This window comes from Pantoea rodasii, from assembly GCF_002095465.1.
Taxonomy (GTDB): domain Bacteria; phylum Pseudomonadota; class Gammaproteobacteria; order Enterobacterales; family Enterobacteriaceae; genus Pantoea; species Pantoea rodasii.
On sequence record NZ_MLFP01000014.1, the window covers coordinates 1 to 115,343 of the forward strand.

Annotated in this window: 94 protein-coding genes and 14 pseudogenes (1 of these 108 running past the window's edge); 63 read left to right on the forward strand and 45 right to left on the reverse strand. The window is 54.6% G+C overall.

All coding sequences use genetic code 11. The features are described 5' to 3' along the window. Nucleotides 1–194, reverse strand: a 194-nt coding sequence (locus tag HA45_RS27660) for a hypothetical protein (protein WP_211280911.1), incomplete at its 3' end; no start/stop codon positions are given. Nucleotides 195–233: 39 nt separating this feature from the next. On the opposite strand from HA45_RS27660, the gene prlC reads away from it, so the two are divergent. Together prlC and rsmJ are read left to right on the forward strand one after the other, a co-directional pair. After that, nucleotides 234–2,276: an oligopeptidase A gene (gene prlC / locus HA45_RS16610; RefSeq protein WP_100701853.1), complete on the forward strand. Its 2,043-nt coding sequence runs from the start codon at nucleotides 234–236 to the stop codon at nucleotides 2,274–2,276. 8 nt (nucleotides 2,277–2,284) lie between these two features. Continuing rightward, the gene (gene rsmJ, locus HA45_RS16615) at nucleotides 2,285–3,034 is read left to right on the forward strand and encodes a 16S rRNA (guanine(1516)-N(2))-methyltransferase RsmJ (protein WP_100701852.1); all 750 of its coding nucleotides are present in this window, start codon (nucleotides 2,285–2,287) and stop codon (nucleotides 3,032–3,034) included. 31 nt (nucleotides 3,035–3,065) lie between these two features. Here rsmJ and uspA read toward each other — a convergent pair whose 3' ends face one another. Continuing rightward, nucleotides 3,066–3,503, reverse strand: coding sequence for a universal stress protein UspA (uspA, locus tag HA45_RS16620; RefSeq protein ID WP_100701851.1), 438 nt, complete (start codon nucleotides 3,501–3,503; stop codon nucleotides 3,066–3,068). A gap of 421 nt (nucleotides 3,504–3,924) precedes the next feature. On the opposite strand from uspA, the gene uspB reads away from it, so the two are divergent. Continuing rightward, nucleotides 3,925–4,260, forward strand: coding sequence for a universal stress protein UspB (gene uspB / locus HA45_RS16625; RefSeq protein ID WP_100701850.1), 336 nt, complete (start codon nucleotides 3,925–3,927; stop codon nucleotides 4,258–4,260). Nucleotides 4,261–4,322: 62 nt separating this feature from the next. On the opposite strand, the gene pitA is transcribed toward uspB, so the two are convergent. Beyond that, nucleotides 4,323–5,822 (reverse strand): inorganic phosphate transporter PitA, encoded by a 1,500-nt coding sequence (gene pitA / locus HA45_RS16630; protein WP_100701849.1) that lies wholly within the window; start codon nucleotides 5,820–5,822, stop codon nucleotides 4,323–4,325. A 243-nt stretch (nucleotides 5,823–6,065) separates the two neighbouring features. On the opposite strand from pitA, the gene HA45_RS16635 reads away from it, so the two are divergent. Continuing rightward, the gene (locus HA45_RS16635; protein WP_100701848.1) at nucleotides 6,066–7,250 is read left to right on the forward strand and encodes a BaiN/RdsA family NAD(P)/FAD-dependent oxidoreductase; all 1,185 of its coding nucleotides are present in this window, start codon (nucleotides 6,066–6,068) and stop codon (nucleotides 7,248–7,250) included. Nucleotides 7,251–7,368: 118 nt separating this feature from the next. Here the strand turns inward: HA45_RS16635 and HA45_RS28270 are convergent, their stop codons facing one another. Both HA45_RS28270 and HA45_RS16640 read right to left on the reverse strand, forming a co-directional pair. Next, on the reverse strand, nucleotides 7,369–7,578 hold the full coding sequence (locus tag HA45_RS28270; RefSeq protein ID WP_244563464.1) for a hypothetical protein: 210 nt from the start codon (nucleotides 7,576–7,578) through the stop codon (nucleotides 7,369–7,371). Between the two features lie 14 nt (nucleotides 7,579–7,592). Then, nucleotides 7,593–8,360 carry a glycosyltransferase family 32 protein gene (locus HA45_RS16640; RefSeq protein WP_244563465.1) on the reverse strand — a complete coding sequence of 256 codons (768 nt, stop codon included), beginning with the start codon at nucleotides 8,358–8,360 and terminating at the stop codon, nucleotides 7,593–7,595. A 284-nt stretch (nucleotides 8,361–8,644) separates the two neighbouring features. Between HA45_RS16640 and HA45_RS16645 the strand changes: the two genes are divergently transcribed. Next, the gene (locus HA45_RS16645) at nucleotides 8,645–8,992 is read left to right on the forward strand and encodes a hypothetical protein (RefSeq protein ID WP_100701846.1); all 348 of its coding nucleotides are present in this window, start codon (nucleotides 8,645–8,647) and stop codon (nucleotides 8,990–8,992) included. Here HA45_RS16645 and HA45_RS16650 read toward each other — a convergent pair whose 3' ends face one another. Continuing rightward, nucleotides 8,993–9,688, reverse strand: a complete 696-nt coding sequence (locus HA45_RS16650) for a cysteine hydrolase family protein (protein WP_100701845.1) — start codon at nucleotides 9,686–9,688, stop codon at nucleotides 8,993–8,995. Between the two features lie 89 nt (nucleotides 9,689–9,777). Here HA45_RS16650 and HA45_RS16655 point away from each other — a divergent pair, with 89 nt between their 5' ends. After that, nucleotides 9,778–10,779, forward strand: coding sequence for a GlxA family transcriptional regulator (locus HA45_RS16655; RefSeq protein ID WP_100701844.1), 1,002 nt, complete (start codon nucleotides 9,778–9,780; stop codon nucleotides 10,777–10,779). Nucleotides 10,780–10,869: 90 nt separating this feature from the next. Here HA45_RS16655 and HA45_RS16660 read toward each other — a convergent pair whose 3' ends face one another. Continuing rightward, the gene (locus HA45_RS16660) at nucleotides 10,870–11,358 is read right to left on the reverse strand and encodes a helix-turn-helix domain-containing protein (protein WP_100701843.1); all 489 of its coding nucleotides are present in this window, start codon (nucleotides 11,356–11,358) and stop codon (nucleotides 10,870–10,872) included. 322 nt (nucleotides 11,359–11,680) lie between these two features. On the opposite strand from HA45_RS16660, the gene HA45_RS16665 reads away from it, so the two are divergent. Beyond that, nucleotides 11,681–12,706, forward strand: coding sequence for an alpha/beta fold hydrolase (locus HA45_RS16665; protein ID WP_100701842.1), 1,026 nt, complete (start codon nucleotides 11,681–11,683; stop codon nucleotides 12,704–12,706). Between the two features lie 59 nt (nucleotides 12,707–12,765). Here HA45_RS16665 and HA45_RS16670 read toward each other — a convergent pair whose 3' ends face one another. From HA45_RS16670 to proP, 3 genes are all read right to left on the reverse strand, one after another. Then, on the reverse strand, nucleotides 12,766–13,740 hold the full coding sequence (locus tag HA45_RS16670; RefSeq protein ID WP_100701841.1) for a sensor domain-containing diguanylate cyclase: 975 nt from the start codon (nucleotides 13,738–13,740) through the stop codon (nucleotides 12,766–12,768). Between the two features lie 114 nt (nucleotides 13,741–13,854). Then, on the reverse strand, nucleotides 13,855–14,832 hold the full coding sequence (gene hemB / locus HA45_RS16675) for a porphobilinogen synthase (RefSeq protein ID WP_100701840.1): 978 nt from the start codon (nucleotides 14,830–14,832) through the stop codon (nucleotides 13,855–13,857). A 118-nt stretch (nucleotides 14,833–14,950) separates the two neighbouring features. Next, complete coding sequence (gene proP, locus HA45_RS16680; RefSeq protein ID WP_100701839.1) at nucleotides 14,951–16,456, reverse strand: glycine betaine/L-proline transporter ProP; 1,506 nt, start codon at nucleotides 16,454–16,456, stop codon at nucleotides 14,951–14,953. A 373-nt stretch (nucleotides 16,457–16,829) separates the two neighbouring features. On the opposite strand from proP, the gene HA45_RS16685 reads away from it, so the two are divergent. Beyond that, a complete protein-coding gene (locus tag HA45_RS16685) occupies nucleotides 16,830–17,297 on the forward strand; it encodes a hypothetical protein (RefSeq protein ID WP_100701838.1) in 468 nt (155 codons plus the stop codon). Here HA45_RS16685 and HA45_RS16690 read toward each other — a convergent pair. Both HA45_RS16690 and HA45_RS16695 read right to left on the reverse strand, forming a co-directional pair. Next, nucleotides 17,289–18,248: a D-2-hydroxyacid dehydrogenase family protein gene (locus HA45_RS16690; RefSeq protein ID WP_100701837.1), complete on the reverse strand. Its 960-nt coding sequence runs from the start codon at nucleotides 18,246–18,248 to the stop codon at nucleotides 17,289–17,291. The two genes, HA45_RS16685 and HA45_RS16690, sit on opposite strands and share 9 nt — an antisense overlap. Then, nucleotides 18,223–19,790, reverse strand: a pseudogene (locus tag HA45_RS16695) (EAL domain-containing protein). The gene HA45_RS16690 and the pseudogene HA45_RS16695 overlap by 26 nt, the downstream one beginning before the upstream one ends. A 273-nt stretch (nucleotides 19,791–20,063) precedes the next feature. Between HA45_RS16695 and HA45_RS16700 the strand changes: the two are divergent. Further along, the gene (locus HA45_RS16700; RefSeq protein WP_100701836.1) at nucleotides 20,064–20,828 is read left to right on the forward strand and encodes a class II aldolase/adducin family protein; all 765 of its coding nucleotides are present in this window, start codon (nucleotides 20,064–20,066) and stop codon (nucleotides 20,826–20,828) included. Nucleotides 20,829–20,837: 9 nt separating this feature from the next. Further along, complete coding sequence (locus HA45_RS16705; protein ID WP_100701835.1) at nucleotides 20,838–21,785, forward strand: ABC transporter substrate-binding protein; 948 nt, start codon at nucleotides 20,838–20,840, stop codon at nucleotides 21,783–21,785. 115 nt (nucleotides 21,786–21,900) lie between these two features. Here the strand turns inward: HA45_RS16705 and HA45_RS16710 are convergent, their stop codons facing one another. From HA45_RS16710 to HA45_RS16725, 4 genes are all read right to left on the reverse strand, one after another. Next, a complete protein-coding gene (locus tag HA45_RS16710) occupies nucleotides 21,901–22,947 on the reverse strand; it encodes an AI-2E family transporter (protein ID WP_100701834.1) in 1,047 nt (348 codons plus the stop codon). Between the two features lie 184 nt (nucleotides 22,948–23,131). Continuing rightward, nucleotides 23,132–24,781 (reverse strand): ABC transporter permease, encoded by a 1,650-nt coding sequence (locus tag HA45_RS16715; protein ID WP_100701961.1) that lies wholly within the window; start codon nucleotides 24,779–24,781, stop codon nucleotides 23,132–23,134. Between the two features lie 7 nt (nucleotides 24,782–24,788). Then, nucleotides 24,789–25,760 carry an ABC transporter substrate-binding protein gene (locus tag HA45_RS16720; protein ID WP_205960947.1) on the reverse strand — a complete coding sequence of 324 codons (972 nt, stop codon included), beginning with the start codon at nucleotides 25,758–25,760 and terminating at the stop codon, nucleotides 24,789–24,791. Next, nucleotides 25,738–26,448, reverse strand: a complete 711-nt coding sequence (locus HA45_RS16725; RefSeq protein ID WP_100701832.1) for an ABC transporter ATP-binding protein — start codon at nucleotides 26,446–26,448, stop codon at nucleotides 25,738–25,740. Before HA45_RS16725 ends, HA45_RS16720 begins: the two co-directional genes overlap by 23 nt. Nucleotides 26,449–26,803: 355 nt before the next feature. Here HA45_RS16725 and HA45_RS16730 point away from each other — a divergent pair, with 355 nt between their 5' ends. Continuing rightward, nucleotides 26,804–28,027 (forward strand): MFS transporter, encoded by a 1,224-nt coding sequence (locus tag HA45_RS16730; protein ID WP_100701830.1) that lies wholly within the window; start codon nucleotides 26,804–26,806, stop codon nucleotides 28,025–28,027. 361 nt (nucleotides 28,028–28,388) lie between these two features. Here HA45_RS16730 and HA45_RS16735 read toward each other — a convergent pair. Continuing rightward, nucleotides 28,389–29,203: pseudogene (locus tag HA45_RS16735) on the reverse strand (TIM barrel protein). A 424-nt stretch (nucleotides 29,204–29,627) separates the two neighbouring features. Here HA45_RS16735 and HA45_RS16740 point away from each other — a divergent pair. Continuing rightward, a complete protein-coding gene (locus HA45_RS16740) occupies nucleotides 29,628–31,133 on the forward strand; it encodes a CoA-acylating methylmalonate-semialdehyde dehydrogenase (RefSeq protein WP_100701828.1) in 1,506 nt (501 codons plus the stop codon). A gap of 25 nt (nucleotides 31,134–31,158) precedes the next feature. After that, the gene (gene iolB, locus HA45_RS16745) at nucleotides 31,159–31,977 is read left to right on the forward strand and encodes a 5-deoxy-glucuronate isomerase (protein ID WP_100701827.1); all 819 of its coding nucleotides are present in this window, start codon (nucleotides 31,159–31,161) and stop codon (nucleotides 31,975–31,977) included. 67 nt (nucleotides 31,978–32,044) lie between these two features. Here the strand turns inward: iolB and HA45_RS16750 are convergent, their stop codons facing one another. Together HA45_RS16750 and HA45_RS16755 are read right to left on the reverse strand one after the other, a co-directional pair. Further along, nucleotides 32,045–32,902, reverse strand: a complete 858-nt coding sequence (locus HA45_RS16750) for a MurR/RpiR family transcriptional regulator (protein WP_100701826.1) — start codon at nucleotides 32,900–32,902, stop codon at nucleotides 32,045–32,047. Between the two features lie 206 nt (nucleotides 32,903–33,108). Beyond that, on the reverse strand, nucleotides 33,109–35,022 hold the full coding sequence (locus HA45_RS16755) for a bifunctional 5-dehydro-2-deoxygluconokinase/5-dehydro-2-deoxyphosphogluconate aldolase (protein ID WP_100701825.1): 1,914 nt from the start codon (nucleotides 35,020–35,022) through the stop codon (nucleotides 33,109–33,111). A 549-nt stretch (nucleotides 35,023–35,571) separates the two neighbouring features. Here HA45_RS16755 and iolD point away from each other — a divergent pair. From iolD to iolE, 3 genes are all read left to right on the forward strand, one after another. Beyond that, nucleotides 35,572–37,506: a 3D-(3,5/4)-trihydroxycyclohexane-1,2-dione acylhydrolase (decyclizing) gene (gene iolD / locus HA45_RS16760; RefSeq protein ID WP_100701824.1), complete on the forward strand. Its 1,935-nt coding sequence runs from the start codon at nucleotides 35,572–35,574 to the stop codon at nucleotides 37,504–37,506. A gap of 192 nt (nucleotides 37,507–37,698) precedes the next feature. Continuing rightward, nucleotides 37,699–38,712 carry a bifunctional inositol 2-dehydrogenase/D-chiro-inositol 1-dehydrogenase gene (iolG, locus tag HA45_RS16765; RefSeq protein ID WP_100701823.1) on the forward strand — a complete coding sequence of 338 codons (1,014 nt, stop codon included), beginning with the start codon at nucleotides 37,699–37,701 and terminating at the stop codon, nucleotides 38,710–38,712. Nucleotides 38,713–38,758: 46 nt separating this feature from the next. Further along, on the forward strand, nucleotides 38,759–39,655 hold the full coding sequence (iolE, locus tag HA45_RS16770; RefSeq protein WP_100701822.1) for a myo-inosose-2 dehydratase: 897 nt from the start codon (nucleotides 38,759–38,761) through the stop codon (nucleotides 39,653–39,655). A gap of 68 nt (nucleotides 39,656–39,723) precedes the next feature. Here iolE and glpD read toward each other — a convergent pair whose 3' ends face one another. Continuing rightward, on the reverse strand, nucleotides 39,724–41,232 hold the full coding sequence (gene glpD / locus HA45_RS16775; RefSeq protein ID WP_100701821.1) for a glycerol-3-phosphate dehydrogenase: 1,509 nt from the start codon (nucleotides 41,230–41,232) through the stop codon (nucleotides 39,724–39,726). A 227-nt stretch (nucleotides 41,233–41,459) separates the two neighbouring features. Here glpD and glpE point away from each other — a divergent pair, with 227 nt between their 5' ends. The 5 genes and pseudogenes from glpE (at nucleotide 41,460) to malQ (ending at nucleotide 48,185) form a co-directional block, all read left to right on the forward strand. Further along, nucleotides 41,460–41,786 carry a thiosulfate sulfurtransferase GlpE gene (gene glpE / locus HA45_RS16780; protein WP_100701820.1) on the forward strand — a complete coding sequence of 109 codons (327 nt, stop codon included), beginning with the start codon at nucleotides 41,460–41,462 and terminating at the stop codon, nucleotides 41,784–41,786. Nucleotides 41,787–41,823: 37 nt separating this feature from the next. Then, nucleotides 41,824–42,648, forward strand: coding sequence for a rhomboid family intramembrane serine protease GlpG (gene glpG / locus HA45_RS16785; RefSeq protein WP_100701819.1), 825 nt, complete (start codon nucleotides 41,824–41,826; stop codon nucleotides 42,646–42,648). A 41-nt stretch (nucleotides 42,649–42,689) separates the two neighbouring features. Further along, nucleotides 42,690–43,448 carry a DeoR/GlpR family transcriptional regulator gene (locus tag HA45_RS16790; RefSeq protein ID WP_100701818.1) on the forward strand — a complete coding sequence of 253 codons (759 nt, stop codon included), beginning with the start codon at nucleotides 42,690–42,692 and terminating at the stop codon, nucleotides 43,446–43,448. A gap of 195 nt (nucleotides 43,449–43,643) precedes the next feature. After that, nucleotides 43,644–46,049: a maltodextrin phosphorylase gene (gene malP / locus HA45_RS16795; RefSeq protein WP_100701817.1), complete on the forward strand. Its 2,406-nt coding sequence runs from the start codon at nucleotides 43,644–43,646 to the stop codon at nucleotides 46,047–46,049. 91 nt (nucleotides 46,050–46,140) lie between these two features. Continuing rightward, nucleotides 46,141–48,185: pseudogene (gene malQ, locus HA45_RS16800) on the forward strand (4-alpha-glucanotransferase). A 37-nt stretch (nucleotides 48,186–48,222) separates the two neighbouring features. On the opposite strand, the gene nfuA reads toward malQ, so the two are convergent. Continuing rightward, the gene (gene nfuA, locus HA45_RS16805) at nucleotides 48,223–48,798 is read right to left on the reverse strand and encodes a Fe-S biogenesis protein NfuA (protein ID WP_100701815.1); all 576 of its coding nucleotides are present in this window, start codon (nucleotides 48,796–48,798) and stop codon (nucleotides 48,223–48,225) included. A 58-nt stretch (nucleotides 48,799–48,856) separates the two neighbouring features. Continuing rightward, nucleotides 48,857–49,534 carry a phosphoribosyltransferase family protein gene (locus tag HA45_RS16810; protein WP_100701814.1) on the reverse strand — a complete coding sequence of 226 codons (678 nt, stop codon included), beginning with the start codon at nucleotides 49,532–49,534 and terminating at the stop codon, nucleotides 48,857–48,859. A 34-nt stretch (nucleotides 49,535–49,568) separates the two neighbouring features. Between HA45_RS16810 and bioH the strand changes: the two genes are divergently transcribed. Next, nucleotides 49,569–50,342, forward strand: a complete 774-nt coding sequence (bioH, locus tag HA45_RS16815) for a pimeloyl-ACP methyl ester esterase BioH (protein ID WP_100701813.1) — start codon at nucleotides 49,569–49,571, stop codon at nucleotides 50,340–50,342. On the opposite strand, the pseudogene HA45_RS16820 reads toward bioH, so the two are convergent. Together HA45_RS16820 and HA45_RS16825 are read right to left on the reverse strand one after the other, a co-directional pair. Next, nucleotides 50,323–52,010: pseudogene (locus HA45_RS16820) on the reverse strand (alpha-amylase family glycosyl hydrolase). The gene bioH and the pseudogene HA45_RS16820 sit on opposite strands and share 20 nt — an antisense overlap. Nucleotides 52,011–52,138: 128 nt before the next feature. Continuing rightward, nucleotides 52,139–54,470, reverse strand: a pseudogene (locus tag HA45_RS16825) (Tex family protein). Nucleotides 54,471–54,674: 204 nt separating this feature from the next. On the opposite strand from HA45_RS16825, the gene greB reads away from it, so the two are divergent. Continuing rightward, on the forward strand, nucleotides 54,675–55,163 hold the full coding sequence (gene greB, locus HA45_RS16830; protein WP_100701811.1) for a transcription elongation factor GreB: 489 nt from the start codon (nucleotides 54,675–54,677) through the stop codon (nucleotides 55,161–55,163). Between the two features lie 123 nt (nucleotides 55,164–55,286). Here greB and yjbE read toward each other — a convergent pair whose 3' ends face one another. Further along, on the reverse strand, nucleotides 55,287–55,529 hold the full coding sequence (yjbE, locus tag HA45_RS16835; RefSeq protein ID WP_100701810.1) for an exopolysaccharide production protein YjbE: 243 nt from the start codon (nucleotides 55,527–55,529) through the stop codon (nucleotides 55,287–55,289). Between the two features lie 513 nt (nucleotides 55,530–56,042). On the opposite strand from yjbE, the gene ompR reads away from it, so the two are divergent. Together ompR and envZ are read left to right on the forward strand one after the other, a co-directional pair. Next, nucleotides 56,043–56,762, forward strand: coding sequence for an osmolarity response regulator transcription factor OmpR (gene ompR, locus HA45_RS16840; protein ID WP_100701809.1), 720 nt, complete (start codon nucleotides 56,043–56,045; stop codon nucleotides 56,760–56,762). Further along, nucleotides 56,759–58,119 (forward strand): annotated as a pseudogene (gene envZ, locus HA45_RS16845) (two-component system sensor histidine kinase EnvZ). Before ompR ends, envZ begins: the two are co-directional and overlap by 4 nt. Nucleotides 58,120–58,180: 61 nt before the next feature. On the opposite strand, the pseudogene pckA reads toward envZ, so the two are convergent. The 5 genes and pseudogenes from pckA to HA45_RS16870 form a co-directional block, all read right to left on the reverse strand. Then, a pseudogene (pckA, locus tag HA45_RS16850) lies at nucleotides 58,181–59,799 on the reverse strand (phosphoenolpyruvate carboxykinase (ATP)). A 271-nt stretch (nucleotides 59,800–60,070) separates the two neighbouring features. Then, nucleotides 60,071–60,943 carry an Hsp33 family molecular chaperone HslO gene (gene hslO / locus HA45_RS16855; protein ID WP_100701806.1) on the reverse strand — a complete coding sequence of 291 codons (873 nt, stop codon included), beginning with the start codon at nucleotides 60,941–60,943 and terminating at the stop codon, nucleotides 60,071–60,073. Between the two features lie 25 nt (nucleotides 60,944–60,968). Next, nucleotides 60,969–61,370 carry a ribosome-associated heat shock protein Hsp15 gene (gene hslR, locus HA45_RS16860; RefSeq protein ID WP_100701805.1) on the reverse strand — a complete coding sequence of 134 codons (402 nt, stop codon included), beginning with the start codon at nucleotides 61,368–61,370 and terminating at the stop codon, nucleotides 60,969–60,971. 13 nt (nucleotides 61,371–61,383) lie between these two features. Then, entirely contained in the window at nucleotides 61,384–62,052 is a 669-nt protein-coding gene (yrfG, locus tag HA45_RS16865; protein ID WP_100701804.1) for a GMP/IMP nucleotidase, read from the reverse strand. 51 nt (nucleotides 62,053–62,103) lie between these two features. Next, entirely contained in the window at nucleotides 62,104–64,245 is a 2,142-nt protein-coding gene (locus HA45_RS16870; protein ID WP_100701803.1) for an intracellular growth attenuator family protein, read from the reverse strand. A 398-nt stretch (nucleotides 64,246–64,643) separates the two neighbouring features. Here HA45_RS16870 and nudE point away from each other — a divergent pair, with 398 nt between their 5' ends. Next, nucleotides 64,644–65,210, forward strand: coding sequence for an ADP compounds hydrolase NudE (nudE, locus tag HA45_RS16875; protein ID WP_100701802.1), 567 nt, complete (start codon nucleotides 64,644–64,646; stop codon nucleotides 65,208–65,210). 51 nt (nucleotides 65,211–65,261) lie between these two features. On the opposite strand, the gene mrcA is transcribed toward nudE, so the two are convergent. Further along, the gene (gene mrcA, locus HA45_RS16880; protein WP_100701801.1) at nucleotides 65,262–67,811 is read right to left on the reverse strand and encodes a peptidoglycan glycosyltransferase/peptidoglycan DD-transpeptidase MrcA; all 2,550 of its coding nucleotides are present in this window, start codon (nucleotides 67,809–67,811) and stop codon (nucleotides 65,262–65,264) included. 177 nt (nucleotides 67,812–67,988) lie between these two features. Here mrcA and pilM point away from each other — a divergent pair, with 177 nt between their 5' ends. From pilM to trpS, 12 genes and pseudogenes are all read left to right on the forward strand, one after another. Further along, nucleotides 67,989–68,798, forward strand: coding sequence for a type IV pilus biogenesis protein PilM (gene pilM, locus HA45_RS16885; protein ID WP_100701799.1), 810 nt, complete (start codon nucleotides 67,989–67,991; stop codon nucleotides 68,796–68,798). Beyond that, nucleotides 68,795–69,340, forward strand: a complete 546-nt coding sequence (locus tag HA45_RS16890) for a PilN domain-containing protein (protein ID WP_240629213.1) — start codon at nucleotides 68,795–68,797, stop codon at nucleotides 69,338–69,340. The genes pilM and HA45_RS16890 overlap by 4 nt, the downstream gene beginning before the upstream one ends. Nucleotides 69,341–69,437: 97 nt before the next feature. Next, nucleotides 69,438–69,826 (forward strand): annotated as a pseudogene (locus HA45_RS16895) (HofO family protein). 198 nt (nucleotides 69,827–70,024) lie between these two features. Then, nucleotides 70,025–70,195 carry a DUF2531 family protein gene (locus HA45_RS28275; protein ID WP_244563467.1) on the forward strand — a complete coding sequence of 57 codons (171 nt, stop codon included), beginning with the start codon at nucleotides 70,025–70,027 and terminating at the stop codon, nucleotides 70,193–70,195. Beyond that, the gene (gene hofQ, locus HA45_RS16905) at nucleotides 70,137–71,396 is read left to right on the forward strand and encodes a DNA uptake porin HofQ (RefSeq protein ID WP_100701796.1); all 1,260 of its coding nucleotides are present in this window, start codon (nucleotides 70,137–70,139) and stop codon (nucleotides 71,394–71,396) included. The genes HA45_RS28275 and hofQ overlap by 59 nt, the downstream gene beginning before the upstream one ends. 481 nt (nucleotides 71,397–71,877) lie before the next feature. Beyond that, nucleotides 71,878–72,399, forward strand: coding sequence for a shikimate kinase AroK (aroK, locus tag HA45_RS16910; protein WP_128598981.1), 522 nt, complete (start codon nucleotides 71,878–71,880; stop codon nucleotides 72,397–72,399). A 39-nt stretch (nucleotides 72,400–72,438) separates the two neighbouring features. After that, nucleotides 72,439–73,527 carry a 3-dehydroquinate synthase gene (aroB, locus tag HA45_RS16915; protein WP_100701794.1) on the forward strand — a complete coding sequence of 363 codons (1,089 nt, stop codon included), beginning with the start codon at nucleotides 72,439–72,441 and terminating at the stop codon, nucleotides 73,525–73,527. A 61-nt stretch (nucleotides 73,528–73,588) separates the two neighbouring features. Further along, nucleotides 73,589–74,629 carry an SPOR domain-containing protein gene (locus HA45_RS16920; RefSeq protein ID WP_100701793.1) on the forward strand — a complete coding sequence of 347 codons (1,041 nt, stop codon included), beginning with the start codon at nucleotides 73,589–73,591 and terminating at the stop codon, nucleotides 74,627–74,629. A gap of 96 nt (nucleotides 74,630–74,725) precedes the next feature. Continuing rightward, nucleotides 74,726–75,538, forward strand: a complete 813-nt coding sequence (dam, locus tag HA45_RS16925; protein WP_100701792.1) for an adenine-specific DNA-methyltransferase — start codon at nucleotides 74,726–74,728, stop codon at nucleotides 75,536–75,538. A gap of 65 nt (nucleotides 75,539–75,603) precedes the next feature. Continuing rightward, nucleotides 75,604–76,287: a ribulose-phosphate 3-epimerase gene (gene rpe / locus HA45_RS16930; protein ID WP_100701791.1), complete on the forward strand. Its 684-nt coding sequence runs from the start codon at nucleotides 75,604–75,606 to the stop codon at nucleotides 76,285–76,287. Continuing rightward, nucleotides 76,271–76,948: a phosphoglycolate phosphatase gene (locus tag HA45_RS16935; RefSeq protein WP_100701790.1), complete on the forward strand. Its 678-nt coding sequence runs from the start codon at nucleotides 76,271–76,273 to the stop codon at nucleotides 76,946–76,948. The genes rpe and HA45_RS16935 overlap by 17 nt, the downstream gene beginning before the upstream one ends. Before the next feature lie 15 nt (nucleotides 76,949–76,963). Further along, nucleotides 76,964–77,968: a tryptophan--tRNA ligase gene (gene trpS, locus HA45_RS16940; protein ID WP_100701789.1), complete on the forward strand. Its 1,005-nt coding sequence runs from the start codon at nucleotides 76,964–76,966 to the stop codon at nucleotides 77,966–77,968. A gap of 54 nt (nucleotides 77,969–78,022) precedes the next feature. Here trpS and cysG read toward each other — a convergent pair whose 3' ends face one another. Genes cysG through nirB form a run of 4 tightly spaced genes read right to left on the reverse strand, consistent with a single transcriptional unit; the run spans nucleotide 78,023 to nucleotide 83,127 of the window. Continuing rightward, entirely contained in the window at nucleotides 78,023–79,387 is a 1,365-nt protein-coding gene (gene cysG, locus HA45_RS16945; protein ID WP_100701788.1) for a siroheme synthase CysG, read from the reverse strand. A gap of 42 nt (nucleotides 79,388–79,429) precedes the next feature. Further along, complete coding sequence (gene nirC / locus HA45_RS16950; RefSeq protein ID WP_100701787.1) at nucleotides 79,430–80,233, reverse strand: nitrite transporter NirC; 804 nt, start codon at nucleotides 80,231–80,233, stop codon at nucleotides 79,430–79,432. Nucleotides 80,234–80,263: 30 nt separating this feature from the next. Beyond that, complete coding sequence (gene nirD, locus HA45_RS16955; RefSeq protein WP_100701786.1) at nucleotides 80,264–80,590, reverse strand: nitrite reductase small subunit NirD; 327 nt, start codon at nucleotides 80,588–80,590, stop codon at nucleotides 80,264–80,266. Then, the gene (nirB, locus tag HA45_RS16960; RefSeq protein WP_100701785.1) at nucleotides 80,587–83,127 is read right to left on the reverse strand and encodes a nitrite reductase large subunit NirB; all 2,541 of its coding nucleotides are present in this window, start codon (nucleotides 83,125–83,127) and stop codon (nucleotides 80,587–80,589) included. The genes nirD and nirB overlap by 4 nt, the downstream gene beginning before the upstream one ends. A gap of 285 nt (nucleotides 83,128–83,412) precedes the next feature. Between nirB and HA45_RS16965 the strand changes: the two genes are divergently transcribed. Beyond that, entirely contained in the window at nucleotides 83,413–84,696 is a 1,284-nt protein-coding gene (locus HA45_RS16965; RefSeq protein WP_100701784.1) for a cytosine deaminase, read from the forward strand. 94 nt (nucleotides 84,697–84,790) lie between these two features. On the opposite strand, the gene tsgA is transcribed toward HA45_RS16965, so the two are convergent. Beyond that, nucleotides 84,791–85,969, reverse strand: a complete 1,179-nt coding sequence (gene tsgA, locus HA45_RS16970) for an MFS transporter TsgA (protein ID WP_100701783.1) — start codon at nucleotides 85,967–85,969, stop codon at nucleotides 84,791–84,793. A 262-nt stretch (nucleotides 85,970–86,231) separates the two neighbouring features. Between tsgA and ppiA the strand changes: the two genes are divergently transcribed. The 5 genes and pseudogenes from ppiA (at nucleotide 86,232) to argD (ending at nucleotide 89,574) form a co-directional block, all read left to right on the forward strand. Further along, nucleotides 86,232–86,804: a peptidylprolyl isomerase A gene (gene ppiA, locus HA45_RS16975; RefSeq protein WP_100701782.1), complete on the forward strand. Its 573-nt coding sequence runs from the start codon at nucleotides 86,232–86,234 to the stop codon at nucleotides 86,802–86,804. Nucleotides 86,805–86,902: 98 nt separating this feature from the next. Continuing rightward, a complete protein-coding gene (locus tag HA45_RS16980) occupies nucleotides 86,903–87,067 on the forward strand; it encodes a YhfG family protein (protein ID WP_100701781.1) in 165 nt (54 codons plus the stop codon). Continuing rightward, nucleotides 87,057–87,650 (forward strand): putative adenosine monophosphate-protein transferase Fic, encoded by a 594-nt coding sequence (locus HA45_RS16985; RefSeq protein WP_100701780.1) that lies wholly within the window; start codon nucleotides 87,057–87,059, stop codon nucleotides 87,648–87,650. Before HA45_RS16980 ends, HA45_RS16985 begins: the two co-directional genes overlap by 11 nt. A gap of 41 nt (nucleotides 87,651–87,691) precedes the next feature. Further along, nucleotides 87,692–88,267 carry an aminodeoxychorismate synthase component II gene (locus HA45_RS16990; RefSeq protein ID WP_100701779.1) on the forward strand — a complete coding sequence of 192 codons (576 nt, stop codon included), beginning with the start codon at nucleotides 87,692–87,694 and terminating at the stop codon, nucleotides 88,265–88,267. An 87-nt stretch (nucleotides 88,268–88,354) separates the two neighbouring features. Further along, nucleotides 88,355–89,574 (forward strand): annotated as a pseudogene (argD, locus tag HA45_RS16995) (bifunctional acetylornithine/succinyldiaminopimelate transaminase). Here the strand turns inward: argD and HA45_RS17000 are convergent. Next, nucleotides 89,575–91,650, reverse strand: a complete 2,076-nt coding sequence (locus tag HA45_RS17000; protein ID WP_100701777.1) for a YccS/YhfK family putative transporter — start codon at nucleotides 91,648–91,650, stop codon at nucleotides 89,575–89,577. Nucleotides 91,651–91,708: 58 nt separating this feature from the next. Continuing rightward, on the reverse strand, nucleotides 91,709–92,341 hold the full coding sequence (gene crp, locus HA45_RS17005) for a cAMP-activated global transcriptional regulator CRP (protein ID WP_003852956.1): 633 nt from the start codon (nucleotides 92,339–92,341) through the stop codon (nucleotides 91,709–91,711). 303 nt (nucleotides 92,342–92,644) lie between these two features. On the opposite strand from crp, the pseudogene HA45_RS17010 reads away from it, so the two are divergent. Further along, a pseudogene (locus HA45_RS17010) lies at nucleotides 92,645–93,048 on the forward strand (OsmC family protein). 43 nt (nucleotides 93,049–93,091) lie between these two features. Here HA45_RS17010 and HA45_RS17015 read toward each other — a convergent pair. The 3 genes from HA45_RS17015 to HA45_RS17025 form a co-directional block, all read right to left on the reverse strand. Further along, complete coding sequence (locus tag HA45_RS17015) at nucleotides 93,092–93,961, reverse strand: phosphoribulokinase (protein WP_100701775.1); 870 nt, start codon at nucleotides 93,959–93,961, stop codon at nucleotides 93,092–93,094. Between the two features lie 61 nt (nucleotides 93,962–94,022). Further along, nucleotides 94,023–94,241, reverse strand: a complete 219-nt coding sequence (locus tag HA45_RS17020; protein WP_100701958.1) for a YheU family protein — start codon at nucleotides 94,239–94,241, stop codon at nucleotides 94,023–94,025. Between the two features lie 2 nt (nucleotides 94,242–94,243). Further along, nucleotides 94,244–95,260: a hydrolase gene (locus tag HA45_RS17025; RefSeq protein WP_100701774.1), complete on the reverse strand. Its 1,017-nt coding sequence runs from the start codon at nucleotides 95,258–95,260 to the stop codon at nucleotides 94,244–94,246. A 60-nt stretch (nucleotides 95,261–95,320) separates the two neighbouring features. Here HA45_RS17025 and HA45_RS17030 point away from each other — a divergent pair, with 60 nt between their 5' ends. Further along, a complete protein-coding gene (locus HA45_RS17030; RefSeq protein ID WP_100701773.1) occupies nucleotides 95,321–95,923 on the forward strand; it encodes a LysE family translocator in 603 nt (200 codons plus the stop codon). A 284-nt stretch (nucleotides 95,924–96,207) separates the two neighbouring features. On the opposite strand, the gene msbA is transcribed toward HA45_RS17030, so the two are convergent. Then, a complete protein-coding gene (gene msbA, locus HA45_RS17035) occupies nucleotides 96,208–97,965 on the reverse strand; it encodes a lipid A ABC transporter ATP-binding protein/permease MsbA (protein ID WP_100701772.1) in 1,758 nt (585 codons plus the stop codon). A 292-nt stretch (nucleotides 97,966–98,257) separates the two neighbouring features. Between msbA and HA45_RS17040 the strand changes: the two genes are divergently transcribed. Beyond that, nucleotides 98,258–99,328: a glycosyltransferase family 9 protein gene (locus tag HA45_RS17040; protein ID WP_157811632.1), complete on the forward strand. Its 1,071-nt coding sequence runs from the start codon at nucleotides 98,258–98,260 to the stop codon at nucleotides 99,326–99,328. Nucleotides 99,329–99,899: 571 nt separating this feature from the next. On the opposite strand, the gene HA45_RS17045 is transcribed toward HA45_RS17040, so the two are convergent. Beyond that, on the reverse strand, nucleotides 99,900–100,880 hold the full coding sequence (locus HA45_RS17045; protein WP_100701770.1) for a LacI family DNA-binding transcriptional regulator: 981 nt from the start codon (nucleotides 100,878–100,880) through the stop codon (nucleotides 99,900–99,902). 233 nt (nucleotides 100,881–101,113) lie between these two features. Here HA45_RS17045 and tauA point away from each other — a divergent pair, with 233 nt between their 5' ends. Genes tauA through tauD form a run of 4 tightly spaced genes read left to right on the forward strand, consistent with a single transcriptional unit; the run spans nucleotide 101,114 to nucleotide 104,532 of the window. After that, on the forward strand, nucleotides 101,114–102,094 hold the full coding sequence (gene tauA, locus HA45_RS17050) for a taurine ABC transporter substrate-binding protein (protein WP_100701957.1): 981 nt from the start codon (nucleotides 101,114–101,116) through the stop codon (nucleotides 102,092–102,094). Nucleotides 102,095–102,104: 10 nt separating this feature from the next. Further along, nucleotides 102,105–102,872 carry a taurine ABC transporter ATP-binding subunit gene (gene tauB, locus HA45_RS17055; RefSeq protein WP_100701769.1) on the forward strand — a complete coding sequence of 256 codons (768 nt, stop codon included), beginning with the start codon at nucleotides 102,105–102,107 and terminating at the stop codon, nucleotides 102,870–102,872. Then, nucleotides 102,869–103,696, forward strand: coding sequence for a taurine ABC transporter permease TauC (gene tauC, locus HA45_RS17060; protein WP_100701768.1), 828 nt, complete (start codon nucleotides 102,869–102,871; stop codon nucleotides 103,694–103,696). The genes tauB and tauC overlap by 4 nt, the downstream gene beginning before the upstream one ends. Continuing rightward, entirely contained in the window at nucleotides 103,693–104,532 is an 840-nt protein-coding gene (gene tauD, locus HA45_RS17065; protein ID WP_100701767.1) for a taurine dioxygenase, read from the forward strand. The genes tauC and tauD overlap by 4 nt, the downstream gene beginning before the upstream one ends. A gap of 211 nt (nucleotides 104,533–104,743) precedes the next feature. Here the strand turns inward: tauD and HA45_RS17070 are convergent. Beyond that, a pseudogene (locus tag HA45_RS17070) lies at nucleotides 104,744–106,647 on the reverse strand (ABC transporter ATP-binding protein). Between the two features lie 115 nt (nucleotides 106,648–106,762). On the opposite strand from HA45_RS17070, the gene kefG reads away from it, so the two are divergent. From kefG to slyD, 4 genes and pseudogenes are all read left to right on the forward strand, one after another. Continuing rightward, nucleotides 106,763–107,314: a glutathione-regulated potassium-efflux system ancillary protein KefG gene (gene kefG / locus HA45_RS17075; RefSeq protein WP_100701766.1), complete on the forward strand. Its 552-nt coding sequence runs from the start codon at nucleotides 106,763–106,765 to the stop codon at nucleotides 107,312–107,314. Beyond that, nucleotides 107,314–109,114, forward strand: a pseudogene (kefB, locus tag HA45_RS17080) (glutathione-regulated potassium-efflux system protein KefB). Before kefG ends, kefB begins: the two are co-directional and overlap by 1 nt. A gap of 46 nt (nucleotides 109,115–109,160) precedes the next feature. Next, nucleotides 109,161–109,354, forward strand: a pseudogene (locus HA45_RS17085) (YheV family putative zinc ribbon protein). Between the two features lie 192 nt (nucleotides 109,355–109,546). Further along, nucleotides 109,547–110,101 (forward strand): peptidylprolyl isomerase, encoded by a 555-nt coding sequence (gene slyD / locus HA45_RS17090; RefSeq protein WP_100701764.1) that lies wholly within the window; start codon nucleotides 109,547–109,549, stop codon nucleotides 110,099–110,101. A 47-nt stretch (nucleotides 110,102–110,148) separates the two neighbouring features. On the opposite strand, the gene HA45_RS17095 is transcribed toward slyD, so the two are convergent. Next, the gene (locus tag HA45_RS17095) at nucleotides 110,149–110,367 is read right to left on the reverse strand and encodes a SlyX family protein (RefSeq protein ID WP_100701955.1); all 219 of its coding nucleotides are present in this window, start codon (nucleotides 110,365–110,367) and stop codon (nucleotides 110,149–110,151) included. Between the two features lie 279 nt (nucleotides 110,368–110,646). On the opposite strand from HA45_RS17095, the gene fkpA reads away from it, so the two are divergent. From fkpA to fusA, 8 genes and pseudogenes are all read left to right on the forward strand, one after another. After that, entirely contained in the window at nucleotides 110,647–111,477 is an 831-nt protein-coding gene (gene fkpA, locus HA45_RS17100; protein ID WP_100701763.1) for an FKBP-type peptidyl-prolyl cis-trans isomerase, read from the forward strand. A 172-nt stretch (nucleotides 111,478–111,649) separates the two neighbouring features. Continuing rightward, complete coding sequence (locus HA45_RS17105) at nucleotides 111,650–112,372, forward strand: helix-turn-helix transcriptional regulator (RefSeq protein WP_007886240.1); 723 nt, start codon at nucleotides 111,650–111,652, stop codon at nucleotides 112,370–112,372. After that, nucleotides 112,372–112,757, forward strand: a pseudogene (gene tusD / locus HA45_RS17110) (sulfurtransferase complex subunit TusD). The gene HA45_RS17105 and the pseudogene tusD overlap by 1 nt, the downstream one beginning before the upstream one ends. Next, nucleotides 112,757–113,116, forward strand: a complete 360-nt coding sequence (tusC, locus tag HA45_RS17115; RefSeq protein WP_100701761.1) for a sulfurtransferase complex subunit TusC — start codon at nucleotides 112,757–112,759, stop codon at nucleotides 113,114–113,116. Before tusD ends, tusC begins: the two are co-directional and overlap by 1 nt. Nucleotides 113,117–113,125: 9 nt before the next feature. After that, nucleotides 113,126–113,413 (forward strand): sulfurtransferase complex subunit TusB, encoded by a 288-nt coding sequence (gene tusB / locus HA45_RS17120; protein ID WP_100701760.1) that lies wholly within the window; start codon nucleotides 113,126–113,128, stop codon nucleotides 113,411–113,413. Nucleotides 113,414–113,539: 126 nt separating this feature from the next. Next, nucleotides 113,540–113,914: a 30S ribosomal protein S12 gene (gene rpsL / locus HA45_RS17125; protein ID WP_006120575.1), complete on the forward strand. Its 375-nt coding sequence runs from the start codon at nucleotides 113,540–113,542 to the stop codon at nucleotides 113,912–113,914. Nucleotides 113,915–114,010: 96 nt separating this feature from the next. Beyond that, the gene (rpsG, locus tag HA45_RS17130) at nucleotides 114,011–114,481 is read left to right on the forward strand and encodes a 30S ribosomal protein S7 (protein WP_007886246.1); all 471 of its coding nucleotides are present in this window, start codon (nucleotides 114,011–114,013) and stop codon (nucleotides 114,479–114,481) included. Between the two features lie 93 nt (nucleotides 114,482–114,574). Beyond that, nucleotides 114,575–115,343, forward strand: the beginning of a protein-coding gene (fusA, locus tag HA45_RS17135; protein ID WP_100701759.1) for an elongation factor G. 1,346 nt of this gene lie beyond the right edge of the window; 769 of the gene's 2,115 nt are visible here — the first part of the coding sequence; the start codon lies at nucleotides 114,575–114,577; its stop codon lies off the right edge, out of view.

Sequence of the window (115,343 nt, forward strand, 5' to 3'; positions counted from 1 at the left end):
AACTCAGCATAAAAAAGAGGGGTCCGCGGTTGGATCAAAGGCGTTAAAAACATCGTGTGTGGCGCGATTATAGCCGCGCTGCGTAAAAATTGCTGACGTTTCGGCTCTCGCGCATTTTTCTTCGTTGGTCCATTCTCAGTAGCATTGATTTTCCGGCATGCTGACCGCATGTTAGAAAGATTGCGTCGCGCCATTGCGCGCCACCCCCACTCCATGAAGAAAGGACTGCGCTTATGACCAATCCGTTACTCACCCCGTATACGCTACCGCCGTTTTCCGCGATCAAACCCGAGCATGTGGTGCCCGCGGTCACCGAAGCGCTGAACAACTGCCGTGCTGAAGTCGAACGCGTTGTCGCACAGGGTGCGCCTTACACTTGGGACAATTTAGTGCAGCCACTGGCAGAAGTGGATGACCTGCTCAGCCGTATTTTCTCGCCGGTGAGCCATCTCAACTCAGTGAAGAACAGCCCGGAACTGCGCGAAGCGTATGAGCAGACGCTGCCGCTGCTGTCTGAATACAGCACCTGGGTAGGACAGAATGAAGGCCTGTATCAGGCTTACCGTGATTTGAAACAGGGCGACAGCTATGCCGCGCTGGATCTTGCGCAGAAGAAAGCGGTAGATAACGCCCTGCGTGATTTCGAGCTGTCCGGCATCGGCCTCGATAAAGAGAAGCAGAAGCGCTATGGCGAAATCGCCGCGCGTCTGTCTGAACTGGGTTCGACCTACAGCAACAACGTGCTCGACGCCACCATGGGCTGGAGCAAGTTGATCACCGATGAAGCGGATCTGGCGGGCATGCCAGAAAGCACGCTGGCCGCCGCCAAGGCACAAGCCGAAGCCAAAGAGCAAGAGGGCTGGCTGCTGACGCTGGATATCCCTAGCTACCTGCCGGTGATGACCTATTGCGATAACGCCGCGCTGCGTGAAGAGATGTACCGCGCGTACTCTACCCGTGCATCCGATCAGGGTCCTAATGCCGGTAAATGGGATAACGGTCCGATCATGGCGGAAGAGCTGGCGCTGCGTCATGAACTGGCACAGCTGCTGGGCTTTGACTCCTTCGCACACAAATCACTGGCGACCAAAATGGCTGAGAACCCGGCGCAGGTGATCGACTTCCTGACCGACCTCGCCAAACGTGCGCGTCCGCAGGGTGAGAAAGAGTTAGCGCAACTGCGCGCCTTCGCCAAAAAAGAGTGCGGCGTTGACGAGATGAATCCGTGGGATCTCACCTACTACGGTGAGAAGCAGAAACAGCATCTCTACACCATCAGTGATGAGCAGCTTCGTCCGTACTTCCCGGAAGAGCGTGCGGTCAGCGGCCTGTTTGAAGTGGTGAAACGCATTTACGGTATCACCGCGAAAGAGCGTAAAGACGTTGATGTGTACCATCAAGACGTGCGTTTCTTCGACCTGTTTGATGAAAGCGGCGAGCTGCGTGGCAGCTTCTATCTTGATCTCTATGCGCGTGAGCACAAACGCGGCGGTGCCTGGATGGACGATTGCGTCGGCCAGATGCGTAAAGCCGACGGCAGCCTGCAAAAGCCGGTGGCCTATCTCACCTGTAACTTCAACCGTCCGGTACAGGGCAAGCCCGCGCTGTTCACCCACGATGAAGTCACCACGTTGTTCCACGAATTTGGTCACGGCCTGCACCACATGCTGACGCGCATCGAAGCGCCGGGCGTGTCGGGCATCAGCGGTGTGCCGTGGGATGCAGTCGAGCTGCCGAGCCAGTTTATGGAAAACTGGTGCTGGGAACCGGACGCGCTGGCGTTTATCTCTGGCCATTACGAGACCGGCGAACCGCTGCCGAAAGATTTGCTGGATAAGATGCTGGCGGCGAAGAACTATCAGGCGGCGCTGTTTATCCTGCGTCAGCTGGAGTTCGGCCTGTTCGACTTCCGCATGCACACCGAATTCAATCCAGAAAAAGGCGCGCAAATCCTCGAAACCCTGCGTGAAGTGAAGAAGCAGGTTGCCGTGGTGCCAAGCCCAGAATGGGGCCGTTTCCCGCATGCGTTTAGCCATGTGTTTGCCGGTGGTTATGCGGCGGGCTACTACAGCTATCTGTGGGCCGATGTGCTGGCGGCGGATGCTTACTCACGCTTTGAAGAAGAGGGCATTTTCAACCGTGAAACCGGTCAGTCGTTCCTCGACAACATCCTAACGCGCGGCGGTTCTGAAGAGCCAATGGAGCTGTTCAAACGCTTCCGTGGCCGTGAGCCGCAGCTGGATGCGATGCTGGAACACTACGGAATTCAGGGATAAGCCTGCTTGTGAATATCGGTTTAATCGATGAATCAGGCGCCGGAGACGGCGCCTTATTACATCTGGCGCAGCGCTGGGGTTTACAGCATGACGATCAGGCGCTGATGGCGCTGGTGCTGACGCCGGAGCGCCTCGAGCTGCGCAAGCTGGATGAGCCAAAACTGGGCGGCATCTTTGTGGATTTTGTCACCGGTGCGATGGCGCATCGCCGCAAGTTTGGCGGCGGTCGCGGCGAGGCGGTGGCGAAAGCGGTGGGCATAAAAGGCGGCTATCTGCCGGATGTGATCGATGCAACGGCGGGACTGGGGCGTGATGCCTTTGTGCTGGCGGCCCTGGGTTGTCGGGTGCGCATGCTGGAACGTCATCCGGTGGTCGCGGCTTTACTGGACGATGGTTTGCGCCGTGGTTATGCCGATGTGGAAATCGGTGGCTGGCTGCGTGAGCGGTTAACGTTACTGCATGTGGCGAGTCAGCAGGCATTGAGCGATATCACGCCCGCGCCGGATGTGGTGTACCTCGACCCGATGTATCCCCATCGTCAAAAGAGCGCGATGGTGAAGAAGGAAATGCGGGTATTTCAGTCGCTGGTGGGGCCCGATGAGGATGCCGATGCGCTGCTGGAACCCGCTCGCCGTCTGGCGAAGAAACGCATCGTGGTGAAACGTCCAGATTACGCACCGCCGTTAGCGGGTGTGGCAACGCAATCGGCGGTGGTGACCAAAAGCCATCGCTTTGATATCTACCCGCCATTGGTTTAAAAAAACAGGGCCAGCTTAGCTGGCCCTGTTGTTATTCGTCGTCTTCGTCGCGCAGCGGCACAATCAACATATCAATGTGCACGGTATTAATCAGCTGTCGCGCTGATGACATCAGCTTGCTCCAGAAATCCTGGTGGTGACCACAGACCACCAAATCCACATCATATTTCTTAATCGCATCCACCAGCACCTGGCCGAGATCGCCGCTGCCGCTCAGGGTTTCACTGATCGGATAACCGGCATTGGTCGATAACTCTTTCAACGCGGTGTGCGTCTCTTCAGAAATGCGTTTCTGCATGTCACCCAGATTGACGTCAATCAGCCCGGTGTAGAGGTCTGAGTAATTCACATCAACGTGGATCAGCGAGATTTTTGCATCGTATGGACGGGCCAGTGAAACGGCTTTATCAACCAGCAACTGGCTCTCTGGGGAAAGGTCTACTGCAATCAGGATGTGTTTATAAGCCATGATAAAACTCCTTCTCAAGATTCTGGGGCAACCTAAATTTCCGCCGCTCGGCGAGCGAAATCCTTTGCGCAAAACAGCGATGAAGCGCCACCAACCACAATTTATGCCCTGCAGGCGTTCTGTTGTTATGCCCTGAGTATAGCCAGAGTTGTTAACAAATGCTGCAATCCACGGCTCGCTTGTGAGGAAGATCAAGCGCTATCGTGATTTTCACTCGCGGTGAACGAAAATCATCGCTGGAAAAAAATTGAACAGATCTCCTACACTGAAAATGAGGGCCACTGCCGTTTGGGTGCCGCGCTCGGGTTGGCATAACAACAATGCAATTCGATTCATCTGTGGCTGGTTAATTTCCCGTGGGGCGTCTACAGCATTTCCCCGCTGCATTCGACGTCTTTGCGGCTCCAGCTGGGAGGGGAACATGATCAGCACTATCGCGCTTTTTTGGGCTCTGTGTGTGGTTTGTCTGGTGAATATGGCGCGTTATTTCTCTTCATTGCGCTCGTTATTGGCTGTACTGCGCGGTTGCGATCCGCTGCTGTATCAATATGTGGATGGGGCGGGATTTTTTACGTCTCATGGCCAGCCGAGTAAGCAGGTGCGGCTGGTGCGTTATATCTGGGATAAGCGCTATCGCGACCATCACGACGACGAATTCATTCGCCGCTGCGAACGCGTGCGCAGGCAATTTGTCTTGACCAGCGGGCTCTGTTTTGTGGTGGTGGTGAGCCTGATTGGCCTGGCGATCTGGCATTAATCAGCGGCAATAAAAAGGGCGACCTGTGATGAACAGTCGCCCTCTTGTTTGCCGATAACGGCTTAGATAATCTTCAGCGCGATCCAGTACAGCGAACCTGACAGCACAATACACACCGGCAGGGTGAAGACCCACGCCATGGCGATATTCTTGATGGTGCGGCTCTGCAATCCACCGCCATCCACCAGCATGGTACCGGCAACGGACGATGACAGGATATGCGTGGTCGATACTGGCATACCGGTGTAGCTGGCAACGCCAATCGACACCGCAGCGGTGACCTGCGCCGACATGCCCTGTGCATAGGTCATGCCTTTTTTACCGATCTTCTCGCCGATGGTGGTCGCCACACGACGCCAGCCAATCATGGTACCGATGCCCAGTGCTAACGCCACCGCCATGATGATCCAGATCGGTGCGTACTCTACGGTGCCCAGCAGATCGCCCTTCAGCTTGTTGAGGAAGCGCTTATCGTCTGGAGTGGTCTCTGGCAGTTTCGCGGCTTTATCCGCGGTGTCAGAAACGCACATCAGCAGGCGACGCATCTGGCTGCGCTGATCAACTGTCAGTTGATCGTAGCTGTTCAGATTAGTCAGCAGCACCTGCGCACGGTCAATCGCCTGCAGCGCGCGGCTGCTATCGCAATGGAACTCATGCGGCCCGCCCACAGCTTCTTCCGGTGAAGGTACCGCAGGCGGCGCCATCTGGATGATGTGGGTGAGTGAATCGCTATGCTGCTGGTAATACTGCTCCAGATGATTGACCGCATCGCGCGTACGCGTGATGTCATAACCCGAGGCGTTCATGTTGACCACGAAGCCAGCGGGTGCCACACCAATCAGCACTAACATAATCAGGCCAATGCCTTTCTGACCATCGTTAGCACCGTGGGAGTAGCTCACGCCAATCGCCGAGACGATCAAGGCAATACGCGTCCAGAACGGCGGCTTTTTCTTGCCATCGATCTTTTCACGGTCAGCTGGCGTCATATGGATACGCGAACGTTTTGGCGTGTTGCTCCAGTAACGGCGCAGAATGAAAATCAGCGAACCCGCAATCACCAGGCCAACAATCGGCGACAGAATCAGGGACAGGAAAATATTGATCACTTTCGGCAGGTTGAGCGCATCAACCACCGAGGTGCCGGTCATCAACGCATTGGTGAGACCAATACCGATAATCGCGCCAATCAATGTATGGGAGCTGGAGGCAGGCAAACCCAGATACCAGGTGCCCAGATTCCAGATGATCGCAGCCAGCAGCATGGAGAACACCATGGCGAGGCCGTGAGCGGAACCGACATTTAACAGCAAATCTGTTGGCAGCATATGCACGATGGCATACGCCACGCTCAAACCGCCCAGCAAAACGCCTAAGAAGTTGAAAACACCCGCCATCACAACCGCCAATTGCGCCCGCATCGCACGGGTGTAAATGACTGTAGCGACTGCGTTAGCAGTGTCATGGAAACCGTTGATTGCCTCATAGAACAATACGAACAGCAGAGCTAATACCAAAAACAGGCCGGTACTGAGGTCAAGACCAGCGAACAGATGTAGCATAAACGTTACGCCATTTTTTGGAGGACATGAACGCGGCGCATTATCTGCGACAACCCGCATGATGTGAAAGGAAAATATAGTCCCTTTTTGTCTTAAATTTGCCATTTGAATGACTTAATGGGACAAAAAGGCTGAAAAATAAGCGAGTTACAATATGACACATTTACGGCATTTTTTTGACGCTGGCGCGAAAAGCCGCAGATCTCTACAATCAGCGCCTTTCAATCATGTGGGTGAAGTGCTGTGGACAAGTTTGACGTTATCGTAATAGGTGCAGGCGCAGCCGGCATGTTCTGCGCCGCGCAGGCAGGACAGTTGGGTCGTCGGGTGCTGCTGCTGGATAACGGCAAAAAGGCGGGGCGTAAAATCCTGATGTCCGGTGGCGGCCGCTGCAACTTCACCAATATGCACACCGAACCGGCGGCGTATCTCTCGCATAATCCGCATTTCAGCAAGTCGGCGCTGGCGCGTTACACCCAGTGGGATTTCATCGATCTGGTGAATCGCCATAAAATTGCGTATCACGAGAAAACCCTTGGCCAGCTGTTCTGTGATGACTCGGCACAGCAGATCGTGGATCTGCTGTTAAAAGAGTGTGAGGCCGGGCAGGTGACGCTGCGCTTACGCAGTGAAGTGCTGAGCGTAACGCGTGATGAAAACGGCTACACGCTGCAACTGAATGGCTCTGAGGTACAGGCAGAGAAGCTGGTGATTGCCAGCGGTGGTTTGTCGATGCCAGGTCTGGGCGCAACGCCCTTCGGTTACAAAGTGGCTGAGCAGTTTGGTTTGAAAGTGTTCCCGACGCGCGCCGCGCTGGTGCCGTTCACGTTACACAAACCCCTGCTGGAACAGCTCAATACGCTGTCGGGCGTTGCTGTGCCCACCACCATCACCGCGCAGGACGGCACGCTGTTCAAAGAGGCGATGCTGTTTACTCATCGTGGCTTATCGGGCCCGGCGGTACTGCAAATCTCCAGCTACTGGCAGCCAGGTGAATTCGTCACCATCAACCTGTCGCCGGAAACCTCACTGGATGATTTCATCAACGTGCAGCGTGAGGCGCATCCTAATCTCAGCCTGAGAAACAGTCTGGCGAAAATCTTGCCGAAACGACTGGTGGAAATCTTGCAGGAGCTGAAGCAGATTCCGGACGTCACGCTGAAGCAACTCAACAGCAAGCAGCAGGGCGAGGTCGTGACCACGCTGCATCAGTGGCGAGTGCAGCCGAATGGCACCGAAGGCTATCGTACCGCCGAAGTGACCCTCGGCGGCGTCGATACCACGCAGCTGTCGTCAAAAACCATGGAAGCGCGTGACGTGCCCGGTTTGTACTTTATTGGCGAAGTGGTGGATGTCACCGGCTGGCTCGGCGGCTATAACTTCCAGTGGGCGTGGAGTTCGGCCTGGGCGTGCGCACAGGCGCTGTAAGTTATCCGGTCGCCATGAATGGCGACGCTACAGGGTTAATGCGCGAATCAGCGTAATGGCCTCGCTACAACCCAAATATGCGGTTTATCGTAGGGTGCGCATTCATGCGCACCTGGAATTACCGAGCGGCTTTGCCCGCTAACGTCGCGGCGGGGATGGGCGTGCTCGGGTTATCTTGCAGCAGCACCTGTCCCAGGAGACTGTCACTGTTCACCACGCCATATTTCAGGTTGGTATCCAGATATTTACGGTCAAACCCGGTGAGTTTGGTCAGCGGCGGCAGTACCTGCGGCAGGCGATCCACCATCAGCATGCGGCTGAGTTTCACCGGACGCCATTCGCTCAGGCTTTGATAAAGCAGCGCGCTGGCTTCACATTTGCGCAGGAAAAGTTGTACTGATTGTTCTCCCGCAGCGCCTGCTGCTGCGCAATATACACCACCAGATAATCCGGCGGCGTAATGCCCTGGACGATAGTGTCGTAATCCGGCAGCGCCAGCAGTCGTTGGAAAAAAGCCTCGGCACCGATCTCGATAATCGGTCGGAAGTAATGCAACCAGCGGCCAATGAACGCATTATTTTTCGGTGCGGCGAGGAACCAGGATTCAATCACGGGATAGGCTTTATCCCGCGTGGAGCCATCACGGTAGAAGGCGATCAGGTCGTAGCGATCGTCCACATTCACTGCCAGCAGCTCATCCATCGGGCGATTCAGAATAATGGTGGCATCCATCCAGATTCCGCCATAGCGATGCAGCAGTTCCAGTCTGATCACGTCACTTTTGTGTGAAGGGCGCATGTCTGCGTGCACAAAGCGCAGGTCCGGCAGATAGTCTTTGATATTCAGATTATTGATGACGGTCAGTGAGTAGCCGGGGTTTTCGCGCACAATCTTATCAACAAAGATTTGGACTTCAGCAGGCAGCGTTTCACTTTCCCAGTACATCCAGATTTGACGCGGGATCGCCGCCGGGGCATTTTGCCGCGCCAGCAAATTAATATCCTGCTCGGCTAATGGGGTGTAATCAGGCAGCTGTTTGCGTGCCATCAGCTTTTTTTCCGCTAATAGGCCCAATGAAACCAAATGGGTTTTGAATTTATTCTTCTGCATGTGTTGTCCTGTAACCCGATCGTCAGCTATCCCAGCTTTTGCCGCAAATTGAGGCGAAAACTGGCCCTGAAACAGCTGGCGTAATGAGGCACTAATGGCCCGAAAAGTGGCTCAAAATTAACAAACAGCGCCGATCCGCTCAATAAATAAACGCCGAAAACGCAACTTTAAGAGAATACGCAGGCTGGGTTCGCCAGTCATGCTGCTGATGCAGGCGTTTAGCGGCTGTTGAGCGTTGAATCTGTTAAGATCGCCGCGTTTTTTCCTAATTGGCTTACGACTCCATGCTCAAACTCAAATTCCTGCTGCCTGTGCTTATCGTCATCAGTGCGGTTGTCTGGTGGCTGATGCCGCACTACAGCGACGAAGACAAAGGCTACTACATCGCCATGTTTTGTACTCTGACCCATGATGGGCGGGATAACACGCCGCAGGCGATGCAGCAGATTATCGAAGGCAGCAATTCCGATTACGCATTGCAGAAAATCCATTTCCAGTCGGGTCTTGCAGACCATCTGCAAACGGTGTGGCAGGATTTGTCGCCGCAACAGCAGCAACAGGCGCGGCAAGAGAGCCTCTCCTGCCGCCGCGTGATGTCCGAGAAATTGCTGCCGGGTAAAGTGGTGCAGTAATCAGTGCACCGGCAGCGCTAAGACCGCGTCGGTGGTTTTGATCTCGGCAAAGACGTCAGCTACAGCGGCCAAAGCGCTCTGCTGCAGCATCTTGTGATCGACCACGTTATTGTCCCAAGTGGCCAAATCGCGGGTTGCCGTGGCATCCTCCGGGATAATCACGGCGTAACCGAGCGGCACGGCATCACGCGCGGTCGAAGAGACGCACATATGTGTCATCAGGCCGGTAACAATCAACTGCTTGATGCCGAGTGCATCCAACTGCTGTTGCAGATCGGTACCCACGAAAGAGCTTGGTGTGGCTTTGGTAATGACGCGGTCATTTTTACCCGGCTGTAAATCCTTATGGAATTCGGCAAAGCGACTGCCTTGGGCGAACAGTGGGCCATCCGCCGCGCCCAGATGCTGCACGAAGAACACCGGCATGCCATTTTTATGGGCGAACTCAACAATACGTTTGCTGTTTTGCAGCGCTTGCATGCCATCCGGGATTGGCATCTTGCCGCCAGGGAAGTATTCATTCTGAATATCAATGACGATCACCGCCGTTTCCTTCGCCGTGAGTTGGGTGGTGGCCGTTGCGCCACTCATTGTGCGAATGGTTGGCGCGCTGTTAGCCCGACGTTCTTCAGCAAAGGCATTGCCGGAAATGGCCATTGCCAACGCTAAGGTTCCTGAAGCAATAATGTTTTTCATCGATAATAATCCTGGGTCATTAAGAAGTCAGGGTGACTTCCGATGCCCAGCAGTATGGCGATTTAACCGACAGTGAAGGAGTACAGCGGATGACAAAAAACGTTCACTTTGCGCCAAAAACCGCACACACCGATGCACCGATCAAAGTGGGTGTGGTGGTGTTTGACGACATCATTCCGTTTCATCTCTCCGTGCCCTGTGCGGTGTTTGAGAAAGCGGAGAACGCAGAGGGCCGCGCGTTTTACCAGTTGATGATCTGCGCTACCCATCCCGGGCTGCTGAAAACCAACAGTGGATTCTCGATTGTGGCAGAACATGGGCTCGAGCAACTGGCGCAAGCCGATATGGTGGTGGTGCCGAGCTGGAGCGATCCGGCAGTGGCTCCGCCAGCGGAGCTGATTGCCGCGTTGCAACAGGCAGCGCAGCGCGGAGCGCAGATCGTTGGCCTGTGTCTGGGTTCATTTGTGCTGGGTGCGGCCGGATTGCTGCATCAGCAGCGCGCCACCACGCACTGGCGCTGGATGAGCGATTTTGAACGGCTCTATCCGGATGTCACGATTGATCGTGATGTGTTGTATATCGACGAAGGGCAGATTGTGACCTCAGCGGGCACTGCGGCGAGCATTGATTGCTGTCTGCATCTGGTGCGTGAACAGTGTGGCGTGGATGTGGCGAATAGCGTGGCGCGCATGCTGGTGGTGCCACCGCATCGTCAGGGGGGACAGGCGCAATATATTGAGCAGCCGGTTTATCACTCAGCGGGTAACGATCGCTTTATGTCGGCACTCAACTGGGCGACGGAAAATCTGCAACAGGCACTCACGCTAGAGCAGCTGGCAGATAGAGCGTTGATGAGCCGCCGCAGTTTTACCCGACGGTTTAATCAAACCACGGGCAGCTGCTTTAGTGAGTGGCTGGTGAATCAGCGTCTGGCGCTGGCACAGCGTTTTTTGGAAAAAACCGATCAACCCGTGGAATTGATTGCGGAAAAAGCCGGATTCTCTTCACCGTTAATGTTACGTCGCCATTTTAAAAAACATCTAAATACATCACCGCTGCTCTATCGCAAAACATTTCGCGGCCGTCTTTAACCACCCGCTTTTACGTCGTTTGCGCAGACGTGTGAAACGCGAATTTTGCTGAAGATAAAAAAGAGATAAGAAAAATAATCCCGCAGTTTATTAACGCATAACACAATCAATCCGCGATGGAAATTTTCCACTGCGCAGTGTCGGTACGCGGACTTCAATATCTTGCTCACTGCTGTTAAATTCCTGCTTGCGGCAAATCGCACAAGGATCTGAGCTTTCCAGTAATTGCTGCTGAGCTTCGAAGCCTAACTGACGCTTACGGCAGGAGAGCGGCGTGCAGCCCATCAGCTGCTTAAAGGAGCGGGTGAACGACTGCTGGCTTTCAAAATGGTATTTTACTGCCAGACTGATTATCGGCGCATTGCTGTATTTCAACTCGCGGATACAGCAAACCAGTTTCTTTTTACGGATATAACGCGCCAGCGTTTCATTATGATAGCGGGCGAATAGTTTCTGTAAATACCATTTTGAATAACCAGACTTCACGGCAATATCATCAACACTCAAACGCTGATCCAGATTGTCCATAATCCATTTGGTCACCGAATCAATAACCCCTTCGTTGTATTTTTTCTGCATCGTTGTGGTCCTCCATTAACTTGATACAGTGTAAAATAATTAATCTTTCCAATCATCCGATTAACGTAAAGTTTTATAAGGAATTGGCTGTTTTATTATTTGTCATCAAGACTGGTCTTGCATTTAGTGAAAATAAAGCCGTTTATGTTGAGCGGGTGTTGAATATTTGGCGTAACCACTCGCGTTATTTTTAACTCAAATTCCCCATCGCTTTGTCGCGCTTAACAGTCTGAAAAAGGGCCGCTGCTGGCACACCTCATCAATACGCTATGGCGGAAAACATGCCAGACTGGTGGTTTTTATTCGCTCAGGAGAAGTAGGTATGGCTTTTCGTTTCCCGGTAAAACAGTCACTTGCCGTGATGGTGGCTTCACTGTCATTGCTCACTGCGGCCCCTGCATTCGCGGCTAACGTGTATGGCGAGCAGCTGGAAGGTTTTCAGTATCCGTATTCCCTTGCGCATTTTAATTTCTCTTCTCAGCAGCAATCTCTCAGCATGGGTTACATGGATATCAAACCCGCACAGCAGGCAAATGGCCAAACGGTGGTACTGCTGCACGGCAAGAACTTCTGCGGCGCAACCTGGGAAGACACCATCAAGGCCTTAAGCCAGCAAGGATACCGCGTGATTGCGCCAGACCAGATTGGCTTCTGCAGCTCGACAAAACCGGCGAACTATCAATACAGCTTCCAGCAGTTGGCGCTGAATACGCATCAATTGCTGCAGCATCTCGGCGTTGATAAGGCGGTAATTGTCGGCCACTCGACCGGTGGTATGCTAGCCACGCGTTATGCGCTGATGTACCCGCAGCAGACGCAGAAACTGGTGCTGGTGAACCCCATTGGACTGGAGGACTGGAAAGCCAAAGGCGCGCCGTGGCGTTCGGTAGATCAGTGGTATCAGCGCGAGCTTAAGCTCAACGCGGCGGGCATTAAAAAGTACGAGCAAACCACTTACTACAGTGGTCAGTGGAAGCCAGAGTACGATAAATGGGTGGACATGCTGGCGGGTCTGAACAGCGGACCAGGCCACAAGAAGGTGGCGTGGAACTCAGCGCTGATTTACGACATGATTTTCACCCAGCCGGTGTATTACGAATTTAAAGACCTGCAGGTACCGACCACGTTGATGATTGGCACTGCGGATACCACGGCGATTGGCAGTGATATCGCGCCGCCAGCTGTAAAAGCTCAGTTAGGGCATTACAACGTGTTGGGCAAACAGGTGGCGAAGATGATTCCAGGTGCACATTTGATTGAATTCCCCGGCCTGGGACACGCACCGCAAATGGAAGAGCCGCAGAAATTCAATCAAACGTTGCTCAGCGATCTGGCGCGCCCGTTATAAATTGCAGCGGCCGTTGAGGGCCGTATCCTGCGAGGTAAGGGCGCATGACGCGCCCTAAACTAGCGAGCCAGCTGCTTTTTACCGTTTTTGGCTTGGTACATGCGTGCATCGCTGCCTTCGAGCAACTGCTCCAGCGAGAGCGGATGGTCAGGATCAAACTCTACCACTCCCGATGAGAAGTGCAGTGCGTAACGGCGATCCAGATCCTGGGTTTGCTGCTGCAGGAAACGATCGAAGCGCGCCAACACGCCTTCGGCATCGGCCTGTTGTAAGCCGTTAAACAGCACCACAAACTCATCACCGCCCAGGCGCGCAAAGATATCGGCGTGGCGGAAACTCACTTTCATGGCGTTGGCAAAATCCATCAGCGCGCGGTCGCCTTCGCGGTGGCCCAACGTATCGTTGATGACTTTAAACCGATCGAGGTCGAGGAAGGTGAGGCTGGCCGGCTGCTGTTTCGCCTGACACTCGTTGAGTGCAAGCTGGCCCAGCGTCATAAAGCCACGACGGTTGGTGATTTGCGTCAGTTCATCTGACGTTGCGGTCTGGAATGCCACCAGCTCGGCTTCTGCCATTGCCGCCAAATCACGCAGCGTATGCATATCGTCATCATTAAACTCGCGAGCATGATGATCAACGATGCACAGCGTGCCGACTTTGGCACCCGAAGGCGTACGCAGCGGACAGCCGGCATAGAAACGCACCGGGCATTCTGAGGTATTCACTAACGGATTATCGTGGAAGCGCTCATCTTCGAGGGCGTTCTCCACCACCATCACGTCATCTTGCAAGATGGCGTGGCCGCAGAACGAAGTGTTGCGGGGTGCGGTTGCCGCACTGGGCCCGGCGATAGATTTGAACCACTGATGGTCCTCCTCCAGCAGGCTAACCAGCGCCACCGGCACGCCGAACAGACGTCGGGCAAGGCGGGTCAAACGGTCAAAACGCTCTTCTGCAGGCGTGTGCAGAATGTTGAGCGCACGTAACTGGTTCAGACGATGTGACTCGTCCGCAGGCAGTGCAGGTGCTTTCATCGCGTTACTCTTTATTTTGAATTATTCGGGTACAACATCACTGGTGTTTAGGTGCCACGAAGGCATAAAGCGCCTGGCAGCAGTAGCGATATCCACTGCCAAGCGTAACGGATATCAGAGCACTTTTTGCTCGGCGAGATCAAGGGCAAAATAGCTGAAAATCAGGTCGGCACCGGCACGTTTAATCGCGCCAAGGCTTTCCAGAACCACATTACGTTCGTCGATGGCACCCGCCTGCGCCGCGAATTTTATCATCGCGTATTCACCGCTCACCTGGTACGCAGCCAGCGGCAGAGTAGTGCGCTCGCGGATATCACGCAGGATATCGAGGTAGGCACCAGCCGGTTTCACCATCAGTGAATCGGCCCCTTCTGCTTCATCGATCAATGACTCGCGAATCGCTTCACGACGGTTCATCGGATTCATCTGATAAGTTTTACGATCGCCTTTCAACGCCGTTCCCGCTGCTTCACGGAACGGGCCGTAATACGATGAAGCGAACTTAGTGGAGTAAGACATGATGGCGGTATCGGTGAAGCCTGCCGCATCCAATGCCTGACGAATCGCTTTGACCTGACCATCCATCGCAGCGGAAGGCGCGATGAAGTCGGCACCGGCTTGAGCTGCCACCACGGCCTGTTTGCCGAGGTTAATCAGCGTCTGGTCATTGTCTACGCCGTGATCGCACAGCACGCCGCAGTGGCCGTGGCTGGTGTATTCACAGAAGCAGGTGTCAGACATCACGATCATTTCTGGCACGGTGTCTTTGCAGATGCGCGACATACGCGCCACCAGGCCATTCTCATTCCACGCATCGCTGCCGGTGGCATCGGTGTGGTGAGAAATACCAAAGGTCATGACGGAACGAATACCGGCTTTAGCGATGCGCTCAATTTCATACGCCAGACGTTTTTCTGGAATACGCATCACACCTGGCATGGCGTTAATCGGCACGTAATCATCCACACCTTCTTCAACGAAGATCGGCAGGGCCAAATCGTTCAGGCTAAGGTGGGATTCCTGGAACATTTCACGCATTGACGCGCTTTTGCGCAGTCTTCTGGGACGCTGGATAAGATTGAATTCAGACATGCTCGTACAACTTATGCTGGTGAAAAAAGTGGCGACAGTTTACCCCTTTTCGCCAACGGGGATGAAGGATTGTGTGCGGAAACGAAAACTCCCGCCGGGCGGCGGGAGTGGGAGAAGACTACTCGTTGATGTCCGGATGCTGCTGCACCAGGTTTTTACGTTTCGCCTCTAGCTTGGCGATCTCACCATCAATATCTTCGATTTTCTGCTCAATATTGTCGTGATGTTCCTGCAGGATTTCACGCGCTTCTTCAATATCCGAAGCCGCTGGAGTCGCACCGCGCAGCGGCTTGTTGGCGGTCTCTTTCATGTAGACACCGGTGATCAAACCAATCACCGCCACCACCATCAGGTAGTAAGCCGGCATATACAGATTGTTGGTTGTCTCAACCAGCCACGCGGCAAAGGTCGGCGTTAAACCGGCCACCAGCACTGAGATATTAAAGGCGCTCGCCAGTGCACTGTAACGGATGTGCGTTGGGAACATCGCCGGCAGTGAAGATGCCATCACACCGGTAAAGGCGTTGAGGATCACCGCCAGTAGCAGCAGACCGCCAAAAATCAGACCCAGCACGCCGCTGTTGATCAGCATAAACGCCGGAATCGAGAAGATGAACAGCGCGATGCTACCGATGATGATAAACGGACGACGACCAAAGCGGTCACTCAGCATGCCCATTACCGGCTGCACAAACAGCATACCCATCATGATGGCGATAATAATCAGCACGCCGTGGTCTTCAGAGTAGTGCAGGTTGTGTGACAGATAGCTCGGCATGTAGGTCAGCAGCATGTAGTAGGTCACGTTGGTGGCAATCACCAGACCGATACAGGCCAACAGACTCTTCCAGTGCTTAGTGGCGATCTCTTTGAACGACACTTTCGGACCGTCACGCAGGCCTTCGCGATCGCCTTGCTCCAGCTTCTCAACGTGCTGCTGGAATGCCGGTGTTTCTTCCAACGCATGACGCAGATACAGGCCAATCAGACCCAATGGCAGCGCGAGGAAGAACGGCAGACGCCAGCCCCATTCAAGGAACTTCGCTTCACCAATCACGGTGGAAATCAGCACCACGATACCCGCACCGAGCACGAAGCCCGCGATGGAGCCGAAGTCGAGCCAGCTGCCCATAAAGCCACGCTTTCGGTCTGGCGAGTATTCCGCGACAAAGATCGATGCCCCGGTATATTCACCGCCGACGGAGAAGCCCTGCGCCATTTTCGCCAGCAGCAGCAGAATCGGTGCCCAGATGCCGATGGTGGCATAGGAGGGTATCAGGCCGATACAGAAGGTACTGATCGACATGATGACAATGGTGATGGAAAGGATTTTCTGACGACCGTATTTGTCGCCGAGCATGCCAAAGAACAGACCGCCAAGTGGGCGGATCAGGAAGGGAACGGAGAACGTACCCAGTGCAGCAATCATCTGAACGCTTGGCGATGCATCCGGGAAGAACACTTTACCCAGCGCATAAGCCACAAAGCCATAAACACCGAAATCAAACCACTCCATCGCGTTGCCCAGAGACGCGGCGGTAATGGCTTTTCGTAAACGGGCGTCATCGATAATCGTGACGTCATCCAGTCCGATAGGTTTTACACGCTTCCTACGTAATTTCATGAAGTAACCCTGTATTGGAATTCGAAAAATCCTCAACGCTGCAGACTACATTTTGGCAGCCAGTCCGCGGCGTTGAGAAGATTTAAGCATAGCCGTGAAAAGCGATTTTATCCGGCGTCGCTACGGTAATAATTAGGGGCGAAATGATTACGCCCCGCGACAGAGTATACCGATTTAGTGTGATATTTGTCATGTTTCCGCTAATAACGGGCCATTTCATGGCTAAAACTCTGGCAGCTATGCAAAGACTATGCAGTTAATCACGCCCCGCTTATAAATAAGAAAATCTTAACATTAAGCGAGGCGGTAAGCTTTGCTTGCCAGCGTGGGGTCATTCGGTAATACTCTGCCGCCTTGCTCAGGTGGAGTGTTCATGTCGAGAGATAACGCCCGATTGTTTGAGAATCCCTGGCTGTCGCAAATCGACAGTGTAGAAAGGAATCTTATCAATTACGCGCCCGATGCACGGCGAGCTGCCCCTGTTTCCATGGTGCCGGTGGGGTGGATTGAGTGCGGTGAACGGGCTGATGCGCAGTTGGCGTTATTGGCACAACAACCCGATGAGCTGGTGAAGCGTTTGAAAAGCTGGCGACAGGCTGGATTGCTGACCAGCCAGGCTGCGGAAAGCTTCCGTCAGTTGCAGCGTTTGACGCAAACCAGCGTTGCGCGTAATCAACCGATTACGCAGCTTGAAGAGTATCAGCAGTTGGTGGGGCAGTTAACGCCGACGCTGGAACGGATCAACCAACGCCTTAATGCCCAGCGCCAGTCTGCCACCCTGGCGGATGACAGCCTTGAAGTGGCGCTGCGTATCGCCGAGAAACGTCGCCGCTTAGAGTAATGAGCGCAGCGGTGCGCCCGTCACCCAACCCTGAATATCTTCCACGGCCTGCGTAAAGTAGGTGCGGTAATTGCTGTCGGCGACATAGCCGAGATGTGGCGTTGCCAGCACGTTGGGCAACTGACGCAGCGGGTGATCAGCGGGCAACGGCTCCTGCTCAAACACATCAAGGCCGGCTCCGGCAAGCTGGCCGGATTGCAGTGCCGCTATCATCGCCTGCTGATCGACAATCGCGGCGCGCGAGGTGTTTATCAACAGCGCACCCGGTTTCATTTGGGCCAGCGCCTGGTGATCGATCAAGTGGCGCGAGCGTTCGCTCAGTACCAAATGCACGGAAATAAAATCACTGTGACCCATCAGCGCATGCAGCGAAGGCATCCGCTCAACCCCGCATTCTGCAGCGCGCTCGGCGGTCAGATTTTGGCTCCACGCGCAAACGCGCATGCCAAACGCCTGCGCCACTTTTGCCATCTCACCGCCAATTTTACCCAAGCCGAGTAACCCCAGCGTTTTGCCCTGCAGACCCAGGCCCAGCGTTTGCTGCCAGGGCCCGTTGTTGCGTAGAGCCTGATTCTCCACGCCAATCTGACGCGCCAGCCCAATCAGCAGGCCCCAGCTGAGTTCCATTGGCGCAGCGCTGCTGCTGGCGGTGCCGCACACGGCAATGTAACGTTCGGCGCAGGCGTGCAGATCAATTGAGGCATTGCGCATGCCGGAAGTGACCACCAGTTTCAGGTTTGGTAAGCGGCCAATCAGTTCTGCGGTCAGCGGTGTGCGTTCGCGCATGATGACCAGTATATCGGCGTGTTCAATGTGACGAACCAATTCGTCTTCATTATCGAAATGCTGGGTGAGTGCGGTGGTGTTAACGGTGGGGGCGAGCGATGCCCAGTCCGCTAAAGACAGGGCAACATTCTGGTAATCATCAAGAATCAGACAGTTCAGGCTCATGAGGTTCCTCAACAAGAAGCGGCCGCTGCCCCTGCTCGTTGAGCCAGGCACGCAGCCGATCATTATCCATTGGACGGGCGTAATAATAGCTTGAATCAGCACCACGCCACGCTGTTGCAGGTACTCGAATTGTAACGAGGTTTCCACCCCTTCACCGAGCACATCCAGCTTGAGTTTGTGGCACAGGTTAATGATGGCATCCAGCACCGGGGTTTCCACATCCATCCCTTCAATCGCATTAATAAAGCCACGATCGATTTTCAGGTAATCCAGCGGGAAGGTTAGCAAATAAGAGAGTGAACAGTGGCCGGTGCCGAAGTCATCAATCGCCACCTTCATGCCGTGCGATTGCAGGTGGCGCAGTTTGCGAGCCACCAGTTCGCCATCATCAATCAGGCTACGTTCGGTGAGTTCCAGCGTGACCACCATTTGCTTGTCTTTGATCCGACGGGCAAAGCGCTGAATATCCTGCACAAAATCGGCATGTTGCAAATGTTCTGCCGCCACGTTCAGGCCGATGTGGAAACCGGGCTCGACCTGCCAGCTCTGAATATCTTCCGCCATCAAATCCAGCAAATGCTGGGTGAGCGGGACAATCACGCCTTCCGCTTCTGCGTGGCTGATAAAAATATCTGGGCGGATCATCTCCCCATTCGGCAATTGCCAGCGTAACAAGGCTTCCGCGCCTTTGCAGCGCTCGATCTCAGTACTGTAAACCGGCTGGTAGTGCACCGAGAACTGACGATTACGGATGGCGCGGCGAATTTCATCGCCCCATGAAATGCGGCGGCGCAGCCAGTTGGCGGTCAGCACCATCAACAGAATGGAGAAAATCGCCGCCATTGGCAGGAAGATAAACAGCGCCTGACGCCAGGCTTTCAACAGTTCGGAGGCGGGCACCGTGACATTAACGCTAATCGGGTAGCGGCTGGATTCGGCCTGATAGGGTTCACTTTTCAGGTACAGCTCGGGTTCGATTTCGGCAGGGCCGCTGGTGATCGGCGCGCCGCCGCTAAAGCGCAGGCTCATCTGGTAGCCGCGTGACTCACCAATCGCATGCATAAAGTCCATCAGATACTGGCCGTCAATCACCGCCCAGAACCCGGTGGTATCCGGCAACTGGCGCACAAACACCACGGCAGGGCGATTCGGCACACCGAAAGTGCCACGAATCGAGATGCTCCACCAGGCTTTGCCGGTGATCGGCGGCGGTTGCATCATCATCTGCGTCAGAGTGCCATTAGCTAGCCCAAAGGCCGATGAGCAACTGATGTTCTCACCGCTCAGTAATCCGACCGAGCGAAAATAGGCGTTCAGCGTGCCCGCACGCTGCAGCTGGTCTTCGATTTTGTCACAAGGCTGATAATGGAACTGACGCAGCTGGGTGATCATATCCCAGGCGTTATCGCTCATCTTTTCGGCTTGGGTGATCAATGAGTTGGCGGTGGATATCTGCTGCTGGCTGACCGTGTGCCGCGCTTCAATGGCTGTACAAAGGATGCCCAGTACCAGAGGTAATAACCCGGCACAGACAATTAACAGCCAGCCAAAATCGCGATTTCTTTTTGCGGAGGCACCTGACTTTCCTCGGTCATTTTTAGCAGCAGATGAGGGCTAAGCTGCGGCGTCAGCAGCATAACACTTCCAGGGGCCGTGCATGTTAGCGTTTTGATTTTGCGCTGAACTGACTCAGGTCAATTATCGGTGCCGCTTTGCGTTAATTGACAATGTTTTGCCGTTATTGGCATTTCCCAGCGGGAAAAGCGCTGTGCCACGATGTTGGGAAAGCATATTGACCTGAAATGAGGAGCGAAAATGAGCACTGAAACCCTGGATGTGGCGTCCCTGCGGCAGCGGATTAGCGAAGGAGAATGGCAGGCGCGCGTTAAGCTGGCGCAGGCCTATCATCTGGCGGCGAAACTACGCTGGACCGACCATATTTACACCCATTTCTCTTTGCGTGTTCCGGGCGATCAGCCCCATTTTCTGATTAACGCGTTTGGCCAAACCTTCGATGAGATCTCAGCGGAAACGCTGGTGAAAATCGACATCGACGGCAATATCATCGATGACCCTACCGGGCTTGGCATCAATCACGCCGGATTTGTCATTCACAGTGCCATTCACCGTGCGCGTCCGGATGCGCATGCGGTGCTGCACACCCACACCGCAGCAGGCATTGGCGTTTCAGCTCAGCGCAATGGATTGCTGATGATTTCCCAGCACAGCACCCGTTTTCATAAGCGCCTTGGCTATCACGATTATGAAGGTATCGCGCTGGATCTCGACGAGCAGCAGCGCATCGTGGCCGATCTTGGCGATCTCAATGCGTTGATCCTGCGCAATCACGGCTTGCTGACCAGCGGTGGCAGCATCGAAGAGGCGTTTTACAACCTCTATTACCTCGAACGGGCCTGTCAGGCGCAGTTAGCGGCACAGTCAGGCGGTGCGGATTTGATCATCCTGCCTGATGCGGTCTCCGAGAAAGCGGCACAAGCCTTCGACAACAGCATCCGTAACCACAAATATCAGCTGCACTGGGATGCTTACATCCGCCAGCTCAATCGCAACGCACTCTGAGAACGCCCGATGAAATGGCTGAAACCGGTAGTTTCGACGCTGTTGCTGTGCGCGGCGTTTAGCAGTCAGGCGTCACCTGACTTGAGTAAAGTCACTTTGGTGCTTGGCGATCAGGCACGCAATCTGCGCTCGTTGATTGAGGCCGCAGATGTGATGAAGGATGCGCCGTATCAATATCGCTGGGCGAATTTCCAGGGCGCGGCGCCGCTGTTTGAAGCACAGCGTGCGGGCGCGGTTGATACCTCCTACGCCGGGGATCTGCCGGTGCTGATGGCGGCGTCCGGCGGCGTGCCGTTAAAGATCATCGCCACCAACGTCGGCGATGCCGGGTCGAACGGCGTGATCGTCCCAGCGGATTCCCCGATCCACAGCGTGAAAGATCTGGCCGGAAAGGAAGTGGTGGTGTCATCGGCGCGCGGCAGCATTTCGCAGCATCTGCTGTATGAGGCGCTGGAAGAAGCGCAGGTCAAACGCGATGCGGTGCCAGTGCGGTTTGTGTTGCCTACCGATGCCAGCGCGGCGTTTAATTCCGGGCAGATTGCCGCCTGGGCCACGTTCGATCCCTATCTGGGGATTGCCGAGCAGCACGGTGCGCGCCTGCTGCGCGATGGCAAAGGGCTTACCACCGCGCTGTCGTTTGTCACCGCCACGCAAAGCTCGCTGGACGATCCCGCTAAGCGCGCCGCGATAGTTGATTTCACGCATCGCCTGGCGAAAGCCCGTGAATGGGCGCTGGAACATCCGCAGCAGTACAACGCGGTTTATGCCCAGCTAACGCGGCTCTCGCCGGAGGATGCGCAGAAAATTACGCCGCGCATTTCACACGGTATTCGTGGCGTAACGGCAGAAGACGTGGCGAAGGTGCAGAAGGTGTCGGATTTGTTTAGCGAGCTGAAGATTTTGCCGAACAAGGTCGATGTGCAAGCGATTACCGATAACAGCGTGTTTAGGCAATAAGCGCCAACCCGGCGCGATGAATCGCGCCGTTACACTTATGTGCACATCAACTTGCGCGAAGCCTCTCGCCGCGACGCTGATTTGCACATGCTGTAGCGGCGCAAACCCCTGGCTATTAACGCGGACGCGATCCCGGTCGCCCGTTGCCTAGCATAATAGCCAATCGGCTGCCGCCTGGTGTGGTCTCCATTAATATCTTGGTGACGCTGGTCAATGGCACCGACAGCAGCATGCCCACCGGCCCCAGTAGCCAGCCCCAGAAAATCAGCGACAGGAACACCACCAGCGTGGAGAGCCCCAATCCGCGCCCCATCAATTTGGGCTCCAGCATGTTGCCAAACACCATATGGATGGCACCAAACAGCGCGGCCACAAACATCGCATCGTAAACCCCGTTGAGCACCAGCGCCTGAATGAACGGTGGGATGCCTGCAATAATTGGCCCGATGTTGGGGATGAAGTTGAGAATAAACGCCACCACGCCCCAGAACAGCGCGAACTTCACGCCAATCAGTTCCAGCGCCAGCCATACGGCGATGCCGGTAATGACACTCACCAGCGTCTTCAACGCCAGATAGTGCGTCACACCTTTCAACGCTTTGTGTAATCCGGCAATACGGATTTGTGGGTTGACCATCGCGTTGCGCATTTTGTACGGCAGGTGACGTACTTCGAACAGCATGAATACCACGGTGAGGATCAGCAGCAGCACGTTAGTCATGGCACCGGAAAACTGTTTCAGCAGCGTGGTGGCCATGTCCATCATCACGTTGGGGTCGAGTCGCGCGGCTAAGGCTTCCGTGGAGATGTTGATATGAAAGCGTGCGGCGAAATGTTGAACCACCGCGAGCTTCTGCTCCAGCATGCTGCGAATTTGCGGATAGGTATCGCTGAAGTCGCTGGCCGAACTGGCCATCACGCCAATCAGCAGCAGAATGACGATGAAGATAACCGTTATTACCAGGGTGATTGCCAGGCTGCGTTTTACGCCCCGGCGCATCAGAAGGGTCACCAGCGGATTCAGCACAACTGCCAGAAAGCTGGCAAGTAAGAAGGGCACCAGGATCTCTGACGCGGCGCGAATGCCCGCCAGAATAATCACCAGCATGGCCAGTTTGACTAATATGTTTTGGCCAATTTTTTCCTGGGGCAGGTTGTTCATTCACTCTCCTGAGTCATTAAAAGCTCTGAAGAGTGTAGTTGAACGAAAGTAAGTGATTGTTTGTTTAGGATTAAGCGAAACGCGTTGCATGCGTTTTTCGGCAAGGGGGCTGTGTATCGCGCATTAAATTGCGCCGCTACGGGTATGTGCAGCTAATTTGTAGCGGCGCGATTCATCGCGCTAACTATTTCCCCTGGCGCTGCATCAGCGCGGTGGCGCCCAGCATCAAGGTCAGGCTGGCCAGCAGCGTCAAGGTCGCCATCGCCATGCCTTGCCCCACCGAACCCTGCTCGAACTGCCGCCAGATAAAGATCGCCACGGTTTGTGTGCCAGCGGGTGCCAGCAGCAGCGATGTCACCAGCTCGCGCGAGGCCACGGCAAACACCATCATCATCGCTGCCAGTAAACTGGGGGCGACCAGCGGGAACACAATCAAGCGCAGCGCCTGCAAACGTGACGCGCCGTGCACGCGTGCCGCCGGTTCCAGCGTCGGGGCCAACTGGCGCAGCGCACTGCTGACATAGCGCACCGGCCACGGCAACAGCAGGCAGCTGTAGGAAAGCAGCAGGATAAACAGGGTGTTGTACGGTGAAACTGGCCAGAAGCCGCGGTTCCACAGCAAAATCAAACCGACGCCGACCACCACGCCGGGCATCGCCGCAGGCAGCAACGCCAGACCATCCATCATCGCCAGCAAACGCGTTTTGCCTTCTGACACGCGCCAGGCGATCAGGAATCCGAGCAAGCCGGTTAATAGTGCCGCGCCCAACGCCAGGCCAATGCTGGTGGAGAACGCCGCCAGCGCATCCCCTTGCTGACTGAACAGCGCACCGAAGTGGCGCAGCGTCAGGTTATCCAGATGCAGTCCGCCGGAAAGTGTATTGAGCAATCCACTGAGCGTCATCGCGCCGAGCGGCAGCACCACGGCGAGTAAAACGGTAAGGATAAACGGCAGCAGCATCAGCGGTAGCCAACGTCCTCCCTCGGCCAGTTCCTGCGCCACCGGTTTGCCGTTCACTGCCGTCACATCGCTGCTGCCGGTCAGTTTGCGTTGCAGGAACCAGGCGGTCAGCGCCACCAGGCTCAACATCAATGAGAGCGAGGCTGCTCCCGGCAAGTCAATTGGCCAGTCCGCCAGTTTGGTTTCGATGCCGACGGTCATCAGCGTCAGATGTGCCTGAGTACCGAGCGCCGCAGGCACGCCGTACTCCTCAATCGCCAGCGTAAACGCCAGCAGCACGCCGCCCGCCAGCGCGGGTAAGGTCAGCGGCAGGGTGATCTGGGCGAAGGCGCGCCACGCCGATGCACCGTGCACGCGGGCTACCCAGGCGAGGCGTTGTCCGCTCGCCATCAGCGAACGCGACACCGCAAAATAGACCACCGGGAAGATATTCAGCGTCATCACCAGAATCATGCCGGTACTGCTAAACAGCAGGCTGTCGAGGTTGATGCCGGTGAGCTGTTGCAGATAGCCATTGCGTTGCAGCGCCAGCGTCCACGACAGCGCCACGATATAAGGTGGGGTGAGAAAGGGGATCAGGAACAGCAGATCCCACAGAACCGCACCCGGCAAGCGGCACAGGCCGCGCAGTGCGCCGAGCGGTAAGCCCAGCAGCAAACTGCACAGCGCCACGCCACCGCCGATTTTCAGCGTGCCCAGCCACATCGGCGCCAGTTGGGGATCCTCAAACAGTGCCGGTAACGCACTGAAGGCCCCCCTCCAGCTACCCTCGCCAAACTGCGGAAACAGCGCCTGCAGCACAATAAACAGCAGCGGCAGCGCCACCAGCAGTATCAGCGCCAGCAAAATCAATCCATTTAGGGCACGCGACATCATCTATTTACTGCCCGAACAGCGCGCCAAAGCGCTTCAGCACCGCCGAGCGCTCGCTGCTGCCATCGCTATTCGCGGGCAGCAGTTTGATCTCGGTGAACAGCGGACGCTGTGCTTTGATATCGGTACGCGCGGGCATCAACCAGGCTTTAGCCACTTGCTCCTGGCCTTCATCCGACAGCACATAATCAACGAACTTTTTCGCGTCATCAGCATGCTGGCTGCTCTTGAGAATCATCATCGGACGCGGCGCGACCACGGTGCCGTTCTCCGGGAAGATCACCTTCACGCTTTCGCCCTGCGCAATGTTGTTATAGGTGACGTAATCCACCGCACCAAACACTGCCGCTTTCGCGCCCTGCAACACTGGTGTTACCGCCTGAGCGTTGGGGCCGCTCATTACCATGCCGTTGGCTTTCAGCTGGTCAAACAGCTGCCAGGCTTTTTCGCCTTCGCTGTTTTGCAGGCCAATCAGCAGATCGAGTGAAGCTCCGGACAGCGCTGGATCGGGAGTCGTCACTTTGTCTTTGAACGCGGGCGCGGTGAGATCCTGCCAGGTTTTCGGTTCTGGCGTGTCGCTTTTGGTGTTCCACACGATGCCAAGCGCCGAAATGCCCTGTGCCACATAGTTTGCGGTTTTGAACTGCTCTGGCACTTTCGTCGCGTTGGCGCTTTCGTACGGCAGCAGCCAGCCACGATGTTGCAGATCTTCGGCGGTATCCCACGAGGCAGAGATCAGCACATCGGCTTGCGGATTGGCCTGTTCAGCTTCCAAACGCGCCATCACTTTACCGGTGGTGGCCTGGAAGATATTCACTTTAATACCGGTTTGCTTTTCGAATCCGGTGGCAAGACTTTTTGATAGCGAACCCGGACCAGCGGTGTACACCGTCAGTGCCTGGGCGTCGTTGATCATCATAGCGGAGGTCAAAATCATCGCGCTGATGGCTCCTGTTTTAACTGACTTGAGAGATGGCATTGCGGTCCCCTGAGAGGTGAGTAACGGAAACAATCTGGCCCTGTGCCAGGTGAATAATGCGGTCGGCGAGCGTGTTGGCTTCCTCGCGGTCATGCGTGACGTAAACAGCGGTAATGCCCGCGCTGCGCAGTAAATCCGCCATGGTGTGCACCAGGGTTTCGCGCAGATCGCGGTCAAGATTGGAGAGCGGTTCGTCGAACAACAAAATCGCGGGTTTGGCGACCAGAGCACGGGCGAGGGCGACGCGCTGCTGCTGTCCGCCAGAGAGCAACGCCGGTTTGCGATCGCCAAAATCAGCCAGGCCAACCTGCGCCAGTGCGGCGTCGGCTTGTTCACGGGAAGCGGCTTTCTTCACACCGCGCATGCGCAGTGGGAAGGCGACGTTTTGCGCCACGGTCATGTGCGGCCACAGGGCGTAATCCTGAAACACCATGCCGAGGTTGCGGCGTTCCGGTGCATCGCAATGGCGGGCAGAGGCGACACAGCGATCGCCAATCCACAATTCGCCTTCGCTGGGCTGCAGCAAACCCGCCAGCAGTTTTAGCAGCGTGCTTTTGCCACAGCCGCTCGGGCCGAGCAGCGCAAGGATTTCGCCTGCGGGAATGGTCAGGGAGAGATCGTGCAGAATCGTCAGGTTATTCACTGACCATCTGAGATTTTTCAGTTCGATAGGCACGGCATGCGTCACTGGCCACCTCCGGTAACGGAGTAGCACTGTGGCACGCGCGCCTGACAGCAAATCAGGAGCATCATTAATTTTCCTCAATACCCTAAATAATTCGGGTTGTAGCAAGGCGGCAAGCGTGTGAATCCCTCGGAGCTGACTAAAGTCAGTGACTGGGGTGAGCACGCGAAGCCAACGCCGCTACGGCACGAAGTATGCCGGGTATATCCTCTTTGGGATTTAGTGGGCGCGAGTGTAAGTGGGTGATATGACGAAATGATGACCATAAATTAGGGCGATCGCCGGATGCAGTGCGCGGGAAAAGGCGTATAGTTAGCCTTCTATACAAATATTTAGTCACCCACGAGCGCAATCACTCATGCCTGACCAGCCTGCCGCCGCCCCTGAACACGGCCGACTTCGCCTGAATCTCCTGATCCTCTCTATCGTGAAGTTCAATTTCGCCAGCTATCTCACTATCGGACTGCCGCTGGCCGTGCTGCCGGGCTTTGTCCATGACGGATTGGGCTACAGTGCCTTTTGGGCTGGCGTGGTGATTAGCTTGCAGTACATCGCAACCCTGTTGAGTCGCCCGCATGCCGGACGCTATGCGGATTTATGGGGGCCGAAAAAAGTGGTGGTGCTGGGATTGGTGGGTTGCCTGATCAGCGGTATCTGCATCTTGCTCTCTGCGCTCACGGAAGGTCAGGGCATGATGAGTCTGATCTTGCTGTGCCTGGGCCGCGTGATATTGGGCGTGGGACAAAGCTTCTCGGGCACCGGCACTTCACTGTGGGGCGTGGCGCGCGTCGGATCGCTGCATATTGGCCGGGTGATTTCGTGGAACGGCATCGTCACTTACGGCGCGATGGCGATTGGTGCGCCGCTTGGCGTGGTGATTTTCCGCAGCGGCGGCTTGCTGCTGCTCTCCAGCATCATCATCGCGATCTGCGTGCTGGCGATTGCGCTGGCGGTACCGCGTGCGCCGGTCAAAGGCAGCAAAGCCAAACCGCTGCCGTTTCGCGATGTGCTGGGCAAAATCTACGGTTTTGGTTTGATTCTGGCGATGGGATCGGCAGGCTTTGGCGTTATCGCCACCTTTATCACCCTGTTCTATCAGGACAGAGGATGGGACGGCGCGGCGTTTGCGTTGACGATGTTCAGCGCCGCCTTTGTCGGTACGCGACTGCTGTTCCCCAACGCCATCAATAAGCTCGGCGGCCTGCGCGTCGCCAGTATCTGTTTTGCCGTGGAAGCGATCGGACTGTTTCTGGTGGCCGGCTCATTCGATCCCTGGATGGCGAAAATGGGCGCATTCCTGACCGGCGCCGGTTTCTCGCTGGTGTTCCCGGCGATTGGCGTAGTGGCGGTGAAAGTGGTGCCGCAGCAGAATCAGGGCAGCGCACTGGCGACCTATACCGCGTTTATGGATCTGTCGCTGGGCATCACCGGACCGATTGCGGGCTTTATTATGAGTTACGCCGGGGTATCGCTGGTGTATCTGCTCACCGCGCTGCTGGTGTGTTTAGCGCTGTTCTGCACGCTACGCATGATGAAGCGCCTGCCCGCAGAGGTGAACGTAGAAATCAAAGAGAATGCGTAGTGGTGTTAAATCGCTCGGGCATCCTCTAAATAGTTTACGTCAGAGCAAGGCGGCAAGTTTGTAAGTCCCCAGGAGCTTACGCTCGTAAGTGATTGAGGTATGCAAACGTTGTTAAGGCACTCAGGCATCCTCTAAATAGTTTACGTCAGAGCAAGGCGGCAAGTTTGTAAGTCCCCAGGAGCTTACGTCCGTAAGTGACTGGGGCGCACAAACGCAGCCAACGCCGCTATGACGTAAAATATGACGAGGATCGGAAAAAAGGGCCTCCGACCGAGGCCTAACACTAACAAAATGCGTCTTGTTAAGGACACAGATAAGGGTAGGGGAAACGGCGGCAGCGGATTTCAGCCACCGTTTTGATTCAGGCTTGCAGCAACTCAATACTCTGGCGAATTTCGCGCTCAATCTCTTTCGCGCCCCACTTCTCCAGCTCGGTGGAAAACGGCTCAAATGCATAAATGCCTTTGTAGCCCAGCATCTCCAGACGTTTCACCTGCGCCACGCTGTTCAGCACATCGCGGTTGCTCAGCATGATGCGCTCATCATCGGTCAGTTCAGCCGTGGGACGGGTATCCTCCACGCCAGAGAGATGCACTAAACCAATCTGGTTGACGTCAATCTCCTGCGGGAACTCCTGCTCAGCGTTTTCGTACAGATGATGATGGAAGGTATCCAGCAGCAATTTAAACGGTACGCCCGCCTGCTTAATCAGCTGTTGTGTCTGCACCGCCGATCGCAGCGAACTCACCGGAAACCCCAGCGGTTCAACCAGACCCTGAATGCCGTATTCAGCAAAACGCGGTGCCAAAATCTGTAACGCCTGCAGCGTTTTTCTGGCGCGATGGGGATACCCTCATTCAGCGGGCACATCACCAGCGCTTTGGCCCCAATCGCTTTGGCTTCCTGCAATAGCGCTTCGGCTTTGCTCAGCAGCGCGTCATCGGGGCGGTTAAACGGATAGAGCGCATTAATGGTTTCAATCTCGATGTGATACTTATCCGCCAGCGATCGCAGCTGCGTTGCGCTTAGGTCATCGGTTACCTTGCCGCTCGACATATCATTACGCAGTTCCACTTTGCTCAATCCCAGGCGCTGAACCAGCTGGAAAAAGGCTTCAAGGGAAAGCGCTGGCGCAATTTTACGATTGATACAGAAACGGGTTGGATCGATGGCCATGTTTGGCTCCTGTAATAGGGTGCAGGTAAGATGCTGCAAAGAGAACATTTATTTCATTGTTAGTGAATTATGAAATATCAGATATTGGATCTCTCTCGCAAAAATTTCATATTTCGTTTCATGAAGCATCTTTTAGTGGGTGATTTGAGGGGCAAAGCAGGGGCGATGAAGCGGACAATTTACCCGGAAACAGCTTCATTGATCGCCCGCTGATTGAGGCAATCAGGGGATTCTTAGCGCTCATTGGGCAAATACGAAAAAAATGCGATCCATGCCGCTAAAAGGAAATTTTCCAAAAAGAAGTATTTGAAAAATTTATTTCATTGTAATAGCTTCATAGCACGCTTTTCGTATTGCCTGGTCAGGTGGTGTTGCGGTGTTAATCGACTGCCTGCAGGGAACTTCACATCAAAGAGGCAACGACATGACTATCGTAGGAAACTTTATCGGCGGCAAGATTACTCACAGCGCCAGCAATGAAACCATTCCGGTATACGATCCGGCCACCGGCAAAGTCGCGCGTGAACTGACGCAGAGCACCTCTGCGGAAGTTGAGAAAGCGATTGAAATCGCCCACGCTGCATTCCCGGAATGGTCTAAAACTGCACCGCTGCGTCGTGCCCGCGTAATGTTCAACTTCAAAGCGCTGATGGAAAAGCACCGTGAAGAACTGGCGGCGCTGATTGTTTCTGAGCACGGTAAAGTGTGGTCGGATGCGCTGGGTGAACTGACCCGCGGTATTGAAGTGATCGAGTATGCCTGCGGTATTCCGCACCTGATCAAAGGCGAAAACTCGCCTACCGTCGGCACCGGCGTTGACAGCTACTCGCTGATGCAACCGGTGGGTGTGGTGGCGGGGATTACCCCGTTTAACTTCCCGGCGATGGTGCCTCTGTGGATGTTCCCTATTGCCCTGGCGTGCGGTAACACCTTTATTCTCAAGCCACCGGCGCTGGATCCATCAGCCTCTGTGCGCATGGCTGAGCTGCTGAAAGAAGCAGGCCTGCCAGATGGCGTATTCAACGTGGTGCACTCCTCAAACGAAGATGCTGAGCAGCTGTATAAAGACCCGCGTATTGCCGCCGTGAGCTTCGTCGGTTCTTCTGGCGTGGCAGAGCACATCTACAAAACCGCCAGCGCCCACGGCAAACGTGTGCAGGCGTTTGGTGCGGCGAAGAACCACGCCATTGTGATGCCAGATGCCGATCTGGATGCCACCGTGAATGCCATTATGGGCGGCGCGTTTGGTTCAGCCGGCGAACGTTGCATGGCACTGCCCGTGGTTGTGGCGGTCGGTAACGACACCGCTGACAAACTGATTGCGCGTCTGACGCCGCTGATCAAAGCGCTGCGCGTCGGTCCTGGCATCCAGAAAGGGGCTGAAGAGAACGAAATGGGTCCGGTGGTTTCTGCCGCGCACCAGAAGAAAGTGCTGGGCTACATCGACAAAGGTGAAGCTGAGGGCGCGAAACTGGTAGTGGATGGCCGTGGCGTGAAAGTCGCAGGTCATGAAGAAGGATACTACGTGGGCGGCACGCTGTTTGATAACGTCACCCCGGACATGGTGATCTGGCGTGAAGAGATCTTCGGACCGGTATTAAGCATCATGCGTTCTACCGATTTCGACAGCGCACTGAAGCTGGTGAACAGCCATGAATTCGGTAACGGCAGCGCCATCTTCACCAGCAACGGCCACACCGCGCGTGAATTTGTGCACAACGTGGAAGCGGGCATGGTCGGCGTTAACGTACCAGTGCCGGTGCCAATGGCGTTCCACAGCTTCGGCGGCTGGAAGCGTTCCGTGTTTGGTGCCCTGAACGTGCACGGTCCAGACGGTGTACGTTTCTACACTCGTATGAAAACCGCCACCGTGCGTTGGCCGAGCGGTCAGCAGACTGTTTCAGAGTTCAGCATGCCAACGCTGGGCTAATCTCGCTTAACTTAGGAGATCGATGATGTCTTTGATTTCGAAAGCGCAGCAGCCAGATAGCAACGGTCGTATCCAGCATGTCACGCCAGAAAGTGCGGGCTGGGAGTACGTCGGATTTGATGCTTACCTGCTGAAGAAGGGCCAAAGCCTAAAACTCAGCAGCGGCGATAACGAGCTGTGTCTGGTGCTGGTGGCCGGTTTTGCTTCGGTGAAGACCCGCGATGCGGAGTTCCCGAATCTAGGTAAACGACTGTCACCGTTCGAGCGCATTCCACCGTACTCGGTGTATGTGCCGCACCATGATGAAGTGGAAGTCTACGCCGATAGCGACCTTGAACTGGCGGTATGCAGTGCGCCAGGCAAGGGCAATTTACCGGCGCGTCTGATTGCGCCGGCAGATGTCGGCGTGGAGCAGCGTGGCAAAGGGCGCAACAAACGTCTGGTGCATAACATTCTGCCGGATAACAAAGAAGCCGACAGCCTGCTGGTGGTGGAAGTGTATACCGACGAGGGCGCGACCAGCTCGTACCCGAGCCACAAGCACGATCAGAAAACCAGCCCGGACGAAACCTATCTGGAAGAGACCTATTATCACCGTTTCGATCCAGAGCCAGGCTTCGCGATGCAGCGCGTGTATACCGACGACCGTTCACTCGACGAGTGCATGGCGCCGTATAACCGCGATGTGGTGACCGTCCCGCGTGGCTACCATCCGGTGGCAACGATTGCGGGTTACGATAACTACTATCTGAACGTGATGGCCGGTCCGGAGCGCTTGTGGAAGTTTACCTGGGAGAAAGATCACGCCTGGGTGAACAGCGATAAGTATCCGCGCAGCAAATAATTCGTATCGAAGAAAGCAGAAGGGCAGCCACGTGGCTGCCCTTTTTTATGCTGCACGTTCGGCGAGCTTAGTCGCCGATTGAGGTGGTGGTGGTGTTGTTATTCAACGCTAACGAAACTGCCAGCGTCTGCGCCAGACAAAGTGAGGCGACCTGCGAACGGAAGCCATCAACCTGCGCTTCACGCACCACAAAACACACATCACTGAAGGCGGCGAGCGGGCTCACTTGGCTGTCGGTGATGGCAATCAGATGTGCGCCGCGTTTGGCACCCAACTCAACCAGCTCAACCGCTTCACGCGCATACGGTGAGTAACTGATGGCAATCACCACGTCTTTCGGGTTCACCATGCTCAGCTGCTCGGTAAACATGCCGCCGAGGCCGTCGATCAGGAACGCACGACGCTCCAGATGGCGTAATGCGTAAACCAGATAGGATGCGACGCTGAATGAACGACGCAGGCCAATGATGTAAATGTTCTCCGCTTCATCGAGCATCTTGACCGCTCTGTTCAGCTGGTCCGGATTGACCTGCATCGCCAGCTGCTGCAATGCCTGGCTGTTGACCATGGTGAACACGTTGAGGATTTCTACCGGGCTTTCAGGTGAGCTGGCACTGTCATCAGTAGCCGTCTGACGGAACAGACGCGCACGCTCGGTGTAGTTCACGGTTTCTTCCATCAGGTGCTGACGGAAAACCTGTTTCATTTCGTTGAAACCACTGAAGCCAAAAGCGTTGGCAAAGCGGATCAGCGTGGAGGGCGGCACATCGGCCTGTTGCGCGATGGAAGCCACGGTATCGAACGCGATGCTGTTGCTGTTATCAAGAATATAACGAGCCACCTGCTTCAGGCGTTTACTCAGCGTCTCATAGCGACGACGGATATCGTCCTGTAACAAGGTTAGTTGGGTTGGATTATTGGTCATTACTTCGGCCCGTTAAAAAAGAAAATATGGCTGGATAATGAACGCTATAGTACCAGATGGATGGAAAATTTCATTTGTTTGACGCTATCGTGACGGTTATTTCATCGGTTTATGAAATGCCTCACAAAAAGCGGGGAATGGGCGTCTGGGTCTGCCAATAAAAAAAGCGGCCCTTGCGAGCCGCCTTTGCCTGTCATTCAGACTTATCAGCCGCGCGCTGCGCGCCAGTAGCCGATCAGCCGTAAATAGTTGCCTTTCACCGTTTCAATCAGCGCTTTATCATCCAGTTCTCCGTTGAGCCACTGGCGTGACGGCTGGCCGAAGATAGTACGTCCGACGGCAAAGCCTTTCACCCACGGAGCCTGCGCCGCCGCGGCGAAACCGGCTTTCAGCGTCTCTTCCGGTGCATCAAGGCCGAGCAGCAGAATGCCGCGGCAGTGGGGATCGTTCTGTTCGATCAATCCGCTGATGGCCTGCCAGCTCTGGGCCGACAGCGGTGGCAGCTTCCACCAGTCCGGCTGAATGCCGAGGCTGTAGAAGTGGCTCAGCATGTCGTAATAGTACGATTCATTACGGTCTGGATTGCTCTCCGGCAGAATCAGTTCCAGCAGCAGTTCGTGTCCGCTTTTGTTACAGCCATTCCACACATCCAGCACCAGCTCATCCTGCTCTTTACGCAGTTCGGCGCTGTCGTGCGGATGGTAAAACACCAGGCATTTCACCACGTGTTCCGCCGGCCAGTCGATCAGCTGCGAGCCGATGTTGCCATGCTCCAGACGCAGTGGGCGTGAGCTTGGTAGCTCGATCGGACGGCCAATCCACCAATTTTGGCCGGTGATGGCGTTCAGCGCTTTTTGCCCATAAGTGGTATCTGCGAGGATGCCGCTCTTCTCATTCAGACCCGCTTCGTTGGCCGCTTCCTGCGCTGCCTGCAGCAGCAGCACTTTTAACTGTGGAATGCGATCTTCGCTAACGCCGGCTTCGCGCGCCATATCCGCCAGCTGTTTACGATGGTCGAACGCGAACACGTTGAGTTCTGGCCACTGCTGTTTACGGGTGGTGACGCGGTGCAGATGGTTGAGACGCGCATCAAGATCCGGGCGTTTCACGTCTTTGTCGCGGCCGAGGAAATCGTCCAGCTCTTCTTTGGTTGGCATCGCCGGTGCGCAGCCGTGGCGTGACACCACCAGTGCGCCGCAGGCGTTGGCATAGCGGCACGCCTGTTCCCAGCTTTCATCGTTCAGCCAGCCGCGCAGCAGGCCAGACATAAAGGCATCGCCTGCGCCCAGTACGTTCAGGACTTCCACGCGGACGCCGGTTTGCAGTTTGGTCTGCTCCCAGCTATCTGGAATCTCGCCCTCAAACACCACACAACCCAGCGGACCACGTTTGCACACCAGTGTCGCTTTGCTTGCCTGACGCACATTTTTCAGAGCGGTAAGCGTATCGGTGCTGCCGCCGGCGATATGGAACTCTTCTTCCGTTCCGACTACCAAATCGAAATAGTGCAGCACTTCTTGCAGCTGTTGAGTGACATCACCGGATTCAACGAAACGCGTTTCGCCATCACCCAGTGAAGTCAGGCCCCATAGCACCGGACGATAATCGATATCCAATGCGGTGCGCAGGCCGTTACGTTTGGCGATATCTAACGCTTTCAGCACCGCAGCACGCGTCTGCGGATGTGACAGGTGCGTACCGGTCACAGCAACCGCACGAGAAGAGGTGATGAACTCTTCTTTAATATCTTCCGGCACCAGGCCCATATCGGCGCAGTTGTCGCGGTAGAAGATCAGCGGGAAGGTATCTTCATCTTTAATACCGAGGATCACCAGGCCGGTCAGGCGGTCTTTATCGGTGATCAACCCGTCGGTGTTGCAGCCCACGCGCTGCAGCGATTCACGCAGAAAGCGGCCGTTATGCTCATCCCCTACGCGCGCCAGCATGGCAGACTTCAGGCCTTGAATAGCCGTTCCATAGGCCACGTTGCCGGAAGAACCGCCCAGATATTTATTAAAGCTGGTCATATCTTCCAGACGTGATCCGATTTGCTGACCGTAGAGGTCGACGGCGATGCGTCCGATACAAATCACATCAAGCCGCTTCTGTTGTGTACTCATACCTGTGGTTTCCTTCTGTGATAAGCAGACACTGGGGCGAAGACGCCCAACATCAAGCGCTATGCTTCCGGGTTCTCAAGGTGCCTGATTGGCTTTGGTTGCAGTATGAGGAATGAAAATTCCAAATACAATATGAAATGAAACATTCATCGCGATTTTGTGAGCCAGGTAAAACTCTGACCCATGTGGGTTAGCGGCCTGCTTTTAGGCACCGATTTCGCTGATGCTCTGGCTTGTGAGCCAGGTCGCAGGAAAATGCCCGGCAATAAAGGAAGCTACTGAAGTGAAATGAAATTTCGTTATAGCACTGATTTGACCTTCTACTGTTCCACTTTCCCTCTTGCTACCGCTGCGGTGGCACACGTTTCATCGCTGAATTTGATCTCCATCGCAAAATGAAATGTTTCTTCTGTAATCTCGTTTAATGAAAAAAATATTTGTTTATAATCGCCACACGTTTCACTTATCCGCGGGTGCCATTCACGGCAGCGAAAACCCGAACCGCGTTGTACTCATCACCTGAGTACCAGCATGTAAAGGAAGAAGCATATGGGCACAATCAGACTTACCACGGCACAGGCGCTGGTGAAATTTCTTGATAACCAGTACCTGAACGTTGACGGCGTTGAAACCAAATTTGTGAAAGGCATTTTTGCCATTTTCGGTCACGGTAACGTGCTGGGATTGGGACAGGCGCTGGAGCAGGACAGCGGCGATCTGGTGGTGCATCAAGGCCGTAACGAGCAGGGCATGGCCCATGCTGCGATTGGTTTTGCCAAACAGTCGCTGCGTCGCCAGATTATCGCTTGCACCTCTTCGGTCGGGCCGGGCGCGGCGAACATGATTACTGCCGCGGCCACCGCCACCGCTAACCGCATTCCTTTACTGTTGCTGCCGGGCGATGTGTTCGCCACACGCCAGCCGGATCCGGTGCTGCAGCAGATCGAACAGAGCCACGATCTCAGCATCAGCACTAATGATGCCTTCCGCGCGGTGAGCAAATATTGGGATCGCGTCAGCCGTCCTGAACAGCTGATGACGGCCTGTATCAATGCCCTGCGTGTGTTGACCGATCCGGCGGAAACCGGCGCGGTGACCATTGCGCTGCCGCAGGATGTGCAGGCTGAAGCCTGGGACTTCCCGGAATACTTCTTCCAGAAACGTGTGCATCGTCTGGATCGCCGTCTGCCGACCGCTGCCCAGCTGGAAGATGCGCTGTCGCTGATTGCGCGCAAACACAAGCCATTGATCATTGTCGGCGGCGGTCTGAAATATTCCGACGCGGGCGCTGCGCTGCTGAAGTTCGCCGAGCGCTTTAATATTCCGTTTGCGGAAACCCAGGCCGGGAAAGGCACCATCGTCTCGGATCATCCGCTCAACGTCGGTGGCGTCGGTGAAACCGGCTGCCTGGCGGCCAACCTGTTAGCGAAAGAAGCCGATCTGGTGATTGGTATCGGCACGCGCTATACCGATTTTACCACCGCCTCGAAATGGATTTTCCAGAATCCAGAGGTGAGCTATTTGAATCTTAACGTCAGCAATTTCGACAGCTACAAGCTTGATGCGGTGCAGCTGTTGGCGGATGCGCGTGAAGGTCTGACCGCACTGGAAAGCGGCCTGAAAGGGTTTGAAAACCACTGGGGCGGCCAGGTTGAACAGGCACAAAGCAAGCTGCTGAAAGAGACGCAGCGTGTGTATGCCGCCACTTACAACACCGACGATTTCGTTCCTGAAATCGCCGATCACATCGACCGTGAAGCGCTGTTTGCGGAGTTCGAGCGCCTGACGCAATCGGTGCTGACGCAAAGCAGCGTGCTGGGCACCTTAAACGAGCAGCTCCCAAAGGATGCAGTGATTGTCGCGGCAGCGGGCAGTCTGCCGGGCGACCTGCAACGCATGTGGCGCACCAAAGATTACAACTCGTACCACGTTGAGTACGGCTACTCGTGTATGGGTTATGAAGTCAACGCCGCGCTGGGAGTGAAGCTGGCGCAGCCGCAGCGTGAAGTCTACGTCATGGTCGGTGACGGCTCATTTATGATGCTGCACTCCGAGCTGGTCACCTCGATTCAGGAAGGGGCCAAAATCAACGTAGTACTGCTGGATAACATGACCAACGGCTGCATCAACAACCTGCAGATGGAACACGGTATGGACAGCTTCACCACCGAGTTCCGCTTCCGTAACCCGGAAGGCGGCAAGCTGGACGGTGGCTTTGTGCCGGTAGATTTCGCGGCGATTGCGGGCGGTTACGGCTGTAAAACCTATCGCATCACCACGCTGGCGCAGTTAGAAGCCGCGCTGATTGATGCGCAGAAGCAGACTGTTTCGGTGCTGTTCGACATCAAAGTGCTGCCAAAAACCATGATCCACAAATACTTCAGCTGGTGGCACGTGGGCGTGGCGCAAACCTCCACCTCCGAGCGCACGCAGGAAGTGGCCGACGGCCTTAACGTGCATCTTCAACAAGCACGTAAGTACTAACACCCTTTAGGCCGACGTTCGTCGGCTTTTATTAACCCTGTATACCCAAAATAATTCGAGATGCAGGAAGGCGGCCAACGAAAGAATCCCGATGAGCTGATTTAAGTCAGTGATTCGGGTGAATGAGAGCAGCCAACGCATCTGCATCTTGAAGTATGAAGGGGATACTTATCCGACTCTACAGGTGTAACTATGACGCTCAAACTTGGTGTAATTGGTGCCGGTGCAATTGGTCAGGATCACATTCGTCGCTGCAACAATGTTCTGCAGGGCGCGAAGGTGGTGGCGGTTTCAGATATCAACGTGGAAGGGGCTCGTGCAGCGCTGCAGCGTCTGAACATCGAAGCCGAGGTGTATCAGGATGGTCATCAGGTGATCAACTCGCCGGATGTCGATGCCATTTTGGTGACGTCATGGGATCCGACCCACGAAGAATTCACGCTGGCGGCGATTGCGGCTGGCAAGCCGGTGTTCTGTGAGAAGCCGCTGGCAATGAGTGCCGATGGCTGCCGTCGCATCGTGGATGCCGAGATCAAACACGGCAAACGTCTGGTGCAGGTGGGCTTTATGCGCCCGTACGATGCCGGCTATCGCGCGTTGAAGAAAGTGATCACTGACGGTGAAATCGGCGAGCCGCTGATGCTGCACTGTGCGCACCGCAACCAGAGCGTCGGTGAGAATTACACCACCGATATGGCGATCACTAACACCCTGATTCACGAGCTGGACGTGCTGCGCTGGCTGACCGAAGACGATTACAAATCGGTGCAGGTGGTGTTCCCGCGCTCCACCTCGAAGACCCACGCCAAATTGAAAGATCCGCAAATCGTGCTGTTCGAAACCCAGAAGGGCATTCGTATCGATGTCGAGATCTTCGTGAACTGCGCCTACGGCTACGACATTCAGTGTGAAGTGGTGGGCGAAGAGGGCATTGCCAAACTGCCTGAACCATCCGCGATTCAAATGCGCAAAAACGCGCGTTTGGGCAATGCGCTGCTCACCGACTGGAAAGACCGTTTCATCGAAGCCTATGACGTTGAGCTGCAAGCCTTCATCAATGACGCCACCGCGGGCACGCTCTCCGGGCCATCTGCCTGGGATGGTTTTGCCGCTTCGGTGGCAGCGGACGCGTGCCATAAAGCGCAAGAAAGCGGGGCCATCGAAGCGGTGACCATGCCGGCACGTCCAGACTTTTACGCCAAATAACTGAGCCCGTGCGCTAACACTTCTCTCTCAGAATCAGGGAATTGAAATGAACAAAGACAATGTAAAACTGGCGATTGCGCCAATCGGCTGGACCAACGATGACATGCCAGAGCTGGGCAGCGAAAACACCTTCCAGCAAACCGTGAGTGAAATGGCGCTGGCAGGCTTCACCGGCAGTGAAGTGGGCAGCAAATACCCGAAAGATCCGGCGGTGTTGAAACCGATGCTGGAGATTCGCGGTATCCAGATCTGCAACGCGTGGTTCAGCACCTTCTTTGCCAACGGCGACAAGGCCAAAACCATCGATGAGTTCACCAATCACATGAACTTCCTGCACGCGATGGGCGCGCGCGTGATTGGCTGTTCTGAGCAGAGTAAGAGCATTCAGGGCACCACGCTGGCGGTGCTGGAGCAGAAGCCGATCTTCACCGATGAAGAGTGGCGTCTGACGGCGGAAGGCTACAATGAGCTGGCCGAGATCGCCGTGAAGAAAGGTATGCGTTTGACCCTGCACCATCACATGGGCACCGGCATTCAGACGCCAGCGGAAATCGATCGCTTTATGGAATCGACGAATCAGAATGTCGGCCTGCTGTATGACACTGGCCACATCTATTACTCCGAAGGCTCACAGCAGGCGATGCTGGATGTGCTGACCAAATATCTGCCGCGCATTTTCCATGTGCACCTGAAAGATGTGCGTGACAGCGTGGTGGCGGAAGTGCGCGAAAAATCCCTGTCGTTCCTCGATGGCGTGAAGAAAGGCACCTTTACCGTACCGGGCGATGGCGTGATTGATTTCAAACCGGTGTTCAAAATCCTCGACGATTACGGCTATAAAGGCTGGATGGTGGTGGAAGCGGAACAGGATCCGGCGCTGGCCAACCCGTTCGAGTATGCGGTGAAAGCGCGTAAATATATTCGCGAGAATACCGGCTTATAAGTTCAGTGATGCACAATAAAAAAGGCCGTTATCCCTTGCAGGATAACGGCCTTTTTACGTGAATCGGATTATGAAGCCAGCGACAGCGCCGGTTTCTGGCCGTTCACTGCCAGCCATTCGCTAATGCGCGCTTGTTCCGCTTCGGTCAGCCACATACCTTGTTTGGTACGACGCCAAATCGCATCATCCACCTCGCGCACCCACTCATTTTTAACCAGGTAACGCAGCTCGGCTTCATAAAACTCGTGACCGAAGTTCTCGCCCAGATCCGTCAGGCTGGTTGCGCCTGCCAGCAACTCTTCAGTGCGGCTGCCGTAGGTACGGGCAAAGTGACGCGCCATGCCTTCGCTAATAAACGGATAACGACGGCGCAGACCTGCGGCGTAGTCTTCACGTGAACCCGAGAAATCACCGCCCGGCAGCACAGCGGACTTAGTCCAGGCTGGGCCGGCGTTCGGGTAGTACTTCGCCAGTTTTTCCAGCGCATGTTCTGCCAGCTTGCGATAGGTGGTCAGCTTGCCGCCGAACACTGACAGCAGCGGTGCCTGGCCGTTGTCATCATGCACGTCTAAGGTGTAATCACGAGTGATCGCCTGTGGTGAATCGGATTCATCATCACACAGCGGACGCACGCCCGAGTAAGTCCAGACGATGTCATCTTTGCTCAGCTGCTGTTTAAAGTGTCCGTTGAACACCTTCAGCAAATAGCTGATTTCGTTGTCATCGATCTTCACGTCTTTCGGATCGCCTTTGTACTCCACATCAGTGGTGCCGATGATGGAGAACTCATCCATCCACGGAATGACAAACACGATACGGTTATCTTCGTTCTGCAGGATGTACGCCTGCTTTTCACGATGCACGCGCGGTACCACGATATGGCTGCCTTTGATCAGGCGAATGCCGTATGGCGATTTCAGCTTCAGGCCGTCATCAAACAGCTGTTTTACCCACGGACCGGCCGCATTGACCAGGCCCTTAGCGCGCCAGGTAAAGACTTTTCCAGTGTCGATATCTTCCGCTTCCACCATCCACATGCCGCCTTCGCGCCATGCACGGTTAACGCGGGTGCGGGTACGCACTTCGCCACCCTGTTTCACCACTTCCTGCGCGTTGAGCACGACCATGCGCGCATCGTCCACCCAGCAGTCGGAATATTCGAATCCGCGCGTGATTTCAGGTTTGAGGGCCGATTCCGCGCCAAAACGCAGGCCTTTACTGCCCGGTAACGTGGTGCGTTTACCCAGGCGATCGTACATAAACAGGCCAAGGCGGATCATCCACGCCGGACGCAAATGCGGGCGGTGTGGCAAGCGGAAGCGCATCGGGAAGGCAATATGCGGTGCCATTTTCAGCAGCACTTCGCGCTCGGCCAACGCTTCGCCCACCAGGCGGAATTCGTAATGTTCCAGGTAGCGCAGGCCACCGTGAATCAACTTCGAGCTATTGGAGGAGGTTGCACAGGCCAAATCCCGCGCCTCCAGCATCAGCACTGACAGTCCGCGTCCTGCAGCGTCCACTGCAATGCCGGCTCCGTTAATGCCGCCGCCGATCACGATCAGGTCTTTGGTTTCCACGTAATCTCCTCCGATGTTCGGAATAGTTCTAAAATGTTCGTTTTCGAGCGTAATAATAATCGGAAACCAACATTGATGCCAGCGCTTAACTCAATAAAAACATTTTTGCGTGATATAGCTAACATTCCTGCAGGAAAAAAATCCATAGCCATAACTTTTGTCAGGTTATCGCGGCGGATTCTCAGGTTAAACTAGGTGCTAATTGTGACGACCTTATGAGAGACACCATGGAAAACTTCGAATGTATTTCGGTTCAGCAGGCTAACGAGCACCTGGCACAAGGCGCGCAGCTGGTGGACATTCGCGACCCGCAAAGCTATGCCATGGGCCACGCTGCGGGCTCGTTACATCTCACGAATGACAATCTGGCTGACTTTATCGCGCAGGCGAATCAGGATTTGCCGGTGCTGGTGATGTGCTATCACGGCAACAGCAGCAAAGGCGCAGCGCAGTTCTTGCTGGGGCAGGGATTCAACGCCGCGTACAGCATTGATGGCGGTTTTGACGCCTGGCGTGCAGCGTTCCCCACGCAGGTGGCGACGGGTAGCCTCTGAGACGAACAATAACAATAAAGGAAGGAGAGCACGCACGATGCGCATCACTCAGTTTAACCATCCTCGCATGGCTCAGGCGTTTGTAGATTACATGGCAACGCGCGGCGTCACGCTGCGTATTGAGCGCGAAAGCCACTATGTCATTATGCTGGATGATGAAACGCGGCTGGAGATGGTTGAAAACGAACTTGCCCAGTTTGTCCGCGATCCTAACCATCCGCGTTATCAGGCCGCCAGCTGGCATACCGGCAGTACCGAAAGTGGCCTGCGCTATGAGCGCGCCAACATCTGGACCAACATTCGCGAACGCGCAGGTCCGCTCACCATGACTATCATGATCGCCTGCGTGGCGGTGTTCATCATGATGCAGATTGTGGGTGATGATGTGGCATTAGATTGGCTGGCATGGCCCGCTGATTCCTCGCAATATTTCCAGGTATGGCGCTGGTTCAGCCACGCACTGCTGCACTTCTCGCTGTTGCACATCCTGTTCAATCTGATGTGGTGGTGGTATCTCGGTGGTGCGGTAGAGAAGCGTATTGGCAGCGGCAAGCTGTTTGTGATTATGCTCATTTCCGCGCTGTTGAGCGGCTGGATACAAGCCAAGTTCAGCGGTGTGCTGTTCGGCGGATTGTCGGGTGTGGTCTATGCATTAATGGGTTATTGCTGGCTGCGTGGCGAGCGCGATCCCGAAAGTGGCATTTATCTGGAGCGCGGCCTGATGGGCTTCGCTATTGTATGGCTGATTATTGGTTGGTACGGCGTATTTGGCCTGTCGATTGCTAACGCTGCCCACGTCACCGGCTTGCTGGTGGGTCTGGCGATGGCGTTTGTCGATACGCGCAACGTTGCGCGACGTTAGCAGATATAAAAAGAAAACGGCTCTGAGCCGAGGAGAGAGATGTGAAGCAGACGCAACGTCATGACGCCATTATCGATTTGGTGCGACGCCAGGGATATGTCAGCACGGAAGAGCTGGTAGACCACTTTGAGGTGAGCCCGCAAACCATTCGGCGTGACCTGAACGATCTGGCTGACCAGAACAAAATTCAGCGCCATCACGGTGGCGCGGCGCTGCCTTCCAGCTCTGAAAACACCGCATGGCAGGACCGCAAAATGATGTGGTCAGCGGAAAAAGCGCGCATCGCCGAGCGTGTAGCGAGCCAGATCCCGGATGGTGCCACGCTGTTTATCGATATCGGCACCACGCCAGAAGCGGTAGCGCATGCGTTGCTGAACCACAACAATCTGCGTGTGGTGACCAACAACCTGAATGTGGCGATTCTGTTGATGGCGAAGCCGGATTTCCGTGTGATCATCGCCGGCGGCGAAGTGCGTACGCGTGATGGCGGTATCATGGGCGAAGCGACGCTGGATTTCATTTCTCAGTTCCGTCTGGATTACGGCATTCTCGGCATCAGCGGCATTGATATGGATGGCTCGCTGCTGGAGTTCGATTACCACGAAGTGCGCACCAAACGCGCGATTATCGAAAATTCTCGCTGCGTGATGCTGGTGGTAGACCATTCGAAGTTCGGCCGTAATGCCATGGTCAATCTGGGTAACATGAGCCTGATTGACTACATGTATACCGATCAGGCACCGCCTGCCAGCGTACTCAAAGTGATTGAACAGCACGAAGTCCATCTCGAGCTGTGCTGATTTCATGCAAAAGGGGCGGCCATTGGGCCGCCCGCAATATTTGAGGGGCGCAGCAGCCTGAGCGCCACGTTAAATTCAACTTTTTTCAATCCATCCGCATTTCCCTGTCGCTTTTTTCTTCGCCCCCGGCTTTACTTATCCTTTCTGGTTATGCGCTCGCCCGTCTTTACCGTTAACGGACTCGAAGGGATTGATATGTCGCAGCAAAAATTTAATAAAACACGTTTCGACGCCGCACTTACCCGCCAATGGCAGCACCTTGGACTCACTTCCGCCCAGCAAATGACGCCGCATCAATGGTGGCAGGCGCTTAGCAGCGTACTGGCAGAAATGCTCGCCACACAGCCACCCGCCGCGCCACGTTTAGGCCAGCGCCACGTTAACTATCTGTCGATGGAATTTCTTATCGGCCGGCTCACCGGCAACAATTTGCTTAACCTGGGTTGGTACAACGAGGTGCAAGCTGCGCTGGCGGAGCATCAGGTAGAGCTAAGCGAGCTGCTGGAGGAAGAGATTGATCCGGCACTCGGTAATGGTGGTCTGGGGCGTTTAGCCGCGTGCTACATGGATTCGATGGCGACTGTCGGCCAGGCTGCGATGGGCCATGGCCTCAATTATCAGTACGGTTTGTTCCGCCAGACCTTTGACGATGGCCAGCAAAAAGAAGCGCCGGACGACTGGCTGCGTAATAGCTACCCGTGGTTTCGCCATAACGCCGCGCAGGATGTGCAGGTAGGCATTGGCGGTAAGGTAAAGAAAAACAGCGATGGCACGTTGCAGTGGCGTGCCAAATATCATCTCAAAGGTGAAGCCTGGGATCTGCCGGTGGTGGGCTATCGCAATGGCGTGACGCTGCCGCTGCGTCTGTGGAAAGCCACCAGTACACATCCGTTCGACCTGACATTATTTAATGACGGTAAATTCCTGCAGGCCGAGCAGCCGGGTATTGATGCCGACAAGCTCACCAAGGTGCTGTATCCCAACGATAACCATGTTGAGGGTAAGCGTCTGCGTTTGATGCAGCAATATTTCCAGTGCGCCTGTGCGGTGGGCGATATTCTGCGCCGCCATCATCTTGCCGGGCGATCGATTCATACGCTGCCTGATTTTGAAGTGATTCAGCTCAACGATACCCATCCCACCATCGCCATTCCGGAAATGCTGCGCATCCTGCTGGATGAGCATCAGCTGAGTTGGGATGAAGCCTGGCATATCACCAGCCGCGTTTTCGCCTATACCAATCACACGTTGATGCCGGAAGCGCTGGAGCGTTGGGATGCGTCGCTGGTGGGCGATCTGCTGCCGCGCCATATGCTGATTATCCGCGAGATTAACCAGCGTTTGAAAAAATTGGTGAAGAAACAGTGGCCGGGTGACAGTGCGATATGGCAAAAGCTGGCGGTGGTGGCCGAGGGGCAGGTGCGCATGGCAAACCTGTGCGTCGTGAGCTGTTTCGCCGTGAACGGGGTGGCTGCGCTGCACTCCGAGCTGGTGGTGAAAGATCTGTTCCCGGAGTATCACCAATTGTGGCCCAACAAATTCCACAATGTCACCAACGGCATCACGCCGCGCCGCTGGCTGAAACAGTGCAATCCGCTGCTGTCGCATTTGATTGATGAGACGCTGCAGGTGGAGTGGGCCAACGATCTGGAGGCGCTGGAGTGGCTGGCGCCTTATGCGCGCAAGAAAGCCTTCCGTCAGCAGTTCCGTACCATCAAGCAGCAGAACAAGCTACGCCTCACCGTATATATCAAGCGGGTCACCGGCATTGATGTAAATCCCGACGCGCTGTTTGATGTGCAGATCAAGCGGTTGCATGAGTACAAACGTCAACACCTCAGCCTGCTGCATATGCTGCACTGTTATCGCCAACTGCGCGATGACCCGAAAAATCCTGATTTCGTGCCGCGCGTGTTCCTGTTTGGTGCCAAGGCCGCACCGGGCTACTACCTTGCCAAGAACATTATCTACGCCATCAACAAAGTGGCGGAGGTGATTAACAACGATCCAAAAGTCGGCGATCGGCTGAAAGTGGTGTTTATCCCTGACTATCGCATCACCGCTGCGGAACTGATGATTCCAGCGGCCGATCTCTCTGAGCAAATCTCGACTGCGGGGTATGAAGCCTCGGGCACCGGCAATATGAAACTGGCGCTGAACGGCGCGCTGACCATTGGCACGCTGGATGGTGCGAACGTCGAGATTGCCGAAGCGGTGGGCGAGAAGAATATCTTTATCTTCGGCAATACCGTGGATGAGGTGAAGGCGCTGAAAGCCAACGGTTACAGCCCGAAAAAGCTGCGCAAGCAGAACAAATATCTGGATGGGTTATTGAAGGATCTGGAGAAGGGTAAGTTCAGCGAGGGGGATAAACAGGCGTTTGAGATGTTGCTCACCAGCCTGACCAAAGGCGGCGATCCCTGGCTGGTGCTGGCGGATTTCGACGCTTATCTTGCCGCGCAGCAACAGGTTGAAGCGTTGTGGAAGAATCCTGAAGCCTGGACCAAAGCGGCGATCCTAAATACCGCCCGCACCGGACGGTTTAGTTCCGATCGTTCGATTCGCGATTATCAGGAGCGTATTTGGCAGGCCGCGCGCTGATTTCCAGGTCGCCATTAAGGGCAATCCGAGATGGGTTCGGTACGGTTTTCGTAGGGTGCGCATTGATGCGCACCGCATCCAAGGAGACGCGATGACGCTAAGCAAACTGGATCAAGCCGCGCTGAACGCGGGCATTGCGGTGGATTTTACCAACGCTAACGGTGAGCAGGTCCGTATTAACGACGACACCAAGCGTGCACTGCTGGCGGTGATGAATACGCCGGAAGGTAAAACACCTCCGCTGCCGGCGGTACAGGTATTTGCGGCGCGCGCCAGGCGCCAGCTCACTCCACAGGGGAAAGGCGAGTTTCGCTGGCAGCTTCTGACGGAGCAGGGCAAAGGGTTCAGCGGCACGCTTCAGGGAGGCGAAACGCTGGCCCTGCCGCCGCGTCTGCCGCAGGGCTACCATGCATTCACCCTGCAGCAGGGGAAAAACAGTGGAGCACGCGCATCATCATTGCGCCATCGCGGTGTTATTTGCCTGAGCCATTAGCGCAGGGGGAAAAACGCTGGGGCGCCTTAGTGCAGCTTTATACCTTACGCTCGGAGAATAATTGGGGGATAGGTGATTTCGGCGATCTGGCGCAGATGTTGCAGCACATTGCCGCTAACGGTGGTGATTTTGTCGGCCTTAATCCTTTGCATGCGCTCTATCCCGCGCAACCCGAACACGCCAGCCCGTACAGCCCCACTTCTCGCCGCTGGCTGAATGTGCTGTACATCGACGTCAATCAGGTGGCGGCATTTGCCCAAAGCCAACAGGCGCAACGCTGGTGGACGCTCGCCGCAACGCGTAAGGATGTGCAAGCCGCGCGCGCGACTGACTTTGTTGATTATCGCGCGGTGGCCGCATTGAAAATCACGGCACTGCGGCTGGCCTGGCAGGCATTTCAGCCCGAGGCTGATTTCCAGCAATTTGTCGCTGAAGGTGGCGATCCTCTGCGTTTTCAAGCCGCTTTTGACGGCATCCTCGCTGAACGAGCAGAAAATAACACTCACGAATGGGGATGGGAGAAATGGCCGGAAGCCTGGCGTAATGCTCATCAGCCAGAGGTGCTGAAATGGTGTGCGGCGCATGAGGACGAGATTCAATTTTGGAGCTGGTTGCAATGGTTAGCGCAGCAGCAGTTCGCGGCCTGCTGGCAGCGTAGCCAGCAGCTGGGCATGGCCGTTGGGCTGTACCGCGACCTTGCGGTTGGGGTGGCGCAGCACAGTGCGGAAACCTGGCAGGATCCGCAGTTGTATAAGCTGGGCGCGTCAGTGGGTGCGCCGCCCGATCGGTTGGGCCCGCTCGGGCAAAACTGGGCGTTGCCGCCGCTCGATCCGCATGAGATGCGCGCACGCGGTTATCAGCCGTTTATCGATCTGCTGCGCGCCAACATGCGTGATTGCGGTGCATTACGCATCGATCACGTGATGGCGTTATTGCGACTGTGGTGGATTCCCTACGGTGAAACGGCCGACAAAGGGGCTTATGTGTCGTATCCGGTGGAAGAGCTGATGGCGATTCTGGCACTGGAAAGCCAGCGGCATCGCTGCATGGTGATCGGTGAGGATCTGGGCATCGTGCCACCGATCATTGTTCGCATGATGCGAAGCCACGGCATTTTATCGTGGAAAGTGCTGTTCTTCGAGCAGGAGCGCGATGGCCGCTACCGTCTGCCCTCGGCTTATGCGCGCCAGTCGATTGCCAGCGCCAGTACTCATGATTTGCCCACGTTGAGCGGTTTCTGGCAGGCGGAAGATTTGGCGTTGGGTGAGAAACTCGGCATGTATCGCGATAGCGTTCTGCATGATCTGCAACAGCAGCGCACCGCACAGAAGCAGGCATTGCTGGAGGCATTACTTCAGGCGGGTGCCCTGCCAGCGCGTCAGGGAAAGCTGACGCAAAAACAGCCGCTCACGGCAGCGCTTAATGTGGCGATGCACCGTTTTCTAGCCCGTACGGAAAGCGCATTGCTGGGATTGCAGCCGGAAGATTGGCTGGGCATGACATCGCCCGTCAACGTGCCGGGCACAGTGGATGAATATCCGAACTGGCGGCGCAAGTTGAGTGTGACGCTGGAGGAAATGTTTGCCAATAAAGCCGTGAAGCAGGTGCTGAAAGCAGTGAGTGACGGGCGCAAAGAGAAGTAAAACGTGCGGCAGCTGGGGTGCGCTGCCGCAGGGAGTATCAGTAGTAAGAGTGCTCGCCGCGCTGGTGTTCAGTGAGGTCACGCACGCCTTTCAACTCAGGGAAAGCCGCCAGCAGCTCTTTCTCGATGCCATCTTTTAGCGTCACATCGATCATAGAACAACCGTTACAGCCGCCGCCAAACTGCAGAATGGCGATGCCGTCATCGGTGATTTCCATCAGCGACACGCGGCCGCCGTGGCCAGCCAGCTGTGGGTTGATCTGCGCTTGCAGCAGATATTCCACGCGCTCAACCATCGGCGCTTCGTCAGACACTTTACGCATCTTGGCGTTTGGCGCTTTCAGCGTCAGCTGAGAACCGAGGTTATCGGTGACAAAATCAATTTCCGCGTCTTCAAGATAGGGCGCGCTCAGTTCGTCCACATAAGCGGAGAGCTTTTCAAACTTCAGTTCGGTGTCAGTGGCTTCCACCGCATCAGGCGGGCAGTAAGAAACGCCACACTCAGCAGTTGGGGTACCCGGGTTAATGACGAATACGCGAATCTGGGTGCCATCTTCTTGTTTCGACAGCAATTTTGAGAAGTGCTCTTGCGCAGCATCAGTAATAACGATCATGGCGATTGCTCAATAGTTAACTAAATTACTTGGTTATAATACGCCCAACGCCGACGCTCTACAAGGTACGGCACAGGCAGCCAATATGCACGCTGGCCGCGCCTTGCGCCAGCAAAATGCGGCTGATTTCTGCCACCGTGCTTCCGGTGGTCACCACATCGTCGATGAGCAGGATATGGCATCCGCGCACCGGTATTTCAAGGGAAAATGCCCCGCGCAGATTCTTTTTCCGCGCTGAAGCACTCAGTACATGCTGGATTAATCCCTGCCGTGTGCGGCGCACGCCTTCGCGATACTCACAGCCTAGCCAATGCGCCAGCGGTTTTGCTAACAGCTCGGCCTGATTATAGCCACGTTGCCAGGCTCGACGGCGGTGTAGTGGCACACTCAGCACTAAATTGATGCGCGGCAGGCGCTTTTCACGCCGCGAATTTAACAATTTTAACAAAAGTAGCCGCGCAAGCATCACTCTGAGTGCGGTTATTCGCGAAAATTTTAATTGAATGACCCAGTCGCTGAGGGGCGGAAGGTAATCACTGACGCAGGTCAGAGTGTGCCACGGCGGTGGATGCTGTATGCAGCGACCGCACGGTTGCGTGCCACTGGCGAGTAGCGCACAGCACGGACAGAGTGTCGGCAGGCGGGGGATCTGCTGCAGACAGCGGCTGCACAAACCGTGCAGGGCTATTTGTAATGGCAGGCGGCATAGCCAACACAGGGCCGGGATTGATAGCATAGCGACCTCTTTTCACTTTTCGGGAGTGTAACCGATGAGTTCGCTTTACTGGCACACCACGGGCGCAGGCGATCGCGATCTTGTGCTGCTGCACGGCTGGGGTTTGAATGCCGAAGTGTGGCAAAACATTGTTCCGCGACTTAGCCCGCATTTTCGTCTGCACCTGGTGGATTTGCCGGGCTTTGGCCGCAGTCAGGGCTTTGGCGCACTGAGCTTAGCCGAAATGGCACAACAGCTGCTGCCGCAGCTGCCTGAACGTGCTGTGCTGCTCGGTTGGTCGTTGGGTGGACTGGTTGCCAGCCAGATTGCGCTGATGCAGCCTGAACGTGTCACGGCGCTGATTAGCGTGGCATCGTCGCCCTGTTTTACCGCACATGAAGATTGGCCGGGTATCAAGCCCGAGACGCTGGAGAACTTCCAGCAGCAGCTGAGCAATGATTTCCAGCGTACGGTTGAGCGTTTCCTGGCGCTGCAAACCATGGGAACGGAAAATGCTCGCCAGGATGCGCGTCAGCTAAAAGAAGTGGTGCTGTCGCAGCCGATGCCTTCGGTTGAGGTGTTAGCGGGTGGGCTGGCTATACTGCGCCATGACGATCTGCGCGCTGCGCTGGATGAGCTAACGTTGCCGTTTCTGCGTATTTACGGCTATCTCGATGGACTCGTCCCGCGCAATATTGCCGGAAAGCTGGATGCACGCTGGCCGACATCGCACTCCATCGTGATGGAAAAAGCGGCTCACGCACCATTTGTTTCTCATCCCGATGCATTTTGTCAGCAGGTACAGCAGTTTATCCACGCAACCACATAAACTGCCACGCAGCCAGCGTGATGGGCTGGCTGCCATCAATTTTCTCCCCGCTGATCACATCCTGAAAATGTCGCGTCTGCGGCAGATGCGTGGTGACTTCACGGCTGCTGAGGTTAAACACGCACAGCAAACCGTCTTCACTGCCCGGCGTGTGGCGGCGCAGCATCAGCAGCGTATTTTCACTCTCCAGCAGCGTCATCGCGTTATCCGGATGGAATGCGCTCTGGCGCGTACGTAGCTGAATCAAGGCGCTGAGGCGTTCGTAAACCTGCTGGCGTAACGGATTGCCGCCGCTGATCCATTGCTCCATCTCACGCATTGCGTATTTTTCCCGGTTAATGGCGCGATTGTGTCCTGCGGCGCGTACGCCTTCGTTATCATTTCGCGAACCGAGGATGCTTTGAATATAGATAGCGGGCACGCCTGGGAAAGTGAGCAGAATCGCGTGTGCCAGCAGGAAGCGACGCAGACGCGTGTCATCATCATCTTGCTGTTGGTTGAGAGCATCGAAATAGGTGACGTTGATCTCGTAAGGCTGGTGGTGCCATCGGGATTGTTTTTATAGGACACCAGCGCCCCTTCCAGCGCCAGATCGCGCACCAGCGCCACAATCTCCACCTCGGATAAAATGCCCCGCGCGGGATTGAGTCCGATACCGTCGTGCGAAGCCAGGAAATTAAAGAAGGTGGTGCCAACGCGATCGGTGCCCAGGGTGCTGGCCCACTGGCGCAGCGCGCGTGCTGAGCCGGAGTGAATCGCATGCAGCACCAGCGGCGGCAGTGAAAACTGATACACCATCTGCGCTTCATCGTGACCATCGCCGAAATAGCTGATGTTGTCTTTGTGCGGCACGTTGGTTTCCGTGACGATTACCGTGCCCGGCGCCACTTCATTGGCAATGGCACGGAACAGCTTCACCAGCTGATGCGTTTTCGGCAGGTGAATGCAATTTGTGCCTGGCGTCTTCCACATATAACCCACCGCGTCGAGCCGGACGTAATCTGCGCCTTTAATCAGGTAATCCAGCAATACGCCCACCATGCGAATCAGCACTTCGGGATTGGCAAAGTTGAGGTCGATTTGATCGGCACTAAAAGTGGTCCAGATATAGCGCGTCTCGCCATCGGCCATCGCAAATGGCGTCAGTAACGGCGAGGTGCGAGGGCGCGTCACGGCGCTGAGATCTGTGGCGGGCGGCATGCTGATAAAGAAGTCATCCCAACCGGGATCCAGCGCCAGAAAATGGCGGAACCACTGGCTGTGAGCCGACATATGGTTGCAGACGAAATCGAACATCAGTCGGGTTTCACTGTGCAGCGCCGCAATATGTTGCCACTCGCCGCAAATGGGATTCACCTGGTGATAATCAATTACCGAAAAGCCATCATCTGAAGAGTAGGGAAAGAACGGCAGCAGATGCACCAGATTAAAGGTGGACTGCAGGTGCTGCTGATAAAAGTGCGAGAAGCTGGCAAGCGTTGGCTTATCGGCTTCGCGGAACTGATCGGCATAGCTGATCAGCACCACATCTTTTTCATCCCAATGGGCTTTGCGCGGCAGTTTAGCGGTATCACGCGCAGCACGAATGTGGGAAAGCAGGCGCTCGCGTGCAGCGACGGGAAAGCGGCCTTCGTAAATTTCATCAAGTAGGGCGTTGATTATGTCCATCAGATCGTTGGGCCACGCGGAAGGTCATTTTTTCACACGGATTTTTTCAGCGTAGACGCGGGAAGGGATTTTTCAACTTTAAACGCGCGGAAGCAAGATAGCTTCCGCGCGTGATTCAGGGCAGGAACTTAACGTTTTTTTCCGAATGCGGCGGCCAGTGCATCGCCCATGGCGCTGTTGCCAGCTGACGAATTGGCCGGTTTGCCGCGTGCTTTGTTGTTCGCCGCGGGGCGCGCATTCTCTTTGCCGCTGCTGCGGTTATTACCGCCGCGCGCATTGCTCTCGCCGGGCTGCTCGTCCAGACGCATGGTGAGGGCGATACGCTTACGCTGCATATCCACTTCCATCACCTTCACTTTGACGATATCGCCCGCTTTCACCACCTGATGGGGATCTTCGACGAACTTATCCGACAGCGAAGAGATGTGCACCAGTCCATCCTGATGGACACCGATATCGACAAAGGCACCAAAGTTGGTGACGTTGGTCACTGCGCCTTCCAGAATCATGCCCGGCAGCAGATCGTTCAGCGTTTCAACGCCTTCGGCAAACTGCGCGGTTTTGAATTCCGGACGCGGATCGCGACCTGGCTTCTCCAGCTCTTTGATGATGTCGGTAACGGTTGGCAGGCCAAAACGCTCGTCGGTAAAATCGCGCGCGCTGAGGTTGCGCAGGCCGCCAGGATTGCCCATCAGCTCATTCAGCGCCTGTTCCGTCGCGGCCAGAATGCGCTCGACCAGAGGATAGGCTTCCGGGTGCACCGTTGAGGCATCCAGTGGATTATCACCGTGATTGATGCGCAAGAAGCCCGCGCACTGTTCAAACGCTTTAGGGCCAAGCCGGCTGACTTTTCAGCAATTGCTGACGGTTCTGGAAGCGGCCATTCTCGTCGCGCCAGCTGACAATGTTTTGCGCCATCATGCGGGTTAACCCTGCTACGCGCGTCAACAATGCCACTGAGGCGGTATTCAGATCGACACCCACGGCGTTCACACAGTCTTCGACCACCGCATCCAGCTTTTTCGCCAGCTGGCTTTGGCTAACGTCATGCTGATACTGGCCTACGCCAATGGATTTCGGATCGATTTTCACCAGCTCGGCCAGCGGATCTTGCAGGCGACGGGCAATGGAGACCGCGCCGCGAATGGAAACATCCAGGTCCGGGAATTCCAGCGCGGCCAGTTCCGATGCCGAATAGACCGATGCGCCGGCCTCACTGACAATCACTTTCTGCGCGTTGATTTGCGGGAACTGCTTCTGCAAGTCGATGAAGAAGCGCTCGGTTTCACGTGATGCGGTGCCGTTACCGATAGCCACCAGTTCAACCTGATATTTGGTGCACAGGGCGGCCACGGATGACGCGGCTTTGGCGGCTTGTCCGGTATGAGGATAAATGGTGTCAAACGCCACCAGTTTGCCGGTGGCATCCACCACCGCGACTTTGACACCGGTGCGCAGGCCCGGATCGAGTCCCATGGTGGCGCGCATACCCGCCGGGGCTGCCATCAGCAAATCGTTGAGGTTGCGGGCAAAGACATTGATCGCTTCGTCTTCAGCGCGTTCGCGGATGGTGCTCATCAACTCGGTTTCGAGGTGCAGCAGCACCTTGATGCGCCAGGTCCAACTCACCACCGCTTTACGCCAGCTGTCAGCGGGGGCGTTATTCAGACGCAGCTGCAGATGATCGGCAATCAGGGTTTCACCGTGGCTTTCACGTGGCGCTTCTTCGAATTGGGGATCGGCATTCAGAGAGAGTTGCAGCACGCCTTCGTTGCGACCACGGAACATCGCCAGGGCGCGGTGTGAAGGGACGGAGCTGAGTGCTTCATGGTGATCGAAGTAGTCGCGGAATTTCGCGCCTTCTTCTTCTTTGCCTTCCACCACGCGTGATACGACGTGAGCATTCTTCCACAGATAATCACGCACTTTCGCCAGCAGCGAGGCGTCTTCGGCAAAGCGTTCCATCAGAATATAGCGTGCACCGTCCAGCGCGGCACGGACGTCGGCAACGCCTTTATCGGCATCAACATAACCTGCAGCCAGCGACTCGGGATCCTGTGAAGGATCGGTCCACAGGGTGTCAGCCAGCGATTCCAGGCCGGCTTCAATGGCGATTTGGCCACGAGTACGACGTTTCTGCTTGTACGGCAGATACAGGTCTTCCAGCTCGGTTTTATTCAGCGTGCCGTTGATGGCCGTGGCGAGTTCTGGTGTGAGTTTACCCTGCTCGTCGATGGATTTCAGAATTGACTGGCGGCGATCTTCCAGCTCACGCAGGTAGCCGAGACGGCTTTCCAACAGCCGCAACTGGGTATCATCCAGTCCACCGGTCACTTCCTTACGATAACGTGCGATAAACGGCACGGTGTTCCCTTCATCCAGCAAGCGAACGGCGGCGTCAACCTGGTCGGCGCGTGCCTTCAGCTCACTTGCGATAATCTGGCTCAGTGAATCTTTCATCATCATTAACAATGCTTACACAGGGTTGGAAAATAGGGGACAGTTATACGGATTGGGGCAGCAAATTGCCAGCCGGGGACAGGCGATTCCGTCTTTTTCTGAATGCAGCACGCACATCGCGGCGCACACCTTGCTGATAGCAAAGCAGTCGCTTATTGTTGGCCTCTTTGCTGCATCGAAACACTGTTACCACGAGTAGACGTTATGAAAACCCAACTGATTACCCGCGAAGGCTATAACAAATTACGTGCCGAGCACGACCATTTGTGGAACGAAAAGCGTCCGGAAATCACCAAAATTGTTTCCTGGGCTGCCAGCCTTGGCGATCGTTCGGAAAACGCGGATTACACCTACAACAAACGTCTGTTGCGCCAGATCGATCGCCGCGTGCGTTATCTGCGCAAGTGCCTCGCCGATCTGAAAATTGTCGACTATGCGCCGCAGCAGGAAGGAAAGGTGTTCTTTGGCGCATGGGTTGAAGTGGAGAACGAGCAGGGCGAGGCAAAGCGATTTCGTATTGTCGGGCCCGATGAGATTTACGGTGAGGCGATGAAAGAGTACATCTCGATTGATTCACCGATGGCGCGTGCATTAATCAAGAAAGAGGTGGATGACGAAGTGGTGGTTAACACGCCGGAAGGGCAAAAAGTCTGGTTTGTTAACAGCATCAGGTACGTCAAAGACGCAGAGTAAAAAGAGGCGGAGAATAATGGCTTGGGTAAAAAAGCCTTGGGTGCGACTTATTCTCCGGTGGCGAAAAGGGCTGGCAGTAAAAGGGGAAAGCGCCGCAGCCTTGCCGCGCCTTAAACGTTCGGATTATTTGCCAGGGGTCGTCGCGGTGGTGGTGGATGTGCTGCTGGTGCCTTTGTCACCGCCGCCCATGGTCGCCAATGCCACACCCAGCAAAGCGCCAACCGCACCCACGCCGATGGCGTCTGAGTTGCCCTTGGCGGTGGTTGAGGCTTGTGCGCCAGCCGCTTCGCCCGCGCTGGTGGCCGCATGAGCCTGAGAAAGGCTGGCCAGCACCAGTGCACTCAGCAAGACCGCAGTTTTTTTCATTTTTCTCTCTCCAAAGATGCGCAATGTCAGCAGGAACCCTTGCAGTTTCTGAGATCGTTCTGCGAGAAGAAAGAGTAGATTACTGACTGATTAATCTGACTTTATTTAACGCTGGTCTTGATTAGCCAGCAGAGCGTATTGTTCCGAGAGCAGATCTGCGCGGAAGAGAGAAAGTGCCAGATATTATGCTGCCCTGATGGCGGTATCAGGCTATTCTGGCCTGCCGACTTAAGCCAAATGGCCCGGAATACCATGATGGCGTGCGTCCAGCGCTGAAATGAACCAGATGCGGGAAGAAAAACGCTGAAATTTTCGGATTAGCGCTAAGCGGCTGGAAAACCCCGATAAAAAGCGCGAGACAACGCGCATTTCAAGGCTTAAATTAAATATAAGCTGCTGTTTAATATGCTTTGTAACAATTTCGGCTAGAATATAAACCATTAATAACTGTCACACTCGGGCATCTTTTTTACACAATATTGGCTCAGGCAATGGCGCCTTTGGGAGTTGAACATGCAAGAGAACTACAAAATTCTGGTCGTCGATGATGATATGCGTTTGCGCGCACTGCTCGAACGCTATCTCACCGAGCAGGGCTTTCAGGTGCGCAGTGTCGCCAACGCCGAGCAGATGGATCGTCTGCTGACCCGTGAATCATTCCACTTAATGGTGCTGGATCTGATGTTGCCTGGCGAAGATGGCTTGTCCATCTGCCGTCGTCTGCGCAGCCAGAGCAACCCAATGCCAATCATCATGGTCACGGCAAAAGGCGAAGAAGTGGATCGTATTGTTGGACTGGAAATCGGTGCCGATGATTACATTCCTAAGCCGTTTAACCCACGTGAGTTGCTGGCGCGTATCCGTGCTGTGTTGCGCCGTCAGGCCAATGAACTGCCTGGTGCTCCTTCGCAGGAAGAAGCGGTTATCGCTTTCGGTAAGTTCAAGCTGAACCTCGGTACGCGTGAAATGTTCCGTGAAGATGAACCGATGCCGTTAACCAGCGGTGAGTTTGCCGTGTTGAAAGCACTGGTGAGCCATCCGCGTGAACCGTTATCACGCGATAAGCTGATGAACCTGGCGCGTGGCCGTGAATACAGTGCGATGGAGCGTTCTATCGATGTGCAGATTTCACGTCTGCGCCGCATGGTAGAAGAAGATCCGGCCCATCCACGATACATTCAGACCGTTTGGGGTCTTGGCTACGTCTTCGTTCCGGACGGCAATAAAGCATGAGGCGATTGCGCTTCTCTCCTCGCAGTTCGTTTGCCCGCACCTTGTTATTGATCGTTACCTTGCTGTTTGTCAGCCTGGTAAGACCTATCTGGTGGTGCTGAATTTCGCCATTCTTCCGAGCTTGCAGCAGTTCAATAAAGTCCTCGCCTACGAAGTGCGTATGCTGATGACCGATCGGCTGCAGCTGGAAGATGGGACGCAGCTGGAAGTGCCACCGGCATTCCGGCGAGAAATTTATCGTGAACTGGGTATTTCGTTGTACACCAACGCGGCGGCCGAAGAGAGCGGCCTGCGCTGGGCACAGCATTACGAGTTCCTTAGCGAGCAGATGGCGCAACAGCTTGGTGGCCCGACCGATGTCCGTGTCGAGGTTAACAAGAATTCTCCTGTGGTCTGGCTGAAAACCTGGTTGTCGCCAGACATCTGGGTGCGCGTGCCGCTGACCGAAATTCATCAAGGCGATTTCTCTCCGCTGTTCCGCTATACCCTGGCGATTATGTTGCTGGCGATTGGCGGGGCGTGGCTGTTTATTCGTATTCAGAATCGACCCCTGGTCGACCTGGAGCATGCAGCGCTTCAGGTCGGTAAAGGCATCATTCCGCCTCCATTGCGCGAGTATGGCGCATCGGAAGTGCGTTCAGTGACGCGTGCGTTCAATCAGATGGCCGCAGGTGTTAAGCAGCTCGCCGATGATCGTACGCTGCTGATGGCGGGTGTGAGCCATGATTTGCGCACCCCCTTAACACGCATTCGCCTCGCCACCGAGATGATGAGTGAACAGGATGGCTATCTGGCGGAGTCGATTAACAAAGACATCGAAGAGTGCAATGCCATCATCGAGCAGTTCATCGATTATCTGCGCACGGGCCAGGAGATGCAGACCGAACGCGCCGATCTTAATGGTGTGTTAGGTGAAGTGGTCGCCGCAGAGAGTGGCTATGAGCGCGAGATTGAAAACGCGGTGATGCCGGAAGAGTTGATGCTGGATATCAATCCGCTGTCGATTAAGCGTGCGGTGGCGAATCTGGTGGTCAACGCAGCGCGCTATGGCAACGGCTGGATCAAGGTCAGCAGCGGTCAGGAACTTAATCGCGCCTGGTTCCAGGTGGAAGATGATGGTCCGGGTATTAAGCCCGACCAGTTGCAGCATCTGTTCCAGCCCTTTGTCCGTGGTGACAGTGCACGCAGTACCAGTGGCACCGGTTTAGGCCTGGCGATTGTGCAGCGTATTATTGATGCGCATGAGGGATCGCTGGAGATAGGTGAAAGCGAGCCGGGTGGATTACGCATTCGCGCGTGGTTACCGATTCCGGAAAGTAGCGGTACGGCATTGATCAGTAGTCATCACAACGTATGAATGTTGTCGGGTGGCTGCTAAGCCACCCGAAGGCGCACTCAGGTGCGCCTCAACATCTTTCTCACAGCTGCGGGCCAGCCTGCACCAGCGCTTTACCGGCATCGTTATCGGTGTACTTCTCAAAATTAGTGACAAAACGTTGTGCCAGCCCCTGCGCGGCTTGCTGCCATGCGGCCTCATCCGGCCAGCTGCGACGCGGATCAAGAATCGCATCCTCCACTTGAGCCAGTGAGATTGGCATCTGCAGGTTAAACACTGGCAGCGTCTCTGTTTCCACGTCATCCAGTTCACCCGCCAAAATCGCATTGATGATCGCGCGGGTGTCTTTCAGCGAAATACGCTTGCCGCTGCCATTCCAGCCGGTGTTAACCAGATACGCTTTTGCACCTGCCGCTTCCATACGCTTCACCAGCACATCGGAATATTGGGTTGGATGCAGCGTCAGGAAGGCTGCGCCAAAGCAGGCAGAGAAGGTCGGCGTTGGCTGAGTGACACCGCGCTCAGTCCCGGCGAGCTTGGCAGTAAAGCCTGACAGGAAGTGATATTGCGTTTGCTCTGGCGTTAAGCGTGAAACCGGCGGCAGTACTCCAAAAGCATCGGCAGTGAGGAAAATCACGCGCTGAGCATGGCCCGCTTTGGAAACCGGCTGCACGATATTTTCAATATGCTCAATCGGATAAGACACGCGCGTGTTTTCGGTTTTGCCGGCATCGGCATAATCAACGCTGCCATCCGCCCGCACCACCACGTTCTCCAGTAGCGCATCGCGACGGATAGCGCGGTAGATTTCCGGCTCGGCTTTCTCAGAGAGATGGATGGTTTTGGCGTAGCAGCCGCCTTCAAAGTTAAACACGCCATCGTCATCCCAGCCGTGCTCGTCATCGCCAATCAGCTGGCGATCGGGATCGGTGGACAGCGTGGTTTTACCGGTGCCGGACAGGCCGAAGAACACCGCAACATCTCCCGCTTTGCCGACGTTCGCCGAGCAGTGCATTGAGGCAATACCTTTCAGCGGCAGCAGGTAATTCATGATGGCGAACAGCCCTTTTTTCATCTCGCCGCCGTACCAGGTGCCGCCAATCAGCTGCATGCGCTCGGTGAGGTTGAAGGCGACAAAGTTCTCAGAGTGCAGACCTTGTGCCTGCCAGTCTGGATTGGTGCACTGCGCGGCGTTCATCACCACGAAATCGGGCTTAAACGACGCCAGCTCGGCGTCATCTGGACGGATAAACATGTTTTTGACGAAGTGCGCCTGCCAGGCCACTTCCATCACGAAGCGCACGCTCAGGCGGGTGTCGGGATTCGCACCGCAGAAGGCGTCGATGACAAATAAGCGTTTGCCAGAGAGTTGTGCCGTACAGCGATCTTTCAGCGCCTGCCAGGTTTCCTGCGACAGCGGCTGATTGTCATTTTACCGTTGCCAACGTCATTCCACCACAAAGTGTCACGCGTGGTGTCATCGCGCACGATGTACTTATCTTTTGGCGAGCGTCCAGTGAAGATGCCGGTATCCACGGCAATGGCGCCGCTCTGAGTCAGGGTGCCTCGCGCATAACCTTCCAGTTCCGGGCGGGTTTCTTCCTGAAACAGCGTAGTAAAGTCAGGGTTGTACACCACTTCTGTGGTGCCGCTGATGCCCAAAGCGGCGAGGTCTTGCGATGTCAGGCCGTGAACGCGCATGTGGCTGCTCCTTAAATCGGTGCTTCATAGCATTTTTATGAGGGATTCTGCGTCCTGTCGTGCATAGCCGGGCAGGGCAGATCGCGCGCAGTGTACACGTCTGAGCAGGGTGTAAAAGTGAAGAGAGTTAAAAATGCGAGCTGGAACGTGACAAGCAGAGGAATCCGCCAGTTAATAAACTAAAGTCAGTCTGAAGTAGTTAATTTTAGCGGAAAAGTGATGAATACATTCCTGACAGGAATGCGGGCGGCATAACCGCCCGTAGGGGAACTTAGTGCACTTGATCGCTGTTGCTGGTCGGAGCATTGCGAATGGCCGCAATATCCACCGCATCGTAAACATAATGCGAACCGCAATAATCGCAATGCATATCGATTTTGCCATCCTCTTCAAGGATTTCGTCCACTTCTTCGATCGGCAGCGTGTTCAGCACTTCGCCACAGCGTTCGCGCGAACAGGTGCATTTAAAGCTGACTGGCGTAGGATCAAACACGGTGGCTTCTTCCTGATGATAAAGACGCCACAGCACATCGGTCGCGGGCAGTTCGATCAGTTCTTCGCTCTTCACCGTCTCGGTCAGCGTAGCCAGATGATTGAAGTCATCCGGGTTGGGCTCTTGCGCTGGCAGCACCTGCAACAGAATACCGGCGGCACCTTTATCGCTGGTGCGGATAAACAGGCGGGTTGGCAGCTGCTCAGAGCGCATAAAGTAATCTTCAATGCAGCCCGCCAGCGTATCAGCCTCCAGACCGACCACGCCCTGGTAGCGTTCGCCTTTTTCCGGGGAAATGGTGATCACCAGATAGCCGTTACCGACCATCTCTTTCAGGCTGCTTCCCGGCGCGATTTCAGCGTCTTCCTTCACGCGGGCTACGCCACGCAATTCCTGCTTGTTATTGCCGTTAATCACCGCCAACGTCAGCGGGCCATCGCCCTGCAGCTGAACGGTGATATCGCCATCGAATTTCAACGTTGCAGTTAACAGGCTGGTGGCGACCAGCAATTCGCCCAGCAAAATGTTTACCGGCTCGGCGTAGTCATGATTTTTAACGACTTCGCGCCAGGTTTCGGAAACGTTGACCAGCTCGCCACGTACGGCGACATTTTCAAACAGGTAACGGTGCAGTTGATCTTGAACAGACATAGTATTTCTCTCGTGGGGGCGACGTTTATTTATCGCCCGACAATTTAAATTTCATCAAATCGCGGCGCTCTTTCTTATCCGGGCGGCGATCGGGGTGCGGCATGGTCAGCGCATTCATCTTGCGGGCCAGCGCGGTTTTCTCGCGCTTCTCAATACTGGTTGCTGTCTCCACATACATGGTTTGCGCTTCCGTTGCCGGGCGACGCTGATCGCTGACGGCGGTGATAACTACGGTGCGCTCATCATTTCCCTGACGCAGTGACAGCTCGGCGTGCAATTCCACGATTTTACTCGGTTTGCTGCGCTGGCCGTTGTAATGCACTTTACCGCCTTCAACCATTTCGCGAGCCAGCGCGCGGGTTTTGTAAAAACGCGCCGCCCACAACCATTTGTCGAGTCGGACGCCTTCGCTGATTTTCTCTTTCATTGCGGCTCCTGCTTTAGCGCAGCGTTTCACACAACTGGCGATAATCTCGCACCGCAGCATGACGCTGGAAAGATTGTTCGGGCCGACCAGAATCCGGATTGCTGACGCCTAAACACAAGCGAATGCCCCAGCGTGCTGCCGCATCAAGTATCGCTTCGCTGTCATCAATGAATAACGTGCGTGCACTGTCGAATGCGGTTTGCTGCTGCACAGCCTGCCAAAGACGTGGATCCTCTTTCGGATACCCAAAGGTATGGGTGGAAAGTAATAAATCAAGGTGGGCAGCCAAACCGGTCTGCTCCAGCTTAACCTCAAGATTGTAGGGATGTGCGTTAGTCAGCAAGATGGTGCGTTTGCCTGCGGCACGCAGCGCCTGTAACAGCGGCAGCGTGTCTTCACGCATCGCCGCACGGTGACGCTTTTCCCACGTCATGGCGCGAATATCTAAGGCGAGTTCTTGCGACCAGTAATCAAGACAATACCAGTTTAGCGTATGCACCACGGCTTGATATTTTTGCTGGATCAGCTGATGCGCTTCGGCCAGAGTGATTTCGCGCTCACAGCTCAACGTTTCGGGTACGTGTTCCAGCCAGAAGTGGCGGTCAAAGGCGAGATCGAGCAGCGTGCCGTCCATATCCAGCAACACGGTATCGATCTCGGACCAGTTAAGCGTCATCGTCATACTTCCCCCGACCTAAAAATAGGGCGACAGGGTAGCACAGAAGGGAAGGGCTCAGAACAGCGAGCGCACGCTCTGCATAGTGCTCAGATTGTGGTTGAAGCACTTATCGTAATACTGCTGAATTTCTACCATGCGCAGGCGATTGCGGTGCACGCGACGCAGTGCCAGTAAGCCATTGGTTACGCCACAGATAATCAGCACCAGCATCAGCAATGCGGTTCCCAGATAGCGCCACTGCGCCATCGCATCGGGTTCATTGTGCAAGGCGATATGGCGTGTACCGTTGGCATCGGTCGTGATGCTGGTGATGATGCCATTGGCGGCGAACGGCGTATGCAGCAGCATGCCCGACATGCGTTGCAGTTCACGCCATTGCGACGGCGCATCCAGATCAAACAGCGAAACCGAGGGTTGCGGTTGAGTCACCATCTGACGGCCTTCATCACTGATAATCAGGAAGCCACCCGGCGGGGGACTGTTGAGGTTTTCCGCCGCGCGGCGCGTTTCACGCGAGAAGAAGGTGGACGTTGCGGTATTCACCAGGTTTTCCAATGCTTCTGCACTGACCGGGCGCAGCAGAACATTCATGCCATTGAGCTTGCCGGAGTCAGCGCGGTGGATCAGTGAATCCCAATCTTTCGCATTACCCAGGTTCACCAGCGCATTTTTCAGGCGCACACAGTCCTGCTGCTGACTACACAGGTCCTGCGTTTTCAGCACCAAATCGGCGAAATCATCCAGCAGGATCATGCCCGATTTTTGAATCGCGGAGGCCAGCTGCGGGTTGAGTTTGGGATCGGTATTGGTTTCGGGATGCAGCTGACGCGTGGTGGTATCACGCAAGGCAGCAGCTTTATCAATAATGTCTGACTGCGGTTGCGGCAAAGGCACCGCATTGTTCCAGTAGATTGCTGAGCAGTCGAACGGCATATACGCATAGCTGCGGTTGCTCTGATAGTTGCCGGGCACGGAACACATGCCGGTACCGCTCACTTTTAAGCTGTCACCGATGTGCAACGGCAGCGCGTTGAGTTTATCGACGCTGTTGACTTCAATGCTTTCAGTGCCTTTCACCCACGCCAGGCTGAGCTTGATCGGCATACTCAGGGGAATCCAGGTGAACAACATCACCAGCACCAGCAGTGAGCCGCACGCCAGCACCAGATTTCTGCGCCAGCGTTGAACCGGGAAATTACGCACTTCATCGTGTAAGGAGAGGAAACGACCCTGGCGCACCACCTGACGGTTAAGATAAATATCGATATCCGTCACCTGACCTAAGTCGTGCGCCACATACGGCTGCCAGTGCGATGGATAAACTAAATCGATAATGCCCAGCGAGATGTTGCTCTGCTCCTGATTGGATTCACCAAACAGACCCCAGCGCTTTGGCGCGCCGCGCAGGCAGTGCACATCACGCAGCCCTTTTTCTCCTGGGAAACGGTAAAGCATCCACAGGCTTGCCGCGATGATGGCGCAAGCGGGCAGGGCAATCCACAACATCAGGCTGCCGGGCAGCACCAGACTGAGGAAAAACAGCAGGAAGGCAATGCAGATCGCTACGGCTTCGCGCGTGCCATCCGGGCGCGACAGGCGATACTCATCGGGGGTCTCTTTACGCACCTGCAGCAACTCGACATTTTCGCTCTCTTCTTTGCGAATGGAGGCGTTAGTCGACATGGATCGCACCAGCGGCGGCAGTGCAGGTTGCTCAACGGCGTAGTTGACTAAAGAGTGGCCATTGAGCGAGATCACCAGCGGCAATGTTTGCGTTCGAATCAGCTCAACATAGTTCTCTTCGGCGATGTACTGTTCCCACAGTGGGGGCAGATGCACTTCCACCTCATCGAGGTAGTAGCGCCATTGATGCGCATCATCGGTTGAGAGGCCATAGCGGGTGATGGAACGGGTGACGGGGTAAACGTTATTGCTTTGCGCGGTGAGCGTCAGAGCTTCCGTTTCACGCGACTTCTTTGTGGAGCGGACAGAACTTTGCTGCCGTTGTTTGGCCAGTGACGCGATATACGTTTCGACGGCACGGCGCTCTTCATCGGTCAGCTTACGGCAGGGCGGACTGATGAACGGCAGTGGTTTCGCCAACGGCGGACGATGCCGCATAGCGTACCAATAGCCAACCCCTGCTACTAATGAGCAGGCGAGCATGACAGCCAGAATGATAATAAAAGTGCTCATGCTATGCTCAGTCCAGCCAAAAATCTGCCTTCACGTTTAAGATGTACTCCCGGTAAAACCATCAATACCCGTCAATTTTGGCGAGCGGAAGTCATTCTTACAAGAAAAAAACTCAGATAAAATAACGCACAAAATCATTGAATTATAATTTATTAGATTATTCCTTAATGGGATGTTAACCATACAACACTCAATTAAATATCGGTATTTTCTGAATTTAACAAAACCCCGTTGACTTATTGTGAAAATTTAAGTGTATAGATAACAAGATGTTGTTAGCAGGCGTAAGCAAATATGTGTCATCCTGCTTTCCACTCGCTGCGTGTCGCACATTGCTTCGGGCTTCGGTATGCTGGCGTCATCGCGATTCACAAGGTAGTGCTAAGTTTGAGGCTGATATGAAAGTACCTATGAAAAAACCTGACATCCTCAACGTGGAAGCGGTGGCCCGCTCCCGCTTATTTACTATTGAAGCAGTTGATCTCGCTTTTAGTAACGGTGCACGCCGGGTGTATGAACGTATGAAGCCTTCCGACCGTGAAGCGGTCATGATCGTGCCGATCCTCGGTGATGACGTCATCCTGATTCAGGAGTACGCCGTAGGGCTGGAAAGCTATGAGCTGGGTTTTCCGAAAGGGTTAATTGATCCTGGCGAAAGCGCTTTTGAGGCGGCTGACCGTGAGCTAAAAGAAGAGGCTGGTTTCGGCGCCAAACATCTGGAAGCACTGGGTAAACTCACGATGGCGCCCTCTTACTTCTCCAGCAAAATGAACATTGTAGTGGCTGAAGGGTTATATGAAGAGAAGCTGGAAGGGGATGAGCCTGAGCCGTTAATCGTCCGCCGCTGGCCGCTTAATAATTTGCTGGCGCTGCTGGATGAACCGGATTTCCGTGAAGCTCGTAATGTCAGTGCGCTGTTCCTGGTGCGTGAATGGTTGGTGAAGCAGGGGCGTTTAACGTACTAGCTGATCGTTGCGCGCAAATAAAAAAGCCGGCAGATGCGCCGGCTTTTTTGATCAGAACAGTTCGTGGCTTTGGCCGTTGTCCATGAGTGTGGTGCCCACATCATGCACCGAATACTCCGTTGGCTGGGTGCCGTTAATGAAGTACTCCTGACGGGTATTCCCGCCACCGTTAGCCAATTTACCGGTGCTGCGATCGATGGTGACGGTGACCACGCCATCCGGTGGCGTCAGCGGCTGAACCGGCACGCCATCCAATGCGGATTTCATGTAATCATCCCATGCGGGTTGCGCACTCTTCGCGCCGCCTTCATAGCCAGAAATCTGATCCGCAATCGCACCTGACATCGTTGAGCGTCCCAGCGCGCGTGAGTCATCGAAACCTATCCACACCGAGGTGACTGCACCTGGGCCGTAGCCAGAGAACCACGCATCTTTTGAGCTGTTGGTGGTACCGGTTTTTCCGCCGATATCGTTGCGCTTCAGATCGCGCCCTGCACGCCAGCCTGTGCCCATCCAGCCTGGCTCACCAAACACGTTAGAGTTCAGCGCGCTTTTGATCAGGAACGACAGCGGGGTATTGATCACGTGTGGCGCATATTGCTGATCGCCTGCCGGTTGCGGCTGGGCAGGAACTTGCTCCAGCTCCGGCTGTGGTACGGTTTGATTTTGCGATTGATCGGACGTGGCGACGTTTTCCACGCTCTCTTCGTTCAACGCCAGAGACTTTTTAGTATCGCCGTAGATCACCGGTAAATTACACTGCGGGCAGGCAATCTTCGGCTTCTCTTCAAACACCACGCCACCTTGCTCATTTTCAATCTTGGTAATGAAGTAAGGATCGACCAGGAAGCCACCGTTGGCCATCACCGCATAACCACGCGCCATTTGCATCGGGGTGAACGAAGCCGCACCCAGCGCCAGTGACTCGGTGTGGATGATGTTTTGCGCCGGGAAGCCAAAGCGCTGCAAATACTCGGCGGCGTAATCCACACCCATCGCGCGCATGGCACGTACCATCACCACGTTTTTCGACTCACCCAACCCCTGACGCAGGCGAATAGGGCCGGCATAAGTTGGCGGTGAGTTCTTCGGACGCCAGTCAGCGCCTGCGCCGGCATCCCAACGTGAAATCGGCACGTCATTCAGGATTGAAGCCAGCGTCAGACCACGGTCCATGGCGGCGGTATACAGGAACGGTTTGATGTTTGAACCGACCTGGCGTACTGCCTGAGTGGCGCGGTTAAACATGCTTTGGTTGAAGTCGAAACCGCCCACCAGAGCACGCACTGCACCATCTTGCGGATTAAGTGACACCAGCGCGGAGTTGACCAGCGGCACTTGTCCCAGCCACCAGCCATTATCCACTTTACGTACCCAAATCTGCTGGCCAGTCTGCAGTACCTGAGTCACGCTGCGTGGCGTTGGGCCCTGCAAGGTGTCAGATTTGTACGGACGCGCCCAGCGAACCCCTGCCAGACTCAGCGACACGCTACTGCCATCTTTCAACATCGCGGTGGCTTCATCGGCGGAGGCATTCGTCACCACAGCAGCGTTCAACGGGCCGTATGTCGGCAGATCTTTCAGCGCCTTTTGAATGCGGTTTGTATCCCAGCTTGCTTCGCCCACTTTCCACAACACGTTAGTGGGTCCGCGGTAGCCATGGCGCATGTCATAAGCCATCACGTTATTGCGAACGGCTTGCTGTGCGGCTTCCTGCAGATGACGGGTGACGGTGGTATACACCTTGTAGCCATCATCGTAAGCGGCATCGCCATAGCGCTTCACCATCTCCTGACGCACCATTTCACTCAGATAGGGGGCGGAGAAAGCAATTTCAGGGCCGTGATAGGTCGCGACCAGCGGCGTATTTCGCGCGTCAGTGTATTGCTGCTGCGTGATGTAGTTCTGGTCGAGCATACGCGCCAGTACCACATTACGGCGTGACAGCGCACGGGTATGCGAATAAAGCGGGTTAAAGGTTGACGGTGCTTTTGGCAGACCGGCAATCATCGCCATCTCACTCAGCGATAGCTGATCAACCGGCTTACCAAAATAGACCTGTGCTGCAGCACCGACACCGTAAGCACGATAGCCAAGATAGATTTTGTTGAGATACAGCTCGAGGATTTCATCCTTGGTCAGCAGCTGTTCAATGCGAATCGCGAGGAACGCTTCCTTGATTTTACGCATCAGCGTGCGTTCAGGGCTGAGGAAGAAATTACGCGCCAGCTGCTGGGTGATGGTACTGGCACCCTGCGAAGCATGGCCGGAGACCAGCGCAACGCTGGCGGCACGGAAAATCCCCACCGGATCAACACCATGGTGCTCATAGAAACGGCTGTCTTCGGTTGCAATGAACGCTTTGATCAGCTCAGGCGGCATCTGTTGCAAGGTGAGCGGCACACGGCGCTTCTCACCATACTGGGCGATCAGTTCGCCATCCGCGCTATAAACCTGCATCGGGGTTTGCAAACGCACGTCTTTCAGCGTGTTCACATCGGGCAGCTGCGGCTCTATGTATTTGTACAAACCATAAACCGTGCCTGCTCCCAGCAGAATGCAACACACTGTAAGAATCAATAAATACTTTACGAACTTCACCTGAGAATTCCCATCTGTTGTCGTTTGGGCAGTTTATAAACAATCGCGCGGTAGTATAAAGGCAAGCCTGACGCTTTGATATACCCGTCATACTTCAAGTGGTAGCCGCGAAGGCTGCCTGATGAAGTCTCCTGGGTAAACGTCTTTTTTCCCTTTAAAGATAAGGAGATCGCGTACATGGCTTTTCAACGCTGGCAAATCGGATTGGACATCCAAAACGGGCAACTCTGCGCGCTGGGCATTGAGCGTCGACGTCATGGTTGGCAGTTGCGCCATTGGTGGCAACAACCGCTGCCGCACGATACGTTACGCAACGGCGTGTTGCAAACCACACCACTGTTACAGGAGATGTTGACGCGCTGGCAACGTCATCTGCCCAAGCGCTATTCGCTGCGTGTAGGTTTACCGCCGCAGCTGGTATTGCAGCGAACCTTGCCCCTGCCTGACACCTCACTGAGTGAACCGGCGATGAGCCGTTACGTCGCGTCTTCAGCGCAGCGTCTGTTTCCGGTTGAGCCCGCGACCCTGTCAATTGATTACCGCTCGGCACGCGATGCGTCACAGCTGTGTATTACCGCCGCGCGTCGTGAGGTGATTGCGCAGTGGCTGACGCCTTTAAAACAGTCTGGTCTGCGCCCCGATGTGTTTGAACTCAGCAGCCTTGCGCTAACGCAGATCGCCATGCGCCTGCCGCTTCACCGCGACCAACTGTTGATTCACCCTCTGAGCGATCATTGGTTATGGACACTGGCGGGCGAACAAATCACGTCAGGTGCTGCGACAGAACCGCTCACGCTGGCGCAACTGCGCGATACCTTCCCGCAGGCGTCAGCCATTTTTTGCACCGCATCCGACATGCTGACTGAACAGAGTGTGTCGCACTGCAAGCCCTTGTCACTCCTGCACTACAGACAACCTCCGCTACCAGCGCATGAGGGGGACTTTGCTATTGCCCTGGGCTTAGCGCTGCGTCCGGATGATGCATGATGCTGGCGGTCAATTTACTGCCCTGGCGCATGCAGCGGCGGCAACGTCGCCGCCAGCAAAGTTTTACCTTGCTGGGATGCACATTGTTGCTCACCGGATTCATGGTGCTGGCGTTGTGGTGGCGTGGAAGCGGAGTATTGCGTCAACAACAGCAAGCATTGGCGGAAATCAGCCAGCAGCATGACGCCCTGCGCCAACAACTGGCGTTACAGCAATCGCTGCTACAGCAACGCGATGGCCTGTTGCAGGCGCAGCTTATCCGCCAGCAACAAAAGGATGAGCATCAGCGCTGGCAGCATTTTTGGCAGCAGTTGCCGACACTGCTGCCGGACACGCTGTGGCTTCATCGCGTGGAGCGGCGTCAGGGCATTCTGCTGCTGGAAGGTCAGGCGCAAAGCATGTTGGCCGTGCAGCATTTTCGCCAGCAGCTGCTGATGCAACCGCTGTTTGCCAGAGTGAAGCCGGGCAGCGTGCAGCGTCAGGGCGATGGGCATTATCGGTTCACCCTACGCGCGCGGGTACGGGAGAACGTGGGTGAGTGATGCACTGCAGCGTTGGCTGACATTATCACTCCGCTGGCGCCTCGCAACCCTGCTGGCGGTGGCTCTGCTGCTAATGATGTTGGCGTGGATGATGTTAATGCGCCCGCAGCAACGGGCGCTCGATCTTCTGCTGCGACAGCAGGAAGAGAGGGCCCAACAGGTTCGTCAGCGCCAGCAGCAGCTGGCGGCACGCCCCACCATCAGCGTGCTGGAGCAGGAAATTGCCCATTTGCAGCAACCTGCGGCAGAAATCATTGGGCAATCTACGCTCGAAGCCCTGATTACCGCACGCGGCAATCAACTGGAAAGCTGGCTGCCGGACACTCAGCCACAGCAGTTACAGCTACGCCTTGGCTGGGGCAATTTCTCCCGCTGTTCACTGAGCTGGCGATGACTCACCTGGCGGTGCCACTTCGATTTGAACTGCGTGCCGAGCAGGGCGAATTGAGGGCTCAGCTGTGGCTGGAGGATGAAGATGCGGAGTAGAGCATGGTTGTTATTGCTGTACAGCGGCATCGCGCTGGCACGCGATCCTTTTCAACCTCTTTCGGAGGTGCGATGTCATTCGCAGGTCGCTAAGCCTGATGGCTGGCGATTACAGGGCATTATTGGCACATCAACCCATTCTGTTGCCTGGCTGGTTTCCCCTCATGGAAAAGCCATCGGCTCACTGCGCAGGAAACGTTGCCCCAAACCGACTGGCATATTGCGGAGCTGACCTCAAACCGCCTCCTATTACGTGCCGCACAAAGTTGTTCGCCACAGCAAATTACCTGGTTAATAAAAGGAGGATATTATGAAATGGATGGCCCTAATGTTGTGTCTCAGTCTGAGTCTGTCAGTACAGGCAAATGAAGATCGTTTGAGCCTGGTATTTGATGATGCGCCGGTCGAACGTATTTTGCAGGCGCTGGCAGATTATCAACAAACTAACCTGCTGATCGCGCCCGGTGTTGAAGGACGATTATCATTGCGCCTTGATGATGTGGGATTTGATCGTGCACTGGCGCTGGTCACTCGATTGGCAAAACTCACGGTGGTGCAGGAGGAGGGCGTGCTGCTGGTCTATCCGGAGAGCTGGCAGCAGCAGCAGGTCCAGCAGGCCAACGCGGAGCGCGAGGAAAAACAGCAGCAGGTCCCTCTGGAGCAGCAGTCAATCACGCTGCATTACGCCAATGCCAGCGATGTCTTTCGTAGTTTGCAGGCTGAGCGCTCGCTGCTTACCCCGCGCGGTAGCGTAACGGTGGATAGCCGCACCAATAGCTTATTAATCCGTGACACCGCCCAAGCGCTGCGTGACGCTGCGCGCTGGCTACAAGCACTGGATATGCCGCTTGAGCAAGTTGAACTCTCGGCGCACATCATCACCATCCATGAAGAGCATCTGCGCGAACTCGGGGTGAACTGGAGTACATCTCCGGCGCAAACGGTGACGGCGGCGCTGCGTAATCCCCTGCTGGCGATTCCGCTGGCCGTGGATAATCCTGCTCTGCGTGCCGGTGTGACGCTGGGACAGGTGAGCGGTGAGCTGCTTAATCTTGAACTCAGCGCGCTGGAGAAGGAAAACCATATCGAAATCATCGCCAGCCCACGTCTCTTTACCTCCCATCAGCAAACCGCCTCCATCAAGCAGGGCACCGAGATTCCCTATGAGGTGAAATCAGGCAGTAGCGGTGCAACGGCGATTGAGTTCAAAGAGGCGGTATTGGGGATGGAAGTGACGCCGGTGGTGCTGGGCAATGGTCGTATTCAGTTAAAACTGCGGCTAAGCCAGAATATGCCGGGTCGCAGCCTGAATGTGGGTGAAAGCCGCGTATTGAGTATTGATAAGCAAGAAATTGAAACGCAGGTAACGTTGCGTGATGGCGAAACGCTGGCGCTGGGCGGTATTTTCCAGCAGCAGCGGATGCAGGCGGAAAAACGCGTGCCCTGGCTGGGTGAAGTGCCTTTACTGGGCAGTCTGTTCCGTCAGCAAACGCAAGAACACAAAAAGAAGGAGCTGGTGATCTTTATTACCCCCAGACTGGTCAGGGAAGCAGCGCTTACAGCCGGATAAAGCGGAAAATTCACTCTGATTTGCCATCTGCGTTGACGCAGGGCAGGAATTAGCTTACAAGGTTTAGCGATTTTTAAAACGGTGTAGCGGAACGCGGCAGGATAACCTTCCGATGGGCGTCAGTCACAAGCGATACTGGCGTCAGAATATATTTTCCCTAAATAAATCGAGTTAATGCACGGCGGTGAAAACGTTAATTCCTAAGCTTATATTGGTAAGTTTCAGGGACACGAAAACACAGCCAGCGCGCTTGTAGCTTGATGTGTGAGGGAAAACAGGAGGGGCGTTACCGTCTCGCGAACCACAGACCGGTCCTGTTAATAGGTCGCCGGAGGCAATTTATTCGGTTGCCAAACGGCCATGAGTGTTGAGATAATTTTCCATCTGACTCTTGTTAATGCTCATGAGGTCTCAGTTCCTGTCCCGCCAGCACTATGCTGAACGCGGGTATCATCAACGAATTCTTAGTAATACCGATAAAATGGCAGAGAAACGCAATATCTTTCTGGTTGGGCCGATGGGTGCCGGCAAAAGCACTATTGGTCGTCAGTTAGCTCAGCAACTCAATATGGAATTTTTCGATTCCGATCAGGAAATTGAGCGACGTACCGGAGCGGATGTAGGCTGGGTATTTGATGTGGAAGGCGAAGCCGGTTTCCGCGATCGTGAAGAAAAGATCATTAATGAACTCACCGAGAAGCAAGGCATTGTCCTGGCGACAGGTGGAGGTTCTGTCAAATCCCGTGAAACCCGCAATCGTCTCTCCGCCCGCGGCGTGGTCGTTTATCTTGAAACCACCATCGAAAAGCAACTTGCTCGTACGCAGCGTGATAAAAAGCGCCCGCTGTTGCAGGTTGAAGAGCCGCCGCGCGAAGTACTGGAAGCTTTAGCTGGCGAACGTAATCCACTTTATGAAGAGATCGCTGACGTCACCATTCGCACTGACGATCAAAGTGCAAAAGTTGTCGCCAATCAGATCATCAACATGCTGGAAAAAAATTAATCCAGCGCCCTGAGGGCTCAGCAATAGGTATCGGTCATCATGGAGAAGATCACTGTCTCACTCGGGGATCGTAGTTACCCCATCACCATCGCTGCCGGACTGTTTCACGATCCGGCTTCTTTTTGGCCGCTAAAAGCAGGCGACAACGCCATGCTGGTGACCAATGAGACGCTTGCTCCGATCTATCTCGACGCGCTGTCAGCACGGCTTAAGCAGGCGGGCGTGAAGGTGGATCAGGTGATTTTGCCGGATGGCGAAAAGTACAAGACGCTGGCCGTGATGGACGAGGTCTTCACCGCATTACTGCAGAAACCGCACGGTCGTGATACCACGCTGATTGCGCTCGGCGGTGGTGTTATTGGTGATCTTACTGGATTTGCCGCCGCGAGCTATCAACGTGGTGTGCGTTTTATCCAGGTACCAACAACATTGCTCTCTCAGGTCGATTCTTCGGTGGGCGGCAAAACGGCCGTCAACCATCCGTTGGGCAAAAACATGATTGGTGCCTTCTACCAGCCTGCATCTGTGGTGGTAGATACCGATTGCCTGGCGACGCTACCGGCACGTGAATTGTCGTCCGGTCTGGCGGAAGTGATCAAATACGGCATTATTCTTGATGGGGAATTCTTCCAGTGGCTGGAGCAGAATCTTGATGCTCTGTTGGCACTGGATCAGAAAGCCCTGGCTTACTGCATCCGTCGTTGTTGCGAACTTAAAGCTGAAGTGGTTGCCGCCGATGAACGTGAAAACGGTCAGCGTGCGCTGCTTAATTTGGGCCATACTTTTGGTCATGCGATTGAAGCGCACATGGGCTACGGCAACTGGTTGCACGGCGAAGCGATTGCGGCAGGTATGGTTATGGCAGCACGCACAGCCGAACGGCTGGGTCAGTTCTCGTCAACGGATACCGATCGCATCATCGCGCTGTTTTTGCGTGCCGGTTTGCCGGTGCACGGTCCATCAAGCATGCCGGCTGAAGCCTATCTTCCGCACATGATGCGCGATAAAAAAGTGCTGGCAGGTGAAATGCGTTTGGTGCTGCCTCTCGCAATTGGCCGCTCTGAAGTGCGCGCAGGTGTTGCTCATGATATGGTGCTGGCAGCAATTAACGATTGCCAGAAACCCTGAATTTAAGCAGTGAGTGGTGATGCGGTGCGTGGGAAGCGTGCCGTTTTACGGAGGAGGCTAGATGGATGAGTTCAAACCGGAAGACGAGTTAAAACCTGATGCCAGTGACCGCCGACCCACGCGGCCTCGCAAAACGTCTTCTGCGCCGAAAGCGAAGGTACCGGTATCTCGTCAGCATATGATGATGGGAATCGGGATCCTGGTTCTATTGCTGGTGGTGCTGGGTATTGGTTCGGCATTAACCGGTCCGGATGAGAAGAAACCCGCAGCGCCAACGGCCACCAATGGCAGCGTGGCGCCGACTTCCGCTGGCAGTGAAAAGAACATCGACCTTTCTGGCTCGACGTCCATGAGTGGCCAGCAAAACGCCGCGCCTTCAGCTGAAGGAAGTGCACCACAGACGCCAGCTGCATCATCCTCACCAGCAGGCAGCGACTCCAACGCGATTTCGATGCCAGCGGTATCTTCAACGCCGACGCAAGCTGCACCTGTCGATACGCCAGCCAATCAGCAACGTGTGACGCTGCCGGGCGACCTCAACAGCGCGCTGAGCAACCAGCAAGGCCAGGTTGATAGTGCGGCGCAGGGTGCACAAGGCAACAGTTCATTGCCCACCGCACCCGCCACCGTCAGCGGCAATGGCAAGGCGATAACGCCGCCTGCGATGCGTTCTGAAACACCAGCACGTACCAGCAACAACGGTACGCGTGAGACGCACAGCAACGCCACTACGCATAAAACGCCGGCTACCACCAAACCGGCCGCCGTGGCGAAAGAGAATAAAACGCATACCACCGCGGCGCATAATCCGCCGGCTAGCGGCGGTAGCAGCACGTCATTGCCAGGCGGTGGCAGCTACACGCTGCAGCTGAGCGGTGCGTCGAAAGAAGAGAGCCTGAATGCCTGGGCGAAGAAACAAAATCTGAGCGGTTATCACGTGTATAAAACCACGCGTAACGGTCAGCCGTGGTACGTGTTGGTCAGTGGTGCATATGCCACGCCAGCCGATGCCAAGCGTGCAGTGGCGTCATTGCCTGCTGAAGTACGCGCGGCGAATCCGTGGGTAAAACCGTTGAGTCAGGTGAAGAAAGAAAGTCAGTAATTGATGTGGGGCCGCCGTCACGCGGCCCCGTTTAAAGCGCAGAGCTGCTGTCGGTTCCACCACAGCCAATAATTAAGATGTAATAACCACGACAGCATGAAGAAAAATCGCGCTTTCCTTAAATGGGCCGGAGGGAAATACCCACTGCTTGACGATATCCGTCGTCATTTGCCACAAGGTGACTGTTTAATCGAACCTTTTGTGGGTGCCGGTTCCGTATTCCTCAACACCGATTATGATCGCTATCACCTGGCGGACATCAACGGTGACCTGATTAATCTCTACAACATCGTCAAAAACCGCACCGCCGAATTCATTGAAGACGCGCGGCAGCTGTTCACGCCTGAAGGTAACATCGCAGAGACCTACTACGCGCAACGGCTGGCATTTAATGCCAGTAAAGATGAATATCAGCGCGCACTGCTGTTTCTCTATCTCAATCGCCATGGTTACAACGGTTTGTGCCGCTACAACCTGCGCGGTGAGTTTAATGTGCCTTTTGGCCGTTATCGCAAACCTTACTTCCCGGAAGCAGAGCTGTTGTGGTTTGCCGAACGGGCGCAAAAAGCGACCTTTGTCTGTGAATCGTACGATGTTACTCTGAACAACGCCCCTGCAGGCTCAGTGGTTTATTGCGATCCGCCCTATGCGCCGCTTTCGGCGACGGCGAACTTTACCGCTTACCACACCAACAGTTTTAGCCTGCGCGAGCAGCAACATTTGGCAGAGCTGGCCAATAAGCTGGCGTATGAAAACAGCATACCGGTGCTGATTTCCAACCACGACACGTTACTCACGCGTGAGTGGTATCAGAATGCGGTTTTACACGTAGTCAAAGCCCGGCGTTCCATCAGCCGAAGCATAAGTGGTCGCACTCAGGTAGACGAACTGCTGGCGCTTTTCCGCTAGCCTGTTTCGTCCGCGACCAACGCATTACGCCAGCTTCGGCTGGCGCACAAAATTGGGAGAATCGGATGAAACAATTTTTACTGGCCCCTTCAATCCTTGCTGCTGACTTTGCTCGCCTGGGCGAAGATACCGCCAAAGCGCTGGCGGCAGGGGGTGATGTGGTTCATTTCGACGTGATGGATAACCACTATGTTCCCAATCTGACTATGGGTCCGATGGTGCTGAAAGCCTTACGTGATTACGGCATCACTGCGCCGATTGATGTGCATCTGATGGTTAAACCGGTCGATGCGCTGATCCCCGAGTTCGCCAAAGCGGGCGCGACCTTCATTACCTTCCATCCTGAAGCCAGTGAGCACGTTGATCGCACGTTGCAACTGATTAAAGAGCACGGCTGTAAAGCGGGCCTGGTGTTCAATCCGGCCACGCCACTGGATTACCTCGACTACGTGATGGACAAGCTGGATATCATTCTGCTGATGTCAGTGAACCCTGGATTCGGTGGTCAATCCTTTATTCCCGGCACGCTGGACAAACTGCGTCAGGCACGTCGTTTGATCGATCAGAGCGGTTACAGCATCCGCCTGGAAGTGGACGGTGGCGTGAAGATCGACAACATTGGTCAGATTGCGGCAGCGGGCGCGGATATGTTTGTCGCGGGCTCGGCAATTTTCGGCCATCCGGATTACAAAAAAGTGATCGACGAAATGCGCGGCGAACTGGAGAAAGTTAATGGCTCATTTCACTGATATTCGTGCGCTGGCGTTTGATCTCGATGGCACGTTGGTTGACAGCGCACCGGGTCTGGCGCAGGCGATCGATCATGCTTTAGGCGATTTACAGCTGCCGCCTCCGGGCCTGGCGCTGGCCTCCACTTGGATTGGCAACGGCGCGGATGTGATGATGGCGCGTGCGCTGACCTGGGCATTAGGTCGCGAGCCGCACGCCGAAGAACAACGCGATGCGCGCACGCTGTTTGATAAGTACTACGCCGAAACGGTGGAAGCGGGCAGTACGCTGTTCCCGCAGGTCATTGAGACGCTAGCCGCGCTGCACGCCAAAGGCTTGCCGATGGCGATTGTCACTAACAAGCCGACGCCGTTTGTCGCACCTCTGCTGCAATCGCTGGGCATTGCCGATTTCTTCACGCTGATTATTGGCGGTGATGATGTGGTGGTGAAAAAGCCCCACCCGGCGGCGATCTTCCTTGTTCTGGGTCACTTTGGCGTGCTGCAGAAAGAATTATTGTTTGTAGGCGATTCTCGTAATGATATTCATGCGGCTCAGGCCGCAGGCGTGCCGAATATCGGTATGACTTTCGGCTACAACTATGGCGAGCCAATTGCCGCCAGCCAACCCGATTTAACTCTCGATACTTTTAGCGAACTTTTGCCCGCTCTCGGGCTGTAATTATCAGGATATAACATGAGCAAACCCATCGTTTTCAGCGGCGCCCAGCCTTCCGGTGAACTGACCATTGGCAACTATATGGGTGCGCTGCGTCAGTGGGTGCAGATGCAGGATGATTTCCACTGCATTTACTGCATCGTCGATCTGCACGCCATCACCGTTCGTCAGGATCCTGTTGCGCTGCGCAAAGCCACGCTGGATACCTTAGCGTTGTACCTTGCCTGCGGTATCGATCCGGCAAAAAGCACCATCTTTGTTCAGTCGCATGTGCCAGAGCACGCGCAGCTGAGCTGGGTGCTGAACTGCTACACCTATTTTGGTGAGCTGAGCCGTATGACGCAGTTCAAGGATAAGTCCGCGCGTTATTCTGAGAACATCACCGCTGGCTTGTTCGATTACCCGGTGCTGATGGCGGCCGATATTCTGCTGTATCAGACCAATCAGGTACCGGTGGGCGAAGATCAGAAGCAGCACCTGGAACTGAGCCGCGATATCGCTGGCCGTTTCAACGCGCTGTATGGCGATGTGTTCAAAATCCCTGAGCCGTTTATTCCAAAGTCAGGCGCACGCGTGATGTCGCTGCTGGAGCCGACCAAGAAGATGTCGAAGTCGGATGACAATCGCAACAACGTGATCGGCCTGCTGGAAGACACCAAAGCGGTAGTGAAGAAGATCAAACGCGCGGTCACCGATTCCGCCGAGCCGCCAGTGGTGCGTTACGACGTGAAAGAAAAAGCCGGTGTCTCTAACCTGCTGGATATCCTGTCTGGTGTCACCGGTAAGTCGATTCCGCAGCTGGAGCAGGAGTTCGAAGGCAAGATGTATGGCCACCTGAAAGGCGAAGTGGCGGAAGCGGTTTCCGGCATGCTGACTGAGCTGCAGGAGCGTTATCATCGATTCCGTAACGACGAAGCGTTCCTTAATCAGGTCATGCGTGAAGGTGCCACCAAAGCGCGTGCGCAGGCGCAGGAAACGCTGAAGAAAGTCTATGAAGCGGTGGGCTTTGTGGCTCAGCCTTAATCAGCTGTCTGACCTAAGAACGGCGAGTTGTCATGACTCGCCGTTTTTTTATGTTTAAAACCAGCGTAACTGATGGCGCAGGCTAACCACGCGCCCGACGATAATCAGCGCTGGACTGGCAAACTGCTGTGCCAGCGAACTGAGTTCAGCCAGCGTCGCGGTTTCGACGCGTTGATCGGGTGTGGTGCCGTTTTGCACAATCGCCACCGGCATCGCCGCATCCATGCCGTGCTGCAACAGCTGGCGCTGGATCTCGGGTGCCTGATTCAGCCCCATATAGAACACCAGCGTTTGCTGCTCTGCCGCCAGCTTCTGCCATTCAATCTCACCCTGCTGTTGCAGATGGCCGGTGACAAAACGCACGCTCTGGGCGTGATCGCGGTGCGTCAGTGGAATACCGCTGTAAGCGGCACATCCGGATGCGGCAGTGATACCCGGCACCACGCTGAACGGAATGTTGTGCTGCGCCAGGATCTCCAGCTCCTCACCGCCACGGCCAAAAATAAACGGATCGCCGCCTTTTAGCCGCACCACGCGTTTGCCGCTCTGCGCTTGTTCCAGCAGCAGCTGATTAATTTGCGACTGCGGTACGCAGTGATGACCGGCCTGTTTACCGACGAAGATGCGTTCTGCGTCGCGGCGTACCAGGTTGAGAATCGGTTCGGACACCAGGCGGTCATACACCACCACATCGGCCTGTTGGATACACTGCAAACCTTTCAGCGTCAGTAATCCGGCATCCCCCGGACCTGCGCCCACCAGCACCACTTCACCTTGCTGAGACAGCGGCGCATCAAATAAGCTATCAACGATATGATCGGCGCGTGGCTGGTCACCATTGGCCAGCGTTTGCGCCAGACGATCGCTGGCAAAGAAGCGTTCCCAAAATGCCCGGCGCTGCCCCATGCTCGCAAATGTCTGCTTCACCCGATTGCGTAGCGATCCGGCGAGTGAAGCCAGCTGACCCAGATGCTGTGGCAGCATCGCTTCCAGCTTCTCACGCATCAGGCGCGCCAACACCGGCGCGCGGCCACCGGATGACACCGCAATCATCAGCGGGGAGCGATCGACAATCGACGGCATGATAGCGCTGGCTTCCTGCGGTGCATCTACCAGATTGCAGAAGATGCGACGCGCTTCTGCGGCATCGCCCACTTGCTGATTCACCGCGTCATCATCGGTGGCGGCAATCACCAGCCAGCAGCCTTCCAGCCAGCACTCCTCAAAGGTGCCGGATATGAGGTGCAACTTTCCCTGCTCGGCCCACTGCTGAAATACAGGGGAGAAATCCAGTGCGCCGACGTGCAAATCGGCACCGGCATCCAGCAGCAGGCGCGCTTTGCGTTCTGCTACATCACCGCCGCCGACCAGTAAACAACGTTTGCCCTGCAGGCGGCAAAACAGCGGGAAATAGTCCATCGCTCATCCTCAAAAAAGCCCGCAATCTGCGGGCTCAAAACGTTAAACAGATTTAAGCGCAGTGGCTTGTGTCGCCACTTGCGGTCGCTGAGCCTGTGGCGTGGCGTACCAATAACCCAGGCCCATCAATATCATCCCGGAGAACATGTTACCCAGCGTCACCCACAACAGATTGTGGCCGATGCCGCTCAAGGTCAGATCGGCATTATGCTGACCAAACCACGACAGTGCAAAGACCGTCATGTTCGCGACGGAGTGTTCGTAGCCAGAAGCGATAAACGCCAACAGGCACCACCAGATGGCAATGAACTTCGCCGTGCCTTCAGTGCGCACCGCCATCCAGATCGCCAGACACACCAGCCAGTTACACAGCGCACCTTTAAAGAACAGCGCCATCGCCGGTTGGGTAGTTTTCGCCAGCGCTGCGCTATGAATCAAGGCGCTGGCATTCGGCAGCATCGCACCTGCCGCGTAGTAATAGAGCAGGGCGACAAATACAGAGCCGATCAGATTGCCCAGCCAGGTTTGTGGCAGCACGCACCACATCTGGCCCTGGCTAATGGTGCCCGCTTTAACGCCGACGGTGAGGAACAGGGTGTGACCAGTAAACAGTTCTGATCCCGCAATGATCACCAGCGTCAGGGCGATACCAAAGGTGGCTCCCATCAATAGCGGACGGTAAGCCGGATCGACCAGATTGCCGAGGGTGAATATCAGAATGATGGCGAGGCCCACATAAGCGCCCGCCATCGCCGAGCTGATCCAGAAGGCGAGCGGGCTGTGCTGCGCGGTACGCACAATGCGTGCTGCGTTGTTGGCGCAGGTGTTCAGGGTGTCAGTAAACATAGTGACGTCTCATAAAGTAAAGGAATTCGGTCAGGCGAACACTTCGACCCATTGATTGCTGACGCGCACCGCATAGCTCGCTACAGAATGGGTGGCATCCTCCAGGCAAAAGCCGTCACTCAGGCGGAAGCGCTGTTTCTTCAACGGGCTCGCCACCCACAGCGCGTGCTGGTGTTCTGCAATCAGGCCGCGCGATAACACGCTGGCTTCGGAAAAAGGGTCGATGTTGCTTAAGGCGTAAAGCTGCTCATCGTCACGCGGGCGGAAGATGGCAATCTGCTGGCCATTGATCAGTGCACAGACGCCGGTCGCCGGCAGGATTTGGTTGAGTTCACATACGGAATACCACTGGCTCATGCGTCGATCTCCTCAATCTGGCTGATGGCAATGCGCTCGGCAGGACGCGCCGGACGATGCTGATCGCGCTGGGCAACGTGTTGTACCAGCGGGTCACGCTGTTCGCTATTGATAAAGGTGCTGAAGTGAATTTGCTGCCGGGGATCGTTCACTGTCGCAGCCCATTCGCATTCAACTTCAGCGCGCAGGCGCGCCAGTTCAGTTTCCAGCTGCGCGTTGAGGTTGAGTTTGTCGTCAACAATCACGCTGCGCAGATAGTCGATGCCGCCTTCCATATTTTCCAGCCACAGTGAGGTGCGCTGCACACGATCGCCGGTGCGGATATAGAACATCATGAAGCGGTCGAGGTAGGTGAGCAGGGTGTCGCGATCCAGATCCGCCGCCAGCAAATCGGCGTGGCGCGGCTTCATGCCACCGTTGCCGCACACGTACAGGTTCCAGCCCTTTTCCGTGGCAATGATGCCGACGTCTTTGCCCTGCGCTTCCGCGCATTCACGCGTGCAGCCAGAAACGCCAAACTTCATTTTGTGTGGGGTGCGAATGCCTTTGTAGCGGTTCTCCAGCTCGATGCCGAAGCCAAGGCTGTCACCCACACCGAAACGGCACCAGCTGCTGCCAACGCAGGTTTTCGCCATGCGTAGCGCTTTGGCATACGCCTGGCCGGTTTCAAACCCGGCATCAATCAGCTGGGACCAGATGGCGGGTAGATCGTCGCGCTGGGCACCGAACAGGCCAATGCGCTGTGAACCGGTGATTTTGGTGTAGAGATTGAACTCACGTGCGACGGCGCCAATGGCCATCAAACCTTCTGGCGTGATTTCGCCACCGGCGGAGCGCGGGATCACCGAGTAAGTGCCATCTTTCTGGATATTGCCGAGGAACAGGTCATTACTGTCTTGCAACGGCGCGAGCTGCGGCTTGAGGACATAATCGTTCCAGCACGAGGCGAGCAGTGAAGCTACCGTGGGCTTGCACACCTCACAGCCGTAACCCTGACCGTATTTCGTCAGCAGCGCATCAAAGGATGTGATCTCTTCGACGCGAATCAGGTGATACAACTCCTGGCGCGAATAAGGCAGGTGCTCGCACAGGTGGTTGTTAACTTCGATACCCTGGCGACTCAACTCCGCGTTAAGCACTTGAGTGATCAGCGGGACACATCCGCCGCAGCCGCTACCCGCGCGGGTTTCACTTTTCAGCATTGCGACGGTGTGACAACCGCCCTGAACGGCTTTGACGATATCGCCTTTACTGACATCAAAGCAGGAGCAAATCTGCGCGCTGTCTGGCAGTGCATCCACGCCCAATACCGGTTTCTCACCGCTGCCTGCGGGCAGAATCAGCATTTCTGGGTGCTCGGGCAGTGCGATATTATTCAGCGCCAGCTGCAGCAGATTGCCGTAATCGCTGGTATCGCCGACTAATACCGCGCCGAGCAGCGTGCGGTTGTCTTCACTGACAATCAGGCGTTTGTAGATGTGTTTCTGTTCATCGAGCCAGATGTAACTCCGCGCACCCGGCGTGCGGCCATGCGCATCGCCAATGCCACCGACATCCACGCCCAGCAGCTTGAGTTTGGCGCTCATGTCGGCACCGGAAAAGGCGCTGTCCCGCCCCAGCAACGCATCGCTGGCGACCTGTGCCATTTTGTAGCCCGGCGCCACTAAGCCGAACAGCCGGTTCTGCCAGGCGGCGCATTCACCGACCGCATAAATCGCCGGATCGCGGGTTTGGCAGCGGTCGTCAATGGTGATACCGCCGCGCTGGCCGATTTCCAGCCCACACTGTTTTGCCAGTTTGTCCTGCGGACGAATACCGGTAGAGAACACGATGAAATCCACCTCCAACGCGCTGCCATCGGCGAATTCCAGCGTCTTACCGCCTTTGGCGTGATGCACAATTTGCTGAGTGTTTTTGCCGGTGTGCACGGTCACGCCCATTTGCTCAATCTTGCGACGCAACTGATCGCCGCCTTGCACATCCAGCTGTTCTGCCATCAATCCCGGCGCAAACTCAATAACGTGGGTTTCGATGCCGAGATTTTTTAGCGCACCTGCCGCTTCAAGGCCGAGCAGACCGCCGCCAATCACTGCGCCACGTTTTGTACGGCGTGCGCAGGCTTCAATAGCGTTGAGATCTTCGATGGTGCGATAGACAAAGCAGTCGCTGCCTTCGGAACCTTTGATCGGCGGTATCCACGGGTAAGAACCGGTGGCGAAAATCAGCGTGTCGTAATGCACTGCGCGACCGGTATTAGAGTGAATCAGTTTTTCATCGCGGTTGATGGTGATAGCCCGTTCACCGATCAGCAGCTTCACCTGATGTTTTTCGTAGTAGCCGGGACGCACCAGTGACAGTTCTTCAGCGGTGTGATGGGAGAAGTAGGCGGAAAGGTGGACGCGGTCATAGGCGACGCGCGGTTCTTCACAAAAGACGGTAATGGCAAATTGGTCGGGCTCGGCTTTGTCGATCAGTTCTTCTATAAAGCGGTGGCCGACCATGCCGTTGCCAATAATCACGACACTGTGCTTGCTCATGCTTGCCTCAAAAATTGCGGTATCTGCGCACACGATAGCGCGCTATATCACGCGCTTATTGATGCACATCAAGCACACCGCCATATACCTATTTAGAGGTATGTAACTGATTTTAAAAGAAAATGGTAAGTGTCTTATTTGGTTGGATATTGTGCAGCGTCGGTCATTATCGATTTCACCGTGAAATGTCACTCGGGGCCGCCGATGATGACCCCGAAAACCTATGAGGCTGACTGACGGATTTTCGTGCTAGCTTAACTTGTTGCTTTGAAACAGGAGGAAGGCATGGCGAACCGGTCACTGAAGTGGATCAACAACCTGCGCTTAACGGGCCAGCAGGGCTTGTGGCAGATGGAAATCAGCGGTGGAAAAATTGCGGCGTTGCGTCCGCAGCCGCCGCAAGTCGTGGAGCAGAGTGACACACTGGATGCCGAAGGTGGACTGGCGAGCGCACCTTTTATTGAGCCGCATATTCATCTCGACACCACGCAAACCGCCGGGCAGCCCGCCTGGAACCAATCTGGCACGCTGTTTGAAGGTATTGAACGCTGGGCCGAACGCAAAGCGCTGCTCAGTCACGAAGATGTGAAGCAGCGCGCACAGCAGACGCTGAAGTGGCAAATTGCTAACGGCATTCAACATGTACGCACCCACGTCGATGTCTCCGATCCCACACTGACCGCGCTAAAAGCGATGCTGGAAGTGAAAGCGGAGATGGCGCCGTGGATCGACATTCAAATCGTGGCATTCCCGCAGGAAGGGATTCTCTCCTATCCCAACGGAGAAGCCTTGCTGGAAGAGGCGCTGCGCCTCGGCGCGGATGTGGTGGGGGCTATTCCGCATTTCGAGTTCACGCGCGAATACGGCGTAGAATCGCTGCACAAAACTTTCGCGCTCGCCAACCGCTATGATCGCATGGTGGATGTGCACTGTGATGAGATCGATGATGAGCAGTCGCGCTTTGTTGAGACCGTGGCGGCATTGGCGCATCGTGATGGCAACGGCGAGCGCGTCACCGCCAGCCACACCACAGCGATGCACTCCTATAACAACGCTTATACCTCGCGGTTATTCCGGTTGTTAAAGCTGTCGAAAATTAACTTTGTCGCCAATCCGCTGGTGAACATTCACCTGCAGGGGCGTTTTGACAGCTATCCAAAACGCCGTGGCATCACGCGGGTGAAAGAGTTGCTGGAAGCGGATATTAACGTCTGTTTTGGCCATGATGATGTGTTCGACCCGTGGTATCCGCTCGGCACCGCCAGCATGCTGCAGGTGCTGCATATGGGACTGCATGTCTGCCAGTTGATGGGCTACGAGCAGATCGACAACGGCCTGAGTCTGATTACCACCAACAGCGCGAAAACCATGCAGTTGAAGGATTACGGTCTGGCGGTGGGTGACAATGCCAGCCTGATTATTCTGCCGGCTGAAAGTGGATTTGATGCGCTGCGCAGACAGGTGCCCGTGCGCTATTCGGTCCGTCAGGGAACCGTGGTGGCGGCAACGCAGCCGGCGAGCAGCGAAATTTATTTGGGCGAGGCGGAAGCGGTGACGTTCCGGCGATAATCGCTTCATAAAAAAGTGCGCATCGATGCGCACTCTCTTGATACTGTACCAGGCAACAGAGGCGAACGTTCAGTGCGCCCCTGTACGTCTCCGGTTAGTGCGTCACATGGCCGTGCTGGCGATGTTTAGTCACAAAGCCCAGCAGCACACACATCACAAATACCACGGCATACAAGCCGTTGGCGGTGGAGAGCGCAGCGTGTGCGCCACCGCTTGCCACAATCGGGCCGGTGACCACGAAGGTCAGCATGGTGCCAACGGTGCCGCAGGTCAGGATAAAGTTGACCAGCTTCGGCGAAGAGACTTTGGTTTGCAGCGAACCCAGCGTGATGATAGTGGTGTAAATGGCGCTAGAGCTGAAGCCAAGAATCATGATGATCCAGTGCAGCATGCTGGCATCATGGGTGGAGACGAACCAGTACATCAAACCGGTGGCCAGGGCCGCCAGCACCATCAGGATGCGTTGCAGATCGAAGAAGCGTAGCAGGAAGCTGAACACCCACATGCCGACCATGTACGCGGTCCAGAAGTTACCGACTAACTGGCCAGCCGCCGCAATATCCATACCCATCGATTTGGTGGCGTATTCCGGTACCCAGGAGATAAAGCCCAGTTGGCCGAGGATGTAGCACAGCGCGGCAACCGACAGGAACAACACGCCGATGCCCCATTTCTCTTTCTCGCCACCCTGAGCTGCAGCCTCGCTTTTCAGCTCTGGGAATTCCACCATCAGCGTCAGCACGAAGATCGCGATGTAAATCACGCCGATGCAAGCGTAAACCCAGTACCACGGCAGTGCGCGCGCCAGCAGCATACCCGCGATAATCGGGAAAACTGTACCGGCCATGCTGAAGAACGAGTCGGTAAACAGCAGGCGTGAGCCGCGCTGACGGCCATCGTACAGATGGGTAATCAGGAAAGTACCAATCGACATGGTGATACCGCTGACCACGCCGAGCACAAACATGCACAGCGAGAAGATGGTCAGATCATGGCTGGTCATCAAACCTGCCACCGCAAGGATCATCAGCACAAAGCCAAAGATCAGCTGGCGTTTCAACGGCACAATCACCATCAGCCAGGCGTTAAGGAATACCGCGACCAGGATACCGGCATTCAGGAAGGTGAAGGTATTGCTCATTTCTGAGATGGGCAGCTGGAAATATTGGGCAATGTTGTCCAGCACCATACCGGTAACAATCACCAGTGCGCCGGTGAGCGCGTAGGAGAAATAGCTGATCCAGGTAAGGCCAATGCGATTACGGTTTGTCATGTTCTGAACCTGTGAAGCGCCGGGATTGGCAAAAAGTGTCATGAATTGTAAATGCAACTGTGATCTTAATAAACAACGAGTGTAACGAGCGGGAAATATTTCATTAATAGTGTGATTTTAATCACGCAAATGATTGCGCGGTCCAAAAAGTATGACAATTGCAACATCAGCGTAAATATCGGTAAAACGCTGGCTCTTGTATAACTTGCTCTTTACAATCGATCTCGTTTTTGAGCTTGCACTCCATGGTAAGGAATCTTTCATGTTTAAACGTACTTTGACAGCGGCAGTCGCCCTGTTAGCGCTCTCTTCTGTATCCGCTACCGCTCTGGCAGCCAAAGGGGATACTCATGTGCTGCTCACCACCTCTGCGGGCAATATCGAACTCGAACTGAATAACCAGAAAGCCCCGGTTTCGGTGAAAAACTTTGTCGACTACGTCAACAATGGTTTCTATAACAACACCATCTTCCATCGCGTGATCCCTGGTTTTATGGTCCAGGGCGGCGGTTTCACCACGGATATGCAGCAAAAGCAGACCGTGGCACCGATCAAGAACGAAGCTGACAACGGCTTGCGTAACCTGCGTGGCACCATCTCTATGGCGCGTACTGCAGATAAAGATAGCGCGACCAGCCAGTTCTTCCTCAACGTGGCGGATAACGCCTTCCTCGACCACGGCCAGCGTGATTTCGGCTATGCGGTATTTGGTAAAGTTGTGAAAGGCCAGGACGTGATCGATAAGATTGCTCAGGTGCCAACCAAAGATGTCGGCCCGTATCAAAATGTGCCGTCAAAACCGATTGTTATCCTCTCTGCGAAAGTCCTGCCTTAATCGCCTGACGCGCCATGCAGCTTTGGCGCGTTGTGCCGCTCTCCGGCAAAGCTAAAATTTGCTCTTATACTTAGGGCAAATCGTTTGCCGGAGGCCCTATGACCCGCCAACTCACTGAGAAACAAAAAGCCACCCTGTGGCAACAGCGCCGTATGGCCAGTTATCAGGCTAGCTGCCGTCTCGCGGGCTATGTGCTCAATGATGTCACCGCCGAACAGAATGATGATCGTCTTGAGTCACTGAGGAGGCAATATGGCGGATAACAGTCTGGCGGTACGCGACCCTTACGTCTGGCACAACGATACGGTGCTGAAAAATCGCCTCGATATTCATGATGAAACACAACTGCGTAAAGCGGAGCTGGCGTTCAGCGCTGCGCGCCTGGCGACACTGGAACTCGGCCCGAGTAGCACTGGCATGCCATGGTTGTGCCACATTCACCGCACGCTGTTTCAGGATCTCTACAGCTGGGCCGGTGAACTACGCACCCTCGATATCTGGCGTGACGAAACACCCTATTGCCACTGCGAATACATCGAGAAAGAGGGCAATGCGCTGATGAGCGCGCTGGAAGATGAACAACAGCTGACAAACCTGACGCAGGATGAGTTTGTCGCGCGGCTGGCGCATTATTACTGTGAGATCTTCGTATTGCATCCGTTCCGCGCGGGAAATGGCCGTACTCAACGTATTTTCTTTGAACAGCTGGCGCTGCATGCTGGTTATCTGCTGTCGTGGGATAACCTGGATCGCGATACGTGGCGCAGCGCCATCTTAGCCGGGGTTTCAGGCGATCTGGCGGCACTCACTGCGCAGTTTGCAAAAGTGGTGAGTCCAGCGCGCTAAAATGCGTAGAATGGCGGCGGATTGACTGGCCCGAGGGCATTATGCTGCTGTTAATTGATAACTACGACTCCTTCACCTGGAATCTCTACCAGTACTTCTGTGAGCTGGGGGCGGATGTGCGCGTGGTGCGTAACGATGCCATTACTCTTGCGGAGATGGAGGCGCTGCCCCTCACTCATCTGGTGATTTCGCCCGGCCCCTGCACGCCGGATCAGTCCGGTGTTTCTCTGGATGCCATCCGCCATTTTGCCGGTCGTTTACCGATTCTCGGTGTTTGCCTTGGCCATCAGGCGATTGCGCAAGCCTATGGCGCGCAGGTGGTGCGCGCACGTCAGGTAATGCACGGCAAAACTTCTGTTATCCAGCACACCAGCCGGGGTGTGTTTCGCGACCTGAATAATCCGCTCACCGTCACGCGCTATCATTCCCTGATTGTGGCGCGCGATACGCTGCCCGCTGAATTCGAAGTGACGGCCTGGAGCCTGCGCGATGGCCAGCCCGATGAGATCATGGGCTTCCGTCATCGCACTTTGCCGCTGGAAGGGGTGCAGTTCCACCCTGAGAGTATCCTGAGCGAGCAGGGCCATCAGCTATTGGCTAATTTCCTCAGCGCGTAACTTATGTTTGCCTTTGTATGATTTTTTATGCATATTTTGTGATTATATTTTCACTTTAGCTCAACAAATAACCCAATGAGGTCGGCAATGGCAGCGGAAAAACTAGCGGTAACCCGGGAAACATTCGATAACGTGATTTTGCCTGTTTATGCACCAGCGCAGTTCGTGCCGGTAAAAGGCAAGGGCAGCCGAGTCTGGGATCAGCAGGGCAAAGAGTATATCGACTTCTCCGGCGGTATCGCGGTGACTGCTTTGGGTCATTGCCATCCGGCGCTGGTGGAAACGCTGAAAACGCAGGGCGAAACCTTGTGGCACACCAGCAACGTGTTTACCAATGAACCGGCGTTGCGTCTGGCGAGCAAACTGATTGCCGCGACCTTTGCCGATCGCGTGTTCTTTGGTAACTCCGGCGCGGAAGCCAACGAAGCGGCATTCAAGCTGGCACGTTATTACGCCTGCAAAAAACACAGCCCGTTTAAAAGCAAAATCATCGCTTTCCACAATGCGTTCCACGGCCGTACCTTGTTTACCGTTTCCGTTGGCGGTCAGCGAAATACTCCGATGGCTTTGGTCCAAAACCAGCGGATATCGTGCATGTGCCGTTTAACGATCTGGATGCGGTGAAAGCGGTGATTGATGACCATACCTGCGCCATTGTCGTCGAGCCGATTCAGGGCGAAGGCGGCGTGGTGGCCGCGACGCAGGAATTTATGCAGGGCCTTCGTGCACTGTGCGATGAGCACAACGCGCTGCTGGTGCTGGATGAAGTGCAGAGCGGCATGGGCCGTAGCGGCAAGTTGTTCAGCTACGAACACTACGGCATCAAGCCAGACATCATCACCACTGCGAAAGCACTGGGCGGCGGATTCCCGGTGAGCGCGATGTTGACCACCAATGAAATCGCTTCGGTGATGGCACCTGGCGTGCACGGCACCACCTACGGCGGCAACCCGCTGGCCTGTGCAATTGCGGAAACCGCGCTGGACATTATCAACACTCCTGAAGTGTTGGGTGGCGTGGAAGCCCGCCGTCAGCAGTTCGTTGAAGCGCTGCAGGCCATCGACAGCAAATATGATCTGTTCAGCGAGATTCGCGGTAAAGGATTACTGATTGGCGCGGCGCTGAAACCGCAGCACGCCAGCAAGGCGCGTGACATTCTCAACGCGTCAGCCGCAGAAGGATTGATGATCCTGACCGCCGGCACCGATGTGATTCGTTTCGTGCCGTCACTGGTGATCGAACCGACTGACATCGAAGAAGGCATGGCGCGTTTCGCCAAAGCCATTGCGAAGGTGCTGGCAGCCTGATTAGCTTTTTGGACGCAGTACTTTGAGCCAGCTGCCATGATGTGGCCGCTGGCTCCACGCCAGTGAAGAGATGGTGTGCATGACGTTCAGATGCTGCAGAACCCGCTTCACATGCTGTTCCACAATCGTCACCGGCCCCTCATTCAGATTCTCCGGCGCTTCCAGAATATTGCTGTCATTGCCTGGCCCGTCATACGCCAGACGTTGCTGACAGCGCTGCAGCGCAATTTCACAGGATTGAAGATAACGCTCCGCCAGTTTGGGCGTCAGCATGGTGTGCTCGCGCGCCAGAATCGTCATCGCATTAAGATGTTCAACAATGAACTGACTGTGCGTCACCCACATGCGCATGTCTTTCAGATACTGGGCGTTAAAGCCTGGCTCGCTGGATGCCTGATTGAGTGAGTTAAACAGCGCATTGTGCGCCTGGTTGACCTTCATGCGCTGGTACGCCAGCTTCTCTGGCGACTGCTCCGGCCCCAGCAGCATTCTCAGCGCTTCCTGATAGGTATCCAGCGCATCATGCGCGTTACTGCGCAGCAAGCCACTTTGCCACTGCGGCCACAGCCAGATCATGCCCGCAAAGGCAATCAGGCAGCCCATTAACGTGTCCATCATGCGCGGTAGCAAGAACTGCGCGCCGTTCAGCGACAGCAGCTGGAGTGAATACACTGCGGTCACGGTAAAGCCAATCATCGACCAGCCATAATATTTGCGCGTCACCAGATAGCTGGCGAGAGTGATAACCAGCATAAACAGCAGAGTGACCGATTCGGGGACCGCCAGCTGCAGCGAGCCGGCCGCGATCAGCAATCCGGCAAAGGTGCCCAGCGCACGGTGCTGAATGCGCACCCGCGTGGCGCTGTAGCCATTCTGGCTGACGAACATGATGGTCATCAGAATCCAGTAAGGTTTGGGGATATTAAAGAACAGCGCCAGCGCACTGCCGAACATCAGCATCACCGAAATGCGCGCGGCGGTGCGCAATGCAGCGGATTTCAGCGACAGATAGCTGCGCAGCGCCGGGAACAGCGGCAAACGACGCTGGCGATCGGCCATCAGGTCACGGGTGTACAACGGCTTCTGGGTGCGCAGCACGCGAGCGATGCGGCTGAAGTGGTAATAGCAGAAGTTGCCCACCGGATTATCGGGGTTTTGACGCGCAATCTTCTCCAGCGCACCTAACGGCTTCTCCATGTGGAAGCGGTCAGGCAACTGATGATAGAGGATCGCATCGGCCAGCAGGCGCAGGCGCGCAGAGATGGTTTTCGCATTCCAGCGGATCACCGCTTCGGCGTGACTCTGCTCCACCAGTTTCTGCACCTCTTCCGGCTGGTGCAGGCTCACCGAGATGTGTTCCTGCAAATCGAGCGCCACCTGGAATGCACGTGTCAGGCGCTTGTGGCTGTTATCACGATTGGCAGAAAGCATATGCATTTGCTGATAGCAGGTAGTGATCAGATCAACGGCTTTTTGCTGGCGCGCCAGCAGTGGCGGTAACGCCTTTTCCGGATCGGTGAGCTGCGTCAACAAGGTGTATTTGGCATCGCAATAATCCGCCAGCTCGCGATACAGCAGGCTGAGGGTTTCACGCATTGGCTGCTCTTTCCACAGCCAGAACCAGAACCAGTTAAACAGCCCGTACCAAAGCGTGCCACCGATATACAGCAGTGGCGGCACCCAAACCGGCATGCGTCCCACCAGGCTGAGGCTAAAGATGGCGGCAATCAGTGTGGCGGGCAGCAAACGGCCGTGCAGCGGGCTGATTTCGCCGGTCACGCCAATCAGCAGCGGCAATACGAACAGGATCAGCGGTAGCGGAATGGCATAACTGGTGAGGAATTGAATCAGAAAGCTGCCGATGGCAAACAGTGAACCGCCAACAATCAGGCGTTTGAAGAAGCGTTTATGCGGTGTATCGAGACCCGCGATATTGCAGCAGGCAGGCACTAAAGAGAACAGCAGGCCTTTTTGCAGATCGCCAAACAGCCAGCCCAAAGCCACAGGCAGGCACAGCACTAGCGTTTGCCGCAGTGCGTAGTTGACCTCAGGATGATAGATGATTCGGCGCCACATCAGCTCATCGCAAACAAAAACGGCGCGATGTTGCCATCACGCCGTGGGTGATAAGAAATTAGCGGGTGCCGTAAACGACGATGGTTTTACCGTGTGCGGAGATCAGGTTCTGATCTTCCAGCATTTTCAGGATACGACCCACGGTTTCGCGTGAGCAACCCACGATCTGACCAATCTCCTGACGGGTGATTTTGATTTGCATCCCATCCGGGTGAGTCATCGCATCTGGCTGTTTGGCCAGATTAAGCAGCGTTTGCGCGATACGGCCCGTCACATCGAGGAAGGCAAGGTTGCCCACTTTCTCGGAGGTGACTTGCAGACGACGCGCCATTTGCGACGAGAGTCGCATTAAAATATCCGGGTTTACCTGAATCAGCTGACGGAATTTTTTGTAGGAAATTTCAGCCACTTCGCAGGCACTTTTCGCACGCACCCAGGCACTACGTTCCTGACCTTCTTCAAACAGGCCGAGTTCGCCGATGAAATCTCCCTGATTGAGGTAGGAGAGAATCATCTCTTTGCCTTCTTCATCTTTGATCAGTACCGCGACGGAACCTTTCACGATGTAGTACAGCGTTTCCGCTTTCTCACCCTGATGGATGAGCGTGCTTTTGGACGGATATTTGTGAATATGGCAATGGGACAGGAACCATTCGAGTGTAGGGTCTGTTTGCGGTTTGCCGAGAACCATTCGCTATTATCCTCTGTTGTAATCGTGCCCAAAATACAGGGGGCAGTTTTCCCTGTCAGGCGGTGTAATCGTCGAGCGTTTCCAGTAATGGAAAATTATTTCCGGGTAATTCTTAAGCTACGCTTTTGATTCTTCCCGCCTTCGTCTGTTACGACGAAAATATTTTCAGCACTGTTTGTAGCACAGCTTTTGCAAGCTGTCTTCTGTTGTCTCGCTTCAGCAAAGGGCAGAAGTGTCTGGATTGCTGTTTATCAATTGAAAGCGTACTCTGGCGGCAAAATCGCCTCTTCAGGAGAAAGAATAATGCAGGCACGAGTGAAATGGGTGGAAGGGCTGACCTTTCTCGGAGAATCCTCATCGGGTCACCAGATATTAATGGACGGTAACTCGGGCGACAAAGCCCCGAGCCTATGGAGATGGTGCTGATGGCGGCAGGCGGCTGTAGCGCGATTGACGTGGTGTCGATCCTGCAAAAAGGTCGTAATGATGTGGCCGATTGTGAGGTGAAATTGACCTCAGAACGCCGTGAAGAAGCGCCGCGTGTTTTTACGCAAATCAACCTGCATTTTATCGTCAGTGGCAAAGCGTTAAGCGATAAAGCGGTCGCGCGTGCGGTCGATCTCTCGGCGGAAAAGTATTGCTCGGTGGCGATCATGCTCGGCAATAGCGTGAAAATGACGCACAGTTATGAAGTGATTGAGCAATAGAATCAGCGGGCGGCCACGGTGCCGCCGCTACAGAAATTCTGGATTATTCAATCCGTTTACCTTCTATCAGCCGCTGCACTAACGGCGTCATGATCAACTCCATCGCCAGTCCCATTTTACCGCCCGGTACCACCAGCGTGTTCATGTGTGAGATGAACGAGCCCTGGATCATTGCCAGCAGGTAAGGATAGGCAATGCCCTCCAGACCACGGAAATGAATCACCACAAAGCTTTCGTCGAGCGACGGGATTTCACGTGCGGCAAACGGATTGGAGGTATCCACCGTTGGCACACGCTGGAAGTTGATATGGGTGCGTGAGAACTGTGGCGTGATGAAGTTGATGTAATCCTCCATCGAACGCACCACCGAATCCATCACGGCTTCGCGCGAATGACCACGCTCGCCGGTGTCGCGCACCAGCTTTTGAATCCACTCCAGGTTGACGATCGGCACCACCCCGACCAGCAGATCGACATGCTCGGCGACATTTTGCTGCTGCGTCACGACACCGCCATGCAGTCCTTCATAGAACAGCACATCGGTGTTTTCCGGCAGCGGCTGCCACGGCGTAAAAGTACCGGGCACCTGATTCCACGGTACCGCTTCATCATAGGTGTGCAGATACTTGCGCGATTCGCCCAGCCCGGTTTGCCCATAGTGCTTAAACGTGTGCTCTAGCAGACCAAAGTCGTTGGCTTCCGGGCCGAAGTAACTGATGTGGCGACCCAGATCGCGCGCTTTGCGGATTGCCATATCCATTTCAGGGCGGGTATAGCGATGGAAGCTGTCGCCTTCAAGTTCCGCAGCATGCAAATCCAACTGCTGGAAGATTTTGCGAAAGGCGACGCTGGTGGTGGTGGTTCCGGCACCGCTGGAACCGGTAACGGCAATGATTGGATGCCTGGCTGACATAACAGCGCTCCCTGTGAAGTCCGGCGATGAGCATTGTTACCACGAATTGCCGCGCGGTGCATTAACCGCGAAATTCGCCTTTCGGCATAATGTTGACGGATTCATGCAGCTCCGACCACACCAGTACCACTTCGCCGCGTTCCAGCTGGCGGCGCACGTCAGCCACTTTCTGTTCCAGGCTGCGCTCCTGCTCGCCGTAATCGGTGCCTTCACGCAGTACGAAGGTTTCAATCAGGTTTTCCAGGGTGGTCACTTCAAGTTCTTGCCAGGGAATAATCACGATCACACATCCAAATACGTTGAGAGCCAGTCAGGCACGCGTTGTTCCAGCCACATTTTCGGCTTCATTAACGTACCGCCAACAAAGCCAACATGGCCGCCTTTTTGTGTCAGCTGATATTCAATGGAAGGCGACAGTTGCTCCGGCTGCGGGATCACCGCATCGGTCATAAAGGGATCGTCTTTAGCATGGATGATCAGCAACGGTTTGCGCACGCCCGTGAGCAATGGCATGGCGCTGGCACGTCGATAATAGTCGTTGGCATCCAGAAATCCGTGCGCGCGTGCGGTGATCGCATCATCAAACTCACGAATACGGCGAAATGCTCGCAGCTGGCTCAGTTCCACCGGCAGCGTGCCGGGCCAGGCCAGCAGTTTGCGCGTGGCATTCTGTTTCAGCTTGGTCAGCAAATAGTGCTGATAGAAACGCGAGAAGCCAGCATCGAGTTTTTCGCTGCAGGGTTCGAGCGCAAAGGGCGCCGAAATCGCGACGGCAGCATCCACAGGCACATCATTCCCCTGCATGCCCAATAAATAGGCCAGCATATTGCCACCGAGTGAAACGCCCACTGCTGCAGTTGGCACCGTACCCCATTCGCGCTGCAGCCAGTGCAGGAAAAAGGTCGCGTCTTCGGTTTCACCGGAATGATAGATGCGCTCCATGCGATTCGGCTCGCCGCTGCAGCCACGGAAGTGCATCACCACCGCCAGCCAGCCACGCGCCTGACACGCCTGCATCAAGCCATGAGCGTACGGGCTACGGAAGCTGCCTTCCAGGCCATGGAACATCACCATACGCGGCTTGTGGCGTGCCTGTGCCGGATCTTCGCTCCACGCGAGATCGACAAAATCGCCGTCCGGCAGGTCAAGTCGTTGCCAGTGCGGGCGCAAGGTTACGCGCCGACGCAGTATGCGCGGCAGCAGTGTTTGCAGATGCGCGTTACTGAATCCGCGCAGCGGTGTAAATCGCTCGCCGTTCAGGCGATCAAAATAGCTTGGGTAAAGGCTTGTCTGATGCATAACTCGCTGATAGCTTCGATGGGTTGTCCGCTTTACTGGGTGAGGAGCACCCGAATATACATGGAACTGAGTCTATTTTTATCAATGTTGGGTTTTCTTTGGGTCGCTGCCATCACGCCAGGGCCCAATAATATGTTACTTACCGCCTCAGGTGCTAATTTTGGCTTCCTGCGCACCATTCCGTTGCTCATTGGTATCATGATTGGTATGCAAGTCATGTTGCTGATGGTGGCATTTGGCATTGGCGGTCTTATCCTACTTTATCCTTCGCTGCATCTGGTGCTGAAGATTGTCGGTAGCCTCTACTTGCTGTGGCTGGCGTGGAAAATTGCCACCGCTGAGTATGAAAAGCTGGAGACCGAAGACGCCACGGTAAAACAAATGCCGTTCTGGCAAGGTGGTTTGTTGCAACTGATCAATCCTAAAGCCTGGCTGATGGCGTTAGGTGCGGTTGCCAGCTTTAGCCTTGCGGGCGACGCGTATCTGCATTCGGTGATCGCTATCAGTATCGGCATGGCGCTGGTGAATGTGGTCTCTGGCGTCATCTGGATGGGGTTTGGTTCAATGATTGGCCGCCTGCTGCGTAGCCCGCGTGCGTGGAAAATCTTTAACCTGGCGATGGGTGCGTTGACGGCAGCCTGTGTGTTGCTGATCTGGCGTTGAGTTAATTTAATTATCTTAAAGGCACACATGACGAAGGCAGTGTGCTGTTCGCTAGCCTGTTTCGATTGTGCTTTAAGAAATGGCTAAAATGGGGGAATTCTTGCGATTGTAAGGATTCCCCCAGAGCAAAGCGGACTTCAACTTGTATGTCATCAAGTTTTAGTTAGTAGTGCGCTTCAGCCGGAAACACCTTAGTCTACTGTCCGAAAGTTAATCGCTACCACATCAAGGCTAGCTGAAAGATAGCCATGAGGTGTTTATGAAATCACCTAAATATTTGTGAGCTACTGTTGGGCTGAAAATTGCATTTCATGCAGCTTGCTGTACAAACCTGTTTGTTTCAGGAGCTCCTTATGATGTCCTCGCTCACTGATTCTGCCATCATCCATAACAATGATTTCATCACAAGCCTCAATGGTTGAGAGCCTGTGAGCAATAATCAGCACCGTACATTCCTGCTTAATATAATCCAGTGACACTTTAATGGCGTGTTCAGATTCGTTGTCCAGCGCAGAGGTGGCCTCATCAAGTATGAGGAGAGGCGTTTTCTTCAATAACGCACGCGCTATGGCTATTCTCTGACGCTGTCCGCCTGAAAGCTGTACGCCATTTTCACCTGCTAATGTATCCAGCCCATCGGGCATCTTATCAATGAACACATCTGCATATGCACGAGATGCCGCCACCCTGATGTCTTCTCGAGTAATATGTTCCGGGCAGGCATAGGCGATATTATCTGCCAGGCTGGCGTCAAAAAGATGCACGTGTTGAGATACAAGTGATATTTTTTCCCGCAACGATTTCAGTCGATAGCTTCGAAGCTCCTGTCCATCAAGCAGGATTTCTCCTTCGTAATCGTCATAAAACCGCGGGATAAGGCTAACCATAGTCGATTTACCTGACCCCGAGCGCCCTACAAGGCCAACTGTTTTACCCGCCGGCACTCTAAAGCTCACGTTGCGTAAGGCATAGTCCTCTGAGTTTTCGTATCGAAAGCTAACGTTACGGAATTCAAGTTCTCCCTTTATAGCTTCGCCAGTAAGAGTGCCTTCATCTCGCTCTTTTTGCATATCAAGAAGGCTGAAAAGTGAATGGCATGCTGTCATTCCCTGCTGAAAGCTCGCGTTAAGACTTGTTAGTGATTTCAGCGGTCGCATTATCATAAACATGGCGGAGAAAACGACGGTTACCGATCCGGCAGAAAGTGTTTCAAGCACCGAGGGAAAGCTCGCGGCGTAAAGAATCGCAGCCAGAGCCATTGAAGCGATGACCTGTATGAAAGGTTCTGAAAGTGCAGCAACAGAAACCATCTTTAGCCCGTGCTTACGCATCTCATCACTCGTGTCAGCAAAGCGTTTACGTTCAACAGTCTGACCGCCAAACATACGCACCTCACGGTGATTCCTGAGCATCTGCTCTGTACTGACGGCAACGTTACCCATTGAACTCTGCAAATCCCGACTGATGCGGCGGAATCTGCCAGAGACTGCCCTAACGCTCAGTGCAATGACTGGAGCAGCGATCAGAAGCACAAGTGATAGTTGCCAGCTATTCCAGGCCATAAGTACCATCAGGCTGATTATTGATGCTGTATTACGGACAAGAGAGATAAGCGTATCAGAGGAAGCAGAGGCAACGCGTTCTGAGTCATAAGTAATTTTTGTCAGAAGACTGCCGGACGAATGGCGATTATGGAAACTGACAGGCATCCCCATAAGATGGTTGAAGATCTGACGGCGCATGGACATAACAACGCGGCCTGATACCCATGCCATACAGTAATCTGATACATATCCGGATAAGCCACGTATTGCAACGAGTCCGATGACGGCAAGAGGTAGCCAGCGCAGCGAATCAGGTGTAAAACTTCCAAAGCCCACACCATTCATAAGAGGCTTTAGCAATGAAAGCAGGCCAGCATCGGTTGCAGCGTTGACGATAAGAGCAAAGCTTGCGGCAAATAACCCTTTTTTATGGGGGGATATGTAGGGGATAAGCCTGCGGAACGTGGTCCGCGTTGAAAAATCACTATTTTGATTCACGTATTAGATTCCGGCTGCTGATGAGTCATGCAGGCGTTTTATACATGCAGCCAGCACAAGTCCAGCATAATTTTCATGCCCAACGGGACGTATGTGGATTAGCTCAGTAAGAAGCTTATCTTTAGATTTTATCGTGACCAAATATTTTGTTTTTTCACTTGGTGCCCGGTTTAGTAAAAAGATTTTTTTACGTTAGGAAAAACGGTAGCATAGAGACATTATACATATTGGTTCAGGAACGGTTTTTTGACCGAAATTATAACGGACTGAACTTTATTAAATGGAAATATTTATGCAATTTCTGAAAGCCATTAACAGAAGTAAAAATTTACTACTCAGGAAAATAAAAAAAACAACGCTACATTCTTTCCTTAGGGTTCAGCGTAGGTATAGCAAGTTCGAACATAAAAATATTCATAAAATACTACTGCTTCGTCTTGACGATAAAGTCGGGGATATGGTCGTTACAACCGGTACCGCTTTCTTGCTTACACAACAAGGTTACCGAGTATCAGTTTTAACCGGGCCTGTGTGTGCTCAAATGCTAAACACATGCGATTACTTGGACCAAGTAGTCCTGTACAAAAACCGAATGTCATTAGATTCTCTGTGTGCTCAGAATTTTGATGTGATTATAGATTTTGATGACGTTCAGGATTATGAACGCTTAAAACTGGCATGGCGAATGAGGCGTAGCCATCATGTTGGATTTAATAAAGATCTTCCGGGTATTTATAATCTTAACATCAATTACATTGACGCCGAGAATCATATTACCGAACGTCATAAGCGGGTTCTTGAGTTATTTGAAGTTCAGGGGGTTGAATTTAATTATCAACTTGGGCAATGTAGTAATGAACAAGCTAAAGTTAAAGAGGCGATAAACTTTACTCACGAAGATATTATCGTATCAGTGAATCCTTTTTCCGGTGCTAAAGACAAGGATTTCACGGAAGATCAGGTGTGTTCACTCATTTTTTTCATTCGGTCAATTGATCCAAAAATAAAAATTGTAATTATAGGCCAGGACGATAAAGTGAAGCATTACAATAATTTTGGCGCAATTATTGTTCCCAAGAGCACAATAAATACCGCTATTGAAATCGTTAGATTGTCGAATTTAGTAGTCAGTACTGATACATCCATTGTCCACATTGCTAATGCGTTGAGTCGACCACTAATATCTGTTTATAACAAGCGAAAGTTGAAGGATACTGGTTTACCAGGCTATAAAATCTGGGCTCCGAATTATCCACTGGGAAAACAGGTCATTGTAGAGGAAACCCATATTGGAAAAAGCCAAATTAACCAAATCTTCCCAATGATTGAAGCTGAACTCTCGGCGTCCAGAACCCATCAGTGATAAAATCAGGTAGCCATGCTACCTGATATAAATCCCCTTTCATGAATGCATGAAATCTAAATTTATAATTTTAATTAAGATTTTGGATTGGATTTATAATTCATCTTAGCCGTTCCCTTGTTAACCTCGTGGGGGGGTTATTTACTAAATAGATGTGCTTTGCGTAGATCATGGTTAGAAGGGGTTTTAAAGTTGTTTGAGATGATAATTTTTTATTTTAATGAACCATGATGAATTGTTTTTTGTAAATTAAAAATCCTTGTGATGATTTATTTTGATGGTTTTTCGACAACTTATGGGCAAGTGTTGGATGAGATAGTGAAAATCAAGTCATGGCTACATAATTAATGTGATGCTCAGAGCGCATAACAGTCATCAGTACTTAATTCACTATTTGAAAGTTTTGGCGCCAGTGGTTAGGTTATTTAACCTTTCATGGGTAATTTTCGTCGACTGGCTAATGAATGAACAGAGTCTCAATATTTCCATGCGAAAATAATAGCTGTTTATTATAGTATTGAAGCTGATTTTTTCTTCACCATAATAAACACTATTTCCTATGAAATGGGACCTAACTTGAAGCGCGTTCGACGCGCTTCCACGGCAACACTTCACGCACCACCTCACTCTGCGGCTGGCGAATGCGGTTCAGTAACAGCTGAACACTGCGTGCACCCAGCCGATTCATTGGTTGTTCGATGGTGGTCAGCGGCGGATTGAGGCTGCTGGTGAAGGGAATGCCATCGAATCCCACCACCGCTAAATCTTCCGGAACCCGTAACCCGGCTTCCAGCGCAGCATGAATCACGCCAACGGCCAGCACATCCGATACTGCAAACACCGCATCCGGGCGTTCCGGCTGGGCCAATAGTTCGCGCAGTGCGGCACTGCCCGCTTCACACGAAATATTTTCCGCGTACGCCACGCTGCCCCAATTCAGCTCCAGCTGCTCCAGCGCTTCTCGATAGCCACGTTCACGCTGATGAGAGTAGAGATAGCGCATGTCACAATTCACTAATGCGATGCGACGGCAACCTTTGCTGGCCAGGTAACGCACGGTTTCAAACGCGGCTTCTTTATTATCAATCGTGACGCTGGAGGCGGGAATCGCTGGATCGTATTCGGCGCACTGCACCCAGGGCGCCGCACCAATCAAACCCTGCAATTCTTGTAAACAGGCCGCGGCATCCATGGTAATCACGCCATCCACCACTTTGCCACTTAACAGTGCCAGATAGGCGGCTTCGCGCGGCAGCTGCGAGGCCGAGTTGCATAACAGGATGTGATAACCCTGTGCTTCGGCTTCAGCTTCTATACCTTGCACCACGCGTGAGCAGAACGGATTGGTGATGTCTGAAATTAACACCAGTAACATATGGCTTTGCGAGGTACGCAACTGGCGGGCCAGCAAATTGGGCTGATAGTCACAGTGATTGATGGCCGCCAACACCTTTTCGCGTGTATCCGGTCGCACGCCAGGATGTTGGTTCAACACCCGAGAAACCGTGGCTTTGGATACGCCAGCAAGATGGGCTACTTTCTCAATCGACATGGGTTTCAGTACCGCCAACAGAGGTGGAAAATCAGGAACCTATCAATAGCACAGTCATGATGTGAGCGTGTGACATATTTCCGTCTTTACGCCTTCTTTGCATTTGCGTATTTCGCATAGCCTTGCCCGATGTTGATCTAAGAACAGATTTTCATTAGGGATAATTTTTAATTCCTTTATGAAATTACTGCCGCTGGAGAAACTGCCGTCACGACATAACATTGGGGTGAATGATGATGGCAGTAAAAAAAACAATAACAGCAGTGGCGGCAGCATTGGCCCTGATGGCGTTTCAGGCGCAAGCGGTGAATGTCACCGTGGCGTATCAAACTTCGGCGGAGCCTGCCAAAGTGGCGCAGGCCGATAACACCTTTGCTAAAGAGAGCGGCGCTACCGTTGACTGGCGTAAGTTCGACAGCGGTGCCAGCGTGCTGCGTGCATTGGCATCGGGTGATGTGCAGATCGGTAATATCGGTTCCAGCCCGCTGGCGGTCGCCGCAACCCAGCAACTGCCGATTGAAGCGTTCTTGCTCGCCTCACAGCTCGGTAATTCCGAAGCGCTGGTGGTCAAAAAATCCATCACCAACCCCAAAGATCTGATTGGCAAACGCATTGCGGTGCCTTTCATCTCCACTACCCATTACAGCCTGCTGTCTGCGCTCAAGCATTGGGGCATCAAACCCTCGCAGGTGCAGTTAGTGAACCTGCAGCCGCCAGCCATTATCGCAGCGTGGAAACGCGGCGATATCGATGGGGCTTACGTTTGGTCGCCTGCCGTTAACGAGCTGGAAAAAGATGGCACGGTGCTGACCGACTCTTCTCAGGTCGGCAAATGGGGTTCACCGACGCTGGATGTGTGGGTGGTGCGCAAAGATTTCGCTCAGCAACATCCGGAAATCGTCACCGCCTTTGCCCGCAGCGCGATTGATGCCCAGCAGGCCTACATCAACAATCCCGATGAGTGGCTCAAACAGTCCGATAACCTTAGCAAGCTTGCGCGTTTGAGCGGTGTGCCGGAATCAGATGTGCCGGTGCTGGTGAAAGGCAATACCTACCTGACCGCACAGCAGCAAGTTGAACAGCTGGGTAAACCCGTGAATAAAGCGATTGTTGATACGGCGCATTTCCTGAAAGAGCAGGGCAAAGTCCCGGATGCCGCTAACGATTACAGCAGCTACGTCACCACGCGCTTTGTTGCGCCCTTAGCGAAGTAACGGAGGCACTATGCTCAGCATCACCAATTTGAATGCACGTTACGCCGGACAACCCGCGTTGCAGGATATCAATCTGCAGCTGGATCAACGCGACCTGCTGGTGGTGCTGGGACCGTCCGGCTGTGGCAAAACCACGTTATTAAATTTGATTGCCGGTTTTCTGCCGCTAGAGTCAGGCAGCATCACGCTGGATGGCAAAGCGGTAAAGGGACCGGGTGCTGAACGCGGTGTGGTGTTTCAGAACGAGGGATTACTGCCGTGGCGTAACGTGATCGATAACGTGGCGTTTGGTTTGCAACTGGCGGGCATGGATAAGGCAGAACGCCACGCCATCGCCCGCCGCTTGATCCGCAAAGTCGGGCTCGAAGGGGCGGAAAAGCGTTTTATCTGGCAGCTCTCTGGGGGTCAACGTCAGCGCGTGGGAATTGCGCGTGCGCTGGCGGCTGATCCTCAGTTGCTGCTGTTAGATGAACCCTTTGGCGCGCTGGATGCGTTCACCCGTGAACAGATGCAAACCCTGCTGCTGACGCTGTGGCGGGATACCGGTAAACAGATTTTGCTGATTACCCACGACATTGAAGAAGCGGTGTTTCTTGCCAGTGAACTGGTGCTGCTGTCGCCGGGGCCTGGTCGCGTGGTGGAGCGCATCAAACTTGATTTTGGCCAGCGTTTCGCCGCCGGCGAGCCGTGCCGCAGTATCAAATCCGATCCGGCCTTTATCGAGCGCCGCGAATATGTGTTGAATCAGGTCTTTTCCCAGCGGGAGGCATTTGTATGAGCGCGGTGATTGATGAGAAAACCCAAACGCGCCGACGCACGCTGCGCTGGCCTTTTTCGCAGCAGTTTTCCCTGAGCTTGCTGAGTGTAGCCATGCTGCTGCTGGTGTGGTGGGGCGTGACGGCGCTCAATTTGGTTGCGCCGCTGTTCCTGCCCCCGCCCCAGCAGGTGCTGAAAAAGTTACTGCTTATCGCCAGCCCGCAAGGCTTTATGGATGCGACCTTATGGCAGCACTTAGGTGCCAGCCTGGCGCGTATGCTGGTGGCATTGTTCTTTGCTGCGCTGATTGGCATCCCTGTAGGAATTGCCATGGGCCTGAGTCCGGCGATTCGTGGGCTGCTCGATCCGTTAATTGAACTCTATCGCCCGGTGCCGCCATTGGCCTATTTACCGCTGATGGTGATTTGGTTTGGTATCGGCGAAACCTCGAAAATTTTACTGATTTATCTGGCGATCTTCGCGCCGGTGACGCTTTCGACGCTGGCAGGAGTGAAAAATGCTCAGCAGGTGCGGATTCGTGCCGCACAGGCATTGGGCGCTTCACGCTGGCAGCTGCTGCGCTTTGTGATTTTGCCGGGCGCGCTGCCGGAAATTCTGACCGGTTTACGTATTGGTCTTGGCGTGGGTTGGTCAACGCTGGTGGCCGCAGAACTGATCGCCGCCACGCGGGGTCTCGGCTTTATGGTGCAGTCGGCGGGTGAATTCCTTGCCACCGATGTGGTGCTGGCCGGTATCGCCGTGATTGCCTTGATTGCCTTTAGTTTAGAACTGGGTCTGCGCGCCTTGCAGCGCCGTCTGACACCCTGGAATGGAGAACAGCAATGAACGAACGTGTCACCTTTACCGCGCTGGGCCCGTATATCGGTGCGCAGGTCAGCGACCTCGATCTCAGCCGCCCGTTAAGCGACGCGCAGTTTGAGCAGCTTTATCATGGTCTGTTACGCCATCAGGTACTGTTCCTGCGCAATCAGGTGATCACGCCGGAACAGCATCGTGCGCTGGCCATCCGCTTTGGCGACCTGCATATTCATCCGGTGTATCCGCATGCCGAGGGCGTGGAAGAAATTATCGTGCTGGACACCCATCAGGATAATCCGCCCGATAACGATAACTGGCACACCGATGTGACCTTTATCGAGACGCCGCCAGCGATTGCGATTTTAGCGTCGAAGCTGCTGCCGGAAAGTGGCGGCGATACGCTATGGTCAACCGGCATTGCGGCCTATGAAGCGCTGTCGGAACCGTTTAAGCAGCTGCTGAGCGGTTTGCAGGCGGAGCATGATTTCAAGAAATCGTTCCAGGAGTATAAGTATCGCAAGACGGAAGAAGAGCATCAGCGCTGGCAGCAGGCGGTCGCCAAACATCCCCCGGTGCAGCATCCGGTGATTCGTACTCATCCGGTGAGCGGACGTAAGGCACTGTTTGTCAATGAAGGCTTCACTACGCGGTTACTGGGATTGAGCGAGAAGGAGAGTGAGGCGCTGCTGAATTTCCTCTTCTGGCACACGGCGAAACCGGAGTTCCAGGTGCGCTGGCGCTGGCAGGAGAATGACGTGGCGATTTGGGATAACCGCGTGACGCAGCATTATGCTAATGCCGATTATTATCCGGCGCGGCGGGTGATGCATCGGGCGACAGTGTTAGGGGATGTTCCGTTTTAACCTCGTAATGGCGGAACAAGGTGATATCCGGCAGGCACGTTTCATGGCTACCGTCTTGCACGTCAAGCGGTAGCTATACAATTTTAATCCCATGGCTTACCTGGTTTCAGCCCGCCGCAACACATACGTGAAGAAATCCGTAGCGGCGCGATTTATCGCGCGAGGTGTGAGACGGCGCGCAATGAATGGCGCCGCTACGGGTGCGCGGTGCTTAACTCGCCAGCATCTGCTCCAGCTGCTCTTGCGCATCCAGCCAGGCCATTTCAACATCTTCCAGTGCGGACTTGCTTTCGGCCTGACGTTGCAACGCAGAGGTCAGGTCCGCTTTACGGCTCTGATCGTAAATGGCACTGTCAGACAGTAGCGCTTCTGCTTCGCTGAGCTGGCTCTGCCACTTCGCCATCTGCTTTTCCAGCTTCTCAATCTCTTTACGCAGCGGTTGCGTTTGCGTGCGCAGTTCGGCATCGCGGCGCTTTGATCTTTGCGTGACTGGGCGCTGTTGGCATTGTCCAGCTTGGGCGCGGCATCCTGCTGGGCCTGCTGCTTTTGCAGGTCACTTAGCCACTGCTGATAATCGTCGAGATCGCCTTCGAATACATCGACCTTGCGGTCATGCACCAGATAGAGATCGTCGGTGGTTGAACGCAGTAAATGGCGGTCATGCGACACCACCACCAACGCGCCTTCGAAATCAATCAGCGCTTCAGTCAGTGCCTGACGCATATCGAGATCAAGGTGGTTAGTTGGTTCATCCAGCAGCAGCAGGTTAGGGCGCTGCCACACCACCAGTGCCAGCACCAGACGAGCTTTTTCACCCCCGGAGAAGCGCTCCGTGATCTCGCTGACTTTGTCGCCCTGGAAACCAAAGCCGCCCAGATAATCGCGCAGCTGCTGTTCCAGCGTTTGCGGGGCGATGCGGGCCAGATGCTGTAACGGCGATTCGTCGGCGCGCAGATATTCGAGCTGATGCTGCGCGAAGTAACCGAGCTTGATGCCTTTCGCCAAACCCACTTTGCCATCCAGCGCTTCAATTTCACCGGCCAGCAGTTTAATCAACGTGGATTTACCCGCGCCGTTACGGCCGAGCAAACCAATGCGTGAACCCGGCACCAGATTGAGTTTAATGGCATCAAGAATGATGCGCTCGCCATAACCCGCCGTCACTTTTTCCATTTTCAGCAACGGATTCGGCAGGCTTTCTGGCGCGCGGAAGCTGAAGCTGAACGGGTTATCGACGTGGGCCGGCGCAATCAATTCCATGCGCTCCAGCATCTTGATGCGGCTTTGTGCCTGTTTGGCTTTGGTGGCCTGGGCGCGGAAGCGATCAATATACTTTTGCAGGTGTTGTACTTTTTCCTGCTGGCTCTGGAACAGCGCCTGCTGTTGCGCCAGTTTGGCCACGCGCTGGCGCTCGAAGGAGCTGTAATTGCCGGTGTACTCGAACATGGATTGTTGTTCGATATGGATAATTTTATCCACCACCGGATCGAGGAAGTCTCGGTCGTGCGAAATGAGGATCAGCGTGCCTTCATAGCTTTTCAGCCAGCGCTCCAGCCAAATCACCGCATCGAGATCCAAGTGGTTGGTCGGTTCATCCAGCAGCAGCAGGTCAGAACGACACACCAGCGCCTGCGCGAGGTTGAGGCGCATGCGCCAGCCACCGGAGAAATCGCTCACCGGGCGCATTAACTGTTCCTGGCTAAAGCCCAATCCGTGCAGCAGGCTGGAGGCGCGAGCGTGTATGCTCCACGCCTGAATCGCATCCAGCTTGCCGTGCAGCAGTGCGATGGCGTTGCCGTCGTCTTTAGCATTGGCCTCTGCTAATTCGGATTCAAGCTGACGATATTCGCGGTCGCCGTCGATAACATATTCCAGCGCGGCTTTACTTAATGCTGGGGTTTCCTGATTGACCCACGCCAGGGCCCAACCGCTGGGAAAGGTAAAGTTGCCCGCATCACTGCTGATTTCGCCTTTCAGCAGAGACAGCAGCGTGGATTTGCCGCAGCCGTTTTTACCCACCAAACCGACTTTTTGGCCGGGATTAATGGTGGCGGATGCGTTATCCAGCAGCACATTGGTGCCGCGTCGTATTTGTAAAGCGGAAAAGACAATCATAAGCGCCGTATCGTCAGAATATGTTAATTTATCGGCAACATAATTCAATAATGGTTAGTTGCGTCGAGCATGGTAGCGGAATTCCTCTGCTGTGACGACGCTTTGGAGGGGAACGATGTCGCAGCCACCTAAAATATTGCTGCTTTACGCCCATCCGGAATCACAGGATTCGATTGCTAATCGAGTCTTGCTGCAGTCGGCTATGGAACTGGACCACGTCACGGTGCATGACTTATACGCCCACTATCCGGATTTTTTTATTGATATTCATTACGAGCAGCAACTGCTGCGCGAACACCAAATCATCGTTTTCCAGCACCCGCTCTATACCTATAGTTGCCCGGCGCTTCTCAAAGAGTGGCTGGATCGCGTGTTGTCTCGTGGGTTTGCCAGCGGTGTCGACGGCAATGCGCTGGAGGGGAAGTACTGGCGCAGCGTGGTGACCACGGGCGAGCCCGAAACGGCTTACCACCACAGTGGGCTGAATCGCTATCCGATGAGCGACATTATGCGTCCATTTGAACTGACGGCGCAGATGTGCCGCATGCACTGGATGACGCCGATGGTGATTCACTGGGCTCGCCGCCAAACGCCAGAAGTGATGCGTAATTATGCGCACGCTTACCGCGATTGGCTCTCTTCACCCTTGCCGCAGGGAGTGGTGTGATGGAAGGACAAACGTTACTGACGGCCGGCGTCATTTATCTGGTGGCCGCTGTGATCGTGGTGCCGATTGCCGCGCGCCTTGGCATTGGTGCGGTACTGGGGTATCTGCTGGCGGGTATCGCTATCGGCCCGTGGGGTTTAGGCTTTATTAGCGACGTCGATGAGATTCTGCACTTCTCTGAACTCGGCGTGGTGTTCCTGATGTTCATCATCGGGCTGGAGTTGAATCCTGCCAAGCTCTGGGCGTTACGCCGTTCAATCTTTGGCGTGGGCGCTGCGCAGGTGCTGTTTTCGGCCGCCATTCTCGGTGGGCTGCTGTGGCTCACTGACTTTAGCTGGCAGGCTGCGGTGATTGGCGGTATCGGACTGGCGATGTCATCCACCGCCATGGCGCTGCAGTTGATGCGAGATAAAGGTATGAACCGCAGCGAAGCCGGTCAGTTGGGTTTCTCGGTGCTGCTGTTCCAGGATTTGGCGGTGATCCCCGCATTGGCATTAGTGCCGCTGCTGGCCGGGGGGGACAGCGGCCATGTTGACTGGCTGAAGGTCGGCATGAAGGTGTTGGCCTTCGCCGGTATGCTGGTGGGCGGTCGTTACCTGCTGCGTCCGATCTTTCGCTTTATTGCTGCTTCGGGCGTGCGTGAAGTTTTCACCGCCGCTTCGTTGCTATTGGTGCTTGGATCGGCGCTGTTTATGGATGCGCTGGGACTGTCGATGGCGCTGGGGACCTTTATCGCCGGTATCCTGTTGGCAGAAAGTGAATATCGCCACGAGCTGGAAGTCGCCATTGAGCCGTTCAAAGGGTTACTGCTGGGACTGTTCTTTATTTCCGTCGGCATGGCACTGAACCTGGGCGTGCTTTATACCCATATCGCTGAAATCATCCTTGGCGTCGTCATTCTGGTGGCGGTGAAAACGCTGGTGCTTTACGTGCTGGGTCGGATTTATGGCCTGCGCAGCTCTGAGCGTCTGCAGTTTGCCAGCGTGTTGAGTCAGGGTGGTGAGTTCGCCTTCGTGCTGTTCTCGGCGGCGTCTTCCGCCAAACTGTTCAGTGGCGATCAGCTGCCGCTGCTGCTGGTGACGGTTACGCTGTCGATGATGACCACACCGCTGTTGATGCAGAGCGTCGATAGAATTCTTGCGCGTCGTTTCAATGAGCCGGATGACAACAGTGAGAAGCCTTTTGTTGAGGACGATCAGCCCCAGGTGATTGTGGTCGCTTTGGCCGTTTTGGTCAGGTTGTGGGCCGTTTACTGATGGCTAACAACAAGCGCATTACCGTGCTGGAGCGAGATATCTCTGCTGTCAGCCTGATGCGCAAGTATGGCTATAAGGTTTATTATGGTGATGCCACCGAGCTCGAACTGCTACGTGCTGCTGGCGCAGAGAATGCACAATCCATCGTGATCACCTGTAACGATCCGGAAGATTCAATGACCATCGTGCATCTTTGCCAGCAGCATTTCCCGCAGTTGGAAATTCTGGCGCGTGCGCGCGGTCGTGTTGAAGCACATGAACTGTTGCAGGCCGGCGTCACGCTGTTCTCACGCGAAACCTTCTCCAGTGCGCTGGAGCTGGGACGCAAAGCGTTAATCTCGCTGGGTATGCATCCGCATCAGGCACAGCGTGCGCAGCAGCATTTCCGTCGCCTCGATATGCGTATGCTGCGTGAACTGGTTCCGAGCCACGATGACAGCGCGCAGGTTTCACGCGTGCGTGAGGCGCGTCGTGAGCTGGAGGACATCTTCCAGCGCGAAATGCAGCATGAAAACGCCAGATTGACGGTTGGGATGACGAGTAGGACTACACTTAACATATCCGTTGCTTAATAGCGGGCAGGAAAGAGTATGCGTAAACGTTTTATTGCTGGTGCGGTATGTCCGCAATGTCAGGAAAAGACACGCTGGCGCTGTGGCGTGAAAACAATGTCGAGGTGGTGGAGTGCGTGCAGTGCGGCCATCAGATGCGTGAGGCGGACAAACAAGTTCGCGATAAGGTGCGCAGCAATGAGCAAGTGATCGGCATTTTTCATCCTGAGTAGCGGAATGGCGCAGCTTTTTTTAAGCTTAAACTTACAGCGGGATTGAATTCCGCTACAATCGGCGCCATTAACGCTGAGCAGTATGCAGCAACACATTTGTTGGCATTCTCAGTCTTGAACCTTTCTGGTTGGTTATTGCACGAAAATAGACCAATGAGACGGGATCTCAGTTCTCAACGGTTAGGAGATATCATGAAAGTAGCAAAAGACCTGGTGGTGAGCCTGGCGTATCAGGTTCGTACCGAAGACGGTGTGTTGGTTGACGAGTCACCGGTGAGTGCACCGTTGGACTATCTGCACGGTCATGGTTCCCTGATTTCTGGTCTGGAAAAAGCGCTGGAAAATCATGATGTAGGCGATAAGTTTGATGTGCATATCCCAGCAAACGACGCTTACGGTCAGTACGATGACAATCTGGTTCAGCGTGTTCCTAAAGACGTGTTCATGGGCGTGGACGAACTGCAGGTTGGCATGCGCTTCCTGGCAGAGACCGATCAGGGTCCTGTGCCGGTGGAAATCACCGAAGTGGAAGACGAGCACGTTGTGGTTGATGGTAACCACATGCTGGCGGGTCAGAACCTGAACTTCAACGTGGAAGTGGTAGCGATCCGTGAAGCAACGGAAGAAGAAATCGCACACGGCCATGTGCATGGCGCAGATGGTCATCATCATGACCACGATCACGACCATGGTCACGATCACGGCCAGGGCGGTTGTGGTACTGGCGGTTGCGGCTGCAGCCACTAAGATCTGCTTTGATGTGCAAAAGGCCACCTTCGGGTGGCCTTTTGATTTTAATAGTGCGGCGGTGGCGTCTCTTCTGACTGCGAGGCGATCGGTGAAGGTGCAGCTGCTTTGACCTTGTCCACCAACAAACGCACCTGTTCACGCATTCTGCTCATCTCCAGCTCGTGCTGGGTCACCGTTTGATTGAGCTGATCGATGGTGTGCTCCTGAAAAGCCAGCTTGCTCTCCAGCGCCTCAAGGCGTTGTTCCCACTCTTCCTGTTGCATCATCTCTTCTCCGGTTACGGTGCTGCGCCTGGCGCGTATCGGGCGTGATTCTACGGTCTTTGGCGCCAGAATCACCCGATTTTTAACCTTTATGAGGCTTGATGGTTGAAAACGGCGCTAATGCCTTCATCTCTGGTGAAACTTCCTGATGCAAAAAAGGTCGGATGTTAAGCGGGTAATTACGTTGTGGGAGTGTTCGCCGCTGCCACGTAAAGTTATAGTGTGGGCCACTGTCCGCAATGATTCCCGAGGTTTAGATGCTTCGGTTTTGGAGAAAGGATGAAATCACTGTTTAAAGTCACATTGTTAGCTACCACCATGGCCATCGCGCTGAATGCACCGCTGGCAATGGCAGCAGAAACCACCGCCGCTCCGGCTGACGCTGCTCAGGCTGCGCCGCAGGCTCCGAAGAATGCTGCTTTCAAAAACGAAGACCAGCAGTCAGCTTATGCGCTGGGTGCCTCTTTGGGTCGCTACATGGACAACTCTCTGAAGGAACAAGAGAAACTGGGCATCAAACTGGATAAAGATCAGCTGATTGCTGGTGTTCAGGATGCATTCGGTGGCAAGAGCAAGCTGTCTGATCAAGAGATTGAGCAGACGCTGCAAGCCTTCGAAGGCCGCGTGAAAGGCGCTGCACAGGCGAAGATGGAAAAAGACGCGAAAGAGAACTCTGACAAGGGTACTGCTTACGCCGACAAATTCGCCAAAGAAAAAGGCGTGAAGAAAACTGAATCTGGCTTGTTGTATCAGGTTGAGAAAGAAGGCACCGGTGATGCACCGAAAGACAGCGATACCGTAGTCGTGAACTACAAAGGTACGCTGATCGACGGTACTGAGTTCGACAACTCTTACACCCGTGGCGAGCCACTGTCGTTCCGTCTCGACGGCGTGATCCCTGGCTGGACCGAAGGTCTGAAGCACGTGAAGAAAGGCGGCAAGATCAAGCTAGTGATCCCACCGAACCTGGCTTACGGCAAAAATGGCGTGCCGGGCATCCCAGCTAACTCTACGCTGGTGTTTGACGTTGAGCTGCTGGATATCAAACCAGCACCTAAAGCCGACGAGAAAGCACAGGCTCCGGCCGCTGCTGATAAGAAAGCGCAGTAATCTGCATTTTCTTCTAACGCCGCCTGCGGGCGGCGTTTTCATTTCTATCCCCTGACAAAGCTCTGGCTAAACACCCCGACATTTGCCAGACTAGCGCCTGCACAACAATCACAATTTGAGTCTGCCCCAAAGCTGTCGAGACAGGCTCCAGCCATTTAGGGTAATGTCTTCGATGTCTAATCCATTCAATCCTGGTGAACTGACTGACTTCGATTTACTGGAGCAACGTCCGTTCGAACAAGCCGACTACGATATTCTCAAATCTTACGAAGCCGTCGTCGATGGCCTCGCGATGCTGATCGGCTCGCACTGCGAAATCGTGCTGCATTCACTGGAAGATTTGAAATGCTCTGCTGTGCGCATCGCCAACGGTGAACATACCGGCCGTAAAGTAGGCTCGCCGATTACTGATTTGGCACTACGCATGCTGCATGACATGCATGGCGCAGACAGCAATGTGTCTCGCGCGTACTTCACGCGTGCCAAAAGCGGCGTGCTGATGAAATCGGTGACCATTGCTATTCGTAATCGCCAGCAGCGAGTGATTGGCTTGCTGTGTATCAACATGAACCTTGATGTCCCGTTCTCGCAGATCATGTCGACCTTTATGCCGCCAGAAATGCAGCAGGTGGATTCAAACGTTAACTTTGCCAGCTCGGTTGAAGACCTGGTGATGCAAACGCTGGAATTTGCCATTGAAGAAGTCAGCGCCGACCGCAACGTGTCGAATAATGCGAAGAACCGCCAGATCGTGCTCAATATGTATGAGAAGGGCATCTTCGATATCAAGGACGCGATTAACCAAGTTGCCGACCGTCTGAATATTTCCAAGCACACGGTTTACCTGTATATCCGCCAGTTTAAGAGCGGTGACTTCCAGGGGCAGGATCGCTAATGCGCTATACCTTGCTGGTCACCGGACCGGCATACGGCACGCAGCATGCCAGTAGTGCATTGCTGTTTGCCCGCGCGCTGATTAAAGAGGGGCACCAGTTAGATAGCGTCTTCTTTTATAGGGAAGGCGTGATGAATGCTAACCAGCTCAGTGCCCCGGCCAGCGATGAAGTCGATGTAGTACGCGAATGGCAGGCATTACACGATCAAAATGGCGTGGCGCTCAATATTTGCGTCGCGGCGGCATTGCGACGTGGCGTGACGGATGCGCAGGAAGCCACGCGTTTGCAACTGGCGGGAAGCAATCTGCAACCCGGATTTGCGTTGAGCGGCTTAGGCGCCTGGCGGAAGCCGCGCTCAGCTGTGATCGTCTGGTGCAGTTCTGATGAATCGCGTGGCATTTTTGTTTACTCAGGCACCACACGGCAGCAGCGCGGGCAGGGAAGGGCTGGATGCGGTGTTGGCCACCGGCGCCCTCAGTGAAGATATTGGGCTGTTCTTCATTGGTGATGGCGTACTGCAACTCAATGGCGGTCAACAGCCAGAGCAGATTCTGGCTCGCAACTACATCGCGACCTTCGGCGTGCTTGAGCTTTACGATATCGACCAATGCTTTGTTTGTCAGGCGTCGCTGTTAGCGCGTGGGCAAAGCCTGACAACCCATCGCGTGCTGAACGCGGAAGTGTTAGATGCCGAAACGCTGCGCGAAAAGCTCGCTACCTATCATCGAATCATTCGTTTTTGAGAATCGCCTATGCTTTACACGCTGCTGCAGTCTCCCTGGCAATGCGACATCGAAAGTCTGTTACGACTGATGCAGAAGGGGGATGATCTGCTGCTGCTGCAAGATGGCGTAACCGCCGCGCTTGAGGGCAGTCAGATGTTTATCACGCTAAGTGCTTCACCTGCCACGCTTTGGGTATTGCAGGAAGACGTTATCGCCCGAGGATTGGTTGAGCAAATTTCGACCAAAGTAGCACGTTTGGACTATACTGGTTTCGTTGCGATGACGGCGAAGCACCAACAACAAGTGGCCTGGTAGCAACGAAAACCTGGTTATTTCTTGACACCCTTTTGACACAGCCCTAAAATTCTGCCTCCTCGTAGTAATACGAGGCGATTTATTACGTGTTTACGAAGCAAAAAGCTAAATCCCAGGAGCTATTTAATGGCAACAGTTAACCAGCTGGTTCGCAAACCACGCGTACGCAAAGTTGCTAAAAGCAACGTGCCTGCGCTGGAAGCTTGCCCGCAGAAACGTGGCGTATGTACTCGTGTGTACACCACTACCCCTAAAAAACCAAACTCAGCACTGCGTAAAGTTTGCCGTGTGCGTTTGACTAACGGTTTTGAAGTTACCTCCTACATCGGCGGTGAAGGTCATAACCTCCAGGAACACTCAGTGATCCTGATCCGTGGCGGTCGTGTTAAAGACTTGCCAGGTGTGCGTTACCACACCGTTCGCGGCGCGCTTGACTGCTCAGGTGTTAAAGATCGTAAGCAGTCACGTTCCAAGTACGGCGTGAAGAAGCCAAAGGCTTAATGGTTCTCCGTTAAGTAAGGCCAAACATTTTCACTTTAATGTCAAAATAAACTCGTAGAGTTTTGGACAATCCTGAATTAACAACGGAGTATTTCCATGCCACGTCGTCGCGTTATTGGTCAGCGTAAAATTCTGCCGGATCCTAAGTTCGGATCAGAACTGCTGGCTAAATTTGTAAACATTCTGATGGTTGATGGTAAAAAATCTACCGCAGAATCTATCGTCTACACCGCACTTGATACCCTGGCTCAACGTGCTGGTAAAGACGGTCTGGAAGCTTTTGAAGTTGCACTCGAAAACGTACGTCCGACTGTAGAAGTTAAGTCACGTCGCGTTGGTGGTTCAACCTACCAGGTTCCAGTTGAAGTCCGTCCGGTTCGTCGTAATGCTCTGGCAATGCGTTGGATCGTTGAAGCTGCTCGTAAACGCGGTGATAAATCAATGGCTCTTCGCCTGGCGAACGAACTTTCTGATGCTGCAGAGAACAAAGGTACTGCAGTTAAGAAACGTGAAGACGTTCACCGTATGGCTGAAGCCAACAAGGCGTTCGCACACTACCGCTGGTAACAGCTACGTAGTCGTTATAAACCCAGCGGGCGTCCCAGTGACTTACCTGCTGGGCTTTTTTAACTTAGAACGTCTCAGAATCAGAGGAATCAAATGGCTCGTAAAACACCCATTGAGCGCTATCGTAACATCGGTATTAGTGCGCACATCGACGCCGGTAAAACTACCACTACCGAACGTGTTCTGTTCTACACCGGTGTAAACCACAAAATCGGTGAAGTGCATGACGGCGCGGCTACCATGGACTGGATGGAGCAGGAACAGGAACGTGGTATTACCATCACTTCCGCTGCGACCACCTGTTTCTGGTCTGGTATGGCTAAGCAGTTTGAGCCACACCACGTAAACATCATCGACACCCCAGGACACGTTGACTTCACCATCGAAGTTGAGCGTTCTATGCGTGTGCTTGATGGCGCAGTGATGGTTTACTGTGCGGTTGGTGGTGTTCAGCCACAGTCTGAAACCGTATGGCGCCAGGCTAACAAATATAAAGTTCCACGCATTGCGTTCGTTAACAAAATGGACCGCATGGGTGCTAACTTCCTGAAAGTTGTTGATCAGATGCAAGCGCGTCTGGGTGCAAACCCAGTTCCACTTCAGCTGGCCATCGGCGCAGAAGAAAAATTCACCGGTGTTGTTGACCTGGTGAAAATGAAAGCCATCAACTGGAACGATGCCGATCAGGGCGTGACCTTCGAATACGAAGAGATTCCAGCTGACATGCAGGAACTGGCTGAAGAGTGGCGTGCGAAGCTTGTTGAAGCCGCAGCTGAAGGTTCTGATGAGCTGATGGAGAAATTCTTCGGCGGTGAAGAGCTGACAGAAGAAGAGATCAAAACTTCTCTGCGTAAGCGCGTGC

What these genes read in the sequence shown, in the direction of transcription:
- prlC (WP_100701853.1), top strand. Translation starts at nt 234, where the DNA reads ATGACCAATCCGTTACTCACCCCGTATACGCTACCGCCGTTTTCCGCG.
- uspA (WP_100701851.1), bottom strand. Translation starts at nt 3,503, where the DNA reads ATGGCTTATAAACACATCCTGATTGCAGTAGACCTTTCCCCAGAGAGC.
- uspB (WP_100701850.1), top strand. Translation starts at nt 3,925, where the DNA reads ATGATCAGCACTATCGCGCTTTTTTGGGCTCTGTGTGTGGTTTGTCTG.
- pitA (WP_100701849.1), bottom strand. Translation starts at nt 5,822, where the DNA reads ATGCTACATCTGTTCGCTGGTCTTGACCTCAGTACCGGCCTGTTTTTG.
- HA45_RS16640 (WP_244563465.1), bottom strand. Translation starts at nt 8,360, where the DNA reads ATGCAGAAGAATAAATTCAAAACCCATTTGGTTTCATTGGGCCTATTA.
- HA45_RS16645 (WP_100701846.1), top strand. Translation starts at nt 8,645, where the DNA reads ATGCTCAAACTCAAATTCCTGCTGCCTGTGCTTATCGTCATCAGTGCG.
- HA45_RS16650 (WP_100701845.1), bottom strand. Translation starts at nt 9,688, where the DNA reads ATGAAAAACATTATTGCTTCAGGAACCTTAGCGTTGGCAATGGCCATT.
- HA45_RS16655 (WP_100701844.1), top strand. Translation starts at nt 9,778, where the DNA reads ATGACAAAAAACGTTCACTTTGCGCCAAAAACCGCACACACCGATGCA.
- HA45_RS16660 (WP_100701843.1), bottom strand. Translation starts at nt 11,358, where the DNA reads ATGCAGAAAAAATACAACGAAGGGGTTATTGATTCGGTGACCAAATGG.
- HA45_RS16665 (WP_100701842.1), top strand. Translation starts at nt 11,681, where the DNA reads ATGGCTTTTCGTTTCCCGGTAAAACAGTCACTTGCCGTGATGGTGGCT.
- HA45_RS16670 (WP_100701841.1), bottom strand. Translation starts at nt 13,740, where the DNA reads ATGAAAGCACCTGCACTGCCTGCGGACGAGTCACATCGTCTGAACCAG.
- hemB (WP_100701840.1), bottom strand. Translation starts at nt 14,832, where the DNA reads ATGTCTGAATTCAATCTTATCCAGCGTCCCAGAAGACTGCGCAAAAGC.
- proP (WP_100701839.1), bottom strand. Translation starts at nt 16,456, where the DNA reads ATGAAATTACGTAGGAAGCGTGTAAAACCTATCGGACTGGATGACGTC.
- HA45_RS16685 (WP_100701838.1), top strand. Translation starts at nt 16,830, where the DNA reads ATGTCGAGAGATAACGCCCGATTGTTTGAGAATCCCTGGCTGTCGCAA.
- HA45_RS16690 (WP_100701837.1), bottom strand. Translation starts at nt 18,248, where the DNA reads ATGAGCCTGAACTGTCTGATTCTTGATGATTACCAGAATGTTGCCCTG.
- HA45_RS16700 (WP_100701836.1), top strand. Translation starts at nt 20,064, where the DNA reads ATGAGCACTGAAACCCTGGATGTGGCGTCCCTGCGGCAGCGGATTAGC.
- HA45_RS16705 (WP_100701835.1), top strand. Translation starts at nt 20,838, where the DNA reads ATGAAATGGCTGAAACCGGTAGTTTCGACGCTGTTGCTGTGCGCGGCG.
- HA45_RS16710 (WP_100701834.1), bottom strand. Translation starts at nt 22,947, where the DNA reads ATGAACAACCTGCCCCAGGAAAAAATTGGCCAAAACATATTAGTCAAA.
- HA45_RS16715 (WP_100701961.1), bottom strand. Translation starts at nt 24,781, where the DNA reads ATGTCGCGTGCCCTAAATGGATTGATTTTGCTGGCGCTGATACTGCTG.
- HA45_RS16720 (WP_205960947.1), bottom strand. Translation starts at nt 25,760, where the DNA reads ATGCCATCTCTCAAGTCAGTTAAAACAGGAGCCATCAGCGCGATGATT.
- HA45_RS16730 (WP_100701830.1), top strand. Translation starts at nt 26,804, where the DNA reads ATGCCTGACCAGCCTGCCGCCGCCCCTGAACACGGCCGACTTCGCCTG.
- HA45_RS16740 (WP_100701828.1), top strand. Translation starts at nt 29,628, where the DNA reads ATGACTATCGTAGGAAACTTTATCGGCGGCAAGATTACTCACAGCGCC.
- iolB (WP_100701827.1), top strand. Translation starts at nt 31,159, where the DNA reads ATGTCTTTGATTTCGAAAGCGCAGCAGCCAGATAGCAACGGTCGTATC.
- HA45_RS16750 (WP_100701826.1), bottom strand. Translation starts at nt 32,902, where the DNA reads ATGACCAATAATCCAACCCAACTAACCTTGTTACAGGACGATATCCGT.
- HA45_RS16755 (WP_100701825.1), bottom strand. Translation starts at nt 35,022, where the DNA reads ATGAGTACACAACAGAAGCGGCTTGATGTGATTTGTATCGGACGCATC.
- iolD (WP_100701824.1), top strand. Translation starts at nt 35,572, where the DNA reads ATGGGCACAATCAGACTTACCACGGCACAGGCGCTGGTGAAATTTCTT.
- iolG (WP_100701823.1), top strand. Translation starts at nt 37,699, where the DNA reads ATGACGCTCAAACTTGGTGTAATTGGTGCCGGTGCAATTGGTCAGGAT.
- iolE (WP_100701822.1), top strand. Translation starts at nt 38,759, where the DNA reads ATGAACAAAGACAATGTAAAACTGGCGATTGCGCCAATCGGCTGGACC.
- glpE (WP_100701820.1), top strand. Translation starts at nt 41,460, where the DNA reads ATGGAAAACTTCGAATGTATTTCGGTTCAGCAGGCTAACGAGCACCTG.
- glpG (WP_100701819.1), top strand. Translation starts at nt 41,824, where the DNA reads ATGCGCATCACTCAGTTTAACCATCCTCGCATGGCTCAGGCGTTTGTA.
- malP (WP_100701817.1), top strand. Translation starts at nt 43,644, where the DNA reads ATGTCGCAGCAAAAATTTAATAAAACACGTTTCGACGCCGCACTTACC.
- nfuA (WP_100701815.1), bottom strand. Translation starts at nt 48,798, where the DNA reads ATGATCGTTATTACTGATGCTGCGCAAGAGCACTTCTCAAAATTGCTG.
- HA45_RS16810 (WP_100701814.1), bottom strand. Translation starts at nt 49,534, where the DNA reads ATGCTATCAATCCCGGCCCTGTGTTGGCTATGCCGCCTGCCATTACAA.
- bioH (WP_100701813.1), top strand. Translation starts at nt 49,569, where the DNA reads ATGAGTTCGCTTTACTGGCACACCACGGGCGCAGGCGATCGCGATCTT.
- greB (WP_100701811.1), top strand. Translation starts at nt 54,675, where the DNA reads ATGAAAACCCAACTGATTACCCGCGAAGGCTATAACAAATTACGTGCC.
- yjbE (WP_100701810.1), bottom strand. Translation starts at nt 55,529, where the DNA reads ATGAAAAAAACTGCGGTCTTGCTGAGTGCACTGGTGCTGGCCAGCCTT.
- ompR (WP_100701809.1), top strand. Translation starts at nt 56,043, where the DNA reads ATGCAAGAGAACTACAAAATTCTGGTCGTCGATGATGATATGCGTTTG.
- hslO (WP_100701806.1), bottom strand. Translation starts at nt 60,943, where the DNA reads ATGTCTGTTCAAGATCAACTGCACCGTTACCTGTTTGAAAATGTCGCC.
- hslR (WP_100701805.1), bottom strand. Translation starts at nt 61,370, where the DNA reads ATGAAAGAGAAAATCAGCGAAGGCGTCCGACTCGACAAATGGTTGTGG.
- yrfG (WP_100701804.1), bottom strand. Translation starts at nt 62,052, where the DNA reads ATGACGATGACGCTTAACTGGTCCGAGATCGATACCGTGTTGCTGGAT.
- HA45_RS16870 (WP_100701803.1), bottom strand. Translation starts at nt 64,245, where the DNA reads ATGAGCACTTTTATTATCATTCTGGCTGTCATGCTCGCCTGCTCATTA.
- nudE (WP_100701802.1), top strand. Translation starts at nt 64,644, where the DNA reads ATGAAAGTACCTATGAAAAAACCTGACATCCTCAACGTGGAAGCGGTG.
- pilM (WP_100701799.1), top strand. Translation starts at nt 67,989, where the DNA reads ATGGCTTTTCAACGCTGGCAAATCGGATTGGACATCCAAAACGGGCAA.
- HA45_RS16890 (WP_240629213.1), top strand. Translation starts at nt 68,795, where the DNA reads ATGATGCTGGCGGTCAATTTACTGCCCTGGCGCATGCAGCGGCGGCAA.
- hofQ (WP_100701796.1), top strand. Translation starts at nt 70,137, where the DNA reads ATGAAATGGATGGCCCTAATGTTGTGTCTCAGTCTGAGTCTGTCAGTA.
- aroK (WP_128598981.1), top strand. Translation starts at nt 71,878, where the DNA reads ATGGCAGAGAAACGCAATATCTTTCTGGTTGGGCCGATGGGTGCCGGC.
- aroB (WP_100701794.1), top strand. Translation starts at nt 72,439, where the DNA reads ATGGAGAAGATCACTGTCTCACTCGGGGATCGTAGTTACCCCATCACC.
- HA45_RS16920 (WP_100701793.1), top strand. Translation starts at nt 73,589, where the DNA reads ATGGATGAGTTCAAACCGGAAGACGAGTTAAAACCTGATGCCAGTGAC.
- dam (WP_100701792.1), top strand. Translation starts at nt 74,726, where the DNA reads ATGAAGAAAAATCGCGCTTTCCTTAAATGGGCCGGAGGGAAATACCCA.
- rpe (WP_100701791.1), top strand. Translation starts at nt 75,604, where the DNA reads ATGAAACAATTTTTACTGGCCCCTTCAATCCTTGCTGCTGACTTTGCT.
- HA45_RS16935 (WP_100701790.1), top strand. Translation starts at nt 76,271, where the DNA reads ATGGCTCATTTCACTGATATTCGTGCGCTGGCGTTTGATCTCGATGGC.
- trpS (WP_100701789.1), top strand. Translation starts at nt 76,964, where the DNA reads ATGAGCAAACCCATCGTTTTCAGCGGCGCCCAGCCTTCCGGTGAACTG.
- cysG (WP_100701788.1), bottom strand. Translation starts at nt 79,387, where the DNA reads ATGGACTATTTCCCGCTGTTTTGCCGCCTGCAGGGCAAACGTTGTTTA.
- nirC (WP_100701787.1), bottom strand. Translation starts at nt 80,233, where the DNA reads ATGTTTACTGACACCCTGAACACCTGCGCCAACAACGCAGCACGCATT.
- nirD (WP_100701786.1), bottom strand. Translation starts at nt 80,590, where the DNA reads ATGAGCCAGTGGTATTCCGTATGTGAACTCAACCAAATCCTGCCGGCG.
- nirB (WP_100701785.1), bottom strand. Translation starts at nt 83,127, where the DNA reads ATGAGCAAGCACAGTGTCGTGATTATTGGCAACGGCATGGTCGGCCAC.
- HA45_RS16965 (WP_100701784.1), top strand. Translation starts at nt 83,413, where the DNA reads ATGGCGAACCGGTCACTGAAGTGGATCAACAACCTGCGCTTAACGGGC.
- tsgA (WP_100701783.1), bottom strand. Translation starts at nt 85,969, where the DNA reads ATGACAAACCGTAATCGCATTGGCCTTACCTGGATCAGCTATTTCTCC.
- ppiA (WP_100701782.1), top strand. Translation starts at nt 86,232, where the DNA reads ATGTTTAAACGTACTTTGACAGCGGCAGTCGCCCTGTTAGCGCTCTCT.
- HA45_RS16980 (WP_100701781.1), top strand. Translation starts at nt 86,903, where the DNA reads ATGACCCGCCAACTCACTGAGAAACAAAAAGCCACCCTGTGGCAACAG.
- HA45_RS16985 (WP_100701780.1), top strand. Translation starts at nt 87,057, where the DNA reads ATGGCGGATAACAGTCTGGCGGTACGCGACCCTTACGTCTGGCACAAC.
- HA45_RS16990 (WP_100701779.1), top strand. Translation starts at nt 87,692, where the DNA reads ATGCTGCTGTTAATTGATAACTACGACTCCTTCACCTGGAATCTCTAC.
- HA45_RS17000 (WP_100701777.1), bottom strand. Translation starts at nt 91,650, where the DNA reads ATGTGGCGCCGAATCATCTATCATCCTGAGGTCAACTACGCACTGCGG.
- crp (WP_003852956.1), bottom strand. Translation starts at nt 92,341, where the DNA reads ATGGTTCTCGGCAAACCGCAAACAGACCCTACACTCGAATGGTTCCTG.
- HA45_RS17015 (WP_100701775.1), bottom strand. Translation starts at nt 93,961, where the DNA reads ATGTCAGCCAGGCATCCAATCATTGCCGTTACCGGTTCCAGCGGTGCC.
- HA45_RS17025 (WP_100701774.1), bottom strand. Translation starts at nt 95,260, where the DNA reads ATGCATCAGACAAGCCTTTACCCAAGCTATTTTGATCGCCTGAACGGC.
- HA45_RS17030 (WP_100701773.1), top strand. Translation starts at nt 95,321, where the DNA reads ATGGAACTGAGTCTATTTTTATCAATGTTGGGTTTTCTTTGGGTCGCT.
- HA45_RS17040 (WP_157811632.1), top strand. Translation starts at nt 98,258, where the DNA reads ATGCAATTTCTGAAAGCCATTAACAGAAGTAAAAATTTACTACTCAGG.
- HA45_RS17045 (WP_100701770.1), bottom strand. Translation starts at nt 100,880, where the DNA reads ATGTCGATTGAGAAAGTAGCCCATCTTGCTGGCGTATCCAAAGCCACG.
- tauA (WP_100701957.1), top strand. Translation starts at nt 101,114, where the DNA reads ATGATGGCAGTAAAAAAAACAATAACAGCAGTGGCGGCAGCATTGGCC.
- tauB (WP_100701769.1), top strand. Translation starts at nt 102,105, where the DNA reads ATGCTCAGCATCACCAATTTGAATGCACGTTACGCCGGACAACCCGCG.
- tauC (WP_100701768.1), top strand. Translation starts at nt 102,869, where the DNA reads ATGAGCGCGGTGATTGATGAGAAAACCCAAACGCGCCGACGCACGCTG.
- tauD (WP_100701767.1), top strand. Translation starts at nt 103,693, where the DNA reads ATGAACGAACGTGTCACCTTTACCGCGCTGGGCCCGTATATCGGTGCG.
- kefG (WP_100701766.1), top strand. Translation starts at nt 106,763, where the DNA reads ATGTCGCAGCCACCTAAAATATTGCTGCTTTACGCCCATCCGGAATCA.
- slyD (WP_100701764.1), top strand. Translation starts at nt 109,547, where the DNA reads ATGAAAGTAGCAAAAGACCTGGTGGTGAGCCTGGCGTATCAGGTTCGT.
- HA45_RS17095 (WP_100701955.1), bottom strand. Translation starts at nt 110,367, where the DNA reads ATGCAACAGGAAGAGTGGGAACAACGCCTTGAGGCGCTGGAGAGCAAG.
- fkpA (WP_100701763.1), top strand. Translation starts at nt 110,647, where the DNA reads ATGAAATCACTGTTTAAAGTCACATTGTTAGCTACCACCATGGCCATC.
- HA45_RS17105 (WP_007886240.1), top strand. Translation starts at nt 111,650, where the DNA reads ATGTCTAATCCATTCAATCCTGGTGAACTGACTGACTTCGATTTACTG.
- tusC (WP_100701761.1), top strand. Translation starts at nt 112,757, where the DNA reads ATGAATCGCGTGGCATTTTTGTTTACTCAGGCACCACACGGCAGCAGC.
- tusB (WP_100701760.1), top strand. Translation starts at nt 113,126, where the DNA reads ATGCTTTACACGCTGCTGCAGTCTCCCTGGCAATGCGACATCGAAAGT.
- rpsL (WP_006120575.1), top strand. Translation starts at nt 113,540, where the DNA reads ATGGCAACAGTTAACCAGCTGGTTCGCAAACCACGCGTACGCAAAGTT.
- rpsG (WP_007886246.1), top strand. Translation starts at nt 114,011, where the DNA reads ATGCCACGTCGTCGCGTTATTGGTCAGCGTAAAATTCTGCCGGATCCT.